We start from the raw sequence: 111,304 nt of genomic DNA on the forward strand, positions 1-111,304 counted from the left end.
TTCCCGCCGAGCTGCGCCGCCGCGCCTGCCTCTGCCCACGCTGCGCGCAACTGCTGCCGCCCGACGCCGACGACTGATGCGCCTGGACCGCTTCCTCGCCAATCTGCCCGAACTCAGCCGCCGCGACGCGCAGATGCTGATCGCCGGTGGACACTTGCGCGTGGACGGCCAGGTGGTGCGCGACGGCACCCACGAGGTGCGGGTGTTCAGCCGGGTGGAACTGGACGAGCGGCTGCTCCAGGCTGGCAAGCCGGCGCGCTACTACATGCTGCACAAACCGATGGGCTGCGTCAGCGCCACCCGCGACCCGCAACACCCGACCGTCCTCGACCTGTTCCCGGAAGACCTGCGCGACGACCTGCACATTGGCGGTCGTCTCGACTACAACACCACCGGCCTGATGCTGCTGACCAACGATGGCCAGTGGTCGCGCCGCCTGACCCTGCCGGGCAGCCAGCGCGACAAGGTCTACTACGTGGAAACCGAGGCGCCCATCGACCAACGCTACGTGGATGCCTTCGCCGCCGGCCTCCACTTCCGCTTCGAAGACCTGGTCACCCTCCCCGCGCAGCTCGAACCGATCGGCCCACGCTGCGCCCGCCTGACCCTGCACGAAGGCCGCTATCACCAGGTCAAGCGCATGTTCGGCCACTTCGACAACAAGGTGCTGCGCCTGCACCGCGAGCGCATGGGCGATATTTATCTCGACCCACAGTTGCCGCCGGGTGCCTGGCGCCCCCTGAATGCTGAAGAAATCTGTTCGGTGTGAAACCCCGCCGCCCGCCGCCTGTCCACCGAAAGAGGCCGGACCGCAGGGGTTTGGCCGGCCGTCGCGAGCGACGCTAAGCTGAATGGCATCTGTCGGAGCGACAGCCTTTCCCGCATGGAGCAAGAGAAAGCGCCAATGAAAAGATCCCTTGCCGTACTGCTGCTGGCCTTCGCCGTCGGCAGCCTCCACGCGGCGCCCGCCAGCCCAGCGAACGCGCCTTTGCCGCCGGCCGACATCAAGGCGCGGCTGAAGAGCATGAAGCCCGGCGAGTACCTCTGGTACCCGGAGGTTTCCCCGCAGGGACCAGTGACCATCGTGGTCAGCCTTACCGAACAGAAGGCCTACATCTACCGCAACGGTATCGCCATCGGGGTCAGCACCCTCAGCTCCGGCAAGAAGGGCCGGGAGACCCCGACCGGAGTGTTCTCGATCCTGCAAAAGAGCGTCGACCACAAGTCCGACCTCTACAACAGCGCGCCCATGCCCTACATGCAGCGCCTGACCTGGGACGGCATCGCCCTGCACGCCGGCAACCTGCCCGGCTATCCCGCCTCCCACGGCTGCATCCGCCTGCCCATGGCGTTCGCCAAGAAACTCTACGGCATCACCGGATTCAGCTCCACCACGGTAATCATTTCCAACGCCAGCAGCGCGCCGAAGGAAGTCGACCACCCCGGCCTGCTGGCACCGACGGTAGCGGACGGGCGACCGGTGACGCTGCCGGTGGAGCCCGGAGAAATCGCCTGGAACGACCCCGGCGCGGAACGCGGTCCGTTGTCGGTGCTGATCAGCCGCGCCGACCAGCGCGCCTATGTCTATCGCGGCGGCCAGCGCATCGGCACCGCACCGGTGCAGTTGCCGGCACGCCCGCAGACCGGCATGGCGGTGTTCTCGCTGCTGGAAAAGCCGACCCCGGAAGAAATCAGCGAGACCTCGCCGAACCTGCGCTGGTCGGTGGTCCAGGTGAGCAACCCGGGACAGGGCCTGACACCCTCCGAGCAACTGGGCAAGATCCGCATGGACCCGACCTTCGTCCGCGAAATGCTCGGTGCCATGGACGTCGGCAGCACCCTGGTGATCACCGACTGGGCCTCGACCCGGGACACCCACAGCGACTCCGATTTCACGGTGATCGCCACGGAAACACCGAACAATCCGACGAAATCGCTTAAAAAGTAGTCGGCAAGTTGTTCAAAAATCGAGCACAATGCCTCTCACCCGGTAAAAACCACACTGAACCGATGGGAATACTGCTCGTATGCCAACCTTCCTCCGTGCCGCCCTGCGAAGGCTGAGCCTGGCGGGCGCCACCCTTTGCGCACTGGCCAGCGGGCCGGTATTCGCCATGCCACTTCCCTCCGCCAAGGACCTGCAGAAACTCGCTCCCCAGGCCAGCCTGCCGACCCTCGAACTGGCCCTTACCGCCTATGCCTGCGCGAGTGCGAGCCAGGGCGGCGACAACGGCCTGCTGACGGTGATCGACTACTCGCGGCCGTCGCGCGACAAGCGTCTCTGGGTATTCGACCTGAAGGCCCGCAAGCTGCTCTTCGAAGAGTGGGTGACCCACGGCAAGAACAGCGGCGATGACCTTGCCACCTCCTTCTCCAACCGGCCGAACAGCTACCAGTCGTCGATCGGGCTGTTCCAGACCGGCCAGCTCTATACCGGCAAGCATGGTCAGTCGCTGCGCCTGGTTGGCCTGGAGCCGGGCTTCAACGACAAGAGCGAAGAACGCGCCATCGTCATGCATTCCGCTGCCTACGCCGATCCCAGGGTGGTTCCCGGACTCGGTCGCCTGGGCCGCAGCCAGGGCTGCCCTGCGGTACGCCCGGCCGTGGCCGCCCGGCTGATCAACACCCTCAAGCGCGGCAGCTACGTGTTCGCCTACTACCCGCAGCCGAAGTGGCTGGAAACCTCGCGCTTCCTCGCCCCGCAGAGCTGCGCCGTGGCACGTGCGGCGCGTACGCCGGAAGTCATCGCCAGCCTGCTCAAATGAACCGCCGGGGCGGCGGCCGCGCCGTCCCTTTCCTTCCCGGCATCCCGAAATCGCAGCATCGGTACTTGCCTCGCGGCATTTCGTCGGATTCCAGCCCCCCTTCCCCCATCCAAAAGCGAAACAGGGCTTGCAGTCCGGCACGCCGGCTGCTTAACTGACGCTCACGTTGTGACTGACCAGTCACAAACGACTTCCAAGAAAGCCCGCGTGACTGCCCGCGTGACTGCCCGCGCTTCGGCGCCGGCCTTTCCTGCCCGGCCAATAGCCGCTTCGCCAAAATCCGAGAGGATTTCGGACGCTCTCTATTTGCCTGTAAGTCGTTGAAAATCAAAAGTTTATCAAATCCATCCGAATGACATTCAACTGTCATTGGGAGGCGCTTTCATCTGCCCATGAGCATTTTGTATTCGCCGCGACAAGCAGGTCGCCGCGTTCCCATCGAACGATTCCAGGAGGAAGCGACATGAGGCCGGAAACAGCCATCATCGAGATCCACGGGCAATACAGGATTCACACCGAGTTCTACGGCAACCCCGCGGCGCAGCAGACCATCATCCTGGTCAACGGCTCGCTGTCGACCACAGCGTCCTTCGCCCAGACCGTGAAGTACCTGCAGCCGCATTACAACGTGGTGCTCTACGACCAGCCGTATGCCGGCCAGTCCAAACCCCATAACGAAAACCACACGCCGATCAGCAAGGAATGCGAGGCCAGGATCCTGCTGGAACTGATCGAACGCTTCCGTGCCGAGGTAGTGATGTCGTTCTCGTGGGGCGGCGTCGCCACCCTGCTGGCCCTGGCGCAGCGTCCCGGACGGATCCGCAGGGCGGTGGTCAACTCATTCTCGCCTCAGCTCAACCCGGCCATGCTCGACTACCTGCATCGCGGCCTCGACTACCTCGCCGCCTGCGATCGCACCCAGATCGGCAACCTGGTCAACGAAACCATCGGCCGCTACCTGCCGCAGTTGTTCAAGCGCTACAACTTCCGCCACGTCAGCAGCCTGGACGAGCACGAATACCACCAGATGCACTTCCATATCCGCGAAGTGCTGCGCCTGAACGCCGATAGTTATACCGAGAGCTTCGCCGGCATCGAGATCCCGGTGCTGTTCATGAACGGCGAGCTGGACATCTACACCACGCCCCACGAAGCCCGCCAGTTCGGCCAACTGATCCGCGGCGCGGAATTCCACACCATCCGCAATGCCGGCCACTTCATCGACGTCGAGCACAAGGCCGCCTGGCAACAGACCCAGGACGCCCTGCTGGCCTTCCTCCGCCCGCAGCGCACGCAGCCGCTCAACCCGATCTACCGCCCCCAGCCCAACGGCGCCAGCGTCCCCCTCGTCGCCCTCGCCAGCTAACCGCCACCGCCACGGGGAGCCCCGCTCCCCTGGCGGAAAAACCCAGCGAAATCAACAAAAACCCCGCCCCGGGCTTCACCTGCCGCCGCGCATCTGGTAAAAAGGCGCCCTGGCCGCAAAAGCCATCCGAGCGGGCGTCGTATAATGGCATTACCTGAGCTTCCCAAGCTCATGACGAGGGTTCGATTCCCTTCGCCCGCTCCAGTATTTCCGGGCCTTCCAGCGGCCTAGCGAGGTTCTCGCAAATAGCTGGGGGCCGTTTTGGGGGCCGTTTCAGGATTCCCAAACTCCCAAGCAGCCGACCAGCTGCAGGCACACGCAGAACAACCGACGCGCATGCGCGCCCGCCGTGTAGGCTCTTGGGAAATCCCAGGTACTGGGGGGGGCTGCAAAAAGAGTAACATCGGTAATCTTTCCCGCCGAACGGCTGCAAACCGTTGAACTACAAGGGTTTTCCGGCGATGGCAAAAGGTAATTTCTGAGTAACATAGAAGTAATCTGGTTACTCTTTCTTGAAGTGATTTTTCAGGATCAGCAAAGCCTTTAAAATCAATCACTTACGGAAAAGTTACTTTTTCAGTTACTCCAGTGTTACTCCCCTTTGTAATCTCTAAAGCCCCAAACGACGCGGCTTCCAGCTGTGGTCTGACCGCAGATCACTGAAATTACTCTTTTCGACATACCCCCCTATCCCGTATTCCGCTGTGCAGCCACCAAGCCCCAGGAAGGCCCCTTCCTGCAGGGATTCGCAGGGATTTCCGAGTTCGGAAATCGGAAGGTAGCGCCCAGCCTGGGCCGTTGGTGGCGCTGTGCAGAAGTGCAGAAAAAGAGGTCTATTTAGAGCGGAGGCGTGGCGGGGGGACGACTGCGCGCGCCGGGTGGTTTTGGCCACATTTTTTGCCGCCCCAGCCCGTAACGCACCATTTTGGCGCAAAAACCGTTCAAGCCCGGAATCCCAGCACACGGGCACGAAAAAGCCGCCCGAAGGCGGCTTCTTGAGTGAGCCGAGCGTGGCTACCAGTTGAAATAGATCAGTTCCCCTACCTCCTTGCCTTGCGCCCCTCCAACCGTATGCCGGAAAGGGACAGCCTTCAGGCGCAGGCCAGCGAACGCCTTGCGAATGTCTGGGTGATCGTTGATTGAGATCACCATACGCCCTTTCACCGTCCGGGCCAGGTCTGCCATAGCGTGGTACTGCTCCAGCGGGAACACCCCAGGCGCATACCCACTGGTCTGCCAGTAGGGCGGGTCGAGATAGAAAAGCGTCTGCTCCCGGTCATAGCGCCGAATGCAAGCCTGCCAGTCCAGATGCTCGATCGTCGTCCTTGCCAGCCGCAGGTGCGCCTCGCTGAGCTTTTCCTCAATGCGTAACAGATTGAGCTTCGGTGGCGTGGTAGCCGCAGTGCCGAATGTCCTTCCCGTCGGCTTTGCACCAAAGCAGAGCTGCTGCAAGTAGAAGAACCTAGCTGCCCGCTGGATATCCGTCAGGGTCTGGGGAATCTGCATGTTCGCCCATTCGAACATCTTGCGGCTGACCAGTGACCACTTGAAGTGCCGGACAAGCTCCTCGAGATGATGCGCAACGACCCGGTAGAGGTTCACCACCTCACCGTCGAAATCGTTGATTACCTCGACCTTGCTTGGCTCCTTCATGAAGAAGATGGCAGCCCCACCGCAGAAGGGCTCAACGTAGCACTCATGCTCAGGGAACTCCGGCAGAATGTGCTTGGCCATGCGGCGCTTGCCGCCCATCCATGGAACGATAGGTGTAGACATAAGTGATCCTTGTGATTGCCTTGGGTTTTGCTTAGGCTTCACACCCCCTGCGCAGAGGGGCGAGGCCTTGGTTGGATCACTCGGCATACTCGAGTGCTTCGACGGCGCGCCCGTGTTGGCGCACAGGCGCGTCGCCTCGTTTCTGCGCAGGGGACTTACTTCTCCCCCGGCGCGTCGAATGGCGCGAACCTCACAACCTCTTCCCCGATCAGCTCATTGACCTGCTGCAAGCGTGCCTGCATTGGCTCCAGTTCCAGGCTGGCCCAGACCGCTGCTGCGTCGCTGATGGATCCGAACCCACCAGCGTTCTGCGGCACCACCCCCATCAGCTGCGGATAGACCCGCAGGCCGGCGAGCTGGTCGTCGCGGCTGATGTTCTTGATCGAGCCAAATTCGTCCTTGGCCGCCACCTCGCTGACCGGGATCAGTTGGATTCCCTCCTTCTTCCCGTTCGGCGCATAGACGAACAGGTTGCGGAAATTGCCCGGCCCCTTCGCGGTCTTCAGCGCCGTGCGTAGCGCGTCGATGTCTTCCTCGTTCTGCGCGGCGTCGGTCATGTAGAGGATGAAGCCGGCGTGGCTGCCGTTGTTGTAGTACTTGCGGCGGAACAGCGTGGCCGACTCGTTCAGCAGAGCGCTCTGTAGGGCGCAGAACCACTCCGGCACCCCGTAGATTTCCTGGTTGATGTCGGCCTCGCGCAGCTGGATCACGCTGCCCTTCTCGAATTCGTGCTCATCCTTCCAGCTGCGCACCTGGTAGAACGTCTCCAGATCGGTGCCGCGGCGTATGTATTTCGCCAGCGGCGCCTGCAGCGGCATCCGCGTGCCCAGGCGCGAGCGAGGCTGCTCGAGGTAGGCCGAGCCGAATGTCAGCCAGTCCAGGGAGAACTGCTCGAACGTCGCCCGGCTGAGCATGCGGTGTGGGATAAACGTCTTGGCCAGCATGTTGCGCTTGAACTTCAGGCCCGACTGCAGGTAAACGCTCGACCCCACCGCTTTGGCCAGCCCCTCCATGGACAGCGGCGGCTCGTACCACCGCCCGTTCGACCAGCACTCGAGATAGTCGAGGATGCCCCGGCCGTCGAGCACCGGCATCGGGTCACCGAAGGTGAAGGCCTCGGCACGGCCGCCCTGGCGCGGGATGAACTCGCCTTCCTGGGCGGACTGGACTGTAACTGGCTGCTGGCGGCGGTGGCTGCGACGTTTGCTCATCCGAAAATCTCCATGCGCCCGGTATTCGCGGGGGTCTGCCCCTCGAGCGGCTCGTTCTGCAATGCGTGGAATAGCGCCCAGGCCAGATCGGCGTGGCCGGTGTTGTCGTTGCGGCCGGCGGTGTAGGTGAACTGGCGCCCACCGGCCGTGATGGTCTTGCGGATAGCCATCAGCGCCTGGGCCAGGTCGGTCCAGCCGGCGTCGAATTCGAGGCGGCCGTTCTTGATCACCGACCAGGCCTTCATGACCAACTGCGTCTTCACCTCGGGCGAGTAGCTGAAGGTGCGCACCCCCGGGAAGAACTGGCGCACCAGCTGCGCGACGCCAGACCCCATGCCAGTGGTGTCGACGCCGATGTAGGTGACCCAGTAGCGCTGGGTCACCTTGCGGATGAACTCGGCCTGCTCTGCGAAGTCCTTGCCGCGGAACTGATGGCGCTCCAGCACGCGGAACTTGCCGCCCGGTACCGCCGGAGGCGCCACCACCACCAGACCCGCGGTGTCGCCCGTCTCGGCGGGGTCATAGCCCAGCCACACCTGCCTATCACCGAACGGCCGCAGCGCGAACGGCTTGTAATCCTCCGACCACAGGTCCCAGCTATCGACCATGCACGGCTGCAGCATGGTCAGCGGGAAAATGCTCGCGCCGTCGTCGACGAACTGGCACATCAGCAGGTTCTGGAAAGCCTCGGCGTCGTACTCGAGACGCAACTCGTCGATGTCGAACAGGTCGCAGCCACGGGCCTCGGCATCGAGGATCGTGACGATCTGGCGCCAGATGCGGTCCTCGCACAGCCGCCCTTGCTGCAGGGCGTCATGACTTACGTCGATCTTGATGCGATCGGCGGCCGGCTTGCCCTTGTTGAAGCGCTCGCCAGTCCAGAACGTGTAGGCCTCATGCGCCATCGAGCTGGGCGTCGAGAAGTAGGTCCGGCGGTAGCGCTTCTGCATCGCCATACCGCTGGCGACCTTGTTCAGCTCCTTGAACTTGAACGTCCAGAAGAACTCGTCGAAGTAGAAGTTACCGTGGTAGCCCTGGGCAGTCCGCGCGTTGGTACCGAGGAAGTGCAGTTCCGCGCCGTTCGGCAGGATGATCGGGTCGCCCTTCAGTTCGACACCTACCGCATCGCGCGCAAAGGCCTGGATATACGCCTTGAAGATGTGCGCTTGGGCCTTGCTGGCCGACAGGAATATCTGGTTGCGCCCCGTTTCCAGCGCGTCGATCAGCGCCTCGCGGGCGAAGTAGAACGTGGCGCCGATCTGTCGCGACTTGAGAATCACGCGGGTTCGCTGATTACCCGCGCGGTACCAGTCGTTCTGGTAGTCGAAGCAACCGTCGAGGAAGGCCTCGACCAGTTTCTCGGTCAGTTCCTCGTTGATGTCGTTGCGCTTCGGCTTGCGCTTGGGACCTTCGTTACGCTTGGCAAGCTCGGGGTTCAGGTCGGTTTCCGTACCACCGCTCTGGTAGCGCTGGATCCGCGCCTGGCGCTCAAGCTGCCGATGCAGCAGGTCGATTTCCTTGTAGTCACCGCCGGTCTTGCCGTCCTTCAGGATCAACTGAACCAACCGGGCTTCCAGGGCCCCCCCGATCCGTTCTACGCTGTCGGCCCGGTCCCATCCGTCGCGGTCCTTCCATGAGTGAAGGGTCTTGTCCTTCTCGCCCAGGTGATCGGCGATGTCGCAGACACGCCACCCCATCCAGTACAGGAATTTGGCCTGGCGGCGGTTGTCACGGATGGGAATTTCGACGGCAGCGTTCATGGCGCAGATGCTGCCGCCCACCCTCGCACCTCAGTAGCGCCGCCCCTTGTAGCTCCGCCCCCTACAATCCCGCGTGATTGCTGGGCCGCGCGCGCGTCCCGAACATGCCCCTCATTGCCATGCACCCCGCATCAGCCGCATTGAGGACTCCCGGCATGAAGAAATTCCGCAGCAAATGGTTCCGCATCGCCGTCGAAGGGGCGACCACGGACGGCCGCAACATCGAGCGCGACTGGATCGAGCAGATGGCCGCGCAGTACGACCCGAACACCTACGGCGCGCGGATCAACTGCGAGCACATCAAGTGGGCCTGGCCGGCTGGTGAGTTCGGCGCCTATGGCGACGTGCTGGCGTGCAAGGCGGAAGAGATCGACATCAACGGGCAGAAGAAGCTGGCCCTCTTCGCCCAACTGGAGCCCAACCAGGCGCTGCTGGAACTGAACAAGCAGCGGCAGAAGGTCTACACCTCGGTCGAGATCGATCCCAAGTTCGCCGACACCGGCAAGGCCTACTTGGTCGGCCTGGCCATTACCGACTCGCCCGCCAGCCTGGGTACCGAGGCGCTGTCTTTCAGCGCCAAGAACGGGACCCTCGCCAGCCGCAAGACCAATCCCGACACCCTGTTCAGCGCTGCCGAAGAGGGCACCCTCGAGTTCGAGGAATACGAGGACAAGCCCTCGGTCGGCGCAGCGCTGTTCACCAAGGTCAAGGAACTGCTCAAGGGCAAGGAAGCCCGCACCCAAGCCGAGTTCGGCCAGGTCGGCGAGGCCGTCGAAGCGATCGCCGAGCACAGCCGCGACCTGGGTGAGCAACTCGGCGAGCAGAAGAAGCAGACCCAGCAACTGGCCAACCAGCTGGACAAGGTCACCAAGGAACTGGCGGACCTCAAGAGCACCCTCGATAGCACCCGGGACCACAGCCAACAGCAGCGGCCCCCGGTCACGGGTGGCGGCAGTGTCGCCCTGACCGACTGCTAACCGTCCCCCGCCCCGGTATCCAAAGGAAAAGCACCATGCGCAACGAAACCCGCAAACAGTTCGACGCCTACCTGGCGCAGCTCGCCAAGCTCAACGGCGTGAACTCCGCCGTCCAGACCTTCGCCGTCGAGCCGAGTGTCCAGCAGAAGCTGGAGCAACGTATTCAGGAGTCCAGCGAGTTCCTGAAGCAGATCAACGTCTACGGCGTCGACGAACTGCAAGGCGAGAAGATCGGCATCGGCGTCAGCGGCACCATCGCCAGCCGTACCGATACTACTGGCGACGGTGTACGCAAGCCACGCGACGTGTCCGCGCTCGACAACCAGCGCTACGAGTGCAAGCACACCGATTTCGACACCGCCATCACCTACGCCATGCTCGACGCCTGGGCCAAGTTCCCGGAGTTCCAGGCCCTGCTGCGCGACGCGATCCTCAAGCGCCAGGCCCTCGACCGCCTGATGATCGGCTTCAACGGCACCAGCGCCGCGGCTACCACCAACCGCGCCGCCAACCCGCTGTTGCAGGACGTGAACATTGGCTGGTTCCAGCAGTACCGCAACAACGCTCCGGCACGGGTACTGAAGGAAGGGAAGACCGCCGGCAAGGTGGTAGTCGGCAACGGCGCCGACGCCGACTACAAGAACCTCGACGCCCTGGTGTTCGACGTGGTCAGCAGCCTGATCGATCCCTGGCACCGCCGCGACCCGGGCCTGGTAGTGATCCTCGGCCGCGAGCTGGTCCACGACAAGTACTTCCCGATGGTGAACAAGGACCAGCCGGCAACCGAGAAGATCGCCACCGACCTCATCCTGGCGCAGAAGCGCATGGGCGGCCTGCCGCCGGTGGAAGTGCCCTACGTGCCCGAGAAGGGCCTCATGGTCACCACCCTGAAGAACCTGTCGCTCTACTGGCAGATCGGCGGTCGCCGCCGTTACCTGAAGGAGGTACCGGAGAAGAACCGCATCGAGAACTACGAGTCCAGCAACGACGCCTACGTCGTCGAGGACTACGGCCTCGGCTGCCTGGTCGAGAACATCGAAGTCGCGGAGTAGATGACATGGCCTTCAGTCCCGCCAAGGCGCACTTCCTGCGCGTGACCGCCGCTCAAGAGGCGGCGGCCACTGCCCCGCACCAGGGCATGGAAGGCGCGAACGCCTATGAGCTGCAGCTCGCCCAGCTGTATCAGGATCGCAGCCGCCTGAAGAACATCCAATCCGGCGAAGGCAAGGCAGCGCTCAAGGTCGAGCTGCTGCCTGCCTACCAGCCGTACATTTCCGGCGTGCTGCAGGCCGGCAAGGGCGCCCAGGACGAGGTGATCACCACCGTCATGCTCTGGCGCATCGATGCCGGCGATTACGCCGGCGCCCTGGACATCGCCGACTACGTCCTCGCACACGACCTGGTCATGCCCGACCGCTTCGCGCGTACCGCCGGCTGCGTCATCGCCGAAGAGATCGCCGAGGCCGCGCTCAAGGCACAGAAGACCGGCGGCAGCTTCGACCTTGCGACCTTGCATCGCACCCTCCTGCTCACCGACCAGGCCGACATGCCCGACGAAGCCCGCGCGAAACTCTACCTCGCCGCCGGCCATGCCACCCTGGAAGGCCTTTCTGTGGAGAGCCCCGGTCAACCCGGGCAGGTGCAAGCCGGCATCGATCTGCTCAAGCGCGCGATCCAGCTGCACGACAAGTGCGGCGGGAAGAAGGATTTGGAGGCCGCAGAACGGCTCCAGAAGAAACTGACCGCCTCTGGCGGTTGACCGAGCGTACCCCGCGCACCGCCGGCTCGGGGCCGATCTGCCAGGTCCTCTCCTTCCTGAGCAGTGACGCCCCGACCACCGGCGACCTCAAGCGAGCAGCAGCATGAGCGGATTCATCGCCAACGGCCCGGTCCCGAGCGGGCACATCAACAGCGATCCCTTCTGGCCCACCATCGAGCTCGAGCATGTGCGGGAGAACCTGCGCATCGACTCCAGCGTCGACCCGGCGCGCCTCGAAGTCGCGGTCATTGCCGCGGTGATCAGCGTCAACCGCGAGCTGCGGACCTGGCGCCTTGAGAAGACCGCGGCCGGCTATGCCGAACTCGCCGAAGTGCCGTCCGACAAGGTCCGGGACACCTCCGAACTGGTGCAGCTGTATCTGCGCGCAGTGCAGTCTGCCACCGCCGCCGAAGTGGCCGAGCGCTACCGCTGGTACGACACCACCACCAGCGGCAACGACAAGGCCCAGGACATCGCAACCACCATCGACGACTACCGCCGCGACCAGCGCTGGGCGATCCGCGACTTTCTCAAGCGTCCCCGCACGACGGTGGAGCTGATCTGATGAACGAGCCAAAGATCATCGACTGGAACGAAATTTCCCGTTTGGGGCTTCTGGAACGCATCAACCGGGAAATCATGCACCCGCTCGGCTATGCCGTGTGCCGCGAGGTAAAAACCGGCCGCTCCCCAGGCGCGCTCGTCTCGGACGACGGACCGTTCGTTTATCCCGATCAGCTCAAGCACCAGGAGTGCAACTAATGGCCACCGTGATCGCCAACCAGAGCGACACCGTCGAAGCCATCTGCTGGCGGTACTACGGCCGCACCGCCGGCGTGACCGAGGCGGTCCTTGAGGCGAACCGCGGCCTGGCCGACCACGGCCCCACCCTCCCCCCAGGCCTCAAGGTCACCATGCCGGACATTCCGACAGCCGCCCCGGAACGGCAGATGGTGAACCTATGGGACTGACCACTTTGCAAGGAACCACCCCGCATGGCTGACCTCACCACCACCGCCACGGCCGGCGCCATCATGGGCCTCGGCCTGGGCGTAACCCTTCCGGTCGACGGCGGCATGCTGTTCGGCGCCCTGCTCGGCGCCTGGCTGGCCACCGGCACGAAGCAGGACCTGAAGGCCTGGTCGCGCCTGCTGTCGCTGATCCTGCCGACCTGCGTCGGCTACCTGTTCGCCGATGTCGCCCTCGCCCGTGTGCCCTGGCTGACCAACCTGGCCTTCTCTGCCTTCGTCTGCGCCCTGGTGGTCATTCCTCTCAGCCTCAAGGCGGTCGCCTGGGTCGACAAGGTCGACTTCGACGACCTCTGGCGCCGCATCCGAGGAGGTCGCTGACATGCTCATGACTACCGTTCCATTGATCGCCGCCCTGGCCTACATCGCCGCCGCGCTGCGCCTGGTCTGCTACCAGCGCTGCGGCGCCCGCTTCCGCCGCAGCGTCTCGTTGCTCGCCAGCCTGCTCGGCGCATCCATGGCCATCTGCGGCCTGGAAATCCTGCTCTACCGCCCACCGGTCAGTATCTGGCACGCCATCGTCGCCGCCCTGCTGTGCCTGCTGATCTTCCGTTCCCGCGGCAACGTCGCCGCCCTGCTGAGGCCATCCGCATGACCCTTCGATATGGTGATCGTTCTCAAGAGGTCCGCCAGCTTCAGCGTCGACTGAACACCTGGGCCGGCGCCAACCTCTACGAGGACGGCCACTTCGGCGCCGCCACCGAGGATGCGGTGCGCGCCTTCCAGCGCTCGCATGGCCTGGTCGCCGATGGCATCGCCGGCCCGAAGACCCTGGCCGCCCTCGGCGGCGCTGACTGCTCGCACCTGCTGCAGAACGCCGACCTCGTCGCCGCTGGAGCTCGCCTCGGCCTGCCGCTGGCGACGATCTATGCGGTCAACCAGGTCGAGTCGAACGGCCAGGGGTTCCTGGGCAACGGCAAGCCGGCAATCCTGTTCGAACGCCACATCATGTACCGCCGTCTCGCCGCCCACGATCAGGTCACCGCCGACCAGTTAGCCGCACAGTTCCCCGCGCTGGTGAATCATCGCCCGGGCGGCTATGCCGGTGGAACCGCAGAGCACCAGCGCCTGGCGAACGCGCGCCAGATCGACGATACCGCCGCCCTGGAGTCGGCCAGTTGGGGCACCTTCCAGATCATGGGTTTCCACTGGCAACGCCTGGGCTACGTCAGCGTGCAGGCCTTCGCCGAGTCCATGGGGCGTAGCGAGTCGGCCCAGTTCGAAGCGTTCGTCCGCTTCATCGACACCGACCCGGCGCTACACAAGGCGCTGAAGGCTCGTAAATGGGCCGACTTCGCCCGCCTCTACAACGGTCCCGACTACAAGCGGAACCTCTACGACATCAAGCTCGCGCGAGCCTACGAGCAACACGCCAACTGCGCCGAGGCCAGCACGTGAGCCTTCTGCGCCAGGTGTTGTACAGCGCCGCCCTGCTCGGTGCCCTCGGCTTGCTCCTGTGGGTACAGCAGCAGCGCATCGACCTGGCGCAGGCCCGCCTGGCCCAGGCCGAGTTGGCGAGGAAAGCCAGCGACGCCCAGCTTTCCCGCCAGGCCGGCACCATCACGGCCCTCGAGGCCGCCCTTACCCGCGAGCGCCAGGCCCAGGCCGACCTGGACCAACAGCGGCAGCAGCTGCGCCAGGCGCTGGCCATCCGCGAACGCTTGATCGAGGACCTGAAACGTGACGATGAATCCTATCGCCAGTGGGCTGACCAGCCTCTGCCTGATGTTGCTCGCCGGCTGCAACAGCGCCCCGCTATCACCGGAGCGGCCGCTTACCATCAGTGGCTGTCCCACCGTGACGCCCTGCAGCCTGGAGTCAGCGGCACCGAAGGACAACGGCGGCCTACAGACTGAAGTTGAGCGTATCGGCCTGGCCTGGGCCGAATGCGCAGCGAAGGTCGACATGATCATCCGCACCCAAGGGGCTACCCATGAACAAGCCCGATAGCCTGAAGGCACATCTGCTCGCCGCCGTGCCGGAACTCAGGAACAACGGCGACCGCCTGGTTATATTCATCGACAACGGCAGGGTCCGCAGCACCTCGGCCGAGAGCCTGTCCTTCGAATACGCGTATGACCTGCAGGTGATCCTCACCGACTTCGCCGGGCACCCCGACAGCGTGTTTCTGCCGCTGCTCGGCTGGCTGCTGGTGAACCAGTCGGATCTGCTGGCCAACCTCACCAAGGTGCAGGACGGCATCACCTTCGAGGCCGACATGCTCGACCGCAGCAAGGTCGACCTCGGTATCGTTCTGCCGCTGACCGAGCGTGTCGTCGTCAAGCGCCGCGAGGATGGCCGCTACGACGTGAGTCACCCGGAAGAGCCCCAGCTCACCGAGGCCATCGAGGTCGATGGGCCGATGCAGATGCTCGCCAACGGCGAGCTGCTGACCGAGTGGACACCGCCGAAGCCCACCGAGGCCGTCATGCTCGAGACGCCGCAGATCAGGCGTCCGGCCAATGGCTGACAGCCTCGAGGCTCTGGAAGACTGGGCAGGGCCGATTCTCCGCGCCCTCGAGCCAGGCCCTCGTGCTGCCCTCGCGCGTTCGCTCGCCCGCGATCTACGGCGCAGCCAGCAGAAGCGCGTAATGGCACAGCGCAACCCCGACGGCAGCGCCTACGAGCCACGCAAGAAGCGCGAACTGCGCGGCAAACAAGGCCGTATTCGGCGCAAGATCAAGATGTTCCAGAAGCTGCGCACGGTGCGCTATCTGCGCGCCAAGGGCGACGCCCAGGCGATTACGGTTTCCTTCGCCGGCCGGGTCACGCGGATCGCGCGAGTCCACCAGTACGGGCTGAAGGATCGCGCCGAGCGTGGCGCCCCAGAGGTCCGTTATGCACAGCGGCGTCTACTCGGTTTCACCGAAGCCGACCTTGAGATGATCCGTGAGGGGCTGCTCGCTCACATTCCAGCCTGAGCATGTACGCGTGGCCGCTACAAACGCCGCTGGCTGCCTCCCGCGCGCGCGTCGCCCACTATCGGCGGCATGAACGACTTCGCCGCCCTCTCCCGCATGATCGAGAACCTGATCCGCCTCGGCACCATCGCCGCGGTGGACCATGCCGCGCAGCGCGTCCGTGTGTTGACCGGTGACCTGCTGACCGGCTGGCTGCCCTGGGCATCGCCGCGGGCCGGCGCCGACCGGGAATGGAACGCCCCCACCCTGAACGAGCAGGTACTGCTCTTCAGCCCATCCGGGCAGACCGCCAATGGCGTGGTCCTGACCGGCTTGTTCAGTGACCTGATCCCGCCCAACGGCGACCGCGACGCCCTGCATCGCACCACCTACCGTGACGGCGCGGTGATCGAGTACGACAGCGCCGCCCACCACCTGCGCGCAGTTCTTCCCGCCGGCGGTACCACCGAGCTCATCAGCGACGGCGGCATCCACATCGTCGGCGACATCACCCACCAGGGCGACTACATCCAGACCGGCAACCAAACCGTCACCGGCAAGGTCACCGTGAGCGTCGACGTGATCGCCAAGGGCATCAGCCTGGTCGGTCATACTCACGGCGGCGTCATGCCGGGCGGCGCTACGACGGGGAAACCGCAATGAACGCCCACACCGGCGGCGCCATCGACCGCTTGGCACACATCCGCCAGTCGATCGCCGACATCCTCACCACTCGCATTGGTAGCCGCGTCATGCGGCGCGAATACGGCAGCCAGTTGCCGGAGCTGATCGATGCTCCGTTCAACGACACCACCCGCCTGCAGGTCTATGCCGCCACCGCCATGGCCCTCATGCGCTGGGAGCCGCGCATCCGCCTGAGCCGTGTCCAGATCACCGGCCAGAACCTGGCCGGCCAGGTGCTCATGGAGATTGACGCCACCCTGGTGGACAGCAACGAGCCGCACAACCTGAGCATCCCCCTGCAGATGGGCGCCAGCGCATGACAACGAACTTCGTCGCCATCGACCTCAGCCAGTTGCCACCACCACACGCGGTGGAGCAGCTGGACTACGAGCAGATACTCGCCGAGCGCAAGGCCTACGCCATCAGCCTCTGGCCGGAGGATCAGCAGGTGGAAATCGCCGCCCGCCTCGCCCTGGAGTCCGAGCCGCTGACCAAGCTGCTCGAGGAAAACGCGTACCGCGAAATGCTCTGGCGCCAGCGGGTCAACGAGGCGGCTCTCGCCAACATGCTGGCCAGCGCCCAGGGCGCCGACCTCGACCAGCTCGCCGCGAACTACAACGTCAGACGCTTGGTCATCCAGCCCGTAGATCCGTCGAAGGTACCGCCCGTGCCGGAACTGCTGGAGTCCGACGACAGCCTGCGCGAGCGCGCGCAGATGGCCTGGGAAGGCCTCAGCACAGCGGGACCGCGTAACAGCTACATCTTCCACGCCCGCGCCGCCGACGGCCGCGTCGGCGATGCCTCAGCCGTCAGCCCCTCGCCCGCAGTTGCAGTGATCACCGTGCAGTCGGCCATCGGTAACGGCACCGCGCCAGCAGAGCTGCTGGCCGTCGTAGAGCGCTATCTCTCAGACGAAGATCGCCGCCCTGTCGCCGACCGACTGATCGTCCAGAGCGCCGAAGTCATCGAGTACAGCATCAGCGCATCGCTGTTTCTTACGACCATCGGCCCCGAAGCCGAGCCGATCCAGGCCGCCGCCCGCGCGCAGCTCGAGGCCTATGTCTTTCAACGACGGCGGTTGGGGATGGAAGTATCAGAGTCGGCGATCCATGCCGCGCTGCACGTCGAAGGGGTTCGTAAAGTCGAACTCGCCGGCTGGGCAGACATCGCCGCCACTGCAAGCCAGGCGCCGTACTGCACGAACATCACGCTCACTATCGGTACCGAGCCATGACCGCGGTGCCACTGCTACCTCGCAACGCCTCAGAGCTCGAACGCCTGGCAGCCCAGGCGCTGGCGGAGATACAGCGGGTACCGATCCCGCTGCGCACGCTCTGCAACCCTGATACCTGCCCTGCGAATCTGCTGCCGTACCTCGCGTGGGCGTTTTCCGTTGACCGCTGGAGCAGCGCGTGGCCTGAATCGGCACGCCGCGGCGCCATCCGCTCGGCATTCTTCATCCATTCGCGCAAGGGCACGATCGGCGCCTTGCGCCGCGTAGTTGAACCACTGGGGTATCTGATCGAGGTCCGTGAGTGGTGGCAGCAGGCGCCGGCCGGCATCCCCGGAACCTTCGAACTGCTGGTCGGCGTACTCGAAACCGGTATTACCGAAGAGATGTACGAGGAACTGACCTGGCTGATCGACGACGCCAAGCCGTTGACCCGGCACCTCGTCGGCCTCGCCATCAGCCTTGAGAGCACCGGCAGCGTGCGCCTGGGTGCAGCCGTCTACGACGGCGACGAAATCGACGTTTATCCCCCGAGCCCCCGCGACATCGAAGTCACCGGCACCATCGGCCGGGGCGGTCGCGATCACACCATCGATACCCTGGATGTGTACCCATGATCGATCAGAATTCACAGTTCTTCGCCATCCTGACCAACATCGGCGCGGCCAAGCAGGCCAACGCCGATGCGCTGGGCATCCCATGGAAGATTACCCAGATGGGCGTGGGTGACGCGGGCGGCACCGACCCGATTCCCTCCCCCACCCAGACCGCGCTGGTCAACGAGCGACGCCGGGCGCCGCTCAACCAGTTGAAGGTGGATCCGCAGAATGCGGCGGTGATCATCGCCGAACAGATCATCCCGGAGAACGTAGGCGGATGGTGGATCCGTGAAATCGGGCTCTACGATGCCGACAACGACCTTGTCGCGGTCGCAAACTGCGCGCCCAGCTTCAAACCGTTGCTGAATCAGGGATCGGGACGCACACAGGTTGTGCGCATGAACCTGATCGTCAGCAACTCCGCCAACGTCGAGTTGAAGATCGATCCTGCAGTGGTGCTTGCCACGCGCGCCTATGTACTCGACCAGTTGAAGAGCTACGCCCCGCTCTTCTCACCGGCATTCAGCGGAGCACCAACAGCCCCCACCCCACCACTGTTCGCACACGACCAGAAGCTTGCGACGACCGAGTACGTCAGAATGGCCCTGGGTAGCGCCGCGCGCGCAATCTCATACACCGGCAATACGGTGCTGGATGAACCGGTAATCGGTTCGATCCTCGTCGCGGGCTCGCATGACCGCGATTTCACATGGACCACGCCGAACCTGTCTGTTCTTCCAACTGGCGCGTCGTTCCACATCGTCAACATCAGCGGTTCGACACTCACGCTGGTCCAGCGTACCGCAGCGGATCACTACATCAGCGCGGACGACCCGTCCGGCGTCGCAATCTCGTACACGATACCGAACAATGTCACCGCAACTATCTCGAAGTACCAGCCAGGCCTTTGGCTGATCAGCCACGTGTCACGCCCGACCGCTGCGCTGAAGAGCCTCGTGGATGGGCTGATCGACGGAACGAAGCCCGCAGGGAAAGCCGTGCAACTCGCGAACTCTCGCAAGCTCACGCTGAGTGGCCAGGCCAGCGGCAGCGTTCAGTTCGATGGCTCGAGCGACGTAACGATCGACGTCCGGCTCGCCGATAACCTCGTCCTGACGGGCTCCCCCAGCGCACCGACGCCGGCGGCGTTCGATAGGGATTCGTCGATCGCCACGACCGAATATGTGCGTGCCGCTCTCGGTAGCATGGCCGGCGCAGCGGTGCTGACGGGCGATGCTATCCTCGACGCCCCCCTCGTCGGCCTGACTGTGGTGGCCGGCGCACATAACCGAGAATCGACGTGGACGACGCCGCAGCTTTCGGCGCTCCCACAAGGCGCCTCGCTGCGCTTGGTCAACCTGAGCGGCTTCACCGTAACGCTGGTGCAACGCTCGACAACCGACCGCTTCATCAGCGCAACCGACCCATCCGGGACTGCTACCACCTACATCATCCCCAACGGCACGTCGATTTCCCTCACGAAATACCAGGCGTCGATGTGGCTTATCGAAGCCACCCCGGCATTCCCCGCGCTGCGCTCGTCGCCGGGCTATCAGAAGCTGCCGAGCGGCCTGATTCTGCAGTTCGGCAGCGTCAGCATTCCGCCCGGCACCGGCGAAAGCACCGGATGGGCCACGCTACCCATCGCGTTCCCGAATGGTCCATTGACCGTCGTGCCGTCGCTGCAATACGGCGGGACCAGTTCGAGCTGGTACGGGTTCAGCGTCTGGTCAGGAAGCATTACGCCCACGGCGATCGCCTGCTCACTGAACAGCGGTTCGACGCCGCGCGAGGTGGCCGGCGCCGTGAACTACGTTGCAATCGGATATTGAGGACAGAACATGGCGCACTTCTTCGGCGCAGATCCCGTCGCTTTCTACGACACAGCGATCAACACCGACATCCCCGACGATGCCGTAGAGATCACCGCAGACGAGCACGCCGCTCTGCTCGCGGCCCAGGCGCGCGGCAAGCGCATCGCCGCCGGCAAAGACGGTCGGCCGATCCTGCTGGACCCACCTGCACCCACGCGGGACGAACTGGAGAGCTTCGAGCGCATCTGGCGCGACGCACGGTTACGCGAAACAGACCCACTGGTTGCCCGGCACCGCGACGAGAGCGAGGCCGGGGACGTGCCCACGCTCGACGCCGAGAAATACAGCGCACTACAGACCTACCGGCGCGCACTCCGGGACTGGCCGGAAGCTGGAGAGTTTCCGCTCGCAGAACACCGGCCGAGAGCGCCGGAATGGCTGGCAGACGAACTGGCGTCCTGACATTTTGTAGAGCACCGTGCCACAAGGCGCCTCGCTCGCTGTTCCACCGCGCGCGCGGCAGCCTGTGCAGTGTCATCCAACCACTGCACAGGCACACCCAATGGCCGCTGACCAATATCATCACGGTGTCCGGGTCCAAGAGATCAACGACGGGACCCGCCCCATTCGCACCATCGCCACCGCGATCATCGGCCTGGTAGCCACCGCCGACGACGCCGACGCCACCGCCTTCCCGCTCGATACGCCGGTACTCATCACCAACGTTCAGGCCGCCATCGGTAAGGCTGGCACTAGCGGTACGCTGGCCGCCAGCCTGCAGGCGATCGCCGACCAGGCCAACGCCGCGACCGTTGTGGTGCGAGTGAAGCCGGGCGAGGATGAAGCCGCGACCAACAGCGCGGTCATCGGCGGCGTCAGCGCCGATGGCAAGTACACCGGCATGAAGGCCTTGCTTGCCGCCAAGGCCCGCTTGGGCGTGGTACCGCGCATCCTCGGCGCGCCGGGCCTGGATACCCAGCCGGTCGCTACCGCACTCATCGCCATCGCCCAGCAGTTGCGCGGCTTCGCCTACGTCTCCGCAAACGGCAGCAAGACCAAGGAAGAGGCCACCGCCTACCGCGAGAACTTCGCCGCGCGCGAAGCCATGGTGATCTGGCCGGACTTCCTGACTTGGAGCACCGTGGTCAACCAGACCGTGCCTGCGCCAGCTGTTGCCCAGGCCCTGGGCTTGCGCGCCCGGATCGATCAGGAGGTCGGTTGGCACAAGACCCTGTCGAACGTCGCCGTCAACGGCGTGACCGGCATCAGCGCCGACGTGTTCTGGGACCTGCAGAGCCCCAGCACCGACGCCAACTACCTCAACGAGAACGAGGTCACCACCCTGGTGCAGGAAGGCGGATTCCGTTTCTGGGGTTCGCGCACCTGCAGCGATGATCCGCTGTTCGCCTTCGAGAACTACACCCGCACCGCCCAAGTGCTGGCCGACACCATCGCCGAGGCGCACATGTGGGCGGTCGACAAGCCCATGCATCCGTCACTGGTGCGCGACATCCTTGAGGGCGTGAACGCCAAGTTCCGCGAGCTCAAGGGACTCGGCCTGATCATCGACGCCCAAGCCTGGTACGACCCCAACGTGAACGACAAGGACACGCTCAAGGCCGGCAAGCTGCGCATCACCTACGACTACACCCCGGTGCCGCCGCTCGAGGACCTGACCTTCTTCCAGAAGATCACCGACAGCTACCTCGTCGACTTCGCCAGCCGCGTCAACGCCTGACACCCAGCGCTCCCCGGACGGGGAGCCGACCCACCTGATTCCCGGAGAGCCCTACCATGGCCATGCCGCGCAAGCTCAAGAACATGAACCTCTTCAACGACGGCGGTAGCTACCAGGGCGTCGTGAAGTCCTGCACCCTGCCCCCGCTGGCCCGCAAGATGGAGGCCTTCCGCGGGGGCGGCATGAACGGCCCGGTCAAGGCCGACCTAGGCTTCGACGATGACGGCATCCAGTTCGAGTGGACCCTCGGCGGCCTGGATCTGACAGCCCTCAAGCAGTACGGCGCAGTCAGTGCCAGCAGCGTCATGCTGCGCTTCGCCGGCTCATTCCAGCAAGACGATACCGGCGAAGTCACGCCCGTCGAAATCGTCGTTCGCGGCCGGCACGAGACCATCGAAATGGGTGACGCCCAGCCCGGCGAAGACACCGAGCACAAGATCACCACCACCTGCAGCTACTACAAGCTCGTCGTCAACGGCGAGGAAGTCATCGAGATCGACCTGCTGAACTTCGTCGAGAAGGTCAACGGCAAGGACCTGCTCGAGGCACAGCGCAAGGCCATCGGCCTGTAATCCCTTCCCGCCGGCCCGGCCGGCGGTTTCTCTCCCCCTTGGATACCGACGCCCATGAAAACCGAACAGACTCCCGCTGACCTGCAGAGCGCTCCCGACAACGTCGTCACCCTCGACCAGCCGATCAAGCGCGGCGCCCAGTCCATCGAATCGCTCACCCTGCGCAAGCCCTCCTCTGGCGAACTGCGCGGCCTGCACCTGCTCGACCTGCTGCAATTCGATGTGGCTGCGACCATGAAAATCCTGCCACGCATCAGCCAGCCGACCATCACCGAGCCCGAGGCCGCCGGCATGGACCCGGCCGACCTGCTCGCCTGCGGCCAGGTGATCGCCGGTTTTTTGCTGCAGAAGCGGGCGAAGGCGGCAGCCTCCCTGATCGCGTAGAAAACGCCATGGCCGACCTGGCCGTGACGTTTCACTGGGCGCCGGACCATATGGACCGGCTCTCGCTCACCGAACTAATGGAATGGCGCGAACGCGCCCGGGTACGGAGTTCCGCCGATGGCGAATGACCTGCAGCTACGCGTGCTGCTCAGCGCGATCGACAGAGCCACCGCGCCCCTGCGTCGCATCATGCAAGGCAGCGACGCGACGGCCCGGGCGCTCAAGGCAACTCGCGAGCGTCTGAAGCAGCTCAACGCTCAGCAGAGCGACGTGCGCGCCTTCCGCACCCAGCGCGGCGCCCTGGAGCAGGTCAGCACCGCGCTGGCCACGCAACAGGCACGGGTGAAAGCGCTGGCCCAGCAGATGGCCGCCGCCGGCAACCCCACCCGCGCGCTCACCCGCGACTACAACCGGGCCATCCGTGAAGCCGGCTTCCTCAAGCAGCAACACCTGCAGCAGAGCCAAGCCTTGCAGCAACTGCGCACGCGCCTCAGCAACGCCGGCATCAGCACCCGCAACCTCGGCCAGCATGAGCGCGACCTGCGCGCGCAGATCCAGGCGGCCAACGGCGCTATCAACAGCCAGGCGCAGCGCTTGCGCAACCTCAGCCAGCAGCAGGAGCGCCTGACCCACGCCCGAAACACCTACAGCCGCGGCATCCAGAGCGCTGCCGCGCTGGCCGGCACCGGCATGGCGGCGCGCGCGACGGGCATGTACACCGGCGACAAGCTGCGGCAGATGCTCGGCGTGGGTTACGAGTTCGACGCAACGATGTCGGCCACCCAGGCGGTGACCCGCATCGAGCACAAGGACGATTCGCAGATGCAGGCGCTGCGGCAACAAGCCCGCACCCTGCCGCTGTCCAGCAAGTTCACCGACAAGGAAGTCGCACAGGGCCAGTACTTCCTGGGCCGCACCGGCTACAACGCGAAGCAGATCCTCGGCGCCATGCCCGGCATGCTCAACCTGGCCGCCGCAGGCGACATGGATCTCGGCGACACTGCTGACATCGCCTCGAACATCCAGACGGCGATGGGAATTCCGGCCGAGAAGATGGACCAGGTAGCCGACGTCCTGACCGCGGCGTTCACCCGAAACAACGTCGACATCCGCATGCTCGGTGAGTCGCTGAAATACTCCGCCGGCGTCGGCCGCGAGTACGGCCAGAGCCTGGAGACGGTCACCACCGCCACGGCCCTGCTCGGCAACGCCGGCGTCCAGGGCAGCATGGCCGGCACCTCGATGCGTTCGGTCCTGACCCGCCTGGGCACGTCCAAGGCGGTGGCCAAGCTGGGCGTCCAGACCAAGGACGCCAACGGCAACATGCGCGACATGCTGGACATCCTGAAGGACATCAACAAGAAGACTGCCGGCATGGGCAACGTGCAGCGCGGCGCGATCTTCAAGGACATCGCCGGGCAATACGCGGTGACCAGCTTCGGCACCCTGATGCGCGCCGTCGAAGGCGGCCAGTTCCAGACCATGCGCGAAAGCTTGAACAACTCCGAGGGCGAGGCCGCGAGGGTCGCCTCGACCCAGCTGGACAATCTCAAGGGCGATATGACCATATTGCATGCTGCCCTGGAAAACATTTCGGTCGAGCTGTTCGACAAGAACAGCCCTTGGCTGCGCGAGCTCGCCGCAGACCTCAGCCACCTGCTGCACAACGTCGGCGAGTTCCTGAAGGCCAACCCGCAGGTCAGCAAGGGCATCGTCATCACCGTCGCCGCGTTCTCGGCGCTGATGGCCACCGTCGGCAGCCTGGCCATCACCCTCGCCGGCATCCTCGGCCCGATGATCGCGGTCCGCTTCATGCTCAGCACCATCGGCATTCGCCTGCCCGGGCTGATCGGCCTGCTGAAATTGCTGTTCGCACCGATCCGCATGCTGGCCGGCCTGTTGATCGGCCCCCTGGTGACCGCCCTGCGCGTCGTGAGCATCGCGCTGTGGGGCTTGGCCGCCAACCCGGTGGTCCTGGCAATTGCCGCCGTCGTGGCGGTGCTGGCCGGCGCCGCGTACCTGATCTATCGCAACTGGGACGCCGTCAAGGCGTACCTGCTCGGGATGTGGGAAGAGATCCAGGCGGGCCTGAACGGCGGGATCGGCGGCATCATCCGCATCCTCCTCGACTTCAACCCACTCGGCCTGATGTACCGCGCCTTCGCCGGCGTCCTGGGCTACCTGGGCATCGACCTGCCGGCGCGCTTCAGCGACTTTGGCAACATGATCGTCCAGGGCCTGGTGAACGGCCTGCTCGCCGGTATAGGGCAGATCAAGCGCGCCGTCCAGCACATCGGCGGCGCCGCGATCGACTGGTTCAAGGACAAGCTCGGCATCCATTCGCCGTCGCGGGTGTTCGCCGACCTGGGCGGGTTCACCATGGCCGGCCTGGCCCAGGGCCTCGGCGCCGGTCAGACCGGCCCGCTGGGCGTAATTGCGCGTCTCGGCCAAGGCCTGGTCAGCGCGGGCCGTCAGGCTGTCGCCGGCCTCGACGGGGAGTTTGCCCGAGGCCCCCGCCCTGCGATCACGCCGCCGACGTTCGACCAGCCGCTGCTGGCCATGCTGGGCGCCCTGGGCAAGAGCGCCGGCGCCATCGGCGCCCTGGTGCTCAGCGCCAGCGCCCCAGCGCAGGCCATCACCATCGACAACCGTCCTCCGGTCAGCTCGGCGCCAGCGGCGATCAGCGTCGGCGGCGACACCTACTACATCACCATCCAGGCCGGCGCGGGCAGCGACACCGCAGACCTGAAACGCACGCTCAGCCAACTGCTGGACGAGCGCGAACGCAACAAGGCGGCGCGCCTGCGCGCCCGCCTGCAGGACCGGGAGTAACCACCATGATGCTGTCCCTCGGGATGTTCGTCTTCAGCCTGCACACGCTGGCCTACCAAGAGTTCCAGCGGCAGACCGAGTGGCGGCACGCCAGCAGCAGCCGCATCGGTGCACAGCCGGCACGCCAGTTCGTCGGCCGCGGCGACGACGCCATCACGCTGCCCGGCGTGCTGCTGCCGGAGCTGGCCGGCAGCGCGTTGAGCCTGGACGTGCTGCGGCAGATGGCTGACACCGGGTCGGCTTGGCCCATGGTCGAGGGCACCGGACGCATCTACGGCCTGTGGGTGATCGAGCGCGTCACCGAGACGCGAACCCTCTTCTTCGCCGACGGCACCCCGCGGCGGATCGAGTTCTCCCTCGAGCTCAAGCGTATCGACGACGGCCGCACCGATCTGCTCGGCTCGGTCCTCGGTACCGCTGGCAACCTGCTGAGACGCATCCTGTGATCGATGCCGCCCTCGCCCGCGTGACGGGCTATCTGACCAGCGCCGTCGAGCAGCTGCAGCGCGACGCCGGCTACCCGGTGCCGGTGTTCCGGCTCACGGTCGACGGCAACGACATCGCCCAGCTCATCAGCCCACGACTGATCGCCCTGGACCTGACCGACAATCGCGGCCTCGAGGCCGATCAGTTGAGCGTGACACTCAGCGATCATGACGGGCTGCTCGCGATCCCCCCGCGCGGCGCCGTGCTGCACCTCTGGCTGGGCTGGAGTGACAGCGGACTGGTCGACAAGGGCACCTACACCGTCGACGAAACCGAGCACAGCGGCGCGCCGGACGTGCTCAGCATCCGTGCCCGCTCGGCGGACCTGCGCAAGGGCCTGAAGGTCAAGCGCGAGCGCAGCTGGAGCAGCCCGAAGACGCTGGGTGACGTGCTCACCGACATCGCCCTCGGCAACAATCTGAAGCCGGTGCTCGCGCCGGCGCTGGCGGGCCTGCCGATCCTGCAGCTGGACCAGGCCAACGAGTCCGACGCCAACCTGCTGACCCGCCTGGGCGAGGACTTCGACGCGGTGGCTACCGTGAAAGCCGGCTGCCTGCTCTGCCTGCCAGCCGGTGGCGGCAAGACCGCCAGTGGCCTGGCGCTGCCGCACATCACCCTCACCCGCCAGGATGGCGACCAGCACCGCTACCTGCAGGCCGACCGCGACAGCTACGACGGCGTGCGTGCGTACTTCTACGACGTGAACAGCGCGAAGAAGCAGGAGGCAATCGCCGGCGCCAAGGGCGACAACCTGAAAGACCTGCGCCACACCTACAGCGACCGCCAGAGCGCCCTGCGCGCCGCCCGCGCCGAGTGGAACCGCCTACAGCGTGGCAGCGCCACGCTCAGCTACGTGCTCGCCAAGGGCCGGCCGGACCTGATCCCGGAACTGACCTACACCCTGCAGGGCGTGAAGACGGAGATCGATGCGATCATCTGGTACGGCGGCAAAGTGCAGCACAGCCTCAGCGCCGACGGCGGCTACATCACCAGCCTGGAGCTGGAAAGCAAGCTGCCCGAGGACCTGGTCAGCGACCTGGCCGACGACACCGGCGGGGACTACACCGGCATCATCGCCTACTACCGCGACGAGAAGAGTGGGACGGAGAAGACCATCACCGCGGGAGACCAGAGCAAACCGCGCCGCCTGCGCTACCTGTACAGCACCAAGGCCAGCGCAAAGCGGGCTGTCGATCGGGAATGGGGGAGACTGCAACCACTGTCAAGATGATCAAAGACCACAGAACGGCCCCTCCTGTGTTTTTTACGCCAAAAGGTCTCCAACAGCGCCCCATTAGTCATGGCAAAATGCCAGAGTGAGAATTTGTCTCCCTCCCCCCCTTTCCCCCCTTCGTTTGCCCCGTATAATCGCGACCGTCAATAGGGAGTAATGCATGCCAACAGCAGTTTCACTTTTTTCTGGATGTGGAGGGTCCGACGCAGGAGTCATCGCGGCGGGCTTCGACGTCATCATGGCAAACGACATCCTCCCCTACGCCCGAGACGTGTATTTGGCGAATTTTCCGGAAACCGACTATCGCCTAGGTGACGTGTGCGACATTTCCGACTTTCCGGCAGCCGATTTACTTGTGGGTTGCTACCCTTGCCAAGGCTTCAGCCAAGGAGGAGCTCGCGAGGCCAACCGAAAAATCAATACCCTGTACCTTGAGTTCGCTCGCGCCTTAAGCATCATTCAGCCCAGAGCTTTCATTGCCGAGAACGTCTCTGGTCTACGTCGTAGCACCTACAGGCATCTACTTGAAGACCAACTAACAAAGTTCGCGGAGGCCGGCGCACACGGTTATAGCGTATATTGGAAGCAGATCAATGCTCATGAGTACGGGGTCGCACAAGAAAGAAAGCGTGTAGTAATCGTAGGCATTCGCAAAGATTTGAATGCTGAATACAAATTCCCGGCCCCTACTCATGGCCCAAACGCTGAGCAACCATATTTCAACATTGCTCAAGCTCTGGAAGGACTACCTGAGTGGCCAGAAGGGGAGTTCTGCGAGGACCCCTTTCACTGGTATTACCTGTCCCGCAATCGGCGCAGAGACTGGTGTGAAATCAGCAAGACGATTGTCAGTCACATGCGCCACATGCCGCTGCATCCCAGTAGCCCCAAGCTACATAGAATCCATACTGATAAGTGGGAGTTTGAAGTAGATGAACCTGCCAGAAGGTTCTCCTTCAGGGAAGCGGCGCGCTTGCAAGGGTTTATGCCTCGCTATACTACTCATGGTGGAGACCTGATCTTCCCTGAAACCGTAGAAAGCAGTCAAAAAAATATTGAATACAACATTTTGCGACAGCGCTACAAGGTTGTAGGAAACGCTGTACCACCACCTATGTTCGAGGCGGTGGCATCAGCACTACCAAACATCTGGGCTTAGACCAAATCGAGTCTTTCTTCTAGAAAATTTGCTAGGATTTCTGGAGGATCAATATTCCTCCAGTCATCCTCAAAACTAATATTTTTAACAATCCTCAACCTATCAAAAATCAACGTATCCCCTACCTCTCCCTCAACAGCCCATGTTCCCCTGTTATCTCGAAAGCTATGCGGAATAAATATAAGCTGCATCCAAGGATGTGTGGCATGTATATACCTCAACCGACCATGAGATATCTCACTCTGCTTTCTTGACCACTCTAAGCGTGAGCATGCACACTGAGCTAATGCAGATGGAATATTTCGGCATTCATACTCATCAAGAGACAGCCAAGCAACTAAGTCGATACCCCCATCACCTGAGTCTCTGGCGCGAAATGTTTCTTCATTACAAAGACCAACCGCCCCGATGTCCTTAGCTAGCTGATTGATTCGCTCCCATTTAGCCCCCCTGTATTCTGTTTCGTTCTTACCAAAAGCCTTGACTTTAGCTGCAACTGGAAATACTGAACGCAACGTAACAAGGGAAACCCTTTCAAAGGCATCAGTAAGCGAACCATTTATATACTGCCGATCAAAAAATGGGAGATTAGCACACAACAATATCAACACATACAACTTATGCTCTTCTGGTAGAGTTTCAGGTGCACTAATAGTCCTCCTTCCAATGTCCAAAGAGAATGGATAACTACCTCCAAATGCTTCAACTCGCCACGCGATATGGTTAAAACAATCATCCAACTCTTGGGCTGATATCTTGCTACCACCAACATCTCTGATTTGGTCAGAGATGGTTTCTCTCGAGCACACTCGATCCTGCGTTACCAAACATAGTATCTCAGCAAAATCCGCAATAGTGTGAACATCCCTATCTCGTGGAGCATCCAGGTTGAGCATCACTCTTCTCCAGACATCACATCTTGGATAGAAGCAAAAAGAGCAGAAGCCGACTTTTTAATCCGCTCAGCCTGATTTAAGTCAGGCTGATCCAGCCCTTCCACCGCACTAAGCGTAAACTGAGCGTTCTTTATACTACTCTCAGCCTCTCTTAGAAGGTGTCGTAACGCCTCTAGCGGCCCTTCCGTATATAGGTCAGCATGTGCTAAAGGCTCGCCATGTCTAAGCACTTCCAGAGCGTGATCATTCGCCACAACTCTCGACAATTTATCAAAGTTGCGCGATTCACCTAACACTGTACTTGACCCATGACTTTTGTCGAAAACCCACCCAAAAAACTCTACGAACTCCTTTTCCTTCAAACCAGCCGCATCAACATCAGACGCACTTTTAATACCAATAAAGTCACAAATATTAGGATAACCAATACCAGTAGTAAGCAAAGAGAAAGGTATATCATCCTCTTCCAGCTTTAGACTTACCAGCAAACCAGTATCTCTAGCATGCTCCAAAAGCTTGAGCCCTGTTAAGAGTTTTGCAACATGTGAAGATTTACTTCCAATCTCTTTAGCCAGAGCTTTATGTGCATCCGCATGACCTTTATCTGCATGACGCTCTCGCAGTTGCTTCAGATATCTAGCCTTAGCTAAGGAGTCCCACTCTTTGATGCCAGTTATGTGGCGATACCCTAGATAACTAAGTATGTTATCCCGATCATCAAACTCCAAGACCGGAATATCATTAACCTTCTGCCTTGCAGATTCTCTAGCCTGCTTAACTTGACCAGCCATTACTGGAGGAGGGCTACTGCTTGCCAGAAGTTTTAAGGCACCAAGCCGCCGGTTACCTTCCACAACTGTATAACCACCACCTGCACGAGGAACGACCAGCAGGGGCTCACCTAAGAAGAATCCATGCTCCCCGATAGATAGCATTAGCTCTATCAAGTTACATTCTAGGAGCAAGTACTTTATTACATCCTCATCAGGCTTATTTCGCAAAGCCACTGGAAGCCGAGGGTTATCAGGATCAAAATTAAGCTCATTCAAACTAACGCTTGCAAGCTTTGTCATAACCAGTCCTTTACACAGTAACAAGGCTGCGAAGCCTACCCATCTATTAGTCCTAGTCAGGCATCTGCGGCACAGGCTAGGCGCTTCTGATCGTAGTCCTTCTTATGTCCCTGTAGTTCAGGCAATGGTTCGTCCATATCCGCCTGTACAACCAGATCGGACAGTACCCACCCCAGCGCCTCGTAGGCTGTAAGGCAAACATCGCTGGCACTCCTGCGGATACCTGGTCGGTACCGATCCAGATCGCCGAACACCTCGGTCACTTGGTCAACACTCGAGGCCTGCAACGCGTCCAACATCCTCTGGTGCAGGTTGTCCATCAGTTCAACCTGGGCAGCCGAATCCGCCACAGCAACACATGAAACCATCAGCCCGGCCGCAGCGGCCGTTCCCTTGAGCCAACTCATACGTCCCTCTCTTCACAGTGGGGCCTTCGGCTGCGACCGAAGGCCCATTCAATCAATGCCCCCTGAGAGCGCACGCCAACCGCAGCAGGTCCAGTTGGTCCTGCTCGCTCATCTGGCTAAGGCAGATAAGCAGGGCAGTAAGCACGATGGGGTCGATGGGGTTATCCATTGGTCTACTCCTTTGACAGGCCACCCGGCGACACGATGTCACCGTGATAGCAGCCCGGGAGTACCCCATTCTTCACATAGGTCCGCATGCCAGAAGCAGAAATCCACGGTAGGTCACCCGGGATTTTTTTCCCTGCTGGCGAGGTGTCCTATTTGCTTGTACGACGCGACTCAGTTGACTCTGAGATACCTCGCCCCACCCGTAGGTACGCTATTCGGTCTTCTTCCTCCATGGACTTCATGTACCTCAGCACATCAAGTTCCTCCTGACTGAGTGACTCAAGCTCTGCAGGCTGGCGACGCCCAGTTATAACGTAAAGAACATCGACTCCAAGCTCAGCAGCCACAGCTAGAACTGAAGCCCCAATATCCCCGCCACCACCTTCGTAACCGGCAATAGTCCGCTTGGCCACTCCGACGCGCTGGGCAAACTCATCTTGGTTCAGCCCAATACGCTTGCGCTCAGCCTGTAGCCGAGCGCCGATCTCTTCTCTTGAAGGATGCAAAAAAATTCATCTCCGCTATTGACCAATGCAGAAACGTGCATCATTCTTCGGTTGTCATCACACGAAATTGCACGAATCTGCACTATGCCGAACGCCTACCCGACGGAGCAAGCCCGCGAGGCAGCCCGCAAACACATATCTCGACTGGGCCTTTCAGTCCGGGAATGGGCCGAAAGAAACGGCCTAGGAGAAAGCACCGTCTACGCCGTTCTCAACGGGCAAAAGAAGTGCCTGCGTGGCGAAGCCCACCGCGCAGCCGTGTTGCTCGGGATCAAGGACGGAGTAATTGCACAGTAATGGCCACCAGCTTTGAGAGACACCAGAAGATGAAACGCCCGCTCCTAGAAACGCGGCGCCAGGTGGTCAGCGCGATCATCGGCGCCTACCCCGGCGGTCGCGAATGCGCCGCTGCCCGCCTGGGCCTCGACCTGAAGAAGTTCGACAACCACGCCTACGAGAACGCTGGCAGCAAGCCGCTCAGCGACGACCAGTTGCGCTTGCTCGAGCAGGAAACCGGCACCAGCCACTTCCCCGAGTACGTCGCCCACCTGTATGGCGGCATGTTCGTGCAGATGCCCGAGCCAACCCAACTCGACAACCTCGATCTGTACGCCCGTGGCGTCGCCACCGCCATCAAGCGCGGCGAGGTCGACCGCATCATCGCCGAGGCGCTGCGCGATGGAGAAATCGACGAGGCCGAACTCGCCGAAATCATCGTCGCCCACCGCAAACACCTCGCGGCACGGCACGCCGAAGTGGGCGCCGTGATCACCCTGCATCGGAAAGCCCGGCACGGCCAGCGCGTAAGCGACTCGGGAGAGCACGAATGAGCACCTACAAGCTGGTTTGCCCGCACTGTGCGTCGAGGATGCGCATCCGCACCAGCGATGGGAAGCACATCTTCCTGCGGGTCGCCTATCTGCAATGCACCAACGAGGCCTGCGGTTGGTCGGTGCGCGCTGAGTTCGAAATGACCCACGAAATGAGCCCGTCCGGCATGCCTAATCCGTCGGTATACCTGCCACCGGCACCCACGGCGCTGCGCCGCGAGGCCATGCGTCAACAGGGCGACAACCAGCTCGACCTTCTGGAGGCCACCGCATGAACGTCACCCCGTTCACCCAGCAGCAAGCCGACGACTACCGCACCTTCATGCAACAGGCCGCGCGCCGCTTCATCGAAAAGCACGCCGCCGAGCATCTGGACGACGACGGGCTGTTCGAGCGCACCGTCAGCTACCTAGTCAACTCCCTCGACGTTCCGGCCTTCATGGCGGGGCGCCTGGCGTTGCTGGCCATGAGCGAGCGCTTGCCCAAGGGGTTGGCCTGGGTCGCCTTCGACATGGCCGCCGGGCCTGACCAGAGCGTGCGCATGGTCCTGGACCGTCGTACCGGCCAGATGACCCCGCTGCCCTCTCGCTTCTTGCCTCACCGATTCCTGGCCGCTCCGGCCGCCCACTGACCAACCGACGCCCATCCCCACTGCCGTGGGTTTGGGGAAGTTGCACCCGAAAACCGAGGAACAGGCCATGCCAGACGCCGTTTCGATCCAGTTCGACATGCCCAAGCCGGTAGCAGAAGCCCTGCTCACCAGCCTTCGCACCGAACTCCGCCGCGGCCTGGTCCAGCACTGGTACGACGACCGCTACCGCACGGTGCCGGAAGGCCTGCGCAGCAGCCGGATTCTCGACGACTACCCGGCCCTCGCCGGCCAGAAACGCACCATAGGCGCGCTCCGCGCCGCACTCGCCGCCAACCTGTAAGGCCGCTGATTCATGACGATGCACGAAAAACTACGGGCAAAGGTCCTGCCAAAGCTGGAAGCCGACTACGGCCTCAAGCACATGAAAGGGACCAACTTCATGCGCAAGGGCAAATGCCCGGCGCACAGGTGCGGCCAGAGAACGCTGTACACCTTCTTCGACTCGCCCTGGATGCTGATCTGCGGCCGCCCGGAGGCCTGTGACCATCGAGTGCACATCAAGGACGTCTACCCGGAGTTGTTCAACGACTGGAGCGACCAGGCGCCGGCTACCCCCGACAACCCTACCGCCACTGCCCGCGCCTACCTGGAGTTCGCCCGGGGTTTTCGCCTGGAACTCATCGATGGATGGTTCACCCAGGAGAACTACTGGGACAACAGGCTCAAGATCGGCAGCGCCACCGTTCGCTTCCCCCTGGAAAAGGGCGGCTACTGGGAACGGCTGATCGACCGGCCCGAGCGCTTCGGCAAGCAGAAGGCCCGCTTCAAGCAGGGTGAGAGCTATAAGGGTGTCTGGTGGTGCCCACCGACGCTCGACCCGACCGAGGTCGACGAACTGTGGATCGTCGAGGGCATATTCGACGCCATCGCCCTGATGCACAACGGCCGCGCGGCCGTATCGATGATGTCCAGCGCGCCCTTCCCCGCCGAATCCCTCAAGGCGCTGAAGAAGCGCTGCCAGGACGAAGACAAGCACATGCCGCGCCTGATCTGGGCGCTGGACAACGAGCCAGTCGCCAAGGCCAACGCCCGGCGCTGGGCGAAGGAAGCACGCGAGCTGGGCTTCAAGTGCGATGCCGCGGTCATCCCTCAGCGCGGCGCCAGGAAAATCGACTGGAACGACCTGCACCAGCGCTGGGCGTTCATCGAGGGTGACGACGCACGCACCAAGCGCGTCGAGCTGGACCTCAAGGAGGCCCGCTACGAAGGCTCCCTGTTGCTGGCCGAGACGGCCGAGGAAAAGGGACTGCTCATGTATTCCTGGAACGAGCGCAAGGAGTTTCATTTCTCGTTCCGCTCGCGCCTGTACTGGTTCAAGCTCGACATCGAGGCCTACGACCGCGCCATCAAGGAGCTGGAGAGTTCGGAGAACGCGGAAGACCAGTTGCTCAACGACAAGCAGCGCCGCGAGAGGGCGCTACGCCGTGCCGGTTCCGTGGTTCGCATCGGCAACTGCTACTTCCAGGCGCTCTATTTCATGCGCAACGAGCAGACCGACGAGGCCTGGTACTACTTCCGCGTGGAGCGCCCGGACGCGCCGACCGTCAAGGCGACCTTCACCTCAGCCCAGATTTCCGCCTCGGCCGAGTTCCGCAAGCGCCTGCTGAACGTCTGCAACGGCGCCATGTTCACCGGCACTCCGCAGCAGCTGGAGCGCATGCTCGAGCCCCAGCTCGATCGCCTCAAGTCCGTGCACACCATCGACTGGATCGGCTACACCCGCGAGCACGGCGTCTACGTCTTCAACGATCTGGCAATCGCCGGCGGCAAGGTCCACAAGCTGAACGAGGAAGACTTCTTCGACATCGACCGCCTGAGCATCAAGAGCCAGAGCCAGTCGCCGGTGCTGCACATCAACCCGGACCTCGCCGCCTACAACGAAGGCTGGTTCGAGATGTTCTGGAAGTGCTTCGGCGTGCGCGGGGTGGTCGTGCTGGCCTGGTGGCTCGGTGCGCTCTACGCCGAGCAGATCCGCCAGATTCACAAGTCCTATCTGTTCCTGGAACTGATCGGCGAGGCCGGCTCCGGCAAGACCACGCTGGTGGAGCTCTGCTGGAAGCTGACCGGCCGCACCGAGTACGAAGGCTTCGACCCGTCCAAGGCCACCCCCGCCAGCCGCGCGCGCAACTTCGCCCAGGTCGGCAACCTGCCGGTCGTGCTGATCGAGTCCGAGCGCGAGCAGAAGGAAGGCGCGCCGGTGAAGCACTTCGACTGGGACGAGCTCAAGACCGCCTACAACGGCCGCAGCGTCCGCTCCACCGGCGTGAAGAACAACGGCAACGACACCCGCGAACCACCGTTCCGCGGCGCCCTGCTGATCGCGCAGAACAACGCCGTCAACGCCTCCGAGCCGATCCTGCAGCGCCTGGGCCACGTCAACCTGACCCGCGAACACCAGACCCCGGAGACCAAGCTTCTGGCGGAGCTGCTCGAGCGCATGCCGGTGGAGCAGCTCAGCGGCTTCCTGGTGAAGGCCCTGCAGCCCGAGGCCAAGATCATGGCGCTGTTGGACGAGCGCACCTCCGGCTACGAGCAGGAGCTGCTGTCCATACCGGGCATCCGTACCGTGCGGATCGCCAAGAACCACGCCCAACTGCACAGCCTGGTGGACTGCCTGCAGCTCGTGGTACCGCTGGACGGCGAGCGCGCCCAGCTGGTTCACGCCGAGGTCAGCCGCATGGCCCTGGAGCGTCAACAGGCGATCAACGCCGACCATCCGGTAGTGCGTGAGTTCTGGGACCTCTTCGAGTTCCTCAACGGGCCGCTGAACGAACTGCCCGGCAACCTCAACCACTCCCGCAAGAAGGAGTTCGTCGCCGTGAACCTCAACGAGTTCATCGAGGTGGCGGCGAACAAGCGGCAGCAGGTACCCAACCTGGGCGAGCTCAAGCGGCTGCTCAAGACCAGCAAGTCCCCGAAGTTCATCGAATCCAACAAGGCCATCAACTCGGGTCGCCAGGTCGACGCGTTCGACAAACCGAAGACCGTCCGTTGCTGGCTGTTCCAGCTCGTCTGACAACCCCGCCGGGGCGCGGCAACGCCCGGGCAACAACCCCAAGGAGAAGCACCATGCAGAACGATGAAACCCCGCTCTACGAGCACAACCGCGGCGAATGGCTCGCCACGCTGACGCTCACCGGCCTGACCCTGGTCGTCCTGGTCATCGCCGGCTACTACGCCCCGATCGTCCTGGCTGCGGCTACCCACTGACCAACTCGCCCGGGCGCGGCAACGCCGGGACCACAAACCGATAGGAGAGACACCATGCAACCCCTCCCCCACGACTATCTGCAGTTGATCCACGACTTCCAGGCCAGGCAGCAGGAGAACGAGGTAGCCGGCATCACAGCGTTGAAACGCCTGCTCCCGATCGCACAGCGCGACAGCGGCCAGAGCGGCGTGATCGGTCGGTTCCTGCTCGGCCTGTACAACGGCCAAGCCCACCGCTTCGACCTCACCGAGCTACGCCGCCTCGACCCAGATCTGTTCGATGCGTGCCTGTCCGTGCTGCGTATGGACTACGCCCCGAAACAGGAAGTGCATGAGTACTTCGAGGACGGCGATGCGATCTGGCAGGACCTGCGCAAACGCTGGGCCGCATCGCTGCCGGCATAGGGAGACTGACTGTGGATGTGATCGACCAGGCCAACGAACGGGCCGAGAACATGATCCAGGCCGCCCTGGCCCAGCGGACGAACACCCGCCTGGCGCCCAGCGCCCTCTGGTGCGAGGACTGCGGCGAGCAGATACCCGAGGCCCGCCGCCAGGCCGCCCCAGGCTGCGAGTGCTGCATCAGCTGTCAGGAACTGCGCGAGCACCCCGCGCGGCGCTAAAGAAGAGGCGCCAGGGAGCGGCAACTCCCTGGCGCCGACCACCCCAAAGGAGAGACACCATGCAAGCGAATCAACCCCAAGGCGGCAGCGCCAAGGCTAGCACACCACGCTATGACACCATCGTCATCCGCGGCGCCACCGGCAAAGACGTCCCGAGGGAAGTAGACGGCGGAGAGGTGGTCAGCTGGGCACGCGGCCATGAACTGGCAGCCGGCGACGCCCTGCTGGAGTTCGTCAACTACGTGGCCGATGGTGATTGCGGCATCACCCCGGAGCTGAGCACCAAGGCGCGTAAGGCGCTGGATCTGATGGAGCGTCGCAGCAGGTTGGGCTGGGAGGCGGACGAACGGCCAGAAGATTGGCCGGCGTCGGTTAACCGTGCAGCACAAACGGCCCGCGAAGTGTTCAACGGCTCCCACGAAGACGCCATCCAGGCGATTGAGTACATGCATGCCCTGCTGCTGCAGGCTGCCCCTGTCGTGCAAGGCGGTGACGTATGAAGCCCTGCACCCTTGGCAAGCGCCACAGCTGGACATTCGTCCGTAACGTCGTCACCAGCCACCTGAGTGGCCGTTTCGGCCGCATCACCAAGCGCGGGTTCTACCGCTGCGAATGCGGCGCCGAGAAGTACGGCAACGCCGGCGACCTGTCCGGGGGTAGCACCCATGCTTAAGCGCACCCTCTACCACTTCCACTTCTGCTGCGGCCTGGGCGGCGGTGCCGCCGGTTTCAACCGGGCGCGTCCGCGGGTCGGCAACGTCGAGGCCGAATGGGTCTGCCTCGGCGGGATCGACGTGGACCCAGCCGGCCTGCGAGACTTCGAGCGACTGGCTGGTGTCCCGGGCACCCTGCTGGACCTCTTCACCCACGACCAGTACGTGCGGTTCCACGGCAAGGAGCCGCCGGCCGCGGCCGAGGCCATCGCCGGCGTGATGGGTACCACCCTGCTGCTGGCCGAGGCCGGCGAAACCTTCATGCTCAGCAATACGCCGATCTGGGTGCGCCCGGTTGCGGTGGCGCTGAGCGTTTCACAACCCGCTGAAAGTCGCTGAGGTGAACGGCATGCACGAATTGCTGAAGATGCTGGACAGCCCGCGCAGCCTGCTGAATTTCTCGCTGGCAATTCTGGTTGTCCTGACTGTGTTCTTCACGTTGAAGAGCGGCGCGCAAGCTGCTTCGCAGCCGGCCTCCTCCTTCTCAGCTCCCAAGGAAGCAGACTCAAGGGGGAAACGTCCATGACTATCACCGCACCCGTTATTCGCTACCACGGCGGTAAGTTTCGGCTGGCCCCGTGGATCATTGAGCATTTCCCGCCCCACCAGGCGTACATCGAACCGTTCGGCGGCGCGGCCGGCGTGCTGATGCAGAAGCCCCGTAGCCATGGCGAGGTCTATAACGACCTCGACGGCGATATCGTCAACCTGTTCCGTGTGCTGCAGAGCGCCGCCCAGCGCGAAGCCCTGGTCGAACTGCTGGTACTCACACCCTATGCTCGCGACGAGTTCGAGCGGGCCTGGATCTTCACCGATGAACCGGTAGAGCGAGCACGCCGCACAGTGATCCGCGCGCAGATGGGCTTCGGCTCGGCAGGAGCCAGCAAGGGCACCACTGGGTTCCGCATCGACTGCTACCGACAGTACGGCACCGCCCAGCAACTGTGGGCCCGCTACCCGGATCAGCTCAGCGCGATCGGTAAGCGCCTCGCCGGCGTGCTGATCGAGAACCGGCCGGCGATCGACATCATGCTCGCCCATGACACGGCCCAGGCCCTGCACTACGTCGACCCGCCGTACATGCACGACACCCGTGTGCGCGGCGCACAGAAGGGCCGCTACTACCGGCACGAACTGGACGACGACCAACATGCAGAGCTGCTGTCCATCCTCAACCAACTGACGGGCATGGTCGTACTCAGCGGCTACCCGAGCGAGCTGTACCAGGCACACCTTGAGGGCTGGACGATGAACAGCACATCGGCTCGCATCAGCGCTGGCCGAGGCAGCGATACCCGCACAGAGTGCCTATGGATCAACCCCGCCTGCATGGCGGCGTTGTCGCGGCGTGGCCTGCCGCTGGAGGTGACAGCGTGACACGCATCATCCTCATCACGGGCGAGCGCTGCTGCGGCAAACGTCTCTGGCCGTTGTTCCTCTACGCCAAGGAATTCGGCTGGACGATCGCCAAGACCAGCGGCGGACACCTGCGCTTCACCAAGGCAGAGCGGCCAGTCATCCACACCAGCAGCACGCCGAGCGACTGGCGCGCAGTCCGCAACGCAGTGGCGATGCTGGCCAGGGCAGATCGCAAGGAGGTGATCATTGTCTGACCAGGCCAACCGCCAGCACATGCTGGCATGCGAGGCCCGGTTCTGGATCCGGCGTGGCATCACCACGCCGGAGAAAGTCGCCGAGCTGAGAGAAACCCTCAAGCGGCGGGGGAAAAGCACCGTCGAGCAGTTGATAGCGGAAATGCGCCGACAGTGGCAGACGCGGACAGAGTGGCTAGGTGGTGAAGATGGGTGAACTGGACAGATTCATGCGGGAAGCCGAGGTGCTGGAAGCCACCAGCCTAGCGCGCTCGACACTCTGGCGGGAGGTGAAGGCCAAGCGCTTCCCCAGTCCGGTACAGATCACGCCCGGGCGAGTAGGCTGGAGGCAATCCGAGATCAACCGCTGGCTGGAAAACCCGATGGGATGGACGCCAACAAGGGCCGCGTGAGCGGCCCTACTTCTTGGTGTCGATGACGTTCTTTTCGAGCCAGGCGGCCCAGCGATCGAGCCCGCGCTTCTTCTCCTGGAAGTAGTCGTAGCGGTCGTAGTGCTTGGATGACACATCGTTGAAGGAGTGGCCCTGGATCCTATCCCGCAGCTCCTTGGTGAGCCCGGCTTTCGCCATCAGCGTCTTACATGTCCGACGGATGTCCCGAAGCGTGAACGGGCCGTTGAACGACTTGTGATGCCTACCGTATAGCTTCGTCACCGCCCTGGACAGAGACTGGGGGTTCAGTGATTTCCCCTCCTCCTTGCCCTGGAACGGATACGCGCTCTTCTCGCTGATGCAGTCCATTTCCTTCAAGCTCGCCCGCATCAGCTTGTTGTAGGGCACCACATGCATCGCCCGCTCACCTTCACCGCCCTTCCCGTTGCGGATCATCACATGGTCCCGCTGATACATCGTCCGATCAGACCGGAGCAGTTGCTCCGGTCGTTGACCACCGCTGGCGATCAAGAACTTGAGCAACTCGGAGGTCGTGAGGGAAAGCTTCTCCGGCAACAGATGCCAGAGCGCTTGCAACTCCTTCTCCGTGAGTGCCCGATCCCCGGGCTGCTCCCAGTCTTCCTGTACAGGGATGCTAGTCACCGGATTGCTGGTCAGGCCGAAGCGACTTTCCTGCTCCAGATAGGTGCGGGGGTTGTAGTCCTGCTGCAGGGCACTCTGGAACGCCGAATGAAGGCGAGAGCGCACCCGGTTCGTCATCGTCGTGACGCCGCCGGCAATCATCTTGGCCAGGATGTCACGGATATCGGCCGGCCCGATCAACACCGCTGGGCGCTCCACCAGGGTTGGGAACGGCTCGGAAACGTAGTGTTTGAAGGACCACTCGACGTGCTCGGCACTCGCCGCCCCTTCCTGCTTCAGCTTGGCGACATAGGCGGCCATCAACTCCTTGAAGGTGCCAGCCTCAACCTGGATCTCCTTCTCCTCGCGGCACCGGTCCCGCGCTTCCGTGAGCGCCATCGCCGGCCAGGTGCCCAGCTTGGTCTTCAGCTTCCGCCCATTCTTCCGGCGCTGGAAGTAGAACTCCTTCGTACCATTGGGCCGCACCCGAAGCATCAAGACACCCTCACCCCGCGCGCTGCGCCCGTCGCTGACGGTGTATTCCTTCTCGGCTGGCTTGAGTGCGCGGATCTGTCTCTCGGTGAGCACGGGGCTGTCCTTAATTGGGGGCCGTTTCTGGGGGCCGTTTGCACGGGGCAAGGTGGTTCCTCCTGGGACAACCTAGGACGAACCACCTATCCAGAGACCCCGGAATAGAAGGCCTCGACGCACAATTGTGCATGAACTCAGACAGCCGTGGACAGTGCGCCTCAATGCTTCCCAAGCTCATGACGAGGGTTCGATTCCCTTCGCCCGCTCCACTTCGACTTTCCAGGGACTTCCACCGAACGCCAGGGAACGTCGTAAGTCATTGTCAGGATTGAGATTTTTACCTGATCTCAATCCACTGACATCCAGCGAAATCCACTCCCAGCCGGTTCTAACTGGTACGTTGAGCGGTACACTGGCAATACGGAGGTCCCCAAAACCGTATTGTTGCTGGAGGAGCCGGGGTTCCGTCGGGAACATGGCATCCAACTCGCTTCGCAGGAGTTGGACTCATGCTTTCAGACCTCCAGGTTCGACAGGCCAAGGTGACCGGCAAGGCGTATTCGCTTGTCGATTTCGACGGTCTCTACTTCTACATCTCCGCCACCGGCTTCAAGGCCTGGCACTTCCGCTTCACTTGGGGCGGCAAGCGCGAGCGCATGTCCTTCGGTGGCTATCCCGCGCTTTCCCTGAAAGACGCTCGCAATCTGCGCGACGAGGCCCGGGCCATGCTGGCCAAGGGCATCAACCCGCATTCGGAGCGCAAGCGCAAGCGCCACGCCATCGTCCTGGCGAGCGAGCACACCTTCCAGGCCATCTACGACAAATGGCTGGCCCACCGCAGCCTCTCTCTGGAAAATGAGGGCCGCCAAAGTACGCCCAAGCAGATCGGGCGCGTCTTCGCCAAGGACGTGTTTCCCGTATTGCGCCACCTGACCATCTACGACGTCACCCGCGCCCACCTGCTGGACATCATCGGCAGAGTGGAAAAGCGTGGCTCGCTGTCGGTGGCCGAGAAGCTGCGCACCTGGTTCAGCCAGCTATTCACCTACGCCTCGGTGGTGGTGCCCAACATGGGCGACAACCCGGCCAAGGATTTGGACGTGGTGGCGATGCCGCTGCCCCCGGTGGAGAACAATCCCTTTTTGCGCATGCCCGAGCTGCCGGCAATGCTGCAGACGTTGCGCAAGTACAGCGGTCGCCTGAATACGCAACTGGGTCTACGTCTGCTGCTGCTCACGGGCGTGCGCACCGGTGAATTGCGCTACGCCACGCCCGATCAGTTTGATCTGGAGCGCGGTCTGTGGATCATCCCGGTTGTCAGGCTCAAGCAACGCAAGCAGCTCACCAAGAAGAAGCGCCAGCGTTTCGCCGACATCCCGCCATACATCGTGCCACTGTCGTTGCAGGCACAAGAGGTCGTTCGTCATTTGCTGGGAAATCTGAAGCCAGCACAGGTGTATCTCATCCCCGGTGATTGGTGCCTGAAAAACCCTCTGAGCGAGAACACGCTCAATGGCGCGCTCAAGCGTATGGGCTATGAAGACCAACTCACTGGGCATGGCGTTCGCGCCACCATCTCGACTGCGCTCAATGAATTGGGGTATCCGCCCAAGTGGGTAGACGCCCAACTTTCGCATGCCGATCCGGATCGGATCAGCGCGACCTACAACCACGCCGAGTACGTCGAGCAACGCCGCGTCATGATGCAGGACTGGGCCGACCGGCTGGACTTGTTCGAGCAGAATCAGGTCGAAGTTGCCAGCACGCACTTGACCATCACGTTGCAGGGCCTGCCCACAATCGCCGGACAGGCGGCAGCGCAGCCGCCCGCCCTGAATCCAAACGCCCCTCAGTTGATCGTTGCGCCTGCACCCGATGCACCAGCGGTTCCAGCTTCCGTCTATCGACTTTCGGCGGTGCATCTGCCCGAGTACGCGCGACCCACGCTGTCAGAGGTGCAGCGCGAGCGCTTGCAATTGCTGGAGATATTCGAGGCATCCCACAACCTGTCGGTGGCCGATTACGCCAAGCTGGTTGGCAAGTCCCGCCGCTGGATCACTTACGAGATTCAGGCCGGCAATCTCCTGTCGATCCATCTGGGTCACCGTGGGCAGCGCGTCCCGGACTGGCAACTCGACCCCATCAAGCGCAAGCTGATTCAGGCTGTCCTGAAGCTGGTGCCGCGCGGTATCGACACCTGGCACATCTATCACGCACTGCTGCGGCCATACGATGCCCTGGGCAAGTGTCCAGTCATCGAGGCCGTCGATCCGACCAACCTGCATCTTGCAGCTCGACTGGTCGCCGCACATGCCATAGAAACCGATGAGCTTGCAGAGCAATCGGAGGCGTCTCCGGTGCTGGCCAGGCAGACTGTAGAGCGCCTGGTAAAAACGGCAATGTTGGTTGATATGCCCGAAGATCCCGTCGCCCGTTGAGCTGAGGCCGGGCGGCAGCACCGTCCGGTCAAGGTCAAAGGAGGGAACGTCGATCGCTTCGCATGGCCGCCCATCCGTCTTCTGCGCGGCCAACTCGCAATTTCCACGTTTTGGCAGGCAGCGTTTAGCGTCGGATCAGCGCTCGGCAGTCACCATAGGCGACTTCTCGGTAATGCTATCTCGCTATATCAGTATCTCGATCGGATATGACACCAGCGGATTTTCGTTGCCAATCTCAAGCCCCGATCAATAGATTCCGAGCGTTCGCCGCTTTTTGAAACCGCTGGCGCATCAGACCATACCGATACGGTTTTGCGAGAGCAGCCACTTCTCACGATCCTGATAGCGCAAGCGTCACTGTCGAGCAGCGACAGACGCTCGGTTTTCTTGTGCCCGATGGATTTTTGCACATCGAGCACACAACGCCTACTCGTTGCGCGAACTGATCAGAAGTCATCAAAAGCGGGCGTCATCACTCGCGTCTTGCGCGGACAACAGGCCGACCATGAGGACGGCTGCAAAAGCAGTCGGCCCTGTAGTTCTTCTCCTGGAAGGAGACGGAGCATGCACGAGAACAAAAATGATGCACCAACATCAAAGGTGTTCTACCGCCCGCTCGAAGCGTCCATCCGCTGGGCCGGACTGCTGCGATACGAGCAGGTGATCCTGGCTTCGGTCTCGTCGCCTATGGATCTGCCGCAGTCGCTGGACTGCCCGCGTTTGGGCGAACTGCGGCTGTACACCGACCGCATCTATGACGGCATCCTCAACGGGGAACTGCCCTTCGGGCAGCATGGCATCACGACACGCGACACCGCGTTGATCGAATCGCCTGATCTGACGGTACGTCATGTCGATCTGAAGTGCTGGATGCGCCAGCACTACCCCGAGCAGCGGCCCGGCTTTCTCTTCTCCCGCAGCGAGCGCATCATCCATCCCTTCATCTCCCTAGAAACAGGGCAAGCCATGCTGGTCGAACGCCAGGGTTTGAAATCCGCCCTGGAACAGACCAAACGTCAGCTTCGCGAGTTGCAGGACAAGCATGACGCGCTGCTCAAGCAGTCCACGGTGATTTCGGCATGCGCGCAGTGTCCGATCAGTGATCGGGCCGAGGCCACCTACCTGAACATCGTTGGCGGCCTGTTAGAGCTGATGCTCGGCCAGTCGCCATCGGGCACGCCGTACTCCAGCTTCAAGACGCAGGAGGCCGTGGTCAGCGCGCTGGTCGCCCATCACAGCGGCGCCATGGGTATCGCGGAGCGGACATTGAACGGCAAGTTCGCCACCGCCAGGCGCCGGTTGCGTAGCGCCTCCCGCTGAGATTTGCCAGCTTGTATGTGCAGTCGCGGAGATTGCATTTGCAATGTCTTTTCGCTGCCGTGTCTATTGAATAGAGGTCACGCCAACAAACGCCACTGAGCGTTCAGGAGTGACCGCCATGTCGCAAACACCTGTACTGCCGCCAAACGAGCGCCGCATCCTGCGCCTGGAAGAAGTCGAAGCGAAATCCGGTTTCAAGCGCGCCCACATCTACAACCTGATGAAGAAACGCCAGTTCCCGCAGGCGCTGCGTCTGGGCGTGCGCGCCGTGGGCTGGGACTCCATCGAAATCGATCAGTGGATCGACGAGCGCGTCAACAACAGGGCCTGACCCGTTCTCCCGCGGACTTTCCATCCTGACACGGAGAACGCCATGCAGGTCGTATCCATCATTTCAACCAAAGGCGGGGTCGGCAAGACCACCACGGCCGCAAACCTGGGCGGTCTCGCTGCGGACGCCGGGCTGCGCGTGCTGTTGCTCGATCTTGATGTGCAGCCCACCTTGTCCTCCTACTACGAGCTGGCCCATCGTGCGCCGGGCGGTATCTATGAATTGCTGGCCTTCAACGAGCGTGACCTTGGCCAGCTTGTGTCCCGCACGATCATCGCGGGCCTGGACTTGGTGCTCTCCAACGACCACCGAGGCGAACTGAACACTTTGCTGCTGCACGCGCCAGACGGGCGACTGCGGCTGCGGCACCTGCTGCCGATACTGAACCCCCTCTACGACCTGGTGCTGATCGACACCCAGGGCGCGCGCTCGGTGCTGCTGGAGATGGCGGTGCTGGCCTCCGACCTCGCGCTGTCGCCAGTGACCCCGGAAATCCTCGCCGCCCGCGAACTGCGGCGCGGCACCATGCAGTTGCTGGCGGACATTGCGCCGTACCGGCAGCTGGGTATCGAGCCGCCGCCGCTGCACCTGCTCATCAACCGCGTCCATCCGGTGTCCGCCAACGCCCGTCTGATCCAGCAGGCGCTGCGCGATCTGTTCCAGGGCCACACCGGCATTCGGGTTCTGGCCACCGACGTGCCGGCCATTGAGGCTTATCCGCGTGCCGCGACGCGCGGTCTGCCGGTGCATCGGGTCGAGTACCGCCAGCCAGTGGGCAGAGTCGCTCCCGCCGCGCTCGCCACCATGCGCGATCTTGCCGGCGAATTGCTCCCGCAGTGGCAGGATCGATTTGCCGCAGTGTCCGGCCGTCCGCCACAGCCTCTTGATACCAGGAGGCCCCATGGCCAACGCACATGAACTGGCCCGAGGCCACAGCCGGCTGCGCGCCCTGATCGAGTTCGCCGTCGGCGAAGGCTGGCACGTCAAGCGCACGGCGGGCGGTCACCTCAAGTTCACCAAGGCAGGCTGCGCCGCGATCTACACCAGTTCGACGGCCAGCGATCACCGGGCAGCCCTCAACGCCCGTGCGCAGATCCGTCGTGCCGAGCGCGAGACCCGATCCCAAGCGCAGGGAGGCGGCCATGACTGAGATCACCTCCCAGCAGATGGCCGGCAAACTGCTTGCGTCCGGGTTCGAGCGCAGCGGCCCGTCAGCAACGACCTTGAGCGACCCGATCGCCGACACGCCCATGGTCGTGACGCTCGACCAGTTGCACCCCTACGACCACGACCCGCGCAAGAAGCGCAATCCGGTGTACGAGGAAATCAAGGCATCCATCCGCGAGCGTGGCCTGGACGCGGCTCCGGCCATCACCCGGCGGCCCGGCGACGATCACTACATCATCCGCAATGGCGGCAACACGCGACTGGCAATCCTGCGCGAACTCTGGTCGGAGACCAAGGACGAACGCTTTTTTCGGGTCTCATGCCTGTTCCGCCCGTGGCCCGAGCGTGGTGAGATCGTCGCGCTCACCGGGCATCTTGCGGAAAACGAACTGCGCGGTGGCCTCACCTTCATCGAGCGCGCTTTGGGCGTCGAGAAAGCGCGCGAGTTCTACGAACTGGAAATCCGCTCCACCCTGAGCCAGTCCGAGCTGGCTCGCCGCCTGGCCGCCGACGGATACCCCGTGCAGCAATCGCACATCAGCCGGATGGCCGACGCCGTACGCTACCTGCTGCCCGCAATCCCGACCGTGCTCTACGCCGGCCTGGGGCGTCACCAGGTCGAGCGGTTGTCGGTCATGCGCAAGGCCTGCGAGCGCACCTGGGAGCATTACGCCAAAGGCCGCTCACTGGTTCAGGACTTCGACGAGTTCTTTCAGGAAGTGCTGTCGCAATTCGATGTCCAGGCCGACGAGTTCTCTACGCAGCGCGTACAGGACGAACTGATCGGCCAGATGGCCGAATTGCTGGACGTCGATTACGACGTGCTCGCTCTGGACATGACCGAATCCGAGAGCCGCCAGCGTGCCTTGGTCAGCGAGCCGACGCCGCCCTCGACACCGCCTGCCTTGCCAGAGCCAGAGGCCATCGCGCGCCCACCTGTCGATACCGCGCCACCCGCCGCGAAGCCTGCGGCAACGCCATCAACGGGCAAAAGCGACACGGATGGCAGCCTGCTTCAAGAGCACATCGTCTCCCCGGCGCCGACAACCGAACGGCTTGAGTCCATCCAGCGCATGGTCGCCGACCAGTTGGGCGATGCACTGCCGCGCGACTTCTCGGCGAACGTCTTGCAGTCCATCCCGGTGCAGGCTGGCGGGCTCTATCCGATCTCGGATGTCTGGTACATCGCCCCCGGCCTGGACACACCCGAGCACCTGCGCATCCACGTCGCGCAGTTCGCCCGCGAGATTGCGGTCGAGGCAGACCTGGGCAAGTGCATCGATGACCGCCCAGACGGTATCGGCTTCGCCTGCCGTGCCCATACCTCAAGCCTGGCGCCAAAGGGCCGTGCCGTCCATACGCTGTTGGCTTGCCTGGCCGGTCAGCAGCCCGCCGACGTCGGTCTGGACAACGGGCAAGTCGTCATCGACCTGCCGGCGCTGCTGTACGGCCAGGGCGACGTAACCCGAAGATTGAGCGACACCGCGCTGGTCAAGCTGTTCCGCCTGCTGCGACTGGCCCGCCGCCTGCTCGATCTCGAAGCCGGCGCTGCGGACTCTGGAACCTAAGCGAGGGAGGCCAGCATGTCCACAGCACACCCACTCAACCAGGCTGTCATCGCCCAGGCCCTCTATGACCTGCGCAATGGGCAACTGCGCCGCTGCAAACTGATGGGGTTTGGCGAGGCAGAGCTGGACGCCCTCAAGCATCCCGCGCTGATCAGCGTGCTGGCCAACGCCAACGTCTCCTGGTGCTCAGTGACGGTCAACCGCGAAGTGCTGCGGCGGCTGCTCCAGCAGGCGCAGGACGTGGAGAAGGAAATCGCCACAGTCGATCGCATGCTCAGGCTGGGCGCGAGCACGGAGATGGTCAGCAAGTTCTATGGCTTGACGCATCAGGAAGTAGCGCTTCGCCGTGAAATCCTCGGTCTGCCCAAGCGCAAGGGTCGGCACCCCGTGCTGGGCGAGGAGCAGGACACGGAGCTGTGGCGGCAATGGAAGGCCGTGACCAACAGCAGGACCGTCGATCTCGAAGACGAAACCTCCATCCTCGATGCTGCCATGGACTTGGCCGAAGGCATGTCGCTGCCTCTGTCGGTGGTCTGGGCCTCGATCAAGGGCTGGGTCGATCAGGGATTGGCTTGAGTCATGGCCGTGGACGACACCGCACCACGAGTCCGACGCCAAGGCCCCATCGCACTCACAGAGCTGTTCGATGCTGCGCTGAAAGACCTTGCCCCCAAGCCCGCCCCCAGCGCACCTGCGTCTACACCTGCACAGTCGCCCACGCCCACATCTGGCGATGCTTTCCTGTTCAGTGGCAACCGGCACGAGACGGTGCCACGCAAGTTGTTCCTCGACCGCCGCTTGACGCCGCTGGAACGAAACGCCTGGCAAGTGTTCCGGCTGATGCTCAACGACGATGGCGTGACCGCATTTCCCACCTACGAGCAGCTACGACCCTGGCTGGCGTCCATGCCCTGCGCAGGCCAGGCCTCGCATGAAACCGTGGCACGGGCGCTGACACTGATGCGCCTGACCCGCTGGCTGAGCCTGGTTCGGCGACGGCGTGACCCCAAGACCGGCCGCATCCTCGGCAATCTGTACGTGCTGCACGACGAATCCCTGACGCCGTTCGAGGCCATGCAGCTCGACCCGGACTACCTGCAACTCGTCAGCCAGGCGCTCGGCCATTCTGCCAAGGCCGTGCAGATCGTGGGCCTGCACACGCTCAAGGAAATCGGTGAAGACCCATTACTGGCCGGACGCACCCTCCCGTCACGGTTGCAGGTGATGGCCGAACGTCTCGCCAACCAGGACCTCATGGCCAGCGATAGTTATCCACAGGAAGACGCCATTCACCATTCCGAAGAAGGGGCTCCGAGCCTTCTTCGGAATGGCGAACGCCCCTCTACGGATTCCGAAGCAGGGCCGAAACCCGCGCCAGACGTCTCTCTTCGGAATCCGAAGCAGGCCCGTACAGTACGTAGTAGTTGTATTAATGAAATACGTACTACTGCGCAGGCGCGCGCGCTGGACGATCTGCAATGGCCCAAGCGCTTTGCGCAACTGAAGGCGGAACAGCAGGCGGGTGCCAAGGTGGCATTGCAGCAGGTTGATCCCTCGCTGAGGCAGGACGTGCTGGACGAATGGGCCGCGCGTTGTAGCAACCACGGCATCCGCAATCCCGCAGGGTATCTGTTCGGCATCATCCAGCGGGCCATCCACGGTGAGTTCAATGCCTGGGCCAAGAAAGACCCGCCACCGGCACCCACTCAGCCAAACGAACGGCCACCACCCGCACCACCACCCCAAACGCAGGGTAAGCCGGTGCCACCAGAAGTCGCCAGGCAGCACATCGAGCGACTACGAGATCTGCTCGCCAGCAAGTGAGCCGACCGACAAGGCGGTGAAGTGGACGCCCATGGATGCCAGTAGAGCTATCCCCTGGGGATAGTTCCACTGTTGGGAAGGATGTCGCGCAGTCGCAGACCTGGCCTCGAACATCTGCCGCAGCACCGGCGTTGCCCACCCTGATCCCGACCTGCAGCGTTCGTTGGCGCTCCATGGAGCTATCCCCAGGGGATAGCTCGCGCCGCATGCGGCCACCACGCCCTGAACCGGGGTCTGGCAGGTTTCGGATTGTTGACTGACTGCCTTCCGCTTCCTGCCGAAGCTGACCGCTCCTTTTCCCACAACGAGCGGACACCATGGCAACCAATGAACCTCTGCAACTGAATCTCGGCTCCCTGCGCAGCGCGATGTCGCTGACGCTTCACACGCACCACGCCTCGCGCATCTGGCATGGCCGTGCCGCCGCCGAGGGGCGACCGGGCATCGTCGGCCTGAACGGCTACATCGCCCAAATGAACAAGATGCGGCGTGGTTCGGAGCAGGACGACCCGTACTCGGATTGGTGGATGCTGCGCATCGAGGTCAAGCTCGACCAGACCAAGACCACGCTGCAATCGCTGCGCGAGCAGGTGGATCAGGCGCTGGCGAGCGTGCCGTCGGCACTCAGCCTGGGCGAGAACCTCAACGTGCAACCGGTCAAGTTGCCGCTGTTCGTCAATGCGCAGCTCGGCTTTGCCGCCGTCTATCTGCTGGCCGACTACGACGACATCGCCCGCAAACTGATCCTCGCCCACCACACGGCGCTCATCGACCGCAGCACCTTGGAGCGCTGGCTTAACGAGGGTGCCCATGCACTGCGCAGCCTATTCTCGCTGGCCCAGCAATACCGCTATTCGGGCTGCACGCGCGACGACTTCGTGTCGAAGAACGCCGCAGCACGGGCGGCGTTGGAGAAATTCGGCGAACTGCCGCAGGACGTGCTGGAAGGCACGCGCCGCTCGAAGTTCGCGCCGCCCATTGTGCGCCGTGGCCTGCAACAGCGTGCTGAGAGTCCTGCTGCAGCGCCTGCCCCCACCGACGAGGCCGCCACCGACGAGCCCGCCACTGACGCAGCACCCGAAATCAGCGCCGGCGAGGTCGAGGACGAGCAGGCATGAGCGATCCGAACCGCGAACCCCGCTACTTCCAGGGCCTGCAACAGGCTGCCTTCATGAAGCTGGAACACGCTGCCTCTCTAAAAGGCCTTTTAAAGCCTTTTAAGGGTAAGGGGGATCTTGAGGCCTGGGCCAGCCAGTGCTTCGCCATGCGCGACGAGTTGATTGGCTTGACGCAGCGGCAGGTGCTGCAACAGGCAGTCGGGCATCCCTTCCACCTACTGCCCGTGGAGTTGGCCCAGCAGACCACGGGCGCAGGCACGGCGTTTTTGCGCTGGCGCAAGCACGACCGCTCAGCCATGGGCGTAGCCCTGTGGCAGGAATTGATGGCGAGCACCGGCACGCCGGTCAACCTGCTGGCCGAGCTGCACGCGATCGAGCTTCAACGCATCACGCTGAACATGCAGATCAGCCTGTTGCACACCTTGGGCAGGCAGGCCCAGGAGTGCGCCAGCAAGGCCGCCAAGGCGGAGGACGCCTACCTGCGACGGCTCAAGTCCATCCCACCTGGAGTGCGTGATCGGTGATGGCATCGGACACCCCAGTACGCGCCCGACGCCGACGCGGCACGGGTATTTCAACCACCATGGAGATTGCAACATGAGCACGCATTTTTGGGGTGAAGGCAACATTGGCTCACCGCCCGAGTACCGGGAGTTCCCCAACGGCAACGACGAGCCGCGGCGCTTGCTGCGGCTGAACGTGTACTTCGACAACCCCGTTCCCACCAAAGGCGGCGACTTCGAGGATCGCGGCGGTTTCTGGGCACCGGTGGAAATCTGGCACCGTGACGTCGCACACTGGAAGGATCTGTACCAGAAAGGCATGCGCGTGCTGGTCGTCGGACGCATGGAGCGCGAACCCTGGACGGACAATGAGGATCAGCCGCGCGAAACCTGGCAGATCAACGCGCGCAGCGTCGGCATCCTGCCGTTTCGCATCGAGTCCGTGACCCTCAGCCCGAAGCCGCAGGATGCGGAGGCAAAGTCCCAGGCCGCCCAGGAACCGGCTGCGCCAAAAGAGCCGCGGCGTAGGAAGTGACCCGGTATGAGCCGGCCACTGTTCGCCGCTCCATGCACCCGCGAGCTATCCCCAGGGGATAGCTCCATCAACGTCCACCGGCTTCCACGCGCTCCCGAAAATCGCGGCTCCCGGCCCGCACCCCCCGGCTGCACGCCATCTCCACCCCAGCCATTCCATCCCGTGAAAGAGGTCGCCACCGCTCGCGACTTGTTTGCTGCTGCCCTTGGCGGTGCTCGGCATCCTCGATTCCAGCAACTCAATGAACCACGGAAATCGGATGGACGGACATGCGGCTGTTCTTGTGCGAGAAGCCCTCCCAGGGCAAGGATATTGGCCGGATTCTCGGCGCGACGCAGCGCGGTGAAGGCTGCCTCAGCGGCTCCGGCGTCACGATTACCTGGTGCATCGGCCATCTCGTAGAAGCGGCAGCACCCGAAGTCTATGACGCGGCGCTCAAGCGCTGGTCACTGGAGCAGTTGCCCATCATTCCCCAGCAGTGGCGGGTCGAGGTCAAACCCAAGACCGCCACGCAATTCAAGGTCGTCAAGGCGCTTCTGGCGAAGGCGACCCATCTCGTCATCGCCACCGATGCCGACCGCGAGGGCGAGCTGATCGCCCGCGAGATCATCGACCTGTGCGGCTACCGTGGTCCCATCGAGCGCTTGTGGCTGTCGGCGCTCAACGATGCGTCGATCCGCACCGCGCTCGGCAAGCTGCGACCGTCGTCCGATACGCTGCCGATGTATTACTCGGCGCTGGCGCGTTCGCGGGCAGACTGGCTCGTGGGCATGAACCTCAGCCGTCTTTTCACGCTGCTCGGGCGGCAGGCGGGCTACGACGGCGTGCTGTCGGTCGGACGTGTCCAGACCCCGACCCTGAAGCTGGTCGTTGATCGCGACCGCGAAATCACGGCTTTCAAGTCGGCGCCGTTCTGGGCCATCGACGTGTCTCTGTCCACAGAGGGTCAGGCTTTCTCCGCGCAGTGGGTTGCGCCCGACGGCTGCACCGACGACGCCGGTCGTTGCCTGCAACAGCCGGTCGCCCAGCAGGCGGCGCTGCAGATTCGCGTCGCGGACAACACCCAGGTGGTGTCGGTCGAGACCGAGCGCGTGCGCGAAGGCCCGCCACTGTTGTTCGACCTGAGCACCTTGCAGGAGGTCTGTTCCAAGCAGCTCGGGCTGGACGTGCAGGAGACATTGCAGATCGCCCAGGCCCTGTACGAGACGCACAAGGCCACGACCTACCCGCGCTCGGACTCCGGCTATCTGCCCGAAAGCATGTTCGCCGAGGTGCCCGCCGTCCTGGACAGCCTGCTCAAGACCGATCCGTCGCTGCGCCCGATCATGAGCCAGCTCGACCGCTCCCAGCGTTCGCGTGCATGGAACGACGGCAAGGTCACGGCGCACCACGGCATCATTCCGACGCTCGAACCCGCGAACCTCTCTCCTCTGAGCGAGAAGGAACTGGCGGTGTACCGGCTGATCCGGGCGCATTACCTGGCGCAGTTCCTCCCGCACCACGAGTTCGACCGTACCGTGGCTGAGTTTTCCTGCGGCCAGCAGATGCTGGTGGCCACCGGTAAACAGGTGGTCGTCAAAGGCTGGCGTCTGGTGCTGGCCGAACCGCAAGCGGATGAGGACGGCGACGACGCGGCGCGCAGCCAGGTGCTGCCCCCGCTGCGTGGGGGCCTGGCGTGCCAGGTGGCTGAGGTCGAGATCAAGGCGCTCAAGACGATGCCGCCCAAGCCCTACACCCAGGGCGAACTGGTCAAGTCGATGAAGGGCATTGCGCGCTTCGTGACCGACCCGCGCCTGAAGCAGAAGCTCAAAGACACGACGGGCATCGGCACCGAGGCGACGCGGGCCAACATCATCAGCGTGCTGATCGCCCGTGGCTACATCGTGAAGAAGGGGCGCTCCATTCGCGCATCGGATGCGGCGTTCACGCTGATCGACGCCGTGCCCGCAGCGATTGCAGACCCCGGCACGACGGCAGTGTGGGAGCAGGCGCTCGACATGATCGAGGCGGGACAGCTCACCCTGGACGTATTCCTCAGCAAGCAGGCCGCCTGGATTTCGCAGTTGATCGCGCAGTACGGCAGCATGTCCCTGTCCATCAAGCTTCCCCATGGGCCAGCATGTCCGCAGTGCGGCGCAGCGACGCGCCAGCGCACCGGCAAGAGCGGCCCATTCTGGTCGTGCAGTCGCTACCCCGACTGCAAAGGCACGCTGCCGGTCGAATCCGGTACGCCCAAGCGTGGCGCTTCGCGCTCGCGTAGCAGCGGCCGCAAAGGCGCCTGACTGACTCCGTTTCCCGTGGGCCGCGCCCTGTTTCAAAGGCGTGGCCCGTGTCCCGCACGCCCCTGCGGGTCGCCCAGCGCGCAACACCTTCTTGTCCGTGTGCGCGTCCCGCCCAGCCGTCCCCGGCTGCGGGACCTGAAGGTAGCTTTTCCGCGAACCGTCTCCCGCGTGTTCTGCTGGTCTGTGTTTCTCCCGCCCACTGCGAAGGGTCCCCCGATGGCTTACCAGGCAGCGCGAGCCACCCGGAGACCCTTTGTGGTCAGCGGTATTCGGTGCCGGTGCCCACCGGCGCAAAAACGGGCTCCCTTTGTGCGCGGATGTGCGCCAGACGATGCCGGCCCCAGCCACGACATGGGCCGGGTGTGATTGCTGATGAGCAGACGGTTCTAGCGACGACCGGGCCTGCAACAGCCCACGGGTGGTTATTTCCTCCCGAGCCGAAGGTCAGCGAGCCTTCGGCATCTTCATCTCGCCGATCAACGTTCCGAGCCAACGGCCGGCCACAGCAACAGGAAACCGACGCATGCAACAACCGGAGAAAGTACGAGCCGCGTTCGAGCGCGACCTTGGCAACAAGGTGCTGTTCATCAAGGGCGGCAAACTGCTGTTCATCGATGGCATCAATCTCAAGGCCATCGCCGACCGTAAGGCGTATTTCGCTTCGCTGCGTGCGCGGCAGGCGCAACCCATTGTGGTCCTGGCCGAACTGGGACAGGACGAGGCATTCGCCCTGTGGAAGCAGCATGTCCTGGGCGACACGACCGAGTGAGCCAACGCACCCACGCCCCCCCTGACAGCCCGCACTCGATGCGGGTTTTCTGTCTCTGCGCCCATCAATCCGGGCTGGGCCGAATGTCGTTTTCCAACTGACGCAGCGCGGCCCCCGGACGAAGCTGCCCGCATGTTCGCTGATTCGTCAGCACATGCCAGCAGCCATGGGTTCCAGGCTGCCGTGGGTTCTTCCCGCGTAACCCGCCAGTCCGTATCGCATCAAGTCTGCGGACACGCGTCCCCGTGACGCCGATGCTTTTTATCCACCGCGTGCGGGAGCTGCCATCCCGTGAGGGACAAGGCCCCGCTTTTCCAAGGAGCCTACCCATGTCCCACAAAGCCTCTTTCGGCCAGTTGGCCTTGACCTATTGCGGCAAGTTCCTGCCGCTCGAAGTCCTGCAAAGCGCCGCCGGCCACTACATCGGCACGCGCGATACCGAAGGTCCCGTTTCGCGGGAATCGCACGAGTACTTCCGCAGCCATGCGGCGGCTCAACGTGCCCTCGAAAGAGGCGGCTGGTCCCAGCTCGCCATTCCCTGATCCAACTGGAGGAATCACGCCATGAATCAACTGCTGCCGCAGGAAGTCGTCGATCAGATCATGCGGGAAGAGCAGCATTTCGCTGCCGCGCCCCAAGCCTTCTTCGAGGCATGGAAGCGTGGTGCCGAGATCGCTGGCCCCGAATGGTTCGGCGACGGCACCCGTGACGGCCTGAACCAGGCCAAAAGCAAGTGGGATCTGCGTCCCAACATGCTGCGGCTCAACGATGCCCTCGGTGTCCTGAGCAGCGGGCAACGCATGTTTCTGTCCGCCATGGTCAGCTTCTACAACGCGCACGAGGGCGGTGCCATGCTCAAACGCTGCCATTTCCACGGGCTGTCGGACTTCGACGGTCTCGACTTGGAACGCCGCAAGGTCATTGCCGACTTGATGCTGAACTACAGCGGCTGGTGAGCCCGTTTCCGGCACACCCCCGTCTTTTCGTTCCCCACGAGGGACATGCGCCCACACAGCCATGTCCCTCGATTTCCTTTCCGTTGCCCAGCGTAAAGCGGCTGAATCAAAGCCAACGATCAGCGCCGACTGACGCATTTTCCCCTTTCAACCCACCGGGTCCAATTCCCGGTGGCGGGAATTGGCTCCATTATTCAATCTGGAGAGTTCCCATGTCCCAGAATCCCAATCCCTTTCTCCGTGGCTACTGGAATTTGAAGATCGTCCGCACGCTGTCCATCAGCTACGAGGACGGAATTCCGCATGTCTGGCGAAACATCCACCCGAGCCAACAACATCTTTCCGACGAGGAATTGATTTCATCGTCCTGCATCGTCACCAGCGATTTTGCGGTGGTCACGAACGGCTCTGAACCTGTGAGTGCCGAAGCACTGGCCGAATGCGATGCCGATGAAGGCGTTAACGGCGAAGGCGTGATCGGTGCCGTGGTCTATGCCATTCATGGCGAGGACTTCGACGGCCGCCTGATCCACGTCGGTGACAGCTATTCGGTCGAAGCCGCGCGGGAAGTTGTGCAGCGCCTGAGTTTCGAGACCGGCTACTACAGCCGATGCTGGGAGATCAGCAGCGCGCACATCAGCCAGGAAACCGGCCAGTACCTCGCCAACCTGGCGGACCTTGCCACGCCGGAGGCCTTTTTGTTCATCGCCTTTCGGGTTCCGTACAGCCCGGCGATCGGCGTCAAGCTGATCTCCACGCCCTGGACGGACAAGAACCTGGAGCACGCCGAGGGCATCACCGCCGAGCAGCTTCGGCAGGAGCACCGCAGCAAGGGCATGCCCGCCGACCTGGCGAACATCCTGGAGCTGGCTGGCCAGGCCGATGTGCGCATCCTCATCCTCGACGCTGACGCGCCCGTGTTGCTGGGCCTGCCGCTGGCCGAGCCCTAGCAAACACACCACGCGCCCACCTTCCTCTTTGCCCTCCATGCCAGCCCGTCTCCTTTCTGGGAGCCGGGCTGGTCCAATTCCATAGGAGCACTTTATGTTCCCCGACCTCATCTCGCCCGCACGCGACTTCGAGCATCAGCTTGGAGCCTGCGTCAACGCCATGGGCCAGGACGACGCCATCGGCCAGATCCTGGTATTCGAGCGCTTGAGCGGCATGCTGCACATGCGCCATATCGCCAGCGCCGATCTGGCAGACACCGACATTGATGCCTACGAAATGGTCGTCTTCGACGGCGGCAATACCGGCGGCGACTCGTGGAAGCACGTGTTCTTTCCACGTCAGCGCGAACACTACTTCGTGTACCAAGTCTGACCACCCAGCCGCTTTCGAGGGGCCTTTTCTTGTCGCGGCGCAGGAAAGCGGGTGCGGCGCGGTGCGGTTTCCTGAGCGCAGGCCGCTCACTCAAGGGCCATCTTTACCCCATGTTCGTCGGCGTTGCCGACACATGCCCAGGCAGCCAAGACCTTCAAGGCTGCAAGCGCGGGAAACCGTGCTGGTTGTTTCTTTCTACGGACGCATCGCGCCCATCCACCCACAAGGGACCTCTCCCTTGCGGGCGGGGAATCCCTTGTTCTTCCTCAAGGAGATTCACATGGATCGCTCTCTTATCAAGACCCTGATGCCTTCGCTGGTCGCAGGCCATGTGCCCCGCAACGTGCGGTCGTTCAAGTACCGCGTGTTCGATGATCAGCCACAGTCCTCGACACTGGGCTTTGTCATTGATCCCCAGCCCTTCGACGGCAAGGTGGTCGCAGCCAGCGAAGACGCCATCGTCGTCAAGCTCAAGCCCAGCGAGTTCGCGGTACTCGATCCCAACCTGGTGACCACCGTTCCCAGCGAGGGCACCAAGGTGCATGTCCAACCCTATGCCCGTCGTCGTTTCGACGGTCTGCGTGCGGACACGCCAGAAGAGCGCACCGAGATGATGTCCGACGGCACGCCCTACACCGTCAAGACACACATCCTCGGCTCCGCGCCGGCCAAGTTGCCCATTCCCGAGCCGCAGTGCATGGAACTGGGTCAGCTCATCGAGCAGTTGGAGGAAATGCCGGCGCCCGACGGGTTCCGGCGCATCACCCACATGCTGGTCGATGCGGGCGCCCACGACTTCACCTGGGTCGATCCGACGCCGTCCAGGATCATCGAAACGCCTCCGGCGATCAGTTTCACGGTTTCGACCGCGAAGTTCGCCGGCCAGGTGACGATCCTCTACCAGCCCGGCAGCGATACCTATGCGGTGGAGCTGCGCCGCGACGGCGAGTTGGTCGATCGGCACGACGAGGTGTATTTCGACATGCTCGGCGAAGTGCTGGAGCGACTCATAGACGACGGGCGCTGGCGCCTGATCGACGTGAGCGTGATCGGCGCGGAGACGTCCCGACGGCGCCGCGCTGTACCGGCGTGACACCACGAAAAGTACCAGGCGACCTGCCCCCACAGGCTCTCCCTCCATTCGGAAGGAGGGCCTTTTTTCTGCCGTGGGAGATTTCATCAAAGGGAATCGATCGGATACCGATTGATGGCTGCCTCGCGCGCGAGGCCTGGCCATGCTGAGCCCATGCCTGCTGACGTTGTCAGCGACATGCCAGGCAACCATCGGTCTTCGAGGTTGCGGCGCAGTTCCCACTGCGTGACCGAGCCAGCTCGCACCGCATCCATCCGCGAGCGGCCACCAGTCTCTGGTGGTGGATGCTTTCGCCTTATCAACCCATCGCGGGGTTACGCACCTTTCCCCGCTGCGTGGGGCCGGTGTGTCTCCGCTTCATCCCTATGGAGATTCACCATGAGCACCACGTCCAACGAGAAATCGTATTTCGACCTCCACACCTCGGGCATCGGTTACATCCAGCGTGCCCGTGAAGTGCCTGTTCGGGGCGGCCGCCGTGCGCAGCCTTTCCTGGCATGCACCATCGCCGCGCTGGTCGGTTCCGCAAAGGATCCCAGCTATCGCTATTTCGACGTCAAGGTCTCGGGTGCCGAGGCCAAGAAGCTGGTCGAGCGCTACATCGGCGTTGACGATCCCAAGCAGCGCCCACTGGTGCGCTTTCGCCTCGGCGACCTGTGGGGCGATGCGTATATCCGCGACAAGGGTGAGCAGAAAGGCCAAGCCGCCGCGTCCCTCAAGGCGCGACTGCTCAAGGCCGAGCCGCTTGACCGGGCCGAACTGGCTTCGATCAGGCAGCACGAGCTGGTCACCCGCGGCATCGGCTACCTCAGCCGTCCGAAGGACGTCACACCCAAAGATGGCGACCCGTTCCTCTCTTGCACCGTCGCCGCTCTGGCCGGGCCTGTCGATGAACCGGAGTATCGGTACTTCGACACCATCGTCACCACCCCTGAAGCCGAGCATCTGGTTCGCCGGTGCGTGCAGGCCATCGAAGGGGACTGCAAGGTGCTGATCGCTTTCCGTCTCAACGACATGAAGATCGATCCGTACATCCGCACCAAGGGTGAGCGCGCTGGGGAACCGGCCGCAAGCCTGGATTCGACACTGATCCACATCGGCCTGATCAAGATCGACGGCACCAAGGTCTATCCGACGAGCCCCGCGCAAGCAGATTCGCCGCCGGCCCAGGACGCTCCCGCGCCCGAAGCCGAGGACGCCGCCCCCGCTGCAGATCAGCCTGCCGAGCCCGCCGAGTGCGAGCCCGAAGGTGAAGTCGAGGAGCAGGAGCCGGCATTGGCTGCTTCGTTCTGATCCGGCATGGCCCCTCATGGGGCCTTGCCGCTTCTCCTTGCTGCATCTGCAGCGTCCTCCATCCGCATAGCGCGCTCGCGCATTTCTTCCCCCGAGTTCCGCGTGGTCAGACGGCCGCGCGGTTGTCGCATTTTTCACAGGAGAACAGCCATGTCTCTGGCATCCCGTTTTGCTCCGCAGTCCCCGATCCTGCGCTCAGATCGCCCGCTCTCGGACGACCGCATTCGCGCCATTGCTCCATCAATCTTCGCCGACGCTCCGCATGGGAGCCGATCCGAGCGGTATGCCTACATACCGACCTCGACCGTGCTCGCCAAGCTGCGCCAGGAGGGTTTCGAGCCCTTCATGGTGTTCCAGACGCGCGTGCGCAACGAGGATCGGCGCGAGCACACCAAGCATCTCATCCGACTTCGCCATGCCAGCCAGATCAACGGCGACGAGGCGAACGAGATCATCCTGCTCAACAGCCACGACGGCACGAGCAGTTACCAGATGCTGGCAGGCATGTTCAGATTCGTCTGCCACAACGGCCTGGTCTGCGGCGATACCACCGCCGACATCCGTGTCCCGCACAAGGGGGATGTGGCCAGCCAGGTGATCGAAGGCGCCTACGAAGTCCTTGAAGGCTTCGAGCGCGTGAAGGACTCGCGCGATGCGATGCGCACCATCACCCTCGATGAGGGCGAAGCAGAAATCTTCGCGCACTCAGCGCTGGCACTCAAGTACGACGATCCTGCCAAGCCGACGCCTGTCACGGAGCGTCAACTGCTCGCGCCCAGGCGCTGGGACGACCGCAGGGATGACCTGTGGGCCGTCTTCAACCGTGTCCAAGAGAACCTCGTCAAGGGGGGCCTGAATGGACGCTCGGCCAATGGCCGCAATCAGCGCACCCGCCCGGTGCAAGGCATCGACCAGAACCTGCGCCTGAACCGGGCGTTGTGGCTCCTGGCCGAAGGCATGCGCCAGCTCAAGGCGTGATGCCAAGTGGACCTTGCCCACCTCGGGCGAGGTTCATTTCCTCTCATCCACCGGCTGCCACCAGCCGTCCGTCATTCATCATCAGGAGTACCACCATGACAGCCAAATCGGCATCCGAGCAATCGGTTTCGCCCATCATCGTCCCCGGCCAGCTCACGCTGCGTACCATCCGCGGCAAGAACGGCCCCTTCACGGTCGGACGCCTCGCCACGCACCTTGGTACGTTCGAGGTCAAGGACCCGGAGCTGGAGCAATACCCCGAAGGCAAGTACGACGGGGAGTTCATCATCAGGTACATCTTCCCGAAGTCCTACCCGGTCGGTGGCGGCATGCGCTTCGAGATCCGCGCCAGCCTGGACGGAATGACGCTCTACGACATCGACAAACTGAGCCGTGACGAGGCACGCAGCTTCGCCACCCAGGATCTCGATCCACTTGATGAAGAGTTGGGCGCACAGCCTGCAATAACGCCGGCAACACCGGCCAAGCCCAGCAAAACTTCCAGGCCCGCCAAGCCCGCACCAGTGCAGGCATCCACGGACCCGCTGGTTGATACCACGCCCTTCGGCGTGGATGCGCCGACGCCCTCTGCGGCAACTGCTCCCGGCAGTACCGAAGATGGCGACGCCGCGCTGTTCAGCCTGCTCTGGCCGCTGGGCGAGTCCGTCAAACTGGATTCGACCATCGACCGCCGCACCTTGCGCGCGCAGATCTTCCGCCTGGGCGAGCTGGGCTACGCGCTGGACTTCAAGACGCAGGAGTGGAGCCGCCAGGCCGAACTGCAACCTGCGTAGTACTGGACACAGCATCTGCGGTGTACTTCATCCACCCGCTGGGGGCCTTCCCCACCGGGGAGGCTTCTGGCTCAATTTTTCCAGGAGGCCTCTCATGGGCTGGTATTTCTCACCCCAATCGCGGTCTGAACTGATCGCGGAGTTGATTGCACCGCAAGAGACCGAGCGCGCCAGCGTTAAGGTCATCGCCCACGCGCTGCGTGGCAACGTCCTCTGGTCTGTTACGCAAGTCACAGCCAAGGCCGAAGGCGTACACCGTGATCTCGCACCGGGCCAGTCCCTGTGCACCATCCGCTGCGATCTGCTGGAGCGCAGCGGCGGCCAGTGGGGCTACAAGCCGCTGGACGAATCCATGCACCCGTACTACTACTCGTGCCCGCTGTCCTATCTGGACCTCGCACCGGAGCAGTCCGCCGAATGGCGTGCAGGCGTTCGCGCCTACCACGCAAAGCGGCGCACACCCAAGGCAAGCACAGCCCCAGCTACGGCGCTGACGGTCTGAACCAGGGCGTTTTTCTTTCCACCCCAAGGGGCAGTGCTTGCCCCTGCGGGCGGTGCTGTTCCCTCTCATCCGAGGACATCACCATGCCCGCAAACACTTCCTCCACCACGCTGTACCGCATCGACGAATGCCCGGACGTGATGGCCGACGCTTGCGTCGGCGATGACCAGGGCAACCTGATCTTCCTGTCGATCTGGGCGCGGGACACCGCCGTCCAGCAGTTCCTGGCTCGCCTGACCCTCGGGCGCGACGAGCAGGGACTGGAGCAGTTCCACCTCATCACCGACCAGGGTGGCAGCGTTCCGGTGTTCGTCGGCAACGTCGATCGCCTGGAAAAGCGCATGACCCGCGCCTACCGGCGAACGCTGTTCGGTTCGCTGTCCAACGTGTGGCTGTTCGATCGGCGCTGCGTCAAGCCCGACAAGGCCAACGCCAGCGCACTGGCATTGCTGCCCCGCGATAGCGACCACCGATTTGACCGCCTGTGGCCGTTGGTGCAGGACACCTGCCCACTGCCACTGCTCGACCACTGGCGCGAAACCGTGCTGGAACTGCTGCAAAGCCGCGAGATGCTGACCCGTTTGCCATTCGCCCTCGGGCCTTTGGTGGGCCATCGGCTCGCCATCGACGTGCCGGCGCTGACCCAGGCGCTCGGCTCGCTGATCCGCAGTGACGTGCTCACCGCCTACCCATACCCGGCCAAAATTTGGACGCCGGAAACGGTAGCGGCTTGAACCACCTGCGCAGGTACGCCAAGGCCCGCCTGCGCCATTTATCCCCGCCAACCAGGAGACTTCCATGGCTCTCATGTTCCCGCGGCTCGCCCGCAATTTCGTGAAGAACGGGTACTTCCCGACCGACGAACCGACGCTCGAAAGAGCCCTCAATGCACTGATGCCCAGTGCGCCTGAATCCAATGGACCGATGTGCATCCTCGATCCCTGCGCCGGCGAAGGCGTGGCGATTGCCGAAGCGGCTCATGCCCTGGGGCGCGAGCAGGCCAAGGCGTTCGCCGTCGAGTTCGACGCAGAGCGGGCGCGCCATGCCCGCAGCCTGGTCGATCACTGCCTGCACGCGGATCTGATGGATACGATGATCTCCAAACAGTCCTTTGGGCTGCTCTGGCTCAATCCGCCGTATGGCGACCTGTCCAAGGACGTCAACGGCAACATTGGCTATCAGGGTCAGGGCCGAGCCCGCCTCGAAAAACTGTTCTACCAGCGCACGCTGCCCCTGTTGCAGTACGGCGGCGTGCTGGTTTTCATCGTTCCCGGCTACGTGCTCGACGCCGAGCTGGTCGGCTGGCTGACGCGCCACTACACCGACCTGCGCATCTACCGAGCGGTGGAAACGCAGTTCAAGCAGGTGGTGATCTTCGGACGCCGGGTGCGCCAGCGCGAGCAGACGCCCGATGGCGTCAAGGCCGTGCGCAATCTGCTGCTGCAGGTTGGGCTTGGCGAAGTCGAAGCCGAGGAGCTGCCGAGCGAGTGGCCATTCCTGCCGTACATCGTCCCCGCCAGTCCGGCCGAGCCGGGGCATTTCTTCCGCGTGACGATGGAGCCGGAGCAGTTCGCCGATGAGGTTGGCAGGCTGCAAGGCCTCTGGCCGTCGCGGGATACGCAGTTGGGAGCCGCGCAGCAGACGCTGCGTCCTCCGGCGCGGGCCTTGTCCCACTGGCATCTTGCCCTCGCTCTGGCCGCGGGCGCGATCTCGGGAGTTGTGCAATCCAAGACGGGTCGCGTGCTCGTCGTCAAAGGTGACACCCACAAGGACAAGACGCTCCAGCGGGAATTCACCGAACGCGAAGACGGCTCGATTGCCGAGACGCGCATCCTCACCGACAAGTTCGTTCCCGTGATCCGCGCGTGGGACATGACGCCTGGCTCCCCGACACGGGGCGAGGTGTTGACCATCCGCTGATCGTTTCTCCACCGCCGACAGTTCGCCGTCGATTTTTTCCACCCACCGGGGTCCAGTCGCCCCGATGGGGTGCCGTGGCCCCTCCATCTCCAGGAGCCTTCCATGGCAGCCCAAGCACTTTCCATCAGCCAGACACCGAGCCTGCGCTTCTCGCCAGGCCAGGTGGTTATGACCATCGGCGTCGATGACCTGGTCCAACAGGGCCGGCTCAACCCGACGCCCTATCTGCGTCGCCACCTCGGCGGCGATTGGGGCGATCTCGACGACGGCGACAGGCAGCAGAACGATGCCGCGCTGAAGTCCGGTGAGGATCGCCTGTTCTCTTCCTACCAGGTCGCACCCGGTCTGAAGCTCTGGATCATCACCGAATGGGATCGCAGCGTCACCACGCTGCTGCTGCCCAGCGGGTACTGATCTTCTCCAACGCGGGGCCACCGACACCCCGCAAGGGTGCTGTAGCCCCTTCACTCTGAAGGAAGCCACATGACCTCCAACCAACATGACAGGCATCGCCGCAAACGGCTGTTCGAGATCGGTGCACTGGAGTTCAGCGAAGGCGTCGAACGCCTGATGAACGAAGGCCGGCTCGATCCCATGCCGCTTTTCGAACGCCACATGCGTGGCGACTGGGGCGACGTCGCGGACTACCAATGGCAGCAGAACAACGCTGCGTTGGAGTCTGGCGAACGCCTCGACTCGTTGTACGTCGTCACCCGTGACCTGAGCATCCATATCTTCACCGAAGCAGATCGCAGAGCGACCCGCATCGTGCTGCCGTCCGAGTACTGACCGCGAGTTGTCACCGCAGGCCACGAGCGCCTGCACTGTCCAAGCACCGACGGTTCGCCGTCTCTCTTCCCACCACGGGGCATGTCATCGCCCCGCTGGGGTGGTGCATGCCTCATTCTTTTTTTGGAGCACCACCATGTCTACCGATCTTGAAACCACTGCCATCGAGACTGCACCCGCACAAGGCGATCTGCTTGAAGCGGAATCCAACCATCTCACCCTGAGCCTTCAGGATTTTGTCGGCGAGTTCGGCGACGAACTGCTCGATTCTCTCAACCGCGCCAACCCGCCGGTCTATGTTGGTCAAGCACAGGCGCTGCGACAGCTCGTCGTTGCCAGCCTCAAGCGCAAGCTGTTCCAGGCCCAGGCCGACGTTGTCCATGCCGCAGCCGAGCTGCTGGTCGATCAAGGCGAACGCGCTGCGATCGTCAATGGCGAAATGGGCTGCGGCAAGACGACCGTCGGCATCGCCACGGCCGCGGTGCTCAACGCCGAAGGCTACCGCCGCACCCTGGTGCTTTCGCCTCCCCACCTGGTCTACAAGTGGCGGCGCGAGATCCAGGAGACGGTGGCCGGTGCCAAGGTCTGGGTGCTCAATGGCCCGGACACGCTGGTCAAGCTCATCAAGCTGCGCGAGCAGTTGGGTGTGCCGCCCACGGGCCAGGAGTTTTTCATCCTGGGGCGCGTCAGGATGCGGATGGGGTTCCACTGGAAGCCGGTCTTCACCCAGCGACGCACCCGCCACGGCGACGTGGCAGCGTGCCCGGACTGCGGCACGGTCATCACCGACCTCGACGGCGAGCCGGTCAACCCGGTCGCGCTCGAAGCCGAGGAGTCCCGCAGGAAGTGCAGCCACTGCGCCGCGCCCCTGTGGACGCTGATCCGCCCGCGTAGTCTGTCCGGCAGCGACCAGTCCTCGGTCGTCCTCAAAGCCTTGAAGCGCATCCCGACTATCGGGGAGGTTACCGCGCAGAAGCTGATGCAGAAGTTCGGTGACGGTTTCCTGGCGTCGATGCTCGGCGACAACATCCACGAGTTCATCAACCTCATGGATGGCAACGGCGAGCTGGTGTTTTCTGACCGTCAGGCCACGCGCATGGAACGTGCGATGGCCAACATGGAGTTTGGCTTTGGCGAGGGCGGCTACCAACCGTCCGAGTTCATCAAACGCTACCTGCCGCAAGGCACGTTCGACCTGCTCATCGCCGACGAGGCACACGAGTACAAGAACGGTGGCAGTGCCCAGGGCCAAGCCATGGGCGTGCTGGCGGCGAAGGCTCGCAAGACCTTGCTGCTGACCGGCACGCTGATGGGCGGCTACGGCGATGATCTGTTCTATCTGCTGTTCCGGGCATTGCCTGGACGGATGATCGAAGACGGCTACCGCCCGACCACGAGCGGCAGCATGACCTCGGCTGCGATGGCGTTCATGCGCGATCACGGCGTCCTCAAGGACATCTACTCCGAGAGCGCCGGCACGGCGCACAAGACGGCCAAGGGCACCAAGGTATCGGTGCGCACGGTCAAGGCTCCCGGCTTCGGCCCGAAAGGCGTCTTGCGCTGCATCCTGCCGTTCACGATCTTTCTCAAGCTCAAGGACATCGGTGGCAACGTCCTGCCGCCGTATGACGAGGAGTTTCGTGAAGTCCAGATGGACGTGGCGCAAGCTGCGGCCTACCGCGATTTGGCGGGTCGGCTGACCGCAGAGCTGAAACAGGCTCTGGCGCGACGCGACACGACCTTGCTGGGCGTGGTCCTCAACGTGCTGCTGGCCTGGCCGGATTGCTGCTTCCGGTCGGAGACCGTGGTGCATCCACGCACGCGCAACACCTTGGCGTTTGTCCCGGCTCAGTTCAATGAGTTCGAGATCAGTCCCAAGGAGCGTGAGCTGATCGATATCTGCAAAGCGGAGAAGGAACAGGGCCGCAAGGTTCTGGCATACACGGTCTATACCGGCACGCGCGACACCACGTCGCGCCTGAAGGGGCTGCTGGAGCAGGAAGGCTTCAAGGTGGCGGTGCTGCGCGCAAGCGTGGATGCCAGCCGCCGCGAGGACTGGATCGCCGAGCAACTGGATCGGGGCATCGACGTGCTTGTCACCAATCCCGAGCTGGTCAAGACGGGACTGGATCTGCTGGAGTTCCCGACGATTGTGTTCATGCAAAGTGGCTACAACGTGTACTCGCTCCAACAGGCAGCACGCCGCTCCTGGCGCATCGGGCAAAAACAGCACGTGCGCGTGATCTACCTCGGCTACGCCGGTTCCTCGCAGATGACCTGCCTGGAACTGATGGCCAAGAAGATCATGGTCTCGCAGTCCACCTCGGGCGATGTGCCCGAATCGGGGCTGGATGTGCTCAACCAGGACGGCGATTCCGTCGAGGTCGCACTGGCCCGGCAACTGGTCGCTGCCTGATTCCCACGCCCGCCGGCCTCGCGCCGCCGGCTTTCCGTTGTTCCCATCTTGCAGCCCCAACCGCGTTCTTCGTGGGCGGGGCTGCGTTTTTTATTATTCACGATCACTCCAGTACCGCAATTTACTGGACTGCGCCGAGGCTCGATACAGCAGGTGTATCAATAACATAGGCTAGCTCAACATATGCCGGTGCTTTCCGAAGCTTGACCCGGCTTCCCCTCGCGTGGCTCCCATGCGGCTCTTGGAAACCGGGCTTTCTGAGGAGTCATCATGGCGAAGATCAAGCCGAAACGGCTGGCCGAACCGATCAACAGGTTGATCGCGGTAGTTTCGGACCTGCATCGCAATCACACGACTGCCAGCCAAGAGGCATGAACATCTCCATGCCTGAACTCATCTTGCGGGCAATTACTCAGCGGCGCTAAGAGCCAGCTTGAAGATGGAATGAGTCTCAGTCCATAGCCGTTTTTAGTGCTCTTTTCCGCGGGACCGAAGAAGACAAAGACGGCAAGCACTCGAATAGGCGTTCTGCGTAGACGAAGCCCATCCGTCTGACCGAATCCTGATCGAAATACAGCAGCCAAGCCGCAAGTAACGCCAGCGAAACGAGCAGCGTCAAGCCTGCGGCGAGTCCTGGATCAGCAAAATGCATAGGGTTGAAGTGGGGAGGTGCGACCTGTAGAACCTTTGCAATCAACAATCCGTAGAGGATGCCCAGGAGACACGACACGATACCGACGGGCTTCATCGCCAGCATGTTGCGATGAAATCCATAAGCGATGTTCTCTTTCAGCAAGAGCTGCTTGTTTGAGCGCGTGAGTTCGCGAAGTCGTTTGGTTGCTCCTATGTACGTGTCGTCTGCCTGCTCGGGATTGGCCGACTCTTCTTCCGCTGTTGGCATCGCGATGCCGAGCTTGCCTGTGATTGCCGTGTGGTAGCGCTGCTTGCTGACACCATCGAGAAACCTGTCGCGATGGCGCAGCGCAATGGTGGTGGGCATGCCGCCCCACTTGGCAACTAAGATTTCTTCGAGTTTTTTACCGCGCCCACGGGCCACACTCGCAAGCGCATAAATAGCCCCGCAACCACCAAGCAAGCCGATCACGCCCGTAAGAATAGGGTGCTTGGCTCCGTAGACGCACAACAACGGCACTAGTACCGGCAAGGCCACAAGAAGTCCAGGAACAACGCGTGCCTTACGCTCGTAGGGGTCCTTGACCAGTTCAAAAATTGTTGTCATGTGAAGTCAAGCCTGTGCCGTCAAGGCATCAATGTATGGTTGGATTTCATCGCGATTTTTCAGCGTAATCTGTTGCGCGAGCGGGTCGGGGGCTTCCTTGGTATGCAAGCCTAAACGCCTCAGCGTGTAGTACAGAAACGCTTGGCGGCATGGAAGTTTGGCCTGTCCGTCTTCCATGCCGTAGTCCAGTTCCAAGACCCGTTTCTTGGCCGCAGGTAAATCGGGATGAGGTGCAAGCACCAGCATCAGCACCGTATGCCAATGTGCATCCTGGCTGGCGTCCACTTGGCTCGATTCGAAGCCTTCAATGCGCAGGATTCGGGCCAGGACGAAATCGCTGAAGCGTCGACGCTTGTGGCAAAACGCGCGCATGTGCCAGCGAAAACCATCGTTGCCAAGGGCGTGCGGGGATAGCAGGCGTATCGACTCGTCCAAGGACGTCATGGACTGGTAGCTCACCCGAATGGCTTCCTGTTGCCGAATCGCTCGGACCACTGCTTCGACGGTCTGTTCATTGATCGTGCGCCAGGGGGAAGGTGCCCAATCTGTCTCCGGTGCAGAACCGATGAAGCTGGCCGTCGGCTCGACAACTCCCATCTTGGTCGCTAGCAGCTCTGCTAGATAGCGTTGCGCCGAGCTTCGTTGATAAAGCGGGTGAAAACTCGGCGCTGCCGTGTAGGTCTTGGAACTGCGGTCGTAAGTCAGGTTGCTCGGCGCCAGTTCCGTGTACTTGGCAATGTCCAGTGATGCCTGCGGGACCGAAATGCCAAAGTGCTCGGTGAGATCCATCCGGTTGATGCGCCGCTCCCAGCGCAGACGGAAATCGATGAATTGAAGTCTGCTCTCCAACCCCCAACTTAGCCCCTTGGGCTCAGCAGGTTCGGCGGCAGGAACGGAAGGCTCTTGCATCAGTAGCGCCTAAAAAGTAGACGGGTATAAAAAATAGTCGTACATTAACTATACGCGATCACCCTTCGGTCGTCTACCCGGAGACTCCAGTGCCCACAACCATCACGTTTTTTCCCGTCGACAACGGGGACATGACCCTCATCAAGTTCGGCGATCTCGATGCAACAACCCTGCTGATCGACGTAAACATCAGGCAAGACGCCGATGACCCTAACGGGGAGGCGCGCGATGTCGCCAAGGATTTGCGCGAACGACTGAAGAAGGATGAGAACGGCAGGCCGTATGTCGATGCGTTCCTGCTGAGCCACCCGGACCAAGACCATTGCCGAGGGCTGAAGCGACACTTCCACCTAGGGCCACTCGACAAGTACCCGGACGACAAGAAGGACGACAAGGACAAGAAAATCGTGATCCGCGAGATGTGGTCGTCCCCGATCGTGTTTCGACGCACCAGCAAGACGCACACCTTGAGCGACGACGCCAAGGCATTCAACACGGAGGCGCGTCGGCGCGTGCAACTGAACCGTGACAAGAATTTCGCCGTCGGGAACGGTGACCGCATTCAGATCATGGGCGAGGACATCGACGGAAAAACCGATGATCTCACCTCGATTGTGCGGAAGGTGGACACGCGCTTTTCAACGATCAATGGCAAGAGTTCCGCATTCTTTTCTGCGTTTCTTTTGGCCCCACTGGACGCCCAGGATGACGAGGAAGAGGAAGAGTGCCTGGTCAAGAACCAGTCCAGCGTTATTCTGAACATCACGTTGGCGGCTGACGCGCAGACGCCGGATGGTGCGAAATTCCTTACTGGTGGCGATGCTGAGGTGTTCATCTGGAACCGCCAGTGGCAACGCCACAAGGCTGAAGCAGATGTGCTTGAGTACGACATCATGCAGGCGCCTCATCATTGTTCCTGGCATTCGCTGTCCTATGACAGCTGGTCCGACTACCGTGAAAAAGCCAAGCTCGATGCTGATGCCCGCAAGGCGCTTTCGCAGACCCGTGACGGCGCCGTCATCGTCGCCAGCTGCAAGCCGATTGCAGACGATGACAGCGATCCGCCCTGCATCCGTGCGAAGCGTGAGTACGTGACGATCGTGGACGAAGCAAAAGGCGAGTTCTACTGCACAGGCGAGTACCCCAGCGAAAAGTCCGTGGAACCGCTCGTTTTCACCGTAACCGCTCAGGGTGTGCAGCCTCCCTCGAAGAAGGAGTCCGGATCGAAGGCCGCTGCCGTGGTGACCTCTGCGCGCACCCCCATGCCGCACGGAGCATCATGACGGGCACCATCGCAGACGCACTGCATCAACTTCAGCGGCATCGAGGCCTTATCCGCGTTGGCGAGCCAAGGACAACTGGTGCATCGACGGAGATTGAAGTCGATGTTGCGGTCCAACTGCCGAACAGGTCTCGGCGCAATGGTATCTCTGAGACCGGAGTGCGCACCGTCGAGACGTGCGTGCTGGTATTCGGTAGTGACTGGCCCCTGTCCGCACCCGAGCCCTTCTTACGTGCGGACTTCCCGCTCAACTTGCCGCACATCAACCCCCATCGCCAAGGCGAGTTAGTCTCGCCGTGCCTATTCGAAGGGTCGTTGAACGAGCTGCTGCATCGGTTTGGCCTGGACGCCGTTGTCGATCAGTTGATCGACTGGCTGCACAAGGCCGCGGCCGGAACACTCCTGGACCTGGAGCAGGGGTGGGAACCAACGCGCCGAGACAGCTGTCCTTCGACCGTTGTATTCAGTGCCGAGAAGGTCGCGGCCGCCGCTCCCACTGACGGCACGATTCTGGTGGTTCCCGCAGGTTACGTGACGATCGATGGCGGTCTGTACGCCATCATCAACGCCGAACTGACCGCACAAGTCGATCCTGTGTTTTATCAGGATGTTCACAACGACAAGCTGGGCAAATGGGGGAACGGCCATACCGCGGCCTTCATCGCGCGCGCTCCGATGACCGACGGCCTCCCGCATGTGATCGGACGCTATCAACCAGAGACAGTTGTCGATCTCGCGACGCTGCTCGATCGAGCAGCGCAGCTTGGTATTGATCGCGACGCTTTGGCCCAGGAAGTGGACGGTTATTTCGGACGCTCAATCTTGGATATGCGACAGGACTCGCATGGCTGGGTGCATGGTTTGTACGCGATTGTGATTCTGGCTGTGCAAAGGCCCGCGTCGCTTGTGGGCTCGCCAGGGAGGAGTGTCGAGGTATTGCCCTATGTGGTGCGCTATGAACTCAACGCTCAATCGCTCCTGGAGCGAAACGCCACGGTTCACCCGGCCTTTCACGCGCATGCGTTGTCTCCTGAACTGCTGGCAAGGACGTCTGGCATTCCATACGCAGCCACATCACAGCCGCTGGTCGTGCTCGGCTGCGGAAGCGTGGGATCGAAAGTCGCGATGCAACTTGGGCGAGCGGGCTTTGGTTCGATGACTTTCGTCGACAACGAACCCATGTCGCCTCACAACGCCGCGCGGCATGCACTCATTGAGCGGGCATCAGTTCTGGTTCCGCCTCGGAAGTCGGCGCTGATGAAGACAGCCTTTGAATCGCTGTCGCATCTTCAATCGCGAGCGTTCGACACCGACGCAGTGACTCTTTTGGTCGATCCGGAACAGTTTGCGGCAACCGTTCCGCAGGATGCGGCCCTCATCGTGGATGCGACGGCGTCACTTCAGGTGCTGGCTGCAGAAACACAATCGGCAGCGTTGGATCAATCCCCTGCCCGATTGGCACGGATCGCGATGTATGGTCAGGGGCGCTGTGTGGCGGTATTGCTCGAAGGAGCTGGCCGCGCCGGCCGAGTTGACGACCTCACGGCGTTCTTGTTCGAGTGCTGCCGGTTTGCACCGGAACTGCGTGCGTCGATTGCAGGCGATACGTCTGAGCCGACTCGGATTTTCGTGGGTGACAACTGTCGTTCGCTGACGATGCCTATGTCTGACGCCGTTGTTTCGCGGTCGGCGTCACTGGTCGGCCTGCAACTGGAACGATGGCTCGTTGATGGGCTTCCGAAGGAAGCGACGCTTTGCGCCGGAATCTCAGATGCCGAAGGCCTTGGAATGGCATGGACCCGCGCCAGCCTTGGCCCGACCACTGCGCTTGAAGTCGCAGACGATGGTGGCTGGAACATTCGGGTCCTGTCCCCAGTTGCGCAAGCAATCCATGCTGATGCGCTGCGCTGGGGTGCTCTGGAAACAGGCGGCGCCTTGATCGGCCGCATCTCGTTTGAAAATCGAACCATCACCATTGCAGGCCTTGTTGAGGCACCACCTGACAGTGTTCGAGAGACCGCCCGCTTCGTCCTCGGAACCAACGGGCTTGTTCAAAATTTGCGCGCCGCAAATGCGGCCTCTTTGGGGTATCTCGCCTTTATAGGAACGTGGCACAGCCACCCGAAAGGCGGCGCACATTCGGGTATCGACCGAAATACATTGCGCGGCATCGCCGAGGATGCTGGCGGCCTTCCGGCCGTGTCGTTGGTATGGACTCCGACAGGACTCACGTGTGCGGTGGATCGCTGGTAGGTGCAAAGCCACCGGCACTTTGTTGGCATAAAACAAGAGGGATGTATGGCTGACTACTTCGAGATCGACTTTCTTGGCGTCGAAACAGCGAAAAGCGGGGACGCGATCACGCTGCGCTACTCGGTGAATGGCACCGAGGGCGTGCACGTTGTTGACGGAGGGTATCTGGATACGGGTGATGAGATAGTCGAGCATCTGAAGACGTACTATGGAACAACAGTCATCGACCATGTGATCCTCACGCACCCAGATCGCGATCACGCCAATGGGCTACGAAAAGTCCTGGAGCAATGCACAGTCAGGAATCTTTGGATCAACCGGCCGTGGATATACGCGGACCAGTTGATCGATCGCTTTGAGACCTATGAATCGATTGAAGCCCTGCGACGGAAGTTGCGCTCAATCTACGATGCCACGGCAATTCTTGAGGATATTGCGGTGGAGAAGGGAATTCCAATCCATGCCCCCCTTCAGGGGCAGAGCATCGGTCCGTTCGCGGTCATGGCACCTACCCTGGGGCGCTACTTGGACCTGATCGTGGACTCCGCGAAGACACCGGAAGCTGTCGAAGAAAGTGCTTTTGATAGCGCGCTGAGCAGCATATTCCGGGCAGTGAAGGCTGCGACCGCCTACATCAAGTCCCTGTGGGGCGAGGAATATTTCCCGCCTGAGCCGACCAGTCGTGAGAATGAAATGAGTGTGGTGCAGTCGGCTGTCTTGAACGGTCATCGCGTCATGCTTACTGGCGATGCCGGGCGTGAAGCACTGCAGGAGGTGATCGACTACGCGCCTTTCGTGGGACTCGCGCTGCCAGGTATTCGGTATTTCCAAGTGCCCCATCACGGCGGGCGACACAACGTTTCGACCGAAGTCTTGGATCAATTGCTTGGCCCACGGTTGAACAGTATGCCGGACAAGCACCATTGGAATGCCATATGCAGTTCTGCCAAGGCGGATGAGGATCATCCGCGGAAGTCGGTGATTCGCGCTGTATTGCACCGGGGTGGGCACTGGGCGGCAACTGAAAGCCAGAACATACGCATCGGTGCGGGCATCACCCGTGATGGCTGGGTGCCGATTCCTCAAGTGCCATACCCCGAAGATCAAGAAAATTGACTCCGGCAGAAGGACGAAGGTCAGCACCGTTCTGCGCACTTGCTGTTCGACCAAGACGAGTGGCAGGTGACGTACGTGCTCAACAAGAAAAAGCCGCCCAAGGAGGCTCCGGCGCTGAACACGGTGGTGCGCCGGATTGCTAAGCCTGGAGGTTTCCTAGGCCGCAAGGGCGATGACGAGCCCGGAGCCAAGACGCTGTGGCTGAGCATGCGCGATGTGGCCGTGTTCGTGCAGGGGCTGCGATTTGCTCGGATGGCGCTTTGAGATGTGTGTAACTGGATGCATAAAGAACGGCAGGTCAGGCCGCAGCAGCGTGTCCATATCGCGGCGAAAGCCTGCCTTGCCAAGGCGCGCGAGATGCGCATTGGCTTCTTGCGCACTGAGCGTGCCTTTCGTCAGGTGGGCTTGCTGCATTATGTAGTGGCGCCTTGCTGAGGCGGAACCCATGGTTTCGCCACGAATCTGCAATTGATTTGCGAAATACACCGTTTTCCGTCCCGTATTGCGACTTAACTGCAGATCCATCCCTTGATCCATGAGCTACTGGTTGTGCGCAACAGCGGGTGCGTCTGTACCGCCTGGACGATACGCAGTAGGCATCCGGGTTGCCCCTGAAACCGGGCACCACCCAGTTCGCATTTCTGGCTGACCGCGCTGCGGCGCGCCGCCAAGGTATCGGCATCGCAACAGAAGAGCCGATGCCATGCCCGCAATCCATGTATCCCGGCGTCTGGTCGGCGCTGGTCTCCTGGCCGCAGCGCTGGCCAGCGGCTGCGCCACCACGACCGCGCCGCTGGTGCCAGACGCCATAGAAGAAGTCGCCTCCATTCCCCAACCCGAGGCCCCCGAGTTCATTCCCGTCGTGCGCTATGGTCGCTACACGCTGGTCGAGCTGGCACCCACGGCGGCGCAGCGTGACTTGCTGTTGCAGACCATCGACGTGTCCATGCCCGAGGATGCCCGTGCCACGGTCGGCGATGGCCTGCGGCATGTGCTCAAACGCAGCGGCTACCAACTTTGCGAGGCGCCTCGCGCCGTGACCGAGTTGTATGCGCTCCCGCTGCCGGCAGCGCACCTACATCTTGGCCACATGACCTTGCGCGATGCGCTGCTCACCCTGGCTGGCCCGGCCTGGGAACTGCACGCGAATGATCGGGCACGGCAGATTTGCTTTGAGCAGCCTGGAGGCAGTGCGACCGCCGAGCACGCACACGAGCCGCCTGCTGCCGAGGGGGTACAGGCGTTTCCGCTAGTGCCTTCGGTTTTGGGAGGCCAGCCATGAATGCCGCGCAGTTTCCCCGCCGCCCAATCACCGCCGTGGTGTTGCAGAGCCTGATGTGGCTCTGGCTGATCGGCCTCAGCGTTTTCGCTGCCCTGAGCTACCAGACCATGAACGACCAGGCCGACCAGAAGCGGCTTGATTCCCGCCTGCAAAGTCTCGAAGCGCAGGCGACGGGTCTGGCCGAGACGATCGAAGCCATCCAGCAGCGTCCAGCCGTCGCAACAGCGGCAGACTTCAAAGAAACTCGCGAACTCCTGGAAGCACGCGCTGCCCTGGTCGAGACAACGCTGAGCGGCTATGCCGCTGCTGACGACCTTCAGGCTCTTCGTGCGGAAGTCGAGCAGATCAAGGCACGCCAGAGCGCCCTGCGTGCCGCAGCACCCGCTCAGCCGCGCGCACCGAGCAAGCCCACCGCCAAGCGGGAACCGCCGCCACTGCCGTTCCGCATTGTCGGCGCCGAACTTCGCGCCGGCCAGCGCAGCCTGTCCGTCGCGCCGAACAACGGGAACTTCACGCCCGACCAGCTTGAGGTGCTGCTTCCCGGCGATGCCGTCGGCCCGTGGCGCTTGCAGGCGGTCGAGGGCAACTCCGCCGTGTTCCAGACCGGCGACCAGACCCATCGCATGGCGATTCCCTGAGCGGAGCACGTTACATGAGGCCGTCCATCATCCTTTCCGCGCTCCTGCTGGCGTCTGCCCAGTTGTCCGCCTGGGCGCAGCAGCCGGCCACGGCTCCCACCCGCAATACACAAAGTCAGGAGCGCTCGCTGATCGCCCGCTCCGTGGACGACCGGGTGGCAAGCGACTGGGGCCTGCAACCGCAGGAGTGGGCGCGTTATCGCGAACTGATGGACGGGCCGTTGGGCATCTACTCACCCAACCTGGACCCACTGTCCGCCCTGGGCATCGAGGCGCGCACAGACGAGGAGCGGCGCCGCTACGCCGAACTGCAGGTGCAGATCGAAGCGCGCCGTGTCGAGAGACTGCTCGCCTACCAGCGTGCCTACGACGCGGCCTGGCGGCGCCTGAATCCAGGCATGCAGCGGATGAACCTGCCTGACGACAAGCCCGACACCGGCACAAGCGCCAATCCCTTGCGCGGCTCCGGCCGCACGGCGGTGTTCGTCAAGGACGGCTGCGCGGCCTGCGGGCAGCTTGTGCAGCGCCTGCAATCCTCTGGCACCGAGTTCGACCTGTACATGGTTGGTAGCCGCCAGGACGACACACGTATTCGCGACTGGGCCAAGCGTGCGAACGTCGATCCGGCGCGCGTGCGCAGCGGTGGCATCACGCTCAACCATGATGGCGGGCGGTGGCTGTCGCTGAGCTTGCCCGGCGAGCTTCCAGCAGTCGTGCGCGAGGTGAACGGCCAATGGCAGCGCCAGCCTTAGTGGCCACCTCCGTTTCGCAGTGCTTGCGCACACTGGCGCTCGCGGCGGGCCTGTGCGCCTGCGCCGCCCATGCCCAGGAAGTTCCGCCACCGGCTTACCAACTCGCCGCCCAGCGCGCGGGCGTTCCCTCGACGGTGCTCTACGCCGTGGCCTTGCAGGAGAGCGGCATCCGCCGCAACGGGCGCATCGTCCCGTGGCCGTGGTCGCTCAACGTCGCCGGCCAGTCGCACCGCTTCGCTACCCGTGCCGACGCCTGCGCCGGACTGCAGCAGGCGATGCGCTCCACGCAGCACACGCGCATCGACGCGGGCCTCGGGCAGATCAACCTCGGTTACCACCAGCAGCGCTACGCCAGCCCGTGCGACCTGCTCGATCCATACCGCAACCTTGCCATCGCCGCGGAAATCCTGAAGGAGCAGCACACCACTGGCGAGGACTGGTTACTGGCAATCGGTCGCTACCACCGCCCTGCGGGCGGAGAGCCTGCCGCCCGCTACCGGCGCAGCGTGTCGCGCCACCTTGCCCGTGTGCAGGGCACGCGCCCAACCGCTGCGGCACTCGTCGCGCACCAGGAGAAATCCCCATGACGAAGTTCCAACTGACCAATCTCACGCTGAAGGGCCTGCTCGTGCTGCTGGCGGCTCTGCCACTGGCCTCGCGCGCCGGAGAGCCCCTGATCGTCGTCGAGGACCGTGGCGGCACGTCGGCGCTGCCGTACTACGAGGCTCTGAACCTCCAGCCGCGCGCCAATGCCCCGGCCCGACCGCCCATCCCGATGCTCCCGGTGCCCGCCACGCCCATGGACGAAGCCGCGATGTTGCCGGTGCGCAGTGCCAAACTCACGCCTGGCACCGTCGCGCGGCGCGTGATCGAAGCGCCCGGCCTGCGGCCGTTCGCGGTCATCGGCGACGACGAGGCTTCCCGGGCCTGGCTGCAGCGGCGCGCCGCGGCTTTGCGCGAACGCGGCGCGGTCGGCCTGGTGGTCAACGTCGAAACCGCGCAAGGCCTGGCACGGCTGCGTGCCCTGGTGCCGGGCGTAGCCCTTGCGCCTGTGGCCGGTGACGACTTGGCCGAGCGCCTGGGTCTGCGCCATTACCCGGTGCTGATCACAGCCACCGGCATCGAGCAATGAAGCCATGTCGGGGAAACAGCCGGTCGAGGTTTTGCTGCGCCCAGCGGTGGAGTTCTATACCGTCGCGGCGTGTGCAGGCGCCGCGTTTCTGTCCCTGGTGGCCCCGTGGTCGCTCGCGCTGAGCCCCGCCATGGGCGTCGGCAGTGCGCTGGCGTTCTGCGTCTACGGTGCCATCCGCTACCGCGATGCCCGCGTCATCCTGCGCTACCGGCGCAACATTCGCCGCTTGCCGCGCTACGTGATGACCAGCAAGGACGTGCCGGTCAGCCAGCAGCGTCTGTTCGTGGGGCGCGGGTTTCTGTGGGAGCAGAAACACACCCATAGGCTTATGCAGACGTACCGACCGGAATTTCGCCGCTACGTCGAGCCAACGCCGGCCTACCGGCTGGCACGCAGGCTGGAGGAACGACTGGAGTTCGCGCCGTTCCCGCTGTCCCGGCTGCCTGCGCTCACGGGCTGGGATGTGCCTTTCAACCCGGTGCGCCCGCTGCCGCCTGTGGGCGGCCTGCCGCGCCTGCACGGCATCGAGCCCGATGAGGTGGACGTCAGCCTGCCGCTGGGTGAGCGCGTCGGGCATTCGCTGGTGCTGGGCACCACGCGCGTGGGCAAGACGCGGTTGGCCGAGTTGTTCGTGACCCAGGACATTCGGCGCAAGAACGCCGACGGTGAGCACGAGGTCGTCATCGTCATCGACCCCAAGGGCGACGCCGATCTTTTGAAGCGGGTGTACGTCGAGGCCAAGCATGCGGGCCGCGAGAGCGAGTTCTATGTCTTCCATTTGGGCTGGCCGGACATTTCCGCGCGCTACAACGCCGTGGGCCGCTTTGGGCGCATCAGCGAGGTGGCCACCCGTGTTGCAGGACAGCTCTCCGGGGAAGGCAACAGCGCGGCATTTCGCGAGTTCGCCTGGCGCTTCGTGAACATCATCGCCCGTGCCCTGGTGGAACTGGGGCAGCGTCCTGACTACATGCTGATCCAGCGGCATGTCATAAACATCGACGCGCTGTTCATCGAGTACGCCCAACATTACTTCGCCAAGACCGAGCCCAAGGCCTGGGAGGTGATCGTCCAGATCGAGGCCAAGCTCAACGAGAAGAACATCCCGCGCAACATGATCGGGCGCGAAAAGCGCGTGGTGGCGCTGGAGCAGTATCTCTCGCAGGCGCGCAACTACGACCCGGTGCTCGACGGCCTGCGCTCGGCGGTGCGCTACGACAAGACCTACTTCGACAAGATCGTTGCATCGCTGCTGCCGCTGCTGGAGAAGCTCACAAGCGGCAAGATCGCCCAGCTTCTGGCCCCGAACTACTCCGACCTGGCCGACCCGCGTCCGATCTTCGATTGGATGCAGGTGATCCGAAAGCGCGCCGTGGTCTATGTCGGCCTGGATGCGCTGTCCGATGCCGAGGTCGCCGCAGCGGTCGGCAATTCCATGTTCTCCGACTTGGTTTCGGTCGCTGGCCACATCTACAAGCACGGGATCGACGACGGCCTGCCGGGCGCCTCGGCTGGCTCGCGCGTGCCGATCAACGTCCATGCCGATGAGTTCAACGAGTTGATGGGCGACGAGTTCATCCCGCTGATCAACAAGGGCGGCGGCGCTGGCCTGCAAGTCACCGCGTACACACAGACGCTCTCGGACATCGAAGCACGCATTGGCAACCGCGCGAAGGCCGGTCAGGTGATCGGCAACTTCAACAACCTGTTCATGCTGCGCGTGCGCGAGACGGCTACCGCTGAATTGCTGACCCGGCAATTGCCGAAGGTCGAGGTCTATACGACCACCATCGTCAGCGGCGCGACCGACAGCTCCGATATTCGTGGAGCGACAGACTTTACGTCAAACACCCAGGACCGCATCAGCATGTCCAGCGTGCCGATGATCGAGCCATCGCACATCGTCGGCCTGCCCAAAGGCCAGTGCTTCGCGCTGCTGCAGGGCGGTCAGCTTTGGAAGGTGCGTATGCCGTTGCCGGCGCCAGACCCGGATGAAGTGATGCCGGCGGACTTGCAGCAACTGGCCGGGCACATGCGCCAGAGCTACAGCGAGGCCACGCAGTGGTGGGAGTTCACCAGCTCCCCGGTCTTGCAGGACGCGGCCTTGCCGGACGATCTGCTCGATGAGACGGCCATCGCCACACCCATCACCGGCACGGGCGACACGGCCAGCGAAGAGGCCGCGCCATGAGCGATGCCGCCTCGACTGCGCAGCGCGAGCAGAACCGCCGCCAGGGCTTGATCGTCGGCACCATCACCTTGCCGCTCCGGCTGCTCGGGGTGCTGGTCGGCTCGCTGCTGTTCTCGATCCTGATGGAGTGCATCGGCATGCACCTGTTCTGGAAAGACCAGGGCTGGCAGCACTCCCAGCAAATGTTGCAGTACGAGCTGGGGCACCTGTCCAAGCATTTCACGCGCAGCGTGGTCGTGCAGGAGCCGGGGCGAACGGCGCACGAGCTGGTGGACACGGGTTATGAATGGGTGTTCGTGCGATCAGGGCTCCTGGAGCGCATGAGCCAGACCGCCGAGCGCGCCCGCGCGCCCAGCCAGGGGAAAAACCAGGACGGAGGGCGCAACTTCCGCTACTTCATCAGCCAGGTCTATGTCTGGACGGAGAGCTACCTGATCGCCGCAGCCTTCACGACGCTTACTTTCCTCGTGCGCCTGCTGGTCCTGGCGCTCACGCTGCCGCTGATCTTCACGGCCGCTTTCGTCGGCCTGATCGACGGTTTGGTACGGCGGGATGTGCGCCGGTTCGGCGCAGGCCGGGAATCCGGCTTTATCTATCACCGAGCGAAAGCGAGCCTGATGCCGCTGGCCGTGCTGCCCTGGGTCACGTACCTGGCGCTGCCGATCTCGGTGCATCCGCTGCTGATCCTGCTGCCCAGCGCCGGCTTGCTGGGGCTGGCCGTGAGCCTGACTGCAGGGAGCTTCAAGAAGTACCTCTAGGCCATCAATCCGGTCATCCGCAGGTTCTTATTGTTTGCGGCCTGATACGCCTTTGATCGCCACGATCAAGCCATTGCTTATCACACAGGAATGGCGCGATGTTGGCTCCGATCTGGCTGCGCGCCGCGCATCGCGGCGTGCCCACTTTTCTCGTGACGGCCCTGCTGATGGGTCAGTTCCCGGTTGCCTTGGCCGAATCCCCGGCACAGCGCCAGGAGCTGGTTGCCGCGCTACGCCAGCTCGACGCGCTGGAGCGCACCATCGCGGATGGCGCTGCACACGCACCCATCCAGCCGGGCGAGCGCTACCACTTCGATTACCCACGACTGCTGGCTGATCTGGCGCGTGTGCGCGCCGGCATCCAGGCCCATCTCACACCGTCGCGCGCCCAGCCACGCGACCTCTCCGAACTGGCTGGTGAGTACCGCACCGAGCGGACCGCCCCGCCATCGCTGCCGACGACTGCGCAGGGCAGACCATGAACGGCGCCCAGGTCTCGGCATTTCAAGCCAACAGCGGTATCGCGCCGTCCGCGATGGCGACCGTTCTGGTCGGCATCGTGTTTGCGGTTCTGCTCGTCTGGGGCGTCTGGGCCATCCGAACGGCCTACGTGGGGTGGGCCGAGAACCGCCTCAACCAACGCCAGTTCCTCGGCGTCTGCATCCGCTTCGTCGCGATGTACCTCGTCATGACGTTCTTCCTCCTCTCCTGACCTGAAGGGATTGACCATGCCAAACCGCATCCTCACTACTCGTTTTGTCCAACGCGCCGCCGTCGCCCTGGGTGCCGCCGCGCTGCCCGCGCTGTCGTTTGCGCAAGGTCTGCCGCAGCTGGAAAACCCGACCCGCGGCGCCGGCAGCGGCATCATGGAAACAATCAGGAACTACGGCTACGACATCATCATGCTCGTGGCCCTCCTGGTGGTGGCGTCGATGTTCATTGGCGTGTGCTACCACGCCTACGGCACCTACGCGGAAATCCACACCGGTCGCAAGACTTGGGGGCAGTTCGGTCTCACGGTCGCCATCGGCGCCGTCCTGCTCGTGATCGGCATCTGGCTGCTCACCGAAGCCACCGGCATCCTGTAAGCGAGGACGGGCTATGTCCGAGCAACAGCATGTCCGTGCCGATGGGACAGTCACGTTCCTTCCACACCGGCTCAACAGGCACCCGGTGGTCGTGCGCGGCCTCACTGCCGATGAGTTGTGGATTTGCTGCGGCCTGTCCGGCGCTGCCGGCCTGGTGGTTGGCGCGCCGCTGTCCTGGGTGTTACGCACCATTGCCATCGCGCCGACCTTCGTTGTCCTGGGCGTGGCGCTGGGCGTTTTCATCGGCGGCGGCATCCTGCGCCGTCTCAAGCGTGGGCGTCCCGACACCTGGCTGTACCGGCAGTTGCAGTGGCGCATTGCCACGCGCCATCCGCTGATGGCCGGTTGGGTGGGCGGCCATGTGCTGATCTCGCGCTCCGGCTTCTGGACCATCCGCAGGGGCATGCACGGGGGCGCGCGATGAGCCGTTTCAAGAACGAGATCACCCACCTGCAGGCGCACATCAAGACGCTGCGCCTCGGCGCGGGTGCGCTGGTCATCGTCGCCCTGGTCATGGGCGGCGGCTGGTGGAGCGCACCGCGCGATCTGACCATCCACGTCCCGCCTGACCTACGCTCCGGCAGTACCCGCAAGTGGTGGGAAGTGCCGCCCGAGTCGGTCTATGCGTTCACGTTCTACGTGTTCCAGACCCTCAACCGCTGGCCGACGAATGGCGAAGAAGATTACCCGCGCAACCTCCATACGCTCTCGCCGTACCTCACCCCGTCCTGCCAGGCATTCCTCAAGGCGGACTACGACTACCGCCGCAGCACCGGCGAACTGCGCCAGCGGGTGCGCGGCATCTACGAAATCCCCGGTCGCAGCTATGGCGACAACCCCACGGCGCGCGTGCGTGTGATCTCCGACCGCGACTGGGTGGTGACGTTGGACATCAGCGCCGACGAGTACTACGGCGCCGAGCAGGTCAAACGCGCCCTGGTGCGCTACCCCGTAAAGGTCGCGCGGGTGGACGTCGATCCCGCACGCAACCCGTTCGGCCTGGTGATCGACTGCTACGAGGGCACGCCCCAGCGCATCAGCGCACCGGAGCCGACGCGCCCGGTGCCTGGTGGCCTGACGCCGCAAGCGCCTCAAGGAGGTAATTCCCCATGAAGCCCATGAAGCATCCTGTACTCGCGCTGCTGGGGCTGCTGGCCGTGGCCGCCGCAGTGGTCGTGTCCCCCGCTGTCCAGGCGGTGGAGATCCTGCGTTGGGAGCGCATGCCGCTGGCGGTGCCGTTGAAGGTCGGCCAGGAGCGCATCGTGTTCATCGACCGAAACGTCCGCGTGGGCGTTCCCGCAGGCGTCGGTGAGCGCTTGCGCGTGCAGAGCGCGGGCGGCGCGGTGTACCTGCGCGCCAGCGAGCCGATCGAGCCCACTCGGCTGCAATTGCAGGACGCCGACACCGGCGCGCTGATCCTGCTCGACATTGCGGCGGAGCCGCCCAAGGACGGCGAAGCCGAGCTGGAACCGGTGCGAATCGTCGAGGGCAACAACTCAACAGCGCGCTATGGCGATCAGCCTGACGGTGCCGATGCGCCCCATGCACGCGCTCAGGAGCAGGCGGGCACCCGGACGGCGCGGCGCGAAACGCCAATCCCCGTCGTGCTGACACGTTTTGCTGCGCAGAACCTCTACGCACCGCTGCGCACCGTGGAAGCCTTGCCAGGCGTCATGCGGGTCAACCTGCGCCGCGACCTCGACCTCGGCACGCTGATGCCGACCTTGCCGGCACGCGCGGTCGCGCTCGCCTCGTGGCGCCTGGAAGACCAGTGGGTCACTGCCGTGCGCCTGACCAACAGTAGCAGCGACTGGATCAGCCTCGACCCGCGCGTGCTGCAAGGGGATTTCCTCACCGCCACCTTCCAGCACGAGGCGCTTGGCCCGCGCGGAACCCCCGAGGACACCACCGTCCTGTACCTGGTGACGCGCGGGCACGGCCTCGCGCAATCGCTGCTGCCGGCGATCCATCGCTTCGACCCCGCTGTGCATCTCCCGCAGCCCAAAGCAGCAGCCAGCGACGACAGGGAGGCCCGCCATGCGCAGTAACGGACTCCTGAAGTGGCTGCTGATCCCCGTGGCCCTGCTGGTGCTGTTTGTCGCCATCCGGCTGTTTTCCGGTGGCGGTGCGTCGGCACCGCCTGTCGCGGATGGCGGCGGCAGGCTTACGCCGGAAGAAATGAAGGCGCTGGGCATCGAGGGTGACACCCCGCGCGACACCGTGGCGACGCTGGTTGCCCAGGTGAAGCAGTTGCGCACCGAGCTTCAGACCGCGCTGTCCGACAACAGGTCGCAGCGTGAGGAGAACCAGCGACTGCGCCAGCGCGAGAACGCCATCGACCAACGCATCAGTTCCGCCCTCGAATCCGAGCGCTCCAACCTGCGCCGCGACCAACAGCAGGCGGCCAGCGCGCGCCAGCAGACCGAGGGGCTGCTCGCTGACCTGCAGCAGCGCCTGGACAGCATCGGCGGGCGTGGCGGCGGCCATGCCGATTTGCCGGTGGGGCTGGGCCTGCGTGACGGCGACGAGGCCGGCATGGAAGGCGGTATGCGCTGGGTGGAGCCGGATGACGCGAAACAAAGCGACGGGCGTGGCAGGTCGAATGGCGGCATAAGCTTCCCCACCAGCTTCGGTTCCGCACAGAGCACGCTGGAAACCACAGCGCAAACCGTGGCGAACGCGGGCGCACGCGCGGCAGGCGTCAAGAGCCCGACGCCCGTCTATACCGTGCCGACCAACTCGACGCTGATGGGGTCGGTGGCGATGACGGCGCTGATTGGCCGCGTGCCGATCGACGGCACGGTGAACGATCCATACCCCTTCAAGGTCTTGGTCGGGCCTGACAATTTGACCGCGAACGGCATCGACATTCCCGATGTGGCCGGGGCCGTGTTCTCCGGCACCGCATCGGGCGACTGGACGCTCTCCTGCGTGCGCGGCCAGGTGCGCAGCATCACCTTCGTGTTCCATGACGGGACCATCCGCACCATCCCCGAGGATCGTGAGGGCAACCAGCAGAACAACCAACAACGCGACGGCCTGGGCTGGATCAGCGACCCGCACGGCATTCCCTGTGTCAGCGGCGAGCGGCGCAGCAATGCGCAGCAGTACCTCGGCACCCAGGCGCTGATCACGGCGGCTGGGGCTGGCGTGGCCTCGCTGATCGAATCCGACAGTGGCAGGGCGTCCTATGTCGGCGCCGACGGCTCCATCGGCAGCGTGGGCATCAGCGGCCAGGAAGCCGTGGGCCGGATTCTCGCCAGCGGCGTCCAGGACATGTCGAGCTGGGTCAACAAGCTCTACGGCCAGGCCTTCGCTGCCGTTTATGTGCAGCCCGGTGCCAAGGTCGCCGTCCACCTCGAAAAACCGCTCGCCATCGACTTCGATCCCGAAGGCCGCAAGGTCGATCACCGCGCAGGAGAAAGCCATGCCCTCGAACTTGAATAGCTGGGCTCAGGGCCTGGCGCTGGCCTTGGCCGTCGCGCTGCTCGGTGGCTGCGCCACCAGCAAGGAAAAGCTGCTGACCCACGGCGACAGCACGATGATGAACATCTGGCAGCAGAACGCCGGCGACGGCGGCGGTGGTGCCGGCCAGGTAGCGCGCAGGCAGTTGCTCGATGCGCGCCAGAGCCTGCGCAGGCCGCTGACCGAGATGGACGTGCAGGCCGCGCCTGCCGAGCAGATGCGCTACACGCGCACGGCGCGCAACGAGGTCTACCGCCAGTTCCAGCGCCTGCCTAACCCCGATCTCGTGATGTACGTGTATCCGCATTTGGCGGGCACCGACCCAGTGCCGATTCCGGGCTATACGACCGTGTTCCCGCTGTACCAGCGCGTGCAGTACGCCATGCCAGGCGAGCGCGTGGAGGATTACTGATGCGCTGGAAACTCCCCAGACCGAAGCCGACCGCGCCGAAGCTGGCCGCATCCGATGCTGACGACGACGAGCAGCCGGACGGCTGGCAACGCCACGTCGAGGCACTGCGCCAGGTCGGCATCCCCGAACCCGGCACGGCGGTGCAAGGCCGCAGGCCGGCGACCCTGGCAGACGAGCAGGCGCTGTACGAGGTCGCGCCGTCGTTCGTGGAACTGCTGCCCTGGGTGGAGTTCCTGGCGCAGTCGAAAGCCATGTTGCTGGAGGACGGGCAATCGGTGGCGGCGTTCTACGAGCTGGTGCCGCTGGGCACCGAAGGCCGGGAACCTGGCTGGCTCGCGCAGGCCCGCGATGCCTTGGAAAACGCGCTGCAGGACAGTTTCGATGAACTGGATGAGAACCCCTGGGTGCTGCAGCTCTACGCTCAGGACGAGCCCAGTTTCGACCAGTACATGCAGACCCTGCGCGACTATGTGCAGCCGCGCGCCCGTGAGACGGCGTTCACCGAGTTCTACCTGCGCTTCTTCGGCCATCACCTGCGCGCGGTGGCCAAGCCGGGCGGTCTGTTCGAGGACACGGTGGTCACACGGCTGCGCTGGCGCGGCCAGACCCGGCGTGTGCGCATGGTGGTCTATCGCCGCGTGACCGGCCAAGGGCAAAACAGCCGCCGCGGGCAGACGCCCGAGCAGATGCTCAATATCGTTTGCGACCGCCTGTGCGGCGGACTGGCGAACGCCGGCATTCAGGCCCGGCGCATGGTGGCTGCGGATGTTCACGACTGGCTGCTGCGCTGGTTCAACCCGCGTCCCACGTTGCTTGGGCCTGGGGCCGAAGACAGGGAGCGCTTCTATGCGCTGGCGCGCTACCCCGACAGTACGGAGGCCGGCGAAGACGGCGAGATCGAATTGGCGAGCGGGCGGGATTTCAGCCAGCGGCTGTTCTTCGGCCAGCCGCGCTCCGACGTGGCGCAGGGCACCTGGCATTTCGACGGCCTGCCGCACCGCGTGCTGATCACCGACCGCCTGCGCATGCCGCCGGGCACAGGGCACCTGACCGGCGAGACACGCAAAGGCGATGCCATCAACACGCTGTTCGACCAGATGCCCGAGGACACCACCCTTTGCCTGACGATGGTCGCCACGCCGCAGGATGTCCTTGAGGCGGACTTGAACCACCTGGCCAAGAAAGCGGTCGGCGAAACCCTGGCGTCGGAGCAGACGCTCAAGGACGTGCATGAAGCCCGTTCCCTGATCGGCAGCGCGCACAAGCTCTATCGCGGCACGCTGGCGTTCTACCTGCGCGGGCGCGATGAGGCGGAACTGGACCGACGCGGCCTGGATCTGGCGAACGTCATGCTCAACGCTGGCCTGCAGCCGGTGCGCGAGGACGACGAGGTGGCACCGCTCAACAGCTACCTGCGCTGGCTGCCGTGCTGCTACAACCCCGGCCAGGATCGGCGCAAGTGGTACACCCAACTGATGTTCGCCCAGCACGCGGCGAACCTCTCGCCGGTGTGGGGCCGCGCCCAGGGTACGGGGCACCCCGGCATCACGATGTTCAACCGCGGCGGCGGGCCGATCACCTTCGACCCGCTCAACCGCCTGGACCGGCAGATGAACGCCCACCTGTTCCTGTTCGGCCCGACGGGTTCGGGCAAGTCGGCGACCCTCAACAACCTCTTGAATCAGGTCACGGCGATCTACCGACCCCGCCTGTTCATTGTCGAGGCCGGCAACAGCTTTGGCTTGTTCAGCGACTTTGCCCGGCGCCTGGGCCTGACCGTGAACCGGGTCAAGCTCGCGCCGGGCTCGGGCGTTACCCTGGCGCCGTTCGCGGATGCGCGCCGGCTGATCGAGACGCCCAGCGACGTGCAGACGCTCGACGCCGATGCCCTGGACGAAGACCTGCCGCCCGATGCTGTGGCCATGGAGGCAGATGAGCAGCGCGACGTACTGGGCGAATTGGAGATCACCGCGAGGCTGATGATCACCGGTGGCGAAGACAAGGAAGAAGCCCGGATGACGCGGGCCGACCGCTCGCTGATCCGTCAGTGCATCCTCGATGCCGCAGAACACTGCCACAGCAAGGATGGCGAGAAGCGCACCGTGCTCACGCGCGATGTGCGCAATGCGCTGCGCACGCGCAGCCAGGACCCGACGCTGCCGGAAATGCGGCGTGTGCGACTGCTGGAGATGGCCGACGCCATGGACATGTTCTGCCAAGGCACGGACGGCGAAATGTTCGACCGCGACGGTTCGCCGTGGCCCGAAGCCGACATCACCCTGGTCGATCTGGCGACCTATGCCCGCGAGGGCTACAACGCGCAGCTCTCCATTGCCTACATCAGCCTGATCAGCACGGTGAACAACATTGCCGAGCGCGATCAGTACCTGGGCCGCCCGATCATCAACGTCACCGACGAAGGGCACATCATCACCAAAAACCCGCTGCTCGCCCCCTACGTGGTGAAGATCACCAAGATGTGGCGCAAGTTGGGGGCCTGGTTCTGGCTCGCCACACAAAACATCGACGACTTGCCGCGCGCCGCAGAGCCCATGCTCAACATGATCGAGTGGTGGATCTGTCTGTCGATGCCGCCCGATGAGGTGGAGAAGATCGCCCGGTTCCGCGAACTCTCGCCTGCGCAGAAGGCGCTGATGCTTTCAGCGCGCAAAGAAGCTGGGAAGTTCACCGAGGGCGTCATCCTCTCCAAGAGCCTGGAAGTGTTGTTCCGGGCCGTGCCACCGAGCCTCTATCTCGCGCTCGCGCAGACCGAACCCGAGGAGAAAGCCGAGCGTTACCAACTCATGCAGCAGCACGGCATCAGTGAACTCGACGCGGCCTTCAAGGTGGCCGAGAAGATCGACCAGGCGCGCGGCATCGAGTCGCCAGCCTTGGGCCTGCCGCAATAGCCGCCGGAGACTGCCGTGAAACCGAAACGTCCTTCCATTCCTATGCCGGTGCAGGCGTTCCGCCGTCGGCGCTCGCGCAAGCGCTGGCCCTGGTTCTTGGCCGCTGGCTTGATCACACTGCTGCTGATCTGGCTCGTGTCCCGCACTCCCAGCGAACCCGCGTCGCTGGCTCCCGCGCCGGTCAGTGCTGCGCAGGTAGCCGGACCTCCCTGGCAGATGGGCAACCCCGAGGGCCGATTCACGCTGACGCTCTATGCCGACCTCGAATGCCCGTTCTGCCGAGCGTACTTCCCGCAGCTCAAGCGCTGGGTGGGCGCCAACGCGGACGTAGCCCTGCAATGGCAGCACCAGCCGCTGGCCGTACACGAACCAGCCGCATCCGCCGAGGCACGCCTGGCAGAGTGCGCCGCCGAAACAGGTGGGCATGCAGCCTTCTGGCAGGCCATCGAATGGGTCTATGCGCACACGCGCAGTGACGGCCTGGGATTGCCCGAGGGTCTGCGCTATCCCGGCCTCAACCCAGCCGTCGAGAAGTGTTTGGCCAGCGAGCGGCCCGTAGCGTTGATTCGCGCTCAGGCCGAGGAAGCCACGAAGGGCGGCGTAACTGCGACGCCATCGCTTCGGCTGCATGATCGTCAGACCGGCCAGGCGATCCTGCTGCAGGGGCCGATCGAAGGCGATGCACTGCTGTCGGCCATGGACATGCTGGCGGCTGAGGATTCGGTCACTTCACCCACTACCGAAATGCCTGCCGACGTCGTCGGCGACATGCCCAGGTAGCCTGCGGTCATTGAGGCTACGGCGCAGCACGCTGCGCTGACCGCTACCCGTTCGCCTCGCATCCTGCCACGAACGATCACCGCAGCAGCGGTGATGGATGCACCTTGTTCCGTTGTTCCATTCCCTGGAGGGCCTGCCCTCCAGGGGCATGTGCGCCCTCCGATTTCCCTGCCTGGAGGTTCGCCATGTCTGTCGTCATCAATGACTCCTGCCTGGAGTCGCTTTCCGATATTTCTGTTCAGAACGAGGACTGGATCGTCCAGCAAGCCATCGTGTTGCTGGAGCGACGGGTTTTCAAAGCAGGGCCACGTCTTGAGCGGCCCGCTGCGGTCAGGGACTACCTTCGCTTGAAGCTGGTCGCCGAGCCCAATGAGATATTCGTCGTCGTGTTCATGAACAGCATGCACGACGTGCTGGCCGTGGAGCCGATGTTCCATGGAACGATCAATGCGACCTCGGTTTATCCGCGTGTCGTGCTGCAGCGAGCGTTGCAACTGAACGCCGCTGCGGTCATCTTCGCCCATCAGCACCCCTCGGGCACCACCGAGCCATCCAATGCGGATCGCTTGCTGACCGAACAGTTGAAGACGGCCTTGGCGCTTATCGACGTGCGGGTACTCGACCATTTTGTGATTGGTCAGGGCGCACCGTACTCATTCGCCGAGTCTGGTCTTTTGTAATCACAGCGGGGGCTTCGGCCTCCGCTTTCTTCCATGCGGCAGCATCGAACAGGTATGCGGGGTGCCCGCGATGCGCATTGTTTGTTGGGGCGGCAGCGGGTTCGCGTTCGACTATGGCTCTGATCAACTTCCAGGGCACGCGACATGCCAGCATCTTTATTCCGCTTCGCATCCGGCTGGCGAACCCTTGGCCTGGCCGTTGCACTGCCGGCATCCTTGGCCGTTTTCAGCCCAACCACCTTCGCCGCCGATGTGGTGGTCGTCACCGACAGCCGCCACCCGGTCAAGACCATGGGTGGGGAACGGCTGATCGAGCTGGATGAAGGCCCGCGCATCGAAGCCGAGCTTTCCGCACAGCTGCCCGCCGATCCTGAGCAGGCCGCGGTCATCGTCAAGCGCCGCCTGAACAACGGCGGTGCCGACCTCCAGCGCCGCATTGCGTCGGCATACCAGGGCGTCGCCGACGCATGGAGCCTGGGTGTCACCAGCATTCCGGCGGTCCTGGTGGATCAGCGTTACGTGGTCTATGGCGAGCCGGACGTGGCCCGTGCCGTCGCGCGCATTGCGCAACACCGGAGGCCGCAGCCATGACCCGACCCTTCGAGCGGATGCGCCGCCTGCGTGCTGGCGTGGCCTCAGTGCTGCTGCTCAGCGCCACGGGCAGCTACGCCCTCAACACCGCAACCATCGTTGGCTCAGTGGCATCGCCAGACTGCCTCGAATACCGCGTCGTCGGCATCTGCTACTGGCTCTACTGCACCTGGACGGGCTGCACGGTGCGCACGTCCATCAAAGTCCGCCACTACATCCCCGATGCGGTCGTCTCCAGCTACAGCAACACCGGCGAGAACCCCTGGGTCGAAGTTCGACCGATGAGCACGCCCAACCCTTCGGCCCAGGCCGGCGGAGACGGCACCACCAACGAAGACCACGAGAACAATCTCGCCAAGTTCAAGAACGCGGATGTCATCGGCCATCCCGGCGTCGAGGTGTTCAACCAGTTCGTCTCATCGTCGGGCTACTTCTGCGAGGGCGCGGGCACGGCGTTCATGCCGTACCTGCTCAGCACCCTGGACACACTGGCCTGGCGCTACAACGTGCCCGAGATGGTCTACCCGGAGGCGCTGATTCCTGGCAGGCGCGAGGTCGGCGCGCGCACCACGATGAACCTCTGGGGCAACGTGTATCCGCGTGGCGGCTTCCTGCACCAGGCCGACGACCACAAGGCCGGCGCCGTGGTGGCCCAGCGCGCTGGCGATGTCGTCACGCGCCGTGGGCAGATTCACGTCTATCAGCCGCTGCTCGCCAACTCGCGGCCCGGCTACTGGCCTGCCGGCGCGCTGATGGAAGGCGATGCCTCGACGGGCAAGTGGCAGGAACTCACGCCCGTCCTGTCCTCGTCCTGCACGGTGTTCCCGCGCAGCGGCTTCCTGACCCAGGCGCAGCAAGGCGACTACGCCTGGGCGCTGTGGCGTCCCTATGCGTGCTGCGAACGCCGGGGGCAAATGTTCCTCGGCAGCGTCGATTTCCAATGAGGGTACGGCGATGAAGCGTCCTGAACTGATGAACCTCTCCCCAAAGGCACGCCGCCTGCTGCGCCCCATGGTATTGGCTCGGGTATCGGCTGGGCTGCTGGCTGGCGGACTCGTTCTTGGCGGCGGCCTGGCGTGGGCGCAGACCGGCTTTCAAACCGGCGGCTCCGTGATCGGCGACGAGGTGATGTATTCGATTGGCGGCGGCAGCGCAGTGTCCATGGGCCGCGCTGCCGGCATGCGCTCGATCGGCGTTGGCGTGGGCTGGAACAGCAACCTGATCTGCGGCGACATGAGCATCCAGACCACGCTGCGCAACCAGCTCAACGGCGTCACCAACGGCTTTCAGCAGATCATGAGCAACGTGATCCAGAGCGCCACCAGCGCGGTGGCATCGCTGCCTGCGCTGATCATCCAGCGCGCCGATCCCGGCCTGTACAACCTGCTGACCAACGGCGTGCTGCAGGCGCGCCTGGATTTCGACCGCTCCAAGCTGACCTGCCGTGCCATGGCCGAGAAGATGGCCGACACGGCGGGCGGACAACTCGGCTGGAGCCAGATGGCCGAAGGCATGGCACTGCGCGATGCGGTGTCGAGCACGGATGCCGTGTCGGCAATTGAACAGGCGGAGACGCGCCGCGGCAACGACGGCGTGCCTTGGGTGGGTGGTAGCAATGCGGGCGGCGCAGGCCAGTCGGCCATCCGCGTGGTCGGCGACGTCACCCGCGCAGGCTACAACCTGGTCAACGGCCGCAGCGTGACCGACACATCGTCCATCGCTGCCGCCAGTTGCGCGAGTCTGTCTTGCCAGACCTGGACCTCGCCACAGCAGGCGACCGAATGGGCCACACGGGTTCTCGGCGAACAGGTGCAGCGCACTTGCGATGCCTGCACCAAGACCGAAACGGTGCCCGGCGTCGGGCTGACGCCGCTGATCCAGGAGGAGTACGAGGCAAAGCTGGAAGCCTTGCAGGAACTGGTCTCGGGAACGCGCAACACCACCTTCGAGAACCTGCGTGCGGCTGGCAGCACCTCGCTGCCCATCACACGCGGCGTCATCGAGGCGCTGCGCGACGAGCCGGATCAAGACCTGCTGGCGCGGCGCCTGGCCTCGGAGGTCGCGCTGGCGTCGGTGCTGGAGAAGGCATTGCTGCTCCAGCGCACCCTGCTGACCGGCAAGAAGGAGCCCAACGTCGCGGCGAACCAGTTGGCGGTCGAGGCCGTGAACCACGAGAGCGACACGCTCGACCAGGAAATCCGCAACCTCAAGACCGAGCTGGAGCTGCGCCGCGAGCTGGCGAACAACTCGCCCATGGCCATCATCCAGCGCCATGGCACACGCGCGGCTGGCTCACGTGGCATCTACGAAGGCGATCCCATTCCCGACCGCCTCGACCGGCTCCAGAAGGGCAATCCGGGAGGCAACCCATGAACCCGTCGCGTGCCAGCTGGCTGCGCCCGCGCTGGCTGTTCAACCGGCGCGCGATGAAGGCGCTGCTGTGGACGGTGTTGCTCGTTGCCGCCGCTGTGGGCGCCAACATCGTCGGCATTTATCTCGTCGGCAGCGTTGCCAACTGGGAGCGGTGGCTGGCGGCCACGGCAGGCTACTTTCTAGTGTGGCGGATGTGCCTGTACGGCGCGACAGCCTACGGCTGGGTCTGGATGCGCCGCCGGCTGCTGGCGCGTGAGGCCCAACGCGGGGCTGATAGGCAGGCGCGACGGCGCCTGCTGCGCAGCGAGATCGCCGGCGTCGCCGCCATTGTGGCGCTGGAAGCCAGCCTGTTGATGCAGGCCGCTTGAAGGGGCGAGGACATGACGCTTTTCACCACCGACTACTTGGAGTACTACCTGACGCTGGTGTCGTGGATCGTCCATAACGGCATCTGGGCCGTGCTGGTGGCGAGCGGCGTATTCGCGCTGCCTTTCATTGCCATCATCGTGCAGGAATGGCTGAAGGCCCGTGCGGAGGGCGCCGACGAAGGCAACAAGGGCGTGCTCTCGGCTGCGCGCATTGAGAACCGGGTGTTCGTCGCCATCGTGGTGGTGATGTTCGCCGGCATCCCATTCATCGACGTGGATCTCAACACCATCCGCTACGACAGCTCGCGCTCGGCCCAATGCCAAGTCAGCGTGCCGCAGCCCACCGATACCGGCTGGTCGCAGTCCTTCAGCACTATCAACAACCAGTCGGCGAAGGTGCCCGTCTGGTGGGCCTTTATGCACACACTCTCGCGAGCAGTGACCGGTGCCTCTGTGGCGGCGATTCCCTGCGGCACCGACTTGCGGCAGATGCGCATGGAGATCGACGCGACGCGCATCGACGACCCGGTATTGGCTCAGGAAGTGGCGGATTTCTCGCGGGACTGCTACGGACCGGCACGCGCCAAGCTCTTCATGCAGCGCCCGGACCTCGATGAGACACAAATGCACGACGTGACCTGGATCGGCTCGCGCTTCTTCACGGACACCGGCGGCTACTACGACAGCTATCGCTCCAGCACACCACGCGATGACTGGCCCTACGACAGCAACCGTGATGCCGGGCTTGCGCAGGTGGCCAGCGGTGGCGGCTATCCGTCCTGCAGGCAGTGGTGGGCCGATGGCAGCAATGGCCTGCGCGCACGCCTGCTGGGGCAGGTAGACCCAAGCCTGCTGAATCGCCTGGCGGGCTGGGCCGGCTTTCTGAGCCGAGCCGAGGTGGACGACTCGGTAATCCGCACCATCGCCTCGCCGCGGCAGCAGAAACTGAACCAGGGCAACGTCTATACGGACTACGGCGGCCAAATCGACAAGACCCTGCCAAACATCGTGACGCGGGCCACGGGCGACGTCGGCATGGCTGTCGGCGCGATTGCCGCGTTTCCCGCCATGGACGTGGTGCGCCAAGCGCTGCCCATGGTGCTCGGCTTGCTCAAGATGGCGCTGGTCATCTGCATCCCGCTGGTGCTGGTTGTGGGCACCTATGACTTGAAGACGGTCGTTACCGTGAGCGTCGTGCAGTTCGCGCTGTTCTTCGTCGATTTCTGGTTCCAGCTCGCGCGCTGGATCGACAGCACCATCCTCGATGCGCTTTATGGCTGGGGCTTCGGCTGGAACCGGCCACACGCCAACTTCGATCCACTGGTGGGGCTGAACAACGCCTTTGGCGACCTGTTGTTGAACTTCGTTATGGGGACGATGTTCATCGTGCTGCCCACCTTTTGGATCGGTGCGCTGACCTGGGCCGGAATCCGCGCTGGAACGATCGCAAACAGTTTCTCAGCAGGTACGAGGGACGCAGGCGCTGCCGGTGGAAAAGGAGCTGGCGCAATGTCAAGGAAGTTGAAGTGACGCACGCTCAAGCCGAGTGTCAGTCATCATCCTTGTACATCTCATGAGATGTGTCGTTGTAGAGATTCGGGTCATAACCCGGTGTCTCTCGAAGTTCTTCCAAGGTGGTAGGAAACTGCAAATGGAACTCTTCGTCTGAATGGCTCTGATTTGCTGCCCATCCCACAGCCACGACACAAACCAACAGCAGTGCCAGCCAGAACGCGGAATAGAGCAGTACACCGAGCACGGCCAGCTTGACCACCCACAACAGCACGGTGGCACCAACTACCGGCACGCCCCTGTACACCAACCAGCTCGACGCCCGCCGTTCGCCACGCGCATAGGCGCGCCATCCACGGCCAAAGCTACGGCCGAGGCGTTCTGCGGTGCTGATGCGGGTCGTCGTGTTCATGGTCGTCACCTGCTATATGTGAAATCACTACTCCAGTTTGCTCCAATCCTGCTTGCTTGCCTGTACCAATGCGCTCCATTCGTCCGGCGGATTCCCGCGCCCGAGCATCTTCTCGAACACGGCATACGGGTCTGATTTGCTTCCCGAAGACCGCAGGGTCTGTTCATCGTTGACCCAGGCGTACACGATGACCTTCGCCTTCGAGTCGTAGCGGAAGAACAGCCGGTATCGCCTTCCGAGCTTGGCCCGCCGCCAGTGGCGATATGCCGGCCCCATGGTGTTGCCTTGCCGGTACTCATCGCGCGCCGGGTCACTCGGTATCACGTCTTGTATCAACTGGGTCAAGGCCCGGAAGAACTTGACGTTGGCGTTCGATCCGAACCCTTCCGGGTCGTTGCCTTGGGCGCGCAGCACAGCCGCGCGCAGCTTCATCAACTGCTCGATCAGGTTGTCGTGGAACAGCAGTGTCCAGCCATGCTGTTGCATCAGATTTCCACGTCCTCATCGAAATCATCGCCCAGGTCCACCTTGTGCCCCGCGTGCTCCAGCATTGTGCGAGCCAGATTCTCGGGCAGGCCGCGCACATTCCGACCCGCTTCAATGTCGCGGGCCAGCAAGGTCAGAAACGCGGCAATGGCCGGGTCCTCGTGCTCGGCATCGGCGCGGGTCACGACGACCTCACTGCCACGAAGCTCGAACGCAAGCTTGCTGCCGGTATCGGCCCCAAGTGCCTGTCGGATGGACTTGGGTAGCGTGATCTGGCCTTTGGAGGTCAGCGTGGCAACTTCGTGAATGGCAGGCATGGCGGCTCTCTTGATCGCAATTCCCGTATTGTAAGGAAATATCCTTACCTCGTCAATGAAAGGTCTCACCGGGGTCCTCCAGCATCCAACAATGAATCTCATCGTAGGGTGGGAACAGCCAGCCTTCCTGCATCAATCCGGCCCCGCCATACCCGCATTGACGGTGGACAACCAATGCTCACCGCTCTATATCCAAAGGCTTCTAAAGGCCAAAGGGCCGAAACGGCAAGGGAATGGGGTGCAAGGGGAAAGGCCCTACCCGAAAAGGCGAAAAGGCCGCCCGCTTGCCCGCCACCAGGACACCCACATGCTCTCTCTGTTCCAGCGGAAACGGCCTCCGGTCGCTGCCGCTCCGTCGCCTGCACCCGTCACCGATCTCCCGAAAGGGCTGCTGCAACCGGAATCGGCCGCATCGCTGCTGGCGACACCGCGCCGGCAGAAGCTGCTGGAACACATCTGGCAGCGCACCTCGCTCTCGCGCAAGCAGTTCGCCGCGCTGTACCGCACGCCGATGGAACGTTATGCCGAGTTGGTTCAGGCTTTCCCTGCATCCGAAGCACATCACCATGCCTACCCAGGCGGCATGCTCGACCACGGCCTGGAAATCGTCGCCTACAGCCTGAAGCTGCGCCAGTCTCATCTGCTGCCCATCGGCGCCAACCCCGAGGATCAGGCTGCGCAAGCCGAAGCCTGGACCGCTGCCGTCGCCTACGCCGCACTGCTGCACGACATCGGCAAGATCGCCGTCGATCTGCACGTCGAGCTGGCCGACGGCTCGATCTGGCATCCGTGGCACGGCCCGCTGTGCCAGCCATACCGCTTCCGCTACCGAGACGATCGCGAGTACCGGCTCCACAGCGCCGCGACAGGCTTGCTCTACCGGCAACTGCTTGACCGTGAAGTCCTGGATTGGCTCAGCTGCTATCCGTCGCTGTGGGCACCGCTGCTCTACGTCCTGGCCGGGCAGTACGAGCACGCTGGCGTGCTGGGCGAATTGGTGGTGCAGGCCGACCGAGCTTCCGTGGCCCAGGAACTGGGCGGCGATCCCACACGCGCCATGGCCGCGCCCAAGCACGCACTGCAACGCAAGCTGCTCGACGGGCTGCGTTACCTGCTCAAGGAGGAGCTGAAGCTGAACCAACACGAAGCCTCGGATGGCTGGCTCACCGAGGATGGTTTGTGGCTGGTGAGCAAGACGGTCTCGGACAAGCTTCGGGCACATCTGCTGTCCCAAGGCATCGACGGCATCCCAGCGAACAACACCGCCGTGTTCAACGTGCTGCAGGATCACGGCATGTTGCAGCCCACGCCGGACGGCAAAGCGATCTGGCGTGCGACCGTGACCAGTTCCACCGGCTGGAGCCACTCGTTTACGTTGCTACGGCTGGCACCCGCGCTGATCTGGGAATCTGGTGAGCGACCGGCACCGTTCACCGGGACGTTGACGATCGACACGCCCACCGCAGTTGAAGATGTCGAAGCAGGAGCCACCCTTTCTGCGAAAGGCGCGACGTCCGCTTTGGAGAATCCAAACGCTCCGCCAGCGGAGGGTAGTGGCATCACCTCAGCCCCTCCACCCAAGGCCCAGGCCAGCCCCGACGTCATAGCGGACATGCTGGCGATGGTGGGAACGGGAAACTCGCCAACCACAGATCAGGATGTGGAAACCGTCCCGGACGAAGTACCCGCAACTCTCCCCGATGCGACCCAGCCGCCCTTGGCCGCCGCTGCGCCTTCGTCACCGGCCTTCACGTCCTCGACGACACAGCCATCCGGCGAGCACTTCATGGCGTGGCTGAAACATGGCATCGCCACGCGGCGGCTCATCATCAACGATGCGAAAGCGCTGGTGCATACCGTGAGCGACACCGCCTACCTGGTCAGCCCTGGCGTGTTCCAGCGCTATGCGCAGGAACACCCGCAGGTAGGCAAACTGGCCAAACAGGAGAACCTGCAGGATTGGCAGTGGGTGCAGAAGCGCTTCGAGCGACTGCAATTGCATCGCAAGCAACCAAGTGGCCTGAACATCTGGACTTGCGAAGTCACAGGCGCCAGAAAATCGAGGAAGCTACATGGCTATTTACTTATCAAACCAGAAATGGTTTTCGAATTTACGCCTCCAAATAACCCATATATATTTTCAATGAAATTTCCCGGCCTATGAAGATCAAGATATGAAAATCATCTATCAAAATTAAATGGTCTCATCAGTATTTCCATCAGAAACACTAGATATGTGAATAGCGTTCGCACCATCGTCACCAGTGAGGTACAGGCGCAGCGCGTAGAGCAGATCGGGGGTGCGGTCGCCTGAGGGTTTCTGGATGTTGATTTTCACACGGGAGAAGAGCTTGATGTTGGACAGTGTGACAATTTCTGTCACTCGCTCGATTTTCTTGGCCAATTCCTTGGTGATTTTTTGATGCGGCTGAAGGAGAATCTTGATTTCGGGGGTGGATGATGCACGGGTGCGAAGCAGGCCGAGCAGAAGTTCAAGCGGTTCTGTCGTGGCGCGAATCCAGTTGCGAGCAGTCCACTCGTCTTTCCGGGGCGGATATTGCTTGATGTTGAGCATGATGTTCAGAGCATTCAGAATGGACTGCAAGTTGGCGAGGCTGAATTTCTCAACAAACTGCTGCTCTCGCCAGATGGCATAGGCCAAAATACTGAGCGCGTCATTTGACGGATTCGCAACGAGCTGGGATAGCAAATCTTTCTGCCATTGCTGCGAAACATCACCAAGCGCGAAGCCGACGGCTCGCAGGTCACGAATTTTCTGACCCTCAACCTGCCCGGTTATCCACTGAACGCAATTTTCAGGCGCATCCTTGTGCATACAGGCCATTAGAAATCGAATTTCATTCTTTACTTGCTCAGGAATGCCACTCTCGTTCAGCAGGGCAACGAGGTGTTCTCCTCTGGCCTTCATTGCGTCGGCAAACCCTTTCGGACATTCACGGTCTCCAGTCGAGCGCCCATCGCGCCAAACCTGAATGACAGGAAAGTAAAGTCTCTTGCGTATACTGGCAACCAGATTTTTTGCTGATTCTTCGTCAAAGTTTTTCAGACGCACTTCATCTTTGTATCTCGGCCCTGCCACTTTCCAGCCAGAGAATTTCCCATCGCGCTCCTGAAGCTCGAATGAAATTTCTGCCCCCTCAGTGAAGTCGGCGTAGCTCAGTTCATGAACAAAACTGTTCTGATGAATGAATACAGACTCATCGGTGGATTTACATGTAGCAAAGGTAAACTGCCCGCCTATTTTGTCGGTCAGCCACTTTCTGTTTACCGTGCCAGTCGTCCTCTGTTTGGGGCGGATGTAAAAATCACGGTCAAGCTGTTCAATTGCCCTTTCCACCCAGTCCAACAGATCAGAGGTTTTATTACTGTCTTGCTTCGGAAACCGCTGCAACTCCGCCCAATTCATTGGCTGCGGATATTCCGGCGCAGGGGCATCGGTGATTTCTTCCGTGCGTCGCCAGGTAGCGCGGATGGGTGGGAAAGATTTGTCGCGCGGTGTGAAGACGAGTTTATAGGGATCATCCGCGCCGTATTCAAAGGTCAGGTTCAACTCGCAGTCAACCTTGTTTTCCAATGGGAAGGCGGGTGAATCGAGACGAGCAGAGAAACCGAAGTCGTCACCCTTATCGCCGACATAGAGCGGAAACGAGTAATGCGGCCTGCCAGCGGGCAGTGTGAAGAATTCATCAACCGGGATGGTGACGGGTTTACCCCGAATGGGTTTGACTGTCGTTCCGCGCAAAACCAGGTGGAATCGTTGCTGATGTCCATCCTTCATCACTTTGACTGAAAGCTCAGGAATCTGGTCGCGCCAAAGTGGAATATCAGCCACCTGTTGTTGTAAAGCATGTAGATGGATTCCGCCCATAACGGGGCTTTCCATCAAATTGATGCAGAACGCGAAATTCCCGATGTTTGGAATACGCTTCAGGTGTGCTGCCTCAATGAATGGGGGCTTTGCCGGGCGGATCGCATCGTGCCACCGCCCGTTGGCATCCAGCGTGATGATGTCGTAGCCGCTGCCACCTAGCCTTTCTGCTTCCTCGCCAGGGATAACAACCGGCGGGCAACGCTCCCAATAAAAGCCTTTGGTGATGGGAAGACGTTTCGCCAGGTCTTTGTCGCGCTTGGCGATGAGCTTGGTGGCGGTCGTCTTGCCGCCAATGGAATCAACGACGATGATGGCGTAACCCTCGCCCGTGATTTTGGCCGGGTCAGCTTGAGCGAACACGGCCGCCACACTTCGCGGCAACGGCTCGGCATTCGGGAAACGCGCGTTGAGGTTGCGACGGATGACTTCAAGCTCGAAATCGTTGAGAAAGTCAGGCGCAAGCCAGATGAGTGTATCGTTCTTGAACTCTTCGCGTAGCCGAGTAGTGAACGCGCGGGCGGCGGGGTCAAAAAGCTCAGTGGCGTTGTCTTTGGCGAAAAACAGATCTGGCGCAGAAATGGTGGTCGCATCGGGATTCAGCCAAACGGCATCGGAACCAAAGAGTTCGATGTCAACGGTTTCATTTTCGCGCTGCCACCTCTGCCAAAGAAAGGGGGCCGCCAGCGACTGCGCTCCTTTTCCGTCACCACTGGCATAGCGGGGATGCAGGGCTGTGATATCAACACAAATTGGTTCGGCACTCGCGCTTTGTCGCAAATGCCGGGGCATCTTGTACTTCACTTCCTTGAACAAAGGTGGCTTGGAAGTCCACGGAAGAATCTCAAACTTTTCATAATCGAATAGTAACGGTATCTCAGCAAAAAGATGCTTTCCATCAAGCCACATTTGCGCGCATTGCTGCCAAAGGCGCATGGTTTTCTCGCGGACATCCAGTTGAGAAAGGTCGCTGGTGATGTCCTCATCGAGGGTTTGCAGCCAGCGCCATGCATCCCACACGTGACGGTAATCTCGGTGTGCTAGTAGCGTGTTGTTAGGTGGCAGATTTTCCCAATTGCCGATGGCTTGCGCCTCATCAGAACGCAACCATAAGTAGATTTTTGATAGAAGCTCATCCTCTTGACCGAGACAATCACCGCGTAAATCAAGCATTTCCGCAAGGCGAATGGCAAAGGCTTTCAGCAAGCGATTTTCCGGCAGGTCGACGGATTGAAAACGACGCACAGCCTGTATGTAGGGGTTACCTGCCAGTTTTTCCCGAATGGTACGACCCGGACGATTACTCAGCTTAATAAAACTGTTGGCATCCAGTTCACGCACAGCATGAACAGGCAGTAGAGCGTGTTCGCGGCGAGGACTTTCGTTGAGAGAATGAAATAATCGCTCGACAGAAGCGCGGCAGTGTTCCGTTATGCGCCAAAGGCGGTCACGGGTTATCTCACTCGCTTCTGGCTGTGCGACTTTGGCGAGGAACCCTGACAAGGATTTCGGCAGAGCCGCGCCGGTCTTAGGATCGAAATCCGTGATTGAACCAAACCAATTCATTTGCTCAAGCAGTTTTTTGGCAAGTTTTTCTTTGGCACGGAAGTCGGTATAGATTTTTTCCAGAGTAATACTCATTGCTTGGCGTGAATCCTTCCTGCTCTGGCATTTTCTTCAAGTTTCACGCGCAGCTCATCTCGTTGCTCTGGTGTCTTTAAGTTCCACATTTTATGACGCTTGTCTGAATCTGGTTCATCTTTCATAAAAAGGGAGTGTGGCAATTCAGCATTGTCCGAGTCTCGACTGGCCGTGGATCTATCATTGGTTTCCGTGTCACCGACGTTTAGGTAATTTGCCGATTGCCAAATAAACTGACCATAGCCAAGATCACAGGCAAGGTCGAAATCCTCTGTCAGATTGAATGAGTTACTGCCGATTCCTGTAACGAGTTGTCCACGAATCCTGTCCAGGCACTCTGTCTTGCTCTTGCCGCGTGTATCAATACCCCGCAATTTGGGCATGACCTTCTGCACGAGTTGATCCTCGAAGGCGACATGCATAGCTCTGGCAAGCGCATCTTTATCGCGTGCAGCACGGACATCCGGGTAATTGGCCATGTAGTATTCAATGGATTGCCAAACGCGGTGACCGAGGGCACGGCCTGTAACCGCTAAAGAAGCATTGATTGCTTCAATGAATTTTTTGAACGGGCTGACTTGATCGTCGGAGAAGTTGCTGCCCTGTGCTAGCCAACTCTGCCACGACGTTTTGTGTAGCGCCGGGCCTCGATTTTTGTCATCAAGTGGAGCAAGCTTCAGGCGGCGTTTGAGTTCCGTCGGGCGCGGAAAGTTGATGATGATGGAACGGTCAAGCACCTTGTCCGAAAGGGACTTGGTGGTTTCGTCCTGGTTCATCGTCCCTGTCCAGAGTACATTACGACCGAGGGGAAGCTTATAGGGTTCCATGCCGGCGCCAATTTTCACCGGTATGAACGGAACATCATCACCCTTTCTGCCACGCCGCAGTTCTAGCTTGCTCAAAAACTCTGCAAAATAAAGCTCAGGGTGTGCCAGATTCATCTCATCAAGCAGAACAAGACACACTGCGTCCTGCAATCCTGGATAATCTGCTTGTTTCAACGCTTCAATCAGCTCTTTGTCCTTCTCAGGGTCAAGTGCTATTTGCTGATCTGGCGACATACTCTGCCAACGTCTAATGCGCTGTTCATATTGTTCGCGGCCTGATATCTGACTTTGCGCGAGAAAACGCAGCACCGGCTGTGCATCGAATTTATTGTCTATGGAATTGAAAAAGCCCAGCATGGATTCCTGCGAATCCCAATTAGGCTGGACAGACAGCGGCTCGAAATAAATTCCGCCAAAGTGCGAGTAGAGGCGCGGCAGTTCGGATTTTCCGGTTCCGGAAACCCCTGCCAGGACAGTGAGCGGCGACCATTCCGCTGTTTTGAGAGCTGTATGAAAAGCTTTCAAAATACGTGGATTGAAATGTAGTCCGTATGTATCGCAAGCATTACCAATCCCAGTGAGCCAAGTTAGCTCATCGATCTCGTGCTGCACCGGCTGCTTGACCTTATCCACACTGATGTGCGGCATCTCAATTTCTTTGTAGCGAGCGGTAACTTCAGCAGGGCGCTCATAAGCTGCACGCAAACGCTTGAGTTCGGCTTGCGCTTCGTTGGCTGCTCCCTCGAAGATGGATGCCCTTTGCGCCAGAGATTTGTTTTCGGCGTTGAGCTCCGAGCCTTGACGGCGCAGCTCGCCAATTTCAGCGACCGCAGCCTCATTGGTGGAAAGTTGCCGTTCTAACTGGTCTGCCCGTGTTTTCTGATTTTTGGCTTCTGATTCAAGGGCTTGATACCGCTCGCGCATTTCCTCAGTAGGTCGGGTAGCAAGCTCCTCTCGTAGGCGTTTGAGTTCGTCGGCCTGGCTGTTCAGCGCACGCAGAATTTCAGCAGGGTCTTTGCCACCAAGTTGCAACTTTAACTGTTCGAACGCGCCGAGAAGTTCGTCTTGAGTTTTAAACGCCTCGCGCAGTCGAATGTTTTCCTCTTTGGCAGATTGCAGAGCAGCCTCTAGCGATTTTCGGCGATCCTCAACACGCCTCTCAACCTCATCGTCCAGTTGCTCGCTGCGCCTCTGGTTCTGCTGTTCCAGCCGTTGTTCTTTGCGTTCGAGTGTCCGCTCTGAAGTCTCAAGCTCTGCCTGTCTTCCTTCGACTTCGCTTTGCAAGGCGGAGAGTGCGCCTTTTTGTTTCTCAAATTCCGTGCGCTCTGCATTCAACTGCTTTCGAGCGTCACCCTGTTGTTTTGTCCATGCATCGCGCTCTTGGGCGATTTCTGTCCGAATGCGCTCCCGTTCGGCGTTTTCGGCATGGGCAACCGCACCCAGTCGCTTTGCTTTCAGCTCGGAAATTTCAACCTCCAACGCTGAAAGGTTTTTCTCTCGCATCTCGGCAATTGCTCTTTCGCCCTGGGCGCGCTTTTCACGCAGCTCATCATTCAGCGCGGCTCGTTCATCGGCAAAACCTGCATCACACTTTTGCTCAGCCTGCGTGACGGCCTGCTCGCGCTGCGCCAGCTTGGCCTTGTCTTGCTCGATGACTTGACGCTCTGCAGTCGCATCCCTTTCACGTGTAGCCACGGCGGTTTCACGGCTGGCGATTTCGCTTTCCTTGGTGTTTATCCAGCTCTCACGCGCGTTCAAATCGGCAAGCCGCTGGGCTTCGGTGTCGGGTTGGACGGGGCTGTTCATTTTCAAGATTCCATAAGTGTTCTGATAGTTGTGAAAGCAGCTTTGCGAAGCTGTGCGATGTTCTCTTTGGGCAATGGCAGCGGCTCGTTGCCATGCCCACGCCGAGCGATAAGGTTTGCCATATCGCCGATCAAGGACGGCTGCGTGTCATGAATTGCGGCAAGTTCATCAGCATCGCTCACCAGCAACCATGCAAGAACGCAAGCTCCGAGTGTTTGGCTGCCGCCTTGCAGTGTCTGACGCACAGCCGACGTTTTGACGGTGCGCAGGCTCTCAGGTAAGCCCTCGCAGAAACCAGCCTCAGCAGCTTTACTTTCAGCCATGTCTTTGATCTGCCCTTCACAGGTATCAGGCGGCAGCCTGCCTGCCAAAGCTCTCGCAAATGATGACTGGATTGCGGCATAAAGATCGCGAACATAGGCCAAAGAGTCATCCCCGTCATGACACGACTGGAAAAAACGCTCCGCGTGAACCAGCCGGTCTTGCAGGTTTGCGCCCAGGCGGTTGAACAGCTGGTGGCCGAACTCCTCTTGAATGCTGGTACGGGCATCCAGCAGTGCATCACCCTGCTCGTCCTTGTTTGGCGCGGTAGGAGGCGTGTCGGTAAACATGATGTCTGGCACAAGCGCATGAACGACTTCGCGCATGAACGAATCGTCAGTTAGTGCCTGCTGCGGGGCGTCCGCGCCGCCCTTGCCGTGGCCCTTCTCGTTACGTTTGGCGTTGATGGCAAGAAGGCGGTTAATGAGGTCTGAATACGCGACCACAACACGGCGCAAGGGATGCAACGCATCGTCTTGCGCTTGAAGCAGAGCGATCGCGAGAACCGTCTCTTGGAACGCACCACCGTCCTCAAATTCCCGCAGCTTACCTTCCCGAATCGGTCTGAAGCCGTTCGGCGGCGGCTCAAGACCGACGGTTTTCGCGGCCTGCTCAAGCAGGGCGGCGTGCTGGTCTTGCGCAGTGAATTTCAGCCTTTTAATGACGGAATCAACCGGCCGGCGGCAACTGGCATAAAACAGTGCCCATTCGATGGCGGCATGGATTTGGGCGATGGAGCGGAACGGGCTATTCCGCAAGGGGCGCAAATTAGCGACGAGCTTCGGGTAACTTTGCCAGTTGGCGTCGTTGTCGAACGGCTCTTTGACCGTGGCATCCTGCTTTTCTGGACGAGGAGTGCTCAATGACTGCTTCCAACCATGCAGCCACGTGGTCAGGCTTTCCTCCTGCTCAAGCAACTGTTCGAACGATTTTTCGAGAATCAAGGAAAAACCGTTGCCGAATGGGTCGGCGATGCGGAATTCGCCATCGCTTTTCTGGATGGCGATAGGGCAGTCAAGGTGAAGCAGGTCGGGCTCGGCGACTATCGTGATCTGCTGGACTACGGGCATCTTGGTGTCCTTGCCGAACGCAGACGAGCGCTTTTTCATTGCGCGCAAAGTTCTGATTACATCACGCGGCGCGGGTATCGCTTTTCTTTGGACACCATCCCAGCGGATTATCCGGAAGTCTTTGTCCTCGTTTTCCTTTTTCCGCATGGGGTTTGTGTCGTCCAGCCAATGCAGGAAGGGCAGAATTTTTCCAGTGGCGAGTTCGCGGAACAAAAGCGCGGTAACGAATGCCGGGGCACATTCTTCTTCGCGCTCCCGCTCAATGATGGCATGGTGGTCGTCAATCAAGTCCTTGTCTTGCAAACGGAGCAGAACGCTCTTGACCAAATCGACTGGAATGCGGGTTTCATCCGCCAGCGCATCGGCGTTCATCAAGCCGACAGTTTCAAGCAGTTTCAGGATGACGCGTTCAAATGCGTTCAAGCCATCGCCATCGTCAAGAACTCTGGGCAAGGTCACGCGGTATACGTTCACCGGCCACGCGAGGTGGCGAGGCCTGCCGATGATCCCTCCGAAGGGGGCAGGTTTACCGTAATCAAGGAGCTTCAGCATGGCAGCACCACTCCTTGCTCGCGGCATAGTCGAAGGAAATCCACCAGTCCCGGCACAAAGTCCGCCGCGAGTTCACTTTGCAGCAAACCCGTATCGCCAACGACCACCAGTAGCTTCTTCTGACGACTCATCGAGACATTCAGGCGGTTGTAAAGGCAAAGGTGTCCGAACAACCCTGTGGCCTGCTTTTCACGGTCATCGCTCTTGGATTTCCAGTTATGCGGCAGGGTTCGCACCATTGAGAGGAAGACGACATCGAACTCCATGCCCTGGAATGAGTCCACCGTGCCGACGCGGAGTTTTCTCTCGTCGTCCGCGATGCTGCCGAGTTGTCTCTTGATGAGTTCGGCCTGCGCCTTGTAGAACGAAATCACGCCGAACGAGAGGTCTTTGCCTGCATCTGAACTCATCCACGCCTGCAATTGGCGGGCAATAACGGTGGCCTCTGCCGGGCGCGTCCAACTGGTTCCGCTGCGCTGGTGTCTGCCTTTCGCCGCTGGCACGTCCAGCCACACAGCAGGTTTACCGTTTATGCCGGGCAGGTTGTGGGCGAAATCGCTTTCAGGCCGTCCAGAGCCGAATTGTTCCGTCGGATCGAAGCGTTCATAAAAATTGCGGCTGATAAAGCTGCCGAGCAGTGGGTGCATCCGATACTGCTTGTCGAGCGTGACACGGCGGGAGATACCGTCGCCGTCTTCCAGCGTTTTCAAGCGGGTGGCGAACAGATACTGGAACATGGATTTCTTGAGCCAGTCAGTTTCATTCTGTGCCGGTTCGTCGGCCGATGCTGCCTCGCCAGCCTCCATTTGGCGTGCTACCTCCTCATCAATGATATGCGGCAACTGCCGATGGTCGCCCACCAGAATGATGCGCTTGCCTTGCGCCATCGGAACCATCAGGTCGCGGGGTGAAACGCGAGCGGCTTCATCCACGATGACATATTCGTATTCCATGCCTTTCTGGTTTTCATTGACGTCGCGCCCGACAAGCCCTTTGCGCTTTTGCATATCACGATTGACGCTCTGTTGGCTGGTGGCGGCAAAGGCAAAACTGTATTCGGACAGGGCATCTACCATGCCATAGGGGTTGCCTTCCAGTTCGGCCAGAAACTCGGCCAGCGCAGCAGATTTTTTATCCTTAGCCGAATACTCGGCGTTTTTGATGCGTTGTATGGCGAATTCTGCCAATGCAAGCACTGCGTCGTTCTGCTTTTCCACGCGAAAAATCGGTGGAGCGGTGAACCGGGCGAAGAGCCTCTTTTTCAACGCGACCAGGTTGTCCAAAAATGGCGCTGGGCCATCTTCATTGCGCCACAGACTGGCTTTGTCCAGCAGTTTGCGTTCGTCTTCTTCAAGCACATCACGCAGGTCATCCAGTGCGTCCATCGCCCTTTCTGGCCCGTCGTCAGAAAAGCTTTCATGGCGAACACGCAGACGGCGCGCTGCATCAAGCCATTGGGTGGAGCCATCGTTGAGGTTTTCCTCGTGCGCGAGCTTTTTCGCCAAATTCGCCGACCGCCGAGCGCCGTCTTCGCCAAGAATTACACTGCCGAGCGCTGTGATTTTCCCAGCAAGGTTGGCGGCGAGCGCGCGTGACGGGGCTTGGACATATTGCAGGCACAGGTTTTTTATTTCCCGCTCCTGCTCGGCTTCCGCAATCTGGGGATTGCGCTCGCGCAGTTCGGTGGCAAGCGAGCTGCACCAGGCTTCAAGATTGCGCTCGAAGGTGCTGAGATCGTCTTCCGTCGCGCCAGACCGTTTGCCGAATTTCGGCACGGGCAGGCTGTTGAGCGAGAGCCGCTCGATCATGTTTTCCACCGCATCGTGCTGAAAGCCGGTCAGCAGCACTTGGCCTTTGATGTTCGCGCCGCGCTTGTCGGCCATCTCGTTCAGCCGCTCCAGAATGGCGGCGATGACGGTGGTTTTTCCCGTTCCCGGCGGCCCCTGAATAAGCGCGAGATCTGGCGTATTCAGCGCAACCTCAATAGCCCTTTCCTGCATGACGGTTGGCGGATTGCGAAAGACCTTGTTGCGAACGAATGCGGTGAGTGACTGGACTTTTTGCGGCGGGCGGACTTGTGTGATTTGCCCCTGTTCCTCAATCAATAGCCCAAGCTGTGGATTGGCGGAACGGCCTTCCAGAATGGCTTGACGGGCCGCCATACGCCGTTTGATCTGGGTGGTTTCACCGGCCAGCGACAGGATGAGCGTGCCGGATTCCTTGGGCAGAGCCTCGATTTTGAGCGTAAGCACACGGGTTTCCTGGTCAAACCCGACGACATCAAGGTAGGTCTTTCCTTCACGTTGCTCGCGATTTCCGTCGCCCTGCTTGATCTTCTCCGCTTGCTCAATTCCACTTGCAAAATCCTTGAAGCTCAAGCGTTCATATTTCAAATAGTCCGGCAGTTCATCCACCAACTCGACTTCAGGTACGGCACCGTTCCTCAGCGCTTTCAATGCAGAGTCAAGTGCCTGTGAAATGCGAACCGTGACGGTTCCATCCCGCTCCTGAGCCATCTCTGTGAATTGTAAAGCCCCCACTTCGCGCGCTTGCTTGAGCAGCAATTCGCCCTCCATGTCACCAAATTCATCCCACTTTTTCAGGTAGCTGTTGTCGTCTTGGGTAAGAGCGCGCATTTGCGCTTTGGCAAGAGTTTGCACTTGCCCTGCTTGTGTCCAATCGGCAAAACGCAGCCGGCCTTTGGCGAGGCGCAGGGCGCGGTCGGGTTCTTTTTTGGTCCTGGTTATGCGTGTGGCGATGTAGATGGTTTGGCCGCCTGGCATTGCTTTTTCGGTGGCAATGAAGCGGATACCTTCGCCAGTAACACAGAAAGCGTTTATTCGGGTCGGCTCCGCAGCTGCATCGCGTGGCGTGTCCTCGCCGACAGGTTTCAGTTCTTCATCAATCGCCGGGCCAGCAGTCAGGAAGAAAAATGCGTCGTTTCCCTGTTGGAAGCAGCAAAGTTCGCCCAGCCTCTTGTAAAGTGCCTCGCCCTTCGTCCGCATCTTTTCTTGCACATACTCATCCACACCGATTTCAACATCGCCCATTTCCATGCAGACGCCGGTGAAAAAACCGATCTTCAACTCGATGCTGCCATCGGCGGCAGGGTTTTCAAGTTGTGCAAGCAGGGAACGCCCACTGGCAAGTTCAGCGTTGAGGCGGCGGATGTCAACAGCCGCGACGGGGCGAACGAAAACAACCGCGTCTCTCAGGCGGATTTCAAATTCATCTGCGCGGGATAGGCTGGCCTCTACCGAGAATACTGGCTGCTCTTGCAGGGCTTCGACATTGTCAGACCGCTTGATGCGGACAGTTATGATGTTGACAGGAATGTCCTGAAACTTCATTTGCAGGCCTCCACGAACTCAAAGGTGAGGTTGTCCGGGAAAGGCAGCGTGCCCCGCACGGGGACTGCGGTTTTGGCCGCGAAGTTCAGCATGGCTTCGTATGCTGTGTTATCGAAATACTCGAATGAAAACGGGTGAAAAAGCCGCTGCGGAAATCTGAACTCCGTGGCACCACCAGGAATCAGGATTTCCCAACGTGGCGTTTTGACGCGAATGAAAGCCGGGCGCGCCGCGCCACAATACGGGCATTGCGCGTATTCATCGGCGAAATGGCTCATGCCACATTCGAGGCAATCCAGCGACTGGTCCGCCGCCCTCGCAAGCTCCAATATCCAGAACGCCATTGTCGGGCGGCGGTGCGGCAGTTCACGTCCTGCACCGAAAGTTTCCTGAAACAGGCGGCGTAATCCTTCTGTTGCGACTAATACACGGGGCAGGCCTCCAACTCCTTCGTTGGAATCGTCATTTTCGTCATCCACGAAAGGCAAGAAACCAGCGAATGCCTGTTCGTTCAGATCGGTGGCAGTGCCATTGGGCGCAGGGTCGGCATCCCAGCCGTCTTCTTCATCTTCGGGCTCCAGTACTTTCTTGCCAATGAAAGGGTGGCAAAGCGCCAGTAGCTTGAATGTCATCACAGCGAAAGCCCAGCAGTCGGTTCGCGGGCGGGATTGGTCACGGCCCTGCACTACCTCCGGTGCACCGTAGCCCGGCGTATAGACGGACACGCCGCCGCTGGGTAACTCCAGGCGCATATTGTCGGCATCTATGAGCCAGACATCGGTGGTGTCGTCTTCGCCAATGAAAGCGTTGTTGGTGGAAATGTCGCCATAGACCAGTCCCGCGCTGTGCAGGCGGGCGAGGATGGCAGCGCACTTGGCAAGCGCGAGCGAACGGCGGCGGGTGGAGCCAGTTTGTGCGTAATGCAGCAGTCGCAGCGCCAGGTCCTTGTCAGGAATCTTCGTCAGCCATTGGGGCAAGGCTTGGCTTTGATCTTCCAGCTTCTTTTTGCTTCTGCCGTCCAAATCGAAACTGGCGAAGGGCTTCATGCCGCTCAACAGACGCATCACATAGCCCGGCTCGTCGCGCAGGATGGCGAGTGGCAGGGAAACGGGGATGCGCCGTGGTATGGGCAACAGGCGGACGTGCTGGAAGCGCTCGCGCAGATTGGCGTTTTTGTCCGGCTGGCCGGCTGCGTCCAGCGGCTGCTTGACGGCCAAATCCGCATCCTTGGTGCGATAGACCACGCCTTGTCCACCGCGCGCAAGCTCATCGGCCATCTGATGAACATTGTCGTATTCATCCACAAGTGGCTTCAGAGCCTGGTGTTCGGCGTTACTCATCTGCAACCTCCTCACTGCACAGGCAGGCGAGGGTTTTATCGTCGCTGTGCTTGGGCGTGGGCCAGTTTTCGAGCATCTCGTGGATGCGCCGGTTGGCACTTACCGGCGCGAGGGTTCGATGCGTTTCGGCGAAACTGCTCACAAACCCGTCAGCGTTATCCAAATCGTCAGCCACCCCATCAGTGCAGAGCAATACTGCGATGCACTGCTCCCCCGGCAGCGACAAATACTGCCAGTCTTTGGCGGAGACCTTGGAGGACAGCGCAATGGTGATATTGGAGAAGCCTTGTGTCTTGTTTTCCGACAGCGAAACGACTGATCCATCGGACTTGGCAATAGCGGCAAGTCCGTCGCCAAGCATCCCTAGGTGGATTACGCCATCCAGGCGTAGTGCGAAAAGACAGGTGGCCGCGCAATCGCGAGGTTCCAGCGGAGCAACAAGCCTCAGCCAGTTAGCTTGGATGTTGCTAAACAGCGCGTTGTGTTCGATTTCACCACTGGTGCAACAAGCCCGGGCTGCGAACTCGACGGCGAGACAGGCAGCATGGCTGCCGAAGCTGGAGAAGGGCTTGGAGCCAACCCCGTCGGACACGACGATGCCATCACCCCAAACATGGTGAAACTTCGCCCATGCATCCTGATTTGGCAAACCTTCGGCGATATGGCTCGGGCCGCGAACGCTTGCCCCAAAACTTTTCCAAAGCGTCATGCCCATTCCTCATCCGCCTGCAGCCAGTTATCGAGTACGGCGAGCACTTCTTCTGCGGCAAACACCTTTGCGCCTTTGAGCCCCTTGGAAAGATGCGGGTTGGCATCCGCGCCGATTTGGATGACGCGCAGCGTATCCGGCGGTAGGCCTTCCTGCCAGCGGCTCAGAGTCTTCACGTCGTCTCTTGTCCAGAATCCATCCGTGAGAATCAGAACCTTTCCATCCGGCTCGCTACCCAACAGTTGAACCAGCGCCTCGCCATTGGTGCTTCCATGGCAAACCAGCATTTCCACCGGGAGATCGTCCGTGACGCTCCAGTTCGGGATGCTGCGTGCCTCGCTGCTCCAAGCACAAAGGCGGATTTCCGCCTGTCCATACCCATGCCGCACCCATTGCGCCACGGTCGTGGCCAAGGTTCGCAGGATGA

Annotated in this window: 122 protein-coding genes, 1 tRNA gene and 2 pseudogenes (2 of these 125 only partly in view); 105 read left to right on the forward strand and 20 right to left on the reverse strand. The window is 62.3% G+C overall.

All coding sequences use genetic code 11. The features are described from left to right. The 6 genes from ACM0M4_RS23060 to ACM0M4_RS23085 form a co-directional block, all read left to right on the forward strand. Positions 1-77, forward strand: partial view of a cysteine-rich CWC family protein gene (locus ACM0M4_RS23060; RefSeq protein WP_003098360.1) — the 3' portion only. The gene continues 136 nt to the left of window position 1, outside the view; the window shows 77 of its 213 coding nt (coding positions 137-213); its start codon lies off the left edge, out of view; the stop codon is at positions 75-77. Next, positions 77-769: a pseudouridine synthase gene (locus ACM0M4_RS23065; RefSeq protein WP_023104853.1), complete on the forward strand. Its 693-nt coding sequence runs from the start codon at positions 77-79 to the stop codon at positions 767-769. The genes ACM0M4_RS23060 and ACM0M4_RS23065 overlap by 1 nt, the downstream gene beginning before the upstream one ends. Before the next feature lie 135 nt (positions 770-904). Beyond that, positions 905-1,948 (forward strand): L,D-transpeptidase, encoded by a 1,044-nt coding sequence (locus ACM0M4_RS23070; RefSeq protein WP_003098363.1) that lies wholly within the window; start codon positions 905-907, stop codon positions 1,946-1,948. Positions 1,949-2,027: 79 nt separating this feature from the next. Beyond that, entirely contained in the window at positions 2,028-2,765 is a 738-nt protein-coding gene (locus ACM0M4_RS23075; RefSeq protein ID WP_003085453.1) for a murein L,D-transpeptidase catalytic domain family protein, read from the forward strand. 463 nt (positions 2,766-3,228) lie between these two features. Further along, positions 3,229-4,131 (forward strand): (R)-3-hydroxydecanoyl-ACP:CoA transacylase, encoded by a 903-nt coding sequence (gene phaG, locus ACM0M4_RS23080; protein ID WP_054376031.1) that lies wholly within the window; start codon positions 3,229-3,231, stop codon positions 4,129-4,131. A 130-nt stretch (positions 4,132-4,261) separates the two neighbouring features. Further along, positions 4,262-4,335: transfer RNA gene (locus tag ACM0M4_RS23085), tRNA-Gly, on the forward strand. A gap of 810 nt (positions 4,336-5,145) precedes the next feature. Here ACM0M4_RS23085 and ACM0M4_RS23090 read toward each other — a convergent pair. From ACM0M4_RS23090 to ACM0M4_RS23100, 3 genes are all read right to left on the reverse strand, one after another. Continuing rightward, positions 5,146-5,907, reverse strand: coding sequence for a DNA adenine methylase (locus ACM0M4_RS23090; protein WP_023116059.1), 762 nt, complete (start codon positions 5,905-5,907; stop codon positions 5,146-5,148). A 155-nt stretch (positions 5,908-6,062) separates the two neighbouring features. Continuing rightward, complete coding sequence (locus tag ACM0M4_RS23095) at positions 6,063-7,118, reverse strand: phage portal protein (protein ID WP_034004888.1); 1,056 nt, start codon at positions 7,116-7,118, stop codon at positions 6,063-6,065. After that, positions 7,115-8,878 carry a terminase ATPase subunit family protein gene (locus ACM0M4_RS23100; RefSeq protein ID WP_034004890.1) on the reverse strand — a complete coding sequence of 588 codons (1,764 nt, stop codon included), beginning with the start codon at positions 8,876-8,878 and terminating at the stop codon, positions 7,115-7,117. The genes ACM0M4_RS23095 and ACM0M4_RS23100 overlap by 4 nt, the downstream gene beginning before the upstream one ends. A 155-nt stretch (positions 8,879-9,033) precedes the next feature. Between ACM0M4_RS23100 and ACM0M4_RS23105 the strand changes: the two genes are divergently transcribed. The 27 genes and pseudogenes from ACM0M4_RS23105 (at position 9,034) to ACM0M4_RS23235 (ending at position 28,275) form a co-directional block, all read left to right on the forward strand. Further along, positions 9,034-9,855, forward strand: a complete 822-nt coding sequence (locus ACM0M4_RS23105; protein WP_034004887.1) for a GPO family capsid scaffolding protein — start codon at positions 9,034-9,036, stop codon at positions 9,853-9,855. 35 nt (positions 9,856-9,890) lie between these two features. Continuing rightward, entirely contained in the window at positions 9,891-10,907 is a 1,017-nt protein-coding gene (locus ACM0M4_RS23110; RefSeq protein ID WP_434323470.1) for a phage major capsid protein, P2 family, read from the forward strand. 5 nt (positions 10,908-10,912) lie between these two features. After that, positions 10,913-11,614 (forward strand): terminase endonuclease subunit, encoded by a 702-nt coding sequence (locus tag ACM0M4_RS23115; protein ID WP_023083461.1) that lies wholly within the window; start codon positions 10,913-10,915, stop codon positions 11,612-11,614. 103 nt (positions 11,615-11,717) lie between these two features. After that, a complete protein-coding gene (locus tag ACM0M4_RS23120) occupies positions 11,718-12,179 on the forward strand; it encodes a head completion/stabilization protein (protein ID WP_023127410.1) in 462 nt (153 codons plus the stop codon). Further along, entirely contained in the window at positions 12,179-12,376 is a 198-nt protein-coding gene (locus tag ACM0M4_RS23125) for a DUF7415 domain-containing protein (RefSeq protein WP_034004885.1), read from the forward strand. Before ACM0M4_RS23120 ends, ACM0M4_RS23125 begins: the two co-directional genes overlap by 1 nt. Next, entirely contained in the window at positions 12,376-12,585 is a 210-nt protein-coding gene (locus ACM0M4_RS23130) for a tail protein X (protein ID WP_023127411.1), read from the forward strand. The genes ACM0M4_RS23125 and ACM0M4_RS23130 overlap by 1 nt, the downstream gene beginning before the upstream one ends. Before the next feature lie 24 nt (positions 12,586-12,609). Then, positions 12,610-12,963: a putative holin gene (locus tag ACM0M4_RS23135; protein ID WP_003098379.1), complete on the forward strand. Its 354-nt coding sequence runs from the start codon at positions 12,610-12,612 to the stop codon at positions 12,961-12,963. A gap of 1 nt (position 12,964) precedes the next feature. Next, positions 12,965-13,237, forward strand: a complete 273-nt coding sequence (locus tag ACM0M4_RS23140) for a phage holin family protein (protein ID WP_003098380.1) — start codon at positions 12,965-12,967, stop codon at positions 13,235-13,237. Further along, positions 13,234-14,040: an N-acetylmuramidase domain-containing protein gene (locus ACM0M4_RS23145; protein WP_034004884.1), complete on the forward strand. Its 807-nt coding sequence runs from the start codon at positions 13,234-13,236 to the stop codon at positions 14,038-14,040. The genes ACM0M4_RS23140 and ACM0M4_RS23145 overlap by 4 nt, the downstream gene beginning before the upstream one ends. After that, positions 13,926-14,399: pseudogene (lysB, locus tag ACM0M4_RS23150) on the forward strand (Rz-like lysis system protein LysB); the annotation flags it as partial. The gene ACM0M4_RS23145 and the pseudogene lysB, both read left to right, overlap by 115 nt. Beyond that, entirely contained in the window at positions 14,323-14,592 is a 270-nt protein-coding gene (lysC, locus tag ACM0M4_RS23155; RefSeq protein ID WP_236675789.1) for an Rz1-like lysis system protein LysC, read from the forward strand. The pseudogene lysB and the gene lysC, both read left to right, overlap by 77 nt. Then, positions 14,576-15,112 carry a phage tail protein gene (locus ACM0M4_RS23160; RefSeq protein WP_034004883.1) on the forward strand — a complete coding sequence of 179 codons (537 nt, stop codon included), beginning with the start codon at positions 14,576-14,578 and terminating at the stop codon, positions 15,110-15,112. The genes lysC and ACM0M4_RS23160 overlap by 17 nt, the downstream gene beginning before the upstream one ends. After that, positions 15,105-15,563, forward strand: coding sequence for a phage virion morphogenesis protein (locus ACM0M4_RS23165; protein ID WP_034004882.1), 459 nt, complete (start codon positions 15,105-15,107; stop codon positions 15,561-15,563). Before ACM0M4_RS23160 ends, ACM0M4_RS23165 begins: the two co-directional genes overlap by 8 nt. Positions 15,564-15,632: 69 nt before the next feature. Next, positions 15,633-16,205 (forward strand): phage baseplate assembly protein V, encoded by a 573-nt coding sequence (locus tag ACM0M4_RS23170; protein ID WP_034004881.1) that lies wholly within the window; start codon positions 15,633-15,635, stop codon positions 16,203-16,205. Then, positions 16,202-16,546: a GPW/gp25 family protein gene (locus ACM0M4_RS23175; protein WP_023093071.1), complete on the forward strand. Its 345-nt coding sequence runs from the start codon at positions 16,202-16,204 to the stop codon at positions 16,544-16,546. The genes ACM0M4_RS23170 and ACM0M4_RS23175 overlap by 4 nt, the downstream gene beginning before the upstream one ends. Beyond that, complete coding sequence (locus tag ACM0M4_RS23180; RefSeq protein WP_034004880.1) at positions 16,543-17,460, forward strand: baseplate assembly protein; 918 nt, start codon at positions 16,543-16,545, stop codon at positions 17,458-17,460. The genes ACM0M4_RS23175 and ACM0M4_RS23180 overlap by 4 nt, the downstream gene beginning before the upstream one ends. Then, positions 17,457-18,074: a phage tail protein I gene (locus ACM0M4_RS23185; protein ID WP_022580422.1), complete on the forward strand. Its 618-nt coding sequence runs from the start codon at positions 17,457-17,459 to the stop codon at positions 18,072-18,074. The genes ACM0M4_RS23180 and ACM0M4_RS23185 overlap by 4 nt, the downstream gene beginning before the upstream one ends. Then, on the forward strand, positions 18,071-19,888 hold the full coding sequence (locus ACM0M4_RS23190) for a phage tail protein (RefSeq protein WP_023127418.1): 1,818 nt from the start codon (positions 18,071-18,073) through the stop codon (positions 19,886-19,888). Before ACM0M4_RS23185 ends, ACM0M4_RS23190 begins: the two co-directional genes overlap by 4 nt. A 9-nt stretch (positions 19,889-19,897) precedes the next feature. Then, positions 19,898-20,332, forward strand: coding sequence for a phage tail assembly chaperone (locus ACM0M4_RS23195; RefSeq protein WP_033976919.1), 435 nt, complete (start codon positions 19,898-19,900; stop codon positions 20,330-20,332). A gap of 100 nt (positions 20,333-20,432) precedes the next feature. Continuing rightward, positions 20,433-21,608, forward strand: coding sequence for a phage tail sheath protein (locus ACM0M4_RS23200; protein WP_033936084.1), 1,176 nt, complete (start codon positions 20,433-20,435; stop codon positions 21,606-21,608). Between the two features lie 56 nt (positions 21,609-21,664). Further along, positions 21,665-22,180: a phage major tail tube protein gene (locus ACM0M4_RS23205; protein WP_023127755.1), complete on the forward strand. Its 516-nt coding sequence runs from the start codon at positions 21,665-21,667 to the stop codon at positions 22,178-22,180. A gap of 54 nt (positions 22,181-22,234) precedes the next feature. After that, positions 22,235-22,564, forward strand: coding sequence for a phage tail assembly protein (locus ACM0M4_RS23210; protein WP_023127421.1), 330 nt, complete (start codon positions 22,235-22,237; stop codon positions 22,562-22,564). 8 nt (positions 22,565-22,572) lie between these two features. After that, on the forward strand, positions 22,573-22,692 hold the full coding sequence (locus ACM0M4_RS23215) for a GpE family phage tail protein (RefSeq protein WP_003098394.1): 120 nt from the start codon (positions 22,573-22,575) through the stop codon (positions 22,690-22,692). Further along, on the forward strand, positions 22,682-25,396 hold the full coding sequence (locus ACM0M4_RS23220; protein WP_034004879.1) for a phage tail tape measure protein: 2,715 nt from the start codon (positions 22,682-22,684) through the stop codon (positions 25,394-25,396). Before ACM0M4_RS23215 ends, ACM0M4_RS23220 begins: the two co-directional genes overlap by 11 nt. A 5-nt stretch (positions 25,397-25,401) precedes the next feature. Next, positions 25,402-25,842, forward strand: a complete 441-nt coding sequence (locus ACM0M4_RS23225) for a phage tail protein (RefSeq protein WP_015967206.1) — start codon at positions 25,402-25,404, stop codon at positions 25,840-25,842. Further along, the gene (locus ACM0M4_RS23230; RefSeq protein ID WP_034004878.1) at positions 25,839-27,113 is read left to right on the forward strand and encodes a phage late control D family protein; all 1,275 of its coding nucleotides are present in this window, start codon (positions 25,839-25,841) and stop codon (positions 27,111-27,113) included. Before ACM0M4_RS23225 ends, ACM0M4_RS23230 begins: the two co-directional genes overlap by 4 nt. Positions 27,114-27,276: 163 nt before the next feature. Further along, positions 27,277-28,275, forward strand: coding sequence for a DNA cytosine methyltransferase (locus ACM0M4_RS23235; protein WP_079387859.1), 999 nt, complete (start codon positions 27,277-27,279; stop codon positions 28,273-28,275). Here the strand turns inward: ACM0M4_RS23235 and ACM0M4_RS23240 are convergent. The 4 genes from ACM0M4_RS23240 to ACM0M4_RS23255 all read right to left on the reverse strand — a co-directional run bounded on the left by ACM0M4_RS23240 (position 28,272) and on the right by ACM0M4_RS23255 (position 31,232). Further along, positions 28,272-29,171, reverse strand: a complete 900-nt coding sequence (locus tag ACM0M4_RS23240) for a hypothetical protein (protein WP_123809161.1) — start codon at positions 29,169-29,171, stop codon at positions 28,272-28,274. The genes ACM0M4_RS23235 and ACM0M4_RS23240 overlap by 4 nt on opposite strands. Next, positions 29,171-30,244, reverse strand: a complete 1,074-nt coding sequence (locus ACM0M4_RS23245; protein ID WP_434323471.1) for a ParB N-terminal domain-containing protein — start codon at positions 30,242-30,244, stop codon at positions 29,171-29,173. Before ACM0M4_RS23245 ends, ACM0M4_RS23240 begins: the two co-directional genes overlap by 1 nt. A 56-nt stretch (positions 30,245-30,300) precedes the next feature. Beyond that, positions 30,301-30,651 (reverse strand): hypothetical protein, encoded by a 351-nt coding sequence (locus tag ACM0M4_RS23250; protein ID WP_034004877.1) that lies wholly within the window; start codon positions 30,649-30,651, stop codon positions 30,301-30,303. 317 nt (positions 30,652-30,968) lie between these two features. Next, entirely contained in the window at positions 30,969-31,232 is a 264-nt protein-coding gene (locus ACM0M4_RS23255) for a hypothetical protein (protein WP_373694762.1), read from the reverse strand. Between the two features lie 177 nt (positions 31,233-31,409). Here ACM0M4_RS23255 and ACM0M4_RS23260 point away from each other — a divergent pair, with 177 nt between their 5' ends. The 17 genes and pseudogenes from ACM0M4_RS23260 (at position 31,410) to ACM0M4_RS23340 (ending at position 39,358) form a co-directional block, all read left to right on the forward strand. Continuing rightward, entirely contained in the window at positions 31,410-31,622 is a 213-nt protein-coding gene (locus tag ACM0M4_RS23260; protein ID WP_031643139.1) for a hypothetical protein, read from the forward strand. A gap of 29 nt (positions 31,623-31,651) precedes the next feature. Then, positions 31,652-32,155: a YmfL family putative regulatory protein gene (locus ACM0M4_RS23265; RefSeq protein WP_044069614.1), complete on the forward strand. Its 504-nt coding sequence runs from the start codon at positions 31,652-31,654 to the stop codon at positions 32,153-32,155. Further along, a complete protein-coding gene (locus ACM0M4_RS23270) occupies positions 32,152-32,430 on the forward strand; it encodes an ogr/Delta-like zinc finger family protein (protein ID WP_016852047.1) in 279 nt (92 codons plus the stop codon). Before ACM0M4_RS23265 ends, ACM0M4_RS23270 begins: the two co-directional genes overlap by 4 nt. Beyond that, positions 32,427-32,786 carry a hypothetical protein gene (locus ACM0M4_RS23275; protein ID WP_034004874.1) on the forward strand — a complete coding sequence of 120 codons (360 nt, stop codon included), beginning with the start codon at positions 32,427-32,429 and terminating at the stop codon, positions 32,784-32,786. The genes ACM0M4_RS23270 and ACM0M4_RS23275 overlap by 4 nt, the downstream gene beginning before the upstream one ends. A gap of 67 nt (positions 32,787-32,853) precedes the next feature. Further along, a complete protein-coding gene (locus ACM0M4_RS23280; RefSeq protein WP_016852049.1) occupies positions 32,854-33,087 on the forward strand; it encodes a hypothetical protein in 234 nt (77 codons plus the stop codon). A gap of 18 nt (positions 33,088-33,105) precedes the next feature. Then, positions 33,106-35,823 carry a toprim domain-containing protein gene (locus ACM0M4_RS23285; protein ID WP_034004873.1) on the forward strand — a complete coding sequence of 906 codons (2,718 nt, stop codon included), beginning with the start codon at positions 33,106-33,108 and terminating at the stop codon, positions 35,821-35,823. A 53-nt stretch (positions 35,824-35,876) separates the two neighbouring features. After that, positions 35,877-36,017 carry a hypothetical protein gene (locus ACM0M4_RS23290; protein WP_164902968.1) on the forward strand — a complete coding sequence of 47 codons (141 nt, stop codon included), beginning with the start codon at positions 35,877-35,879 and terminating at the stop codon, positions 36,015-36,017. Positions 36,018-36,071: 54 nt separating this feature from the next. Continuing rightward, on the forward strand, positions 36,072-36,422 hold the full coding sequence (locus tag ACM0M4_RS23295; protein ID WP_034004872.1) for a DUF7673 family protein: 351 nt from the start codon (positions 36,072-36,074) through the stop codon (positions 36,420-36,422). Positions 36,423-36,433: 11 nt separating this feature from the next. Beyond that, a complete protein-coding gene (locus tag ACM0M4_RS23300; protein WP_023127425.1) occupies positions 36,434-36,640 on the forward strand; it encodes a TraR/DksA family transcriptional regulator in 207 nt (68 codons plus the stop codon). 59 nt (positions 36,641-36,699) lie between these two features. Continuing rightward, the gene (locus ACM0M4_RS23305; protein ID WP_034004871.1) at positions 36,700-37,140 is read left to right on the forward strand and encodes a hypothetical protein; all 441 of its coding nucleotides are present in this window, start codon (positions 36,700-36,702) and stop codon (positions 37,138-37,140) included. Next, positions 37,137-37,313, forward strand: coding sequence for a hypothetical protein (locus ACM0M4_RS23310; protein ID WP_016852055.1), 177 nt, complete (start codon positions 37,137-37,139; stop codon positions 37,311-37,313). The genes ACM0M4_RS23305 and ACM0M4_RS23310 overlap by 4 nt, the downstream gene beginning before the upstream one ends. Next, positions 37,306-37,548 (forward strand): annotated as a pseudogene (locus ACM0M4_RS23315) (DNA cytosine methyltransferase); the annotation flags it as partial. The gene ACM0M4_RS23310 and the pseudogene ACM0M4_RS23315, both read left to right, overlap by 8 nt. A 154-nt stretch (positions 37,549-37,702) precedes the next feature. Continuing rightward, complete coding sequence (locus ACM0M4_RS23320) at positions 37,703-37,879, forward strand: hypothetical protein (RefSeq protein WP_174217041.1); 177 nt, start codon at positions 37,703-37,705, stop codon at positions 37,877-37,879. Continuing rightward, positions 37,876-38,730, forward strand: a complete 855-nt coding sequence (locus ACM0M4_RS23325) for a DNA adenine methylase (RefSeq protein ID WP_174217040.1) — start codon at positions 37,876-37,878, stop codon at positions 38,728-38,730. Before ACM0M4_RS23320 ends, ACM0M4_RS23325 begins: the two co-directional genes overlap by 4 nt. Continuing rightward, positions 38,727-38,966 carry a hypothetical protein gene (locus ACM0M4_RS23330; protein ID WP_044069606.1) on the forward strand — a complete coding sequence of 80 codons (240 nt, stop codon included), beginning with the start codon at positions 38,727-38,729 and terminating at the stop codon, positions 38,964-38,966. The genes ACM0M4_RS23325 and ACM0M4_RS23330 overlap by 4 nt, the downstream gene beginning before the upstream one ends. Next, positions 38,959-39,162, forward strand: a complete 204-nt coding sequence (locus ACM0M4_RS23335; RefSeq protein WP_034004868.1) for a DUF7696 family protein — start codon at positions 38,959-38,961, stop codon at positions 39,160-39,162. The genes ACM0M4_RS23330 and ACM0M4_RS23335 overlap by 8 nt, the downstream gene beginning before the upstream one ends. Beyond that, positions 39,155-39,358, forward strand: coding sequence for a helix-turn-helix transcriptional regulator (locus tag ACM0M4_RS23340; protein WP_034004867.1), 204 nt, complete (start codon positions 39,155-39,157; stop codon positions 39,356-39,358). Before ACM0M4_RS23335 ends, ACM0M4_RS23340 begins: the two co-directional genes overlap by 8 nt. Before the next feature lie 6 nt (positions 39,359-39,364). On the opposite strand, the gene ACM0M4_RS23345 is transcribed toward ACM0M4_RS23340, so the two are convergent. Then, positions 39,365-40,567: a tyrosine-type recombinase/integrase gene (locus ACM0M4_RS23345; RefSeq protein ID WP_023093098.1), complete on the reverse strand. Its 1,203-nt coding sequence runs from the start codon at positions 40,565-40,567 to the stop codon at positions 39,365-39,367. A gap of 452 nt (positions 40,568-41,019) precedes the next feature. Here ACM0M4_RS23345 and ACM0M4_RS23350 point away from each other — a divergent pair, with 452 nt between their 5' ends. From ACM0M4_RS23350 to ACM0M4_RS23480, 27 genes are all read left to right on the forward strand, one after another. Further along, the gene (locus ACM0M4_RS23350) at positions 41,020-42,948 is read left to right on the forward strand and encodes a tyrosine-type recombinase/integrase (RefSeq protein WP_221345432.1); all 1,929 of its coding nucleotides are present in this window, start codon (positions 41,020-41,022) and stop codon (positions 42,946-42,948) included. Positions 42,949-43,512: 564 nt separating this feature from the next. Continuing rightward, entirely contained in the window at positions 43,513-44,268 is a 756-nt protein-coding gene (locus tag ACM0M4_RS23355) for a hypothetical protein (RefSeq protein ID WP_012205951.1), read from the forward strand. Between the two features lie 118 nt (positions 44,269-44,386). After that, the gene (locus tag ACM0M4_RS23360) at positions 44,387-44,599 is read left to right on the forward strand and encodes an AlpA family transcriptional regulator (RefSeq protein ID WP_012205952.1); all 213 of its coding nucleotides are present in this window, start codon (positions 44,387-44,389) and stop codon (positions 44,597-44,599) included. A 42-nt stretch (positions 44,600-44,641) separates the two neighbouring features. Beyond that, positions 44,642-45,517: a ParA family protein gene (locus ACM0M4_RS23365; RefSeq protein ID WP_012205953.1), complete on the forward strand. Its 876-nt coding sequence runs from the start codon at positions 44,642-44,644 to the stop codon at positions 45,515-45,517. Further along, positions 45,501-45,749, forward strand: coding sequence for a hypothetical protein (locus ACM0M4_RS23370; protein ID WP_012205954.1), 249 nt, complete (start codon positions 45,501-45,503; stop codon positions 45,747-45,749). Before ACM0M4_RS23365 ends, ACM0M4_RS23370 begins: the two co-directional genes overlap by 17 nt. Continuing rightward, entirely contained in the window at positions 45,742-47,334 is a 1,593-nt protein-coding gene (locus tag ACM0M4_RS23375) for a ParB family protein (RefSeq protein ID WP_221345433.1), read from the forward strand. The genes ACM0M4_RS23370 and ACM0M4_RS23375 overlap by 8 nt, the downstream gene beginning before the upstream one ends. Before the next feature lie 15 nt (positions 47,335-47,349). Next, the gene (locus tag ACM0M4_RS23380; protein ID WP_026383888.1) at positions 47,350-47,910 is read left to right on the forward strand and encodes a DUF2857 domain-containing protein; all 561 of its coding nucleotides are present in this window, start codon (positions 47,350-47,352) and stop codon (positions 47,908-47,910) included. A 3-nt stretch (positions 47,911-47,913) separates the two neighbouring features. Then, complete coding sequence (locus tag ACM0M4_RS23385; RefSeq protein WP_221345434.1) at positions 47,914-49,158, forward strand: STY4528 family pathogenicity island replication protein; 1,245 nt, start codon at positions 47,914-47,916, stop codon at positions 49,156-49,158. A gap of 317 nt (positions 49,159-49,475) precedes the next feature. After that, positions 49,476-50,276, forward strand: coding sequence for a PFL_4669 family integrating conjugative element protein (locus tag ACM0M4_RS23390; RefSeq protein WP_221345435.1), 801 nt, complete (start codon positions 49,476-49,478; stop codon positions 50,274-50,276). After that, positions 50,273-50,800, forward strand: coding sequence for a DUF3158 family protein (locus tag ACM0M4_RS23395; RefSeq protein WP_221345436.1), 528 nt, complete (start codon positions 50,273-50,275; stop codon positions 50,798-50,800). The genes ACM0M4_RS23390 and ACM0M4_RS23395 overlap by 4 nt, the downstream gene beginning before the upstream one ends. Positions 50,801-50,873: 73 nt before the next feature. Beyond that, positions 50,874-51,314, forward strand: a complete 441-nt coding sequence (locus ACM0M4_RS23400; protein WP_012205959.1) for a single-stranded DNA-binding protein — start codon at positions 50,874-50,876, stop codon at positions 51,312-51,314. A gap of 269 nt (positions 51,315-51,583) precedes the next feature. After that, a complete protein-coding gene (locus tag ACM0M4_RS23405) occupies positions 51,584-53,596 on the forward strand; it encodes a DNA topoisomerase III (protein WP_221345437.1) in 2,013 nt (670 codons plus the stop codon). 523 nt (positions 53,597-54,119) lie between these two features. After that, positions 54,120-54,365: a hypothetical protein gene (locus ACM0M4_RS23410; protein ID WP_012205961.1), complete on the forward strand. Its 246-nt coding sequence runs from the start codon at positions 54,120-54,122 to the stop codon at positions 54,363-54,365. A 329-nt stretch (positions 54,366-54,694) separates the two neighbouring features. Continuing rightward, the gene (locus ACM0M4_RS23415) at positions 54,695-54,907 is read left to right on the forward strand and encodes a hypothetical protein (RefSeq protein ID WP_003158617.1); all 213 of its coding nucleotides are present in this window, start codon (positions 54,695-54,697) and stop codon (positions 54,905-54,907) included. 21 nt (positions 54,908-54,928) lie between these two features. Next, a complete protein-coding gene (locus tag ACM0M4_RS23420; protein WP_012205962.1) occupies positions 54,929-55,321 on the forward strand; it encodes a hypothetical protein in 393 nt (130 codons plus the stop codon). A gap of 212 nt (positions 55,322-55,533) precedes the next feature. Further along, positions 55,534-56,271, forward strand: coding sequence for a hypothetical protein (locus ACM0M4_RS23425; RefSeq protein ID WP_012205963.1), 738 nt, complete (start codon positions 55,534-55,536; stop codon positions 56,269-56,271). A 94-nt stretch (positions 56,272-56,365) separates the two neighbouring features. Next, positions 56,366-56,644, forward strand: a complete 279-nt coding sequence (locus tag ACM0M4_RS23430; protein WP_012205964.1) for a hypothetical protein — start codon at positions 56,366-56,368, stop codon at positions 56,642-56,644. Between the two features lie 280 nt (positions 56,645-56,924). Continuing rightward, complete coding sequence (locus tag ACM0M4_RS23435; protein WP_012205965.1) at positions 56,925-57,737, forward strand: hypothetical protein; 813 nt, start codon at positions 56,925-56,927, stop codon at positions 57,735-57,737. A 378-nt stretch (positions 57,738-58,115) separates the two neighbouring features. Continuing rightward, positions 58,116-59,030, forward strand: a complete 915-nt coding sequence (locus tag ACM0M4_RS23440) for a DUF3577 domain-containing protein (protein ID WP_026383897.1) — start codon at positions 58,116-58,118, stop codon at positions 59,028-59,030. 150 nt (positions 59,031-59,180) lie between these two features. Further along, a complete protein-coding gene (locus ACM0M4_RS23445; protein ID WP_026383898.1) occupies positions 59,181-60,008 on the forward strand; it encodes a DUF932 domain-containing protein in 828 nt (275 codons plus the stop codon). 95 nt (positions 60,009-60,103) lie between these two features. After that, the gene (locus ACM0M4_RS23450) at positions 60,104-60,802 is read left to right on the forward strand and encodes a DUF3275 family protein (RefSeq protein WP_026383899.1); all 699 of its coding nucleotides are present in this window, start codon (positions 60,104-60,106) and stop codon (positions 60,800-60,802) included. 94 nt (positions 60,803-60,896) lie between these two features. Further along, positions 60,897-61,304, forward strand: a complete 408-nt coding sequence (locus tag ACM0M4_RS23455; protein ID WP_026383900.1) for a hypothetical protein — start codon at positions 60,897-60,899, stop codon at positions 61,302-61,304. Between the two features lie 83 nt (positions 61,305-61,387). After that, positions 61,388-62,038: a hypothetical protein gene (locus ACM0M4_RS23460; protein ID WP_026383901.1), complete on the forward strand. Its 651-nt coding sequence runs from the start codon at positions 61,388-61,390 to the stop codon at positions 62,036-62,038. A 64-nt stretch (positions 62,039-62,102) separates the two neighbouring features. Beyond that, positions 62,103-63,224 (forward strand): DUF6094 domain-containing protein, encoded by a 1,122-nt coding sequence (locus ACM0M4_RS23465; RefSeq protein ID WP_033936261.1) that lies wholly within the window; start codon positions 62,103-62,105, stop codon positions 63,222-63,224. Positions 63,225-63,392: 168 nt separating this feature from the next. Further along, positions 63,393-63,638 carry a plasmid related protein gene (locus tag ACM0M4_RS23470; RefSeq protein WP_425313817.1) on the forward strand — a complete coding sequence of 82 codons (246 nt, stop codon included), beginning with the start codon at positions 63,393-63,395 and terminating at the stop codon, positions 63,636-63,638. Between the two features lie 69 nt (positions 63,639-63,707). After that, positions 63,708-64,013 carry a hypothetical protein gene (locus ACM0M4_RS23475; protein WP_026383904.1) on the forward strand — a complete coding sequence of 102 codons (306 nt, stop codon included), beginning with the start codon at positions 63,708-63,710 and terminating at the stop codon, positions 64,011-64,013. A gap of 136 nt (positions 64,014-64,149) precedes the next feature. Next, positions 64,150-66,429 (forward strand): helicase-related protein, encoded by a 2,280-nt coding sequence (locus ACM0M4_RS23480; RefSeq protein WP_033936264.1) that lies wholly within the window; start codon positions 64,150-64,152, stop codon positions 66,427-66,429. Positions 66,430-66,880: 451 nt separating this feature from the next. Here ACM0M4_RS23480 and ACM0M4_RS23485 read toward each other — a convergent pair whose 3' ends face one another. Both ACM0M4_RS23485 and ACM0M4_RS23490 read right to left on the reverse strand, forming a co-directional pair. After that, positions 66,881-67,669: a hypothetical protein gene (locus ACM0M4_RS23485; RefSeq protein ID WP_026383907.1), complete on the reverse strand. Its 789-nt coding sequence runs from the start codon at positions 67,667-67,669 to the stop codon at positions 66,881-66,883. A gap of 6 nt (positions 67,670-67,675) precedes the next feature. Beyond that, entirely contained in the window at positions 67,676-68,578 is a 903-nt protein-coding gene (locus ACM0M4_RS23490) for a WYL domain-containing protein (protein WP_026383908.1), read from the reverse strand. A gap of 89 nt (positions 68,579-68,667) precedes the next feature. Between ACM0M4_RS23490 and ACM0M4_RS23495 the strand changes: the two genes are divergently transcribed. From ACM0M4_RS23495 to ACM0M4_RS23625, 27 genes are all read left to right on the forward strand, one after another. Beyond that, positions 68,668-69,861 carry a hypothetical protein gene (locus ACM0M4_RS23495; protein ID WP_026383909.1) on the forward strand — a complete coding sequence of 398 codons (1,194 nt, stop codon included), beginning with the start codon at positions 68,668-68,670 and terminating at the stop codon, positions 69,859-69,861. Further along, positions 69,858-72,113: a Mov34/MPN/PAD-1 family protein gene (locus tag ACM0M4_RS23500; RefSeq protein WP_026383910.1), complete on the forward strand. Its 2,256-nt coding sequence runs from the start codon at positions 69,858-69,860 to the stop codon at positions 72,111-72,113. The genes ACM0M4_RS23495 and ACM0M4_RS23500 overlap by 4 nt, the downstream gene beginning before the upstream one ends. 45 nt (positions 72,114-72,158) lie before the next feature. Beyond that, positions 72,159-73,229, forward strand: coding sequence for a hypothetical protein (locus ACM0M4_RS23505; RefSeq protein ID WP_026383911.1), 1,071 nt, complete (start codon positions 72,159-72,161; stop codon positions 73,227-73,229). A gap of 75 nt (positions 73,230-73,304) precedes the next feature. Beyond that, on the forward strand, positions 73,305-73,493 hold the full coding sequence (locus tag ACM0M4_RS23510) for an IS4 family transposase (RefSeq protein WP_371320082.1): 189 nt from the start codon (positions 73,305-73,307) through the stop codon (positions 73,491-73,493). Positions 73,494-73,932: 439 nt separating this feature from the next. Continuing rightward, a complete protein-coding gene (locus ACM0M4_RS23515) occupies positions 73,933-74,511 on the forward strand; it encodes a PilL N-terminal domain-containing protein (RefSeq protein WP_026383913.1) in 579 nt (192 codons plus the stop codon). Further along, entirely contained in the window at positions 74,508-75,149 is a 642-nt protein-coding gene (locus ACM0M4_RS23520) for a hypothetical protein (RefSeq protein WP_026383914.1), read from the forward strand. Before ACM0M4_RS23515 ends, ACM0M4_RS23520 begins: the two co-directional genes overlap by 4 nt. 14 nt (positions 75,150-75,163) lie before the next feature. Further along, positions 75,164-75,901: a TIGR03759 family integrating conjugative element protein gene (locus tag ACM0M4_RS23525; protein ID WP_026383915.1), complete on the forward strand. Its 738-nt coding sequence runs from the start codon at positions 75,164-75,166 to the stop codon at positions 75,899-75,901. Then, positions 75,883-76,488 (forward strand): transglycosylase SLT domain-containing protein, encoded by a 606-nt coding sequence (locus ACM0M4_RS23530; protein WP_026383916.1) that lies wholly within the window; start codon positions 75,883-75,885, stop codon positions 76,486-76,488. The genes ACM0M4_RS23525 and ACM0M4_RS23530 overlap by 19 nt, the downstream gene beginning before the upstream one ends. Continuing rightward, positions 76,485-77,033: an integrating conjugative element protein gene (locus ACM0M4_RS23535; protein ID WP_026383917.1), complete on the forward strand. Its 549-nt coding sequence runs from the start codon at positions 76,485-76,487 to the stop codon at positions 77,031-77,033. The genes ACM0M4_RS23530 and ACM0M4_RS23535 overlap by 4 nt, the downstream gene beginning before the upstream one ends. Positions 77,034-77,037: 4 nt before the next feature. Then, positions 77,038-79,221 (forward strand): type IV conjugative transfer system coupling protein TraD, encoded by a 2,184-nt coding sequence (traD, locus tag ACM0M4_RS23540; RefSeq protein WP_026383918.1) that lies wholly within the window; start codon positions 77,038-77,040, stop codon positions 79,219-79,221. Further along, positions 79,218-79,979 carry a TIGR03747 family integrating conjugative element membrane protein gene (locus ACM0M4_RS23545; RefSeq protein ID WP_012205979.1) on the forward strand — a complete coding sequence of 254 codons (762 nt, stop codon included), beginning with the start codon at positions 79,218-79,220 and terminating at the stop codon, positions 79,977-79,979. The genes traD and ACM0M4_RS23545 overlap by 4 nt, the downstream gene beginning before the upstream one ends. A 98-nt stretch (positions 79,980-80,077) precedes the next feature. After that, positions 80,078-80,461: an RAQPRD family integrative conjugative element protein gene (locus tag ACM0M4_RS23550; protein WP_012251136.1), complete on the forward strand. Its 384-nt coding sequence runs from the start codon at positions 80,078-80,080 to the stop codon at positions 80,459-80,461. Continuing rightward, positions 80,458-80,691, forward strand: coding sequence for a TIGR03758 family integrating conjugative element protein (locus ACM0M4_RS23555; RefSeq protein ID WP_012205981.1), 234 nt, complete (start codon positions 80,458-80,460; stop codon positions 80,689-80,691). The genes ACM0M4_RS23550 and ACM0M4_RS23555 overlap by 4 nt, the downstream gene beginning before the upstream one ends. A gap of 16 nt (positions 80,692-80,707) precedes the next feature. Continuing rightward, positions 80,708-81,067, forward strand: coding sequence for a TIGR03745 family integrating conjugative element membrane protein (locus ACM0M4_RS23560; RefSeq protein WP_012205982.1), 360 nt, complete (start codon positions 80,708-80,710; stop codon positions 81,065-81,067). Positions 81,068-81,080: 13 nt separating this feature from the next. Then, positions 81,081-81,491, forward strand: coding sequence for a TIGR03750 family conjugal transfer protein (locus tag ACM0M4_RS23565; RefSeq protein ID WP_023124764.1), 411 nt, complete (start codon positions 81,081-81,083; stop codon positions 81,489-81,491). Further along, positions 81,488-82,180: a PFL_4703 family integrating conjugative element protein gene (locus tag ACM0M4_RS23570; protein ID WP_012205984.1), complete on the forward strand. Its 693-nt coding sequence runs from the start codon at positions 81,488-81,490 to the stop codon at positions 82,178-82,180. The genes ACM0M4_RS23565 and ACM0M4_RS23570 overlap by 4 nt, the downstream gene beginning before the upstream one ends. A 5-nt stretch (positions 82,181-82,185) precedes the next feature. Continuing rightward, positions 82,186-83,115 carry a TIGR03749 family integrating conjugative element protein gene (locus ACM0M4_RS23575; protein WP_026383919.1) on the forward strand — a complete coding sequence of 310 codons (930 nt, stop codon included), beginning with the start codon at positions 82,186-82,188 and terminating at the stop codon, positions 83,113-83,115. Beyond that, a complete protein-coding gene (locus ACM0M4_RS23580; protein WP_012205986.1) occupies positions 83,105-84,514 on the forward strand; it encodes a TIGR03752 family integrating conjugative element protein in 1,410 nt (469 codons plus the stop codon). Before ACM0M4_RS23575 ends, ACM0M4_RS23580 begins: the two co-directional genes overlap by 11 nt. Further along, the gene (locus tag ACM0M4_RS23585; protein ID WP_012205987.1) at positions 84,495-84,944 is read left to right on the forward strand and encodes a TIGR03751 family conjugal transfer lipoprotein; all 450 of its coding nucleotides are present in this window, start codon (positions 84,495-84,497) and stop codon (positions 84,942-84,944) included. Before ACM0M4_RS23580 ends, ACM0M4_RS23585 begins: the two co-directional genes overlap by 20 nt. Beyond that, positions 84,944-87,853: a conjugative transfer ATPase gene (locus ACM0M4_RS23590; protein WP_033936266.1), complete on the forward strand. Its 2,910-nt coding sequence runs from the start codon at positions 84,944-84,946 to the stop codon at positions 87,851-87,853. Before ACM0M4_RS23585 ends, ACM0M4_RS23590 begins: the two co-directional genes overlap by 1 nt. Before the next feature lie 15 nt (positions 87,854-87,868). Then, positions 87,869-88,633, forward strand: coding sequence for a DsbA family protein (locus ACM0M4_RS23595; protein WP_026383921.1), 765 nt, complete (start codon positions 87,869-87,871; stop codon positions 88,631-88,633). 185 nt (positions 88,634-88,818) lie between these two features. Next, complete coding sequence (gene radC / locus ACM0M4_RS23600; RefSeq protein WP_026383922.1) at positions 88,819-89,313, forward strand: RadC family protein; 495 nt, start codon at positions 88,819-88,821, stop codon at positions 89,311-89,313. Positions 89,314-89,457: 144 nt separating this feature from the next. Next, positions 89,458-89,904, forward strand: coding sequence for a TIGR03757 family integrating conjugative element protein (locus tag ACM0M4_RS23605; protein WP_026383923.1), 447 nt, complete (start codon positions 89,458-89,460; stop codon positions 89,902-89,904). Beyond that, positions 89,901-90,848, forward strand: a complete 948-nt coding sequence (locus tag ACM0M4_RS23610; RefSeq protein ID WP_026383924.1) for a TIGR03756 family integrating conjugative element protein — start codon at positions 89,901-89,903, stop codon at positions 90,846-90,848. Before ACM0M4_RS23605 ends, ACM0M4_RS23610 begins: the two co-directional genes overlap by 4 nt. A 10-nt stretch (positions 90,849-90,858) precedes the next feature. After that, entirely contained in the window at positions 90,859-92,277 is a 1,419-nt protein-coding gene (locus tag ACM0M4_RS23615) for an integrating conjugative element protein (RefSeq protein WP_033936267.1), read from the forward strand. After that, a complete protein-coding gene (locus ACM0M4_RS23620) occupies positions 92,274-92,645 on the forward strand; it encodes a hypothetical protein (RefSeq protein ID WP_014596088.1) in 372 nt (123 codons plus the stop codon). Before ACM0M4_RS23615 ends, ACM0M4_RS23620 begins: the two co-directional genes overlap by 4 nt. Before the next feature lie 12 nt (positions 92,646-92,657). Next, on the forward strand, positions 92,658-94,175 hold the full coding sequence (locus tag ACM0M4_RS23625) for a conjugal transfer protein TraG N-terminal domain-containing protein (RefSeq protein ID WP_023124768.1): 1,518 nt from the start codon (positions 92,658-92,660) through the stop codon (positions 94,173-94,175). Positions 94,176-94,194: 19 nt separating this feature from the next. On the opposite strand, the gene ACM0M4_RS23630 is transcribed toward ACM0M4_RS23625, so the two are convergent. The 3 genes from ACM0M4_RS23630 to ACM0M4_RS23640 are packed head-to-tail and all read right to left on the reverse strand — an operon-like array spanning position 94,195 to position 95,372. After that, entirely contained in the window at positions 94,195-94,569 is a 375-nt protein-coding gene (locus ACM0M4_RS23630; RefSeq protein ID WP_014596086.1) for a DUF3742 family protein, read from the reverse strand. Between the two features lie 27 nt (positions 94,570-94,596). Further along, positions 94,597-95,055 (reverse strand): type II toxin-antitoxin system YhaV family toxin, encoded by a 459-nt coding sequence (locus tag ACM0M4_RS23635; protein ID WP_023124769.1) that lies wholly within the window; start codon positions 95,053-95,055, stop codon positions 94,597-94,599. Then, positions 95,055-95,372 (reverse strand): type II toxin-antitoxin system PrlF family antitoxin, encoded by a 318-nt coding sequence (locus ACM0M4_RS23640; RefSeq protein ID WP_014596084.1) that lies wholly within the window; start codon positions 95,370-95,372, stop codon positions 95,055-95,057. The genes ACM0M4_RS23635 and ACM0M4_RS23640 overlap by 1 nt, the downstream gene beginning before the upstream one ends. 307 nt (positions 95,373-95,679) lie before the next feature. Between ACM0M4_RS23640 and mobH the strand changes: the two genes are divergently transcribed. Next, entirely contained in the window at positions 95,680-97,536 is a 1,857-nt protein-coding gene (gene mobH, locus ACM0M4_RS23645) for a MobH family relaxase (protein WP_026383926.1), read from the forward strand. Positions 97,537-97,566: 30 nt separating this feature from the next. On the opposite strand, the gene ACM0M4_RS23650 is transcribed toward mobH, so the two are convergent. The 7 genes in view from ACM0M4_RS23650 to ACM0M4_RS23680 are tightly spaced (at most 2 nt apart) and all read right to left on the reverse strand, a layout consistent with a single transcriptional unit that may run on beyond the window. After that, positions 97,567-100,902 (reverse strand): cold shock domain-containing protein, encoded by a 3,336-nt coding sequence (locus ACM0M4_RS23650; protein ID WP_026383927.1) that lies wholly within the window; start codon positions 100,900-100,902, stop codon positions 97,567-97,569. Beyond that, positions 100,899-103,535, reverse strand: coding sequence for a chromosome segregation ATPase (locus ACM0M4_RS23655; protein WP_008265595.1), 2,637 nt, complete (start codon positions 103,533-103,535; stop codon positions 100,899-100,901). The genes ACM0M4_RS23650 and ACM0M4_RS23655 overlap by 4 nt, the downstream gene beginning before the upstream one ends. 2 nt (positions 103,536-103,537) lie before the next feature. Continuing rightward, a complete protein-coding gene (locus ACM0M4_RS23660) occupies positions 103,538-105,478 on the reverse strand; it encodes a hypothetical protein (protein WP_199870679.1) in 1,941 nt (646 codons plus the stop codon). Then, complete coding sequence (locus ACM0M4_RS23665) at positions 105,472-108,828, reverse strand: DEAD/DEAH box helicase (RefSeq protein ID WP_026383930.1); 3,357 nt, start codon at positions 108,826-108,828, stop codon at positions 105,472-105,474. The genes ACM0M4_RS23660 and ACM0M4_RS23665 overlap by 7 nt, the downstream gene beginning before the upstream one ends. Next, positions 108,825-110,168 carry a protein kinase domain-containing protein gene (locus tag ACM0M4_RS23670; RefSeq protein ID WP_221345438.1) on the reverse strand — a complete coding sequence of 448 codons (1,344 nt, stop codon included), beginning with the start codon at positions 110,166-110,168 and terminating at the stop codon, positions 108,825-108,827. Before ACM0M4_RS23670 ends, ACM0M4_RS23665 begins: the two co-directional genes overlap by 4 nt. Further along, entirely contained in the window at positions 110,161-110,877 is a 717-nt protein-coding gene (locus tag ACM0M4_RS23675; protein ID WP_023124773.1) for a PP2C family serine/threonine-protein phosphatase, read from the reverse strand. Before ACM0M4_RS23675 ends, ACM0M4_RS23670 begins: the two co-directional genes overlap by 8 nt. Beyond that, positions 110,874-111,304, reverse strand: partial view of a hypothetical protein gene (locus ACM0M4_RS23680; RefSeq protein ID WP_026383932.1) — the 3' portion only. Its footprint extends 58 nt past the window's final position; only the last 431 of its 489 coding nucleotides appear in the window; its start codon lies beyond the right edge, outside the window; it ends in the stop codon at positions 110,874-110,876. The genes ACM0M4_RS23675 and ACM0M4_RS23680 overlap by 4 nt, the downstream gene beginning before the upstream one ends.

The organism is Pseudomonas sp. 18-147, from assembly GCF_051048045.1.
Classification (GTDB): Bacteria; Pseudomonadota; Gammaproteobacteria; order Pseudomonadales; family Pseudomonadaceae; genus Pseudomonas; species Pseudomonas aeruginosa.

Coding starts and splice junctions, on each gene's coding strand:
- ACM0M4_RS23455 (WP_026383900.1), top strand. CDS start 60,897: ATGGGCTGGTATTTCTCACCCCAATCGCGGTCTGAACTGATCGCGGAG.
- ACM0M4_RS23340 (WP_034004867.1), top strand. CDS start 39,155: ATGGGTGAACTGGACAGATTCATGCGGGAAGCCGAGGTGCTGGAAGCC.
- ACM0M4_RS23225 (WP_015967206.1), top strand. CDS start 25,402: ATGATGCTGTCCCTCGGGATGTTCGTCTTCAGCCTGCACACGCTGGCC.
- ACM0M4_RS23575 (WP_026383919.1), top strand. CDS start 82,186: ATGAAGCATCCTGTACTCGCGCTGCTGGGGCTGCTGGCCGTGGCCGCC.
- ACM0M4_RS23140 (WP_003098380.1), top strand. CDS start 12,965: ATGCTCATGACTACCGTTCCATTGATCGCCGCCCTGGCCTACATCGCC.
- ACM0M4_RS23535 (WP_026383917.1), top strand. CDS start 76,485: ATGACGAAGTTCCAACTGACCAATCTCACGCTGAAGGGCCTGCTCGTG.
- ACM0M4_RS23385 (WP_221345434.1), top strand. CDS start 47,914: ATGGCCGTGGACGACACCGCACCACGAGTCCGACGCCAAGGCCCCATC.
- ACM0M4_RS23100 (WP_034004890.1), bottom strand. CDS start 8,878: ATGAACGCTGCCGTCGAAATTCCCATCCGTGACAACCGCCGCCAGGCC.
- ACM0M4_RS23560 (WP_012205982.1), top strand. CDS start 80,708: ATGCCAAACCGCATCCTCACTACTCGTTTTGTCCAACGCGCCGCCGTC.
- ACM0M4_RS23485 (WP_026383907.1), bottom strand. CDS start 67,669: ATGACAACAATTTTTGAACTGGTCAAGGACCCCTACGAGCGTAAGGCA.
- ACM0M4_RS23290 (WP_164902968.1), top strand. CDS start 35,877: ATGCAGAACGATGAAACCCCGCTCTACGAGCACAACCGCGGCGAATGG.
- ACM0M4_RS23115 (WP_023083461.1), top strand. CDS start 10,913: ATGGCCTTCAGTCCCGCCAAGGCGCACTTCCTGCGCGTGACCGCCGCT.
- ACM0M4_RS23220 (WP_034004879.1), top strand. CDS start 22,682: ATGGCGAATGACCTGCAGCTACGCGTGCTGCTCAGCGCGATCGACAGA.
- ACM0M4_RS23660 (WP_199870679.1), bottom strand. CDS start 105,478: ATGCTGAAGCTCCTTGATTACGGTAAACCTGCCCCCTTCGGAGGGATC.
- ACM0M4_RS23370 (WP_012205954.1), top strand. CDS start 45,501: ATGGCCAACGCACATGAACTGGCCCGAGGCCACAGCCGGCTGCGCGCC.
- ACM0M4_RS23190 (WP_023127418.1), top strand. CDS start 18,071: ATGATCGATCAGAATTCACAGTTCTTCGCCATCCTGACCAACATCGGC.
- ACM0M4_RS23170 (WP_034004881.1), top strand. CDS start 15,633: ATGAACGACTTCGCCGCCCTCTCCCGCATGATCGAGAACCTGATCCGC.
- ACM0M4_RS23285 (WP_034004873.1), top strand. CDS start 33,106: ATGCACGAAAAACTACGGGCAAAGGTCCTGCCAAAGCTGGAAGCCGAC.
- ACM0M4_RS23505 (WP_026383911.1), top strand. CDS start 72,159: ATGGCTGACTACTTCGAGATCGACTTTCTTGGCGTCGAAACAGCGAAA.
- ACM0M4_RS23410 (WP_012205961.1), top strand. CDS start 54,120: ATGCAACAACCGGAGAAAGTACGAGCCGCGTTCGAGCGCGACCTTGGC.
- ACM0M4_RS23375 (WP_221345433.1), top strand. CDS start 45,742: ATGACTGAGATCACCTCCCAGCAGATGGCCGGCAAACTGCTTGCGTCC.
- ACM0M4_RS23590 (WP_033936266.1), top strand. CDS start 84,944: ATGCGCTGGAAACTCCCCAGACCGAAGCCGACCGCGCCGAAGCTGGCC.
- ACM0M4_RS23450 (WP_026383899.1), top strand. CDS start 60,104: ATGACAGCCAAATCGGCATCCGAGCAATCGGTTTCGCCCATCATCGTC.
- ACM0M4_RS23545 (WP_012205979.1), top strand. CDS start 79,218: ATGAGCGATGCCGCCTCGACTGCGCAGCGCGAGCAGAACCGCCGCCAG.
- ACM0M4_RS23215 (WP_003098394.1), top strand. CDS start 22,573: ATGGCCGACCTGGCCGTGACGTTTCACTGGGCGCCGGACCATATGGAC.
- ACM0M4_RS23130 (WP_023127411.1), top strand. CDS start 12,376: ATGGCCACCGTGATCGCCAACCAGAGCGACACCGTCGAAGCCATCTGC.
- ACM0M4_RS23520 (WP_026383914.1), top strand. CDS start 74,508: ATGAATGCCGCGCAGTTTCCCCGCCGCCCAATCACCGCCGTGGTGTTG.
- ACM0M4_RS23420 (WP_012205962.1), top strand. CDS start 54,929: ATGAATCAACTGCTGCCGCAGGAAGTCGTCGATCAGATCATGCGGGAA.
- ACM0M4_RS23395 (WP_221345436.1), top strand. CDS start 50,273: ATGAGCGATCCGAACCGCGAACCCCGCTACTTCCAGGGCCTGCAACAG.
- ACM0M4_RS23090 (WP_023116059.1), bottom strand. CDS start 5,907: ATGTCTACACCTATCGTTCCATGGATGGGCGGCAAGCGCCGCATGGCC.
- ACM0M4_RS23295 (WP_034004872.1), top strand. CDS start 36,072: ATGCAACCCCTCCCCCACGACTATCTGCAGTTGATCCACGACTTCCAG.
- ACM0M4_RS23180 (WP_034004880.1), top strand. CDS start 16,543: ATGACAACGAACTTCGTCGCCATCGACCTCAGCCAGTTGCCACCACCA.
- ACM0M4_RS23515 (WP_026383913.1), top strand. CDS start 73,933: ATGCCCGCAATCCATGTATCCCGGCGTCTGGTCGGCGCTGGTCTCCTG.
- ACM0M4_RS23390 (WP_221345435.1), top strand. CDS start 49,476: ATGGCAACCAATGAACCTCTGCAACTGAATCTCGGCTCCCTGCGCAGC.
- ACM0M4_RS23095 (WP_034004888.1), bottom strand. CDS start 7,118: ATGAGCAAACGTCGCAGCCACCGCCGCCAGCAGCCAGTTACAGTCCAG.
- ACM0M4_RS23670 (WP_221345438.1), bottom strand. CDS start 110,168: ATGAGTAACGCCGAACACCAGGCTCTGAAGCCACTTGTGGATGAATAC.
- ACM0M4_RS23490 (WP_026383908.1), bottom strand. CDS start 68,578: ATGCAAGAGCCTTCCGTTCCTGCCGCCGAACCTGCTGAGCCCAAGGGG.
- traD (WP_026383918.1), top strand. CDS start 77,038: ATGTCGGGGAAACAGCCGGTCGAGGTTTTGCTGCGCCCAGCGGTGGAG.
- ACM0M4_RS23425 (WP_012205963.1), top strand. CDS start 55,534: ATGTCCCAGAATCCCAATCCCTTTCTCCGTGGCTACTGGAATTTGAAG.
- ACM0M4_RS23500 (WP_026383910.1), top strand. CDS start 69,858: ATGACGGGCACCATCGCAGACGCACTGCATCAACTTCAGCGGCATCGA.
- mobH (WP_026383926.1), top strand. CDS start 95,680: ATGCTCTCTCTGTTCCAGCGGAAACGGCCTCCGGTCGCTGCCGCTCCG.
- ACM0M4_RS23350 (WP_221345432.1), top strand. CDS start 41,020: ATGCTTTCAGACCTCCAGGTTCGACAGGCCAAGGTGACCGGCAAGGCG.
- ACM0M4_RS23430 (WP_012205964.1), top strand. CDS start 56,366: ATGTTCCCCGACCTCATCTCGCCCGCACGCGACTTCGAGCATCAGCTT.
- ACM0M4_RS23470 (WP_425313817.1), top strand. CDS start 63,393: ATGACCATCGGCGTCGATGACCTGGTCCAACAGGGCCGGCTCAACCCG.
- ACM0M4_RS23105 (WP_034004887.1), top strand. CDS start 9,034: ATGAAGAAATTCCGCAGCAAATGGTTCCGCATCGCCGTCGAAGGGGCG.
- ACM0M4_RS23605 (WP_026383923.1), top strand. CDS start 89,458: ATGCCAGCATCTTTATTCCGCTTCGCATCCGGCTGGCGAACCCTTGGC.
- ACM0M4_RS23320 (WP_174217041.1), top strand. CDS start 37,703: ATGCACGAATTGCTGAAGATGCTGGACAGCCCGCGCAGCCTGCTGAAT.
- ACM0M4_RS23570 (WP_012205984.1), top strand. CDS start 81,488: ATGAGCCGTTTCAAGAACGAGATCACCCACCTGCAGGCGCACATCAAG.
- ACM0M4_RS23625 (WP_023124768.1), top strand. CDS start 92,658: ATGACGCTTTTCACCACCGACTACTTGGAGTACTACCTGACGCTGGTG.
- ACM0M4_RS23615 (WP_033936267.1), top strand. CDS start 90,859: ATGAAGCGTCCTGAACTGATGAACCTCTCCCCAAAGGCACGCCGCCTG.
- ACM0M4_RS23565 (WP_023124764.1), top strand. CDS start 81,081: ATGTCCGAGCAACAGCATGTCCGTGCCGATGGGACAGTCACGTTCCTT.
- ACM0M4_RS23480 (WP_033936264.1), top strand. CDS start 64,150: ATGTCTACCGATCTTGAAACCACTGCCATCGAGACTGCACCCGCACAA.
- ACM0M4_RS23175 (WP_023093071.1), top strand. CDS start 16,202: ATGAACGCCCACACCGGCGGCGCCATCGACCGCTTGGCACACATCCGC.
- ACM0M4_RS23655 (WP_008265595.1), bottom strand. CDS start 103,535: ATGAACAGCCCCGTCCAACCCGACACCGAAGCCCAGCGGCTTGCCGAT.
- ACM0M4_RS23245 (WP_434323471.1), bottom strand. CDS start 30,244: ATGACAAAGCTTGCAAGCGTTAGTTTGAATGAGCTTAATTTTGATCCT.
- ACM0M4_RS23580 (WP_012205986.1), top strand. CDS start 83,105: ATGCGCAGTAACGGACTCCTGAAGTGGCTGCTGATCCCCGTGGCCCTG.
- ACM0M4_RS23525 (WP_026383915.1), top strand. CDS start 75,164: ATGAGGCCGTCCATCATCCTTTCCGCGCTCCTGCTGGCGTCTGCCCAG.
- ACM0M4_RS23460 (WP_026383901.1), top strand. CDS start 61,388: ATGCCCGCAAACACTTCCTCCACCACGCTGTACCGCATCGACGAATGC.
- ACM0M4_RS23305 (WP_034004871.1), top strand. CDS start 36,700: ATGCAAGCGAATCAACCCCAAGGCGGCAGCGCCAAGGCTAGCACACCA.
- ACM0M4_RS23205 (WP_023127755.1), top strand. CDS start 21,665: ATGGCCATGCCGCGCAAGCTCAAGAACATGAACCTCTTCAACGACGGC.
- ACM0M4_RS23110 (WP_434323470.1), top strand. CDS start 9,891: ATGCGCAACGAAACCCGCAAACAGTTCGACGCCTACCTGGCGCAGCTC.
- ACM0M4_RS23325 (WP_174217040.1), top strand. CDS start 37,876: ATGACTATCACCGCACCCGTTATTCGCTACCACGGCGGTAAGTTTCGG.
- ACM0M4_RS23125 (WP_034004885.1), top strand. CDS start 12,179: ATGAACGAGCCAAAGATCATCGACTGGAACGAAATTTCCCGTTTGGGG.
- ACM0M4_RS23650 (WP_026383927.1), bottom strand. CDS start 100,902: ATGAGTATTACTCTGGAAAAAATCTATACCGACTTCCGTGCCAAAGAA.
- phaG (WP_054376031.1), top strand. CDS start 3,229: ATGAGGCCGGAAACAGCCATCATCGAGATCCACGGGCAATACAGGATT.
- ACM0M4_RS23445 (WP_026383898.1), top strand. CDS start 59,181: ATGTCTCTGGCATCCCGTTTTGCTCCGCAGTCCCCGATCCTGCGCTCA.
- ACM0M4_RS23530 (WP_026383916.1), top strand. CDS start 75,883: ATGGCAGCGCCAGCCTTAGTGGCCACCTCCGTTTCGCAGTGCTTGCGC.
- ACM0M4_RS23640 (WP_014596084.1), bottom strand. CDS start 95,372: ATGCCTGCCATTCACGAAGTTGCCACGCTGACCTCCAAAGGCCAGATC.
- ACM0M4_RS23275 (WP_034004874.1), top strand. CDS start 32,427: ATGAACGTCACCCCGTTCACCCAGCAGCAAGCCGACGACTACCGCACC.
- ACM0M4_RS23585 (WP_012205987.1), top strand. CDS start 84,495: ATGCCCTCGAACTTGAATAGCTGGGCTCAGGGCCTGGCGCTGGCCTTG.
- ACM0M4_RS23165 (WP_034004882.1), top strand. CDS start 15,105: ATGGCTGACAGCCTCGAGGCTCTGGAAGACTGGGCAGGGCCGATTCTC.
- ACM0M4_RS23250 (WP_034004877.1), bottom strand. CDS start 30,651: ATGAGTTGGCTCAAGGGAACGGCCGCTGCGGCCGGGCTGATGGTTTCA.
- ACM0M4_RS23195 (WP_033976919.1), top strand. CDS start 19,898: ATGGCGCACTTCTTCGGCGCAGATCCCGTCGCTTTCTACGACACAGCG.
- ACM0M4_RS23260 (WP_031643139.1), top strand. CDS start 31,410: ATGCCGAACGCCTACCCGACGGAGCAAGCCCGCGAGGCAGCCCGCAAA.
- ACM0M4_RS23240 (WP_123809161.1), bottom strand. CDS start 29,171: ATGCTCAACCTGGATGCTCCACGAGATAGGGATGTTCACACTATTGCG.
- ACM0M4_RS23145 (WP_034004884.1), top strand. CDS start 13,234: ATGACCCTTCGATATGGTGATCGTTCTCAAGAGGTCCGCCAGCTTCAG.
- ACM0M4_RS23185 (WP_022580422.1), top strand. CDS start 17,457: ATGACCGCGGTGCCACTGCTACCTCGCAACGCCTCAGAGCTCGAACGC.
- ACM0M4_RS23610 (WP_026383924.1), top strand. CDS start 89,901: ATGACCCGACCCTTCGAGCGGATGCGCCGCCTGCGTGCTGGCGTGGCC.
- ACM0M4_RS23265 (WP_044069614.1), top strand. CDS start 31,652: ATGAAACGCCCGCTCCTAGAAACGCGGCGCCAGGTGGTCAGCGCGATC.
- ACM0M4_RS23550 (WP_012251136.1), top strand. CDS start 80,078: ATGTTGGCTCCGATCTGGCTGCGCGCCGCGCATCGCGGCGTGCCCACT.
- ACM0M4_RS23415 (WP_003158617.1), top strand. CDS start 54,695: ATGTCCCACAAAGCCTCTTTCGGCCAGTTGGCCTTGACCTATTGCGGC.
- ACM0M4_RS23280 (WP_016852049.1), top strand. CDS start 32,854: ATGCCAGACGCCGTTTCGATCCAGTTCGACATGCCCAAGCCGGTAGCA.
- ACM0M4_RS23405 (WP_221345437.1), top strand. CDS start 51,584: ATGCGGCTGTTCTTGTGCGAGAAGCCCTCCCAGGGCAAGGATATTGGC.
- ACM0M4_RS23355 (WP_012205951.1), top strand. CDS start 43,513: ATGCACGAGAACAAAAATGATGCACCAACATCAAAGGTGTTCTACCGC.
- ACM0M4_RS23360 (WP_012205952.1), top strand. CDS start 44,387: ATGTCGCAAACACCTGTACTGCCGCCAAACGAGCGCCGCATCCTGCGC.
- ACM0M4_RS23065 (WP_023104853.1), top strand. CDS start 77: ATGCGCCTGGACCGCTTCCTCGCCAATCTGCCCGAACTCAGCCGCCGC.
- ACM0M4_RS23075 (WP_003085453.1), top strand. CDS start 2,028: ATGCCAACCTTCCTCCGTGCCGCCCTGCGAAGGCTGAGCCTGGCGGGC.
- ACM0M4_RS23665 (WP_026383930.1), bottom strand. CDS start 108,828: ATGAAGTTTCAGGACATTCCTGTCAACATCATAACTGTCCGCATCAAG.
- ACM0M4_RS23310 (WP_016852055.1), top strand. CDS start 37,137: ATGAAGCCCTGCACCCTTGGCAAGCGCCACAGCTGGACATTCGTCCGT.
- ACM0M4_RS23465 (WP_033936261.1), top strand. CDS start 62,103: ATGGCTCTCATGTTCCCGCGGCTCGCCCGCAATTTCGTGAAGAACGGG.
- ACM0M4_RS23200 (WP_033936084.1), top strand. CDS start 20,433: ATGGCCGCTGACCAATATCATCACGGTGTCCGGGTCCAAGAGATCAAC.
- ACM0M4_RS23555 (WP_012205981.1), top strand. CDS start 80,458: ATGAACGGCGCCCAGGTCTCGGCATTTCAAGCCAACAGCGGTATCGCG.
- ACM0M4_RS23235 (WP_079387859.1), top strand. CDS start 27,277: ATGCCAACAGCAGTTTCACTTTTTTCTGGATGTGGAGGGTCCGACGCA.
- ACM0M4_RS23635 (WP_023124769.1), bottom strand. CDS start 95,055: ATGCAACAGCATGGCTGGACACTGCTGTTCCACGACAACCTGATCGAG.
- ACM0M4_RS23475 (WP_026383904.1), top strand. CDS start 63,708: ATGACCTCCAACCAACATGACAGGCATCGCCGCAAACGGCTGTTCGAG.
- ACM0M4_RS23070 (WP_003098363.1), top strand. CDS start 905: ATGAAAAGATCCCTTGCCGTACTGCTGCTGGCCTTCGCCGTCGGCAGC.
- ACM0M4_RS23380 (WP_026383888.1), top strand. CDS start 47,350: ATGTCCACAGCACACCCACTCAACCAGGCTGTCATCGCCCAGGCCCTC.
- ACM0M4_RS23675 (WP_023124773.1), bottom strand. CDS start 110,877: ATGACGCTTTGGAAAAGTTTTGGGGCAAGCGTTCGCGGCCCGAGCCAT.
- ACM0M4_RS23435 (WP_012205965.1), top strand. CDS start 56,925: ATGGATCGCTCTCTTATCAAGACCCTGATGCCTTCGCTGGTCGCAGGC.
- ACM0M4_RS23620 (WP_014596088.1), top strand. CDS start 92,274: ATGAACCCGTCGCGTGCCAGCTGGCTGCGCCCGCGCTGGCTGTTCAAC.
- ACM0M4_RS23270 (WP_016852047.1), top strand. CDS start 32,152: ATGAGCACCTACAAGCTGGTTTGCCCGCACTGTGCGTCGAGGATGCGC.
- ACM0M4_RS23210 (WP_023127421.1), top strand. CDS start 22,235: ATGAAAACCGAACAGACTCCCGCTGACCTGCAGAGCGCTCCCGACAAC.
- radC (WP_026383922.1), top strand. CDS start 88,819: ATGTCTGTCGTCATCAATGACTCCTGCCTGGAGTCGCTTTCCGATATT.
- ACM0M4_RS23160 (WP_034004883.1), top strand. CDS start 14,576: ATGAACAAGCCCGATAGCCTGAAGGCACATCTGCTCGCCGCCGTGCCG.
- ACM0M4_RS23365 (WP_012205953.1), top strand. CDS start 44,642: ATGCAGGTCGTATCCATCATTTCAACCAAAGGCGGGGTCGGCAAGACC.
- ACM0M4_RS23630 (WP_014596086.1), bottom strand. CDS start 94,569: ATGAACACGACGACCCGCATCAGCACCGCAGAACGCCTCGGCCGTAGC.
- ACM0M4_RS23400 (WP_012205959.1), top strand. CDS start 50,874: ATGAGCACGCATTTTTGGGGTGAAGGCAACATTGGCTCACCGCCCGAG.
- ACM0M4_RS23120 (WP_023127410.1), top strand. CDS start 11,718: ATGAGCGGATTCATCGCCAACGGCCCGGTCCCGAGCGGGCACATCAAC.
- ACM0M4_RS23135 (WP_003098379.1), top strand. CDS start 12,610: ATGGCTGACCTCACCACCACCGCCACGGCCGGCGCCATCATGGGCCTC.
- ACM0M4_RS23440 (WP_026383897.1), top strand. CDS start 58,116: ATGAGCACCACGTCCAACGAGAAATCGTATTTCGACCTCCACACCTCG.